This is a genomic window from uncultured Desulfobulbus sp., from assembly GCF_963662935.2.
GTDB lineage: Bacteria > Desulfobacterota > Desulfobulbia > Desulfobulbales > Desulfobulbaceae > Desulfobulbus.
Map to the genome: position 1 here is coordinate 1,672,316 of NZ_CAXXTL010000002.1, position 115,343 is coordinate 1,787,658.

The window sequence follows — 115,343 nt, forward strand, 5'->3', positions numbered from 1 at the left end:
AGAACAGCCGCCTCATGACCGCGGTAGGCGAAATCGATGGCGCCGATTCCCTGGATTTCATCGCAGAAGCGCACGCAGTCGCCGCAGAGCACGCACTTGTTCGGATCGCGGGTCAAGGCCGGGCTTGAGGTGTCCACTGGCTTGGGCTGGTGGATGGAACGATAGCGGATTGTAGTGATGCCCAGACGGCGGGCAATATCCTGCAGCTGACAGGAGCCGCTGCGGGTGCAGCTGGTGCATTCCCGGTCATGGTTGGCCAGAAGCAGTTCAATCGAAATTTTGCGAATTTCCCGCAATTCCTGGGTGTTGGTGCGCACTACCAGGCCCGGTTCCGGCGGCGTGGAACAGGCGCCGAGAATGCCGCGTCCCTCGACATCAACCAGGCAGAGACGACAGGCCCCGTAGACGCTCAGGTCGGAGTGATAGCAAAAGGTGGGCAGGTCGATGCCCGCCTTGCGGACCAATTCCAACAAATTTCTCTCGCCCTCGATGGTCACCGGGCGGCCGTCAACGGTGATGGTGGCGGATGGTGTCTTCATCATGCATGCCCTCCTTGCAATCCTTCGACTGCTCCAAATTTGCAGGACAGCAGGCAGGCCCCGCACTTGATGCATTTTTCCTGATCAATCGCATGCGGCTGTTTCAACTCGCCACTGATCGCCTCGACCGGACATTTTTTTACACACTTGCCGCACCCCTTGCATTTCTCCGCATTGATCCAGGGCTTGAGTAGGGCCTTGCACTGGCCGGCGGGACACACTTTGTCTTTGACGTGGGCCTCGTACTCATCGGCAAAATGGCGCAAGGTTGAAAGCACGGGGTTGGGGGCGGTCTTGCCCAGGCCACAGAGCGAGCCTTTCTGTACCGCCAGCGCCAATTCCCTCAACAGCGGCAGGGTTGTCTCATCCGCCTTGCCTTCGATGATGTCGTCCATCATGGCGAGCATCTGGCGGGTTCCCTCACGGCAGAGCACGCATTTACCGCAGCTTTCGCGCTGGGTGAATTCCATGAAAAACCTGGCTACAGCCACCATACAGGTGCCTTGATTCATGGCAACCAAGCCGCCGCTGCCTACCATGGCGCCAACAGTGCGCAACGAATCGAAGTCCATAGGCAGGTCGAGATGATCTTTGGTCAGGCAGCCGCCGGAGGGACCACCGATTTGCACCGCCTTGAACCCTGCCGGATCAATGCTGCCGTCATCGGCAGTGATGCCGCCGCCGATATTGTAGACGATCTCCCGTAAGGTGGTGCCAAAGGGGACTTCGATCAAGCCGGTGTTGGCCACGTGACCGGTGAGGGCAAAGGTTTTGGTGCCCGGAGAAGCGGGGGTGCCCAGTTCGCGGAAACGAACCGCACCTTCCCGAATGATGCGGACGGCATGGGCCAGCGTCTCGACATTGTTGATAATGGTCGGTTTGCCCCACAGGCCGCTCTCGGCCGGAAACGGCGGCTTGGGCCGGGGCATGCCGCGCTGGCCCTCGATGGAGGCGATCATCGCGGTTTCCTCGCCACAGACAAAGGCACCCGCACCTTCCATGATCTCGCAGCTAATATTGAATCCGGAGCCAAAGACATTCTTGCCCAGGATGCCGCGCTCACCCGCATCCTTGACAGCCCGGCGCATCCGCTGGACCGCCAAAGGGTACTCGGCGCGCACATAAACCAGGGTTTCGTCGGCGCCAATGGCGCGGGCCGCGATCATCAACCCCTCAATGACACTGTGGGGATTGCCCTCCATCACGCTGCGGTTCATGAAGGCACCTGGGTCGCCTTCATCGGCGTTGCAGATTACATATTTTTTGTCATCAACCTGCCGGCGGGCCGCTTCCCATTTCCGGCCGGTGGGAAAACCACCACCGCCCCGGCCCCGGAGGCCGGATTCGGAGATTTCCGTGCAGATCTCTTCCTGGCTCATCTGCACAAAGGCCTTTTTTGCCGCTCGATAGCCGCCGTTACGCAGATATTCATCGAGATTATCCGGGTCGATAATGCCGCAATCACCAAGGACAAAACGCTGCTGCCGGGTGTAAAAGGGAATGTCGTCAGTCCCTTTACAGGTATGCTCTGTCCCGGGTTCGATATACAGCAGCCGTTCGACCACACCGTTGCCGAGCAGGCTGACTGCAATGATTTCCTCGACATCAGCTGGTTTGACCTGGTTGTAGAGGATGTTCTCAGGCAGGATCGTCACCAGGGGGCCCATTTGACAGAAACCCTGGCAACCGCTGCGGGTTACAGCGGTTTTGCCGCTGTTGTCGTTTTCCTCGCGAAGCTCCAGGGTAAAGGGCAGATTATATGCCTGCATCCGCTCCTGAAAGGCAGCATAAACCTTCATGGCGCCATTGGCGACACAGCCGGTCCCGGCGCAAAGAATGACCCGGCGCTGTGCGCCCATCAGAGGATCCGGATGGTTTGTTGTCTGCTCCATCATGTGCATGATACTTTCTCCCGTTCCTCGATTTCGTCGATCATTTTTACCGCAGCCTCAGGAGTGACCTGGCCATGGATTTCCTCATTAATGACAACCACCGGGGCCAACCCGCAGGCGCCAAGGCAGGCGACGGTCTCCACGGTGAAGAGCATGTCTTCGGTGGTATTGCATTTGCTCGATAACCCCAGCCGCTTGTAAATGGCCTCCAGGATAGGAATGGAGCGCTTGACGTGACAGGCGGTCCCGTCACACAACCGGATACAGTATTTGCCCTTGGGTTTGAGGGCAAAGTGGGAGTAGAAGGTGGCAACACCGAAGACTCGCGCCGGTGGCACATCCAAGCCGGTGGCGACAAAGGTCAGGACATCCTCGGGCAGATAGCGGTACTCTTCCTGGACGGCCTGGAGAATCGGGATCAATCGTTGTGGTTGGTTGTCGTTCTGATCAAGTATCGCGCAGACTTTTTCGAATCGGCGCGCCGGAGTCTGCTGCAGTATGGTTTCCATTTCAAGTGCATTCATGTTTTGGACGCTCCTTTTGAACGGGACTCGGCCAGCTTTCTTGTCATTTTTTGTGACAGGACTGCCAGCGAGCAGTAAAGATCCTCATTGGTGACAATAATTCGTTCCGGGACCTGTATCTTGGTCGGGGCGAAATTCCAGATTGCCAGGACTCCGCCTTCAACGAGCAGGTCGGCTGCATGCTGCGCTTCCGAGGCGGGAACCGTGATGATGCCGAAACGAACCCGCATTCTGCGCATCAGGTTGGGCAGTTTGCTGATGTGGCGGACATGTTTGCCATGAATGACCCGATGGCATTTATTCGGGTCCACGTCAAAAGCGGCTACGATATTGAGGCCGCATTCGGCAAAGCCCGGATACCCCATCAATGCCTCGCCCAAACTGCCCGCGCCCACAAGAAAAGCCTCGGTATTTGTGTCCCAGCCGAGAAATCTTTCGATGGCGCAAAGCAACTCGTTCAGATCGTAACCGACCTTTGGTCTTCCCACGGTTCCGGTCATTTCAATGTCTTTCCGGATTTGCGTGGGATCGAGCTTCAATTCCGTCCCGATCATGGTGCACGAAACCCCGGCGCGTCCACCGTCGCGCAGCTGTTTCAAGAGGCGGTAATAAAGCGGGAGGCGGCGCAGTGTCGGCTCAGGAACGCTCATTGCACTATTCCGGGCCTTCTTCACGATCGATTCATCCATGACCATTCCCTCGGAACCTCTTTTAGAGAAAGAGATACTGATTATCCGCCACTCTTGCGTTATCTTGGCATGTTATATCGAGAATAAATTCTCTATATAAATATTGACAAAATAATTTTTATTTGTCAATCATAAAAAATGAATAATTTTTTTATATTCTTGAAAAAACAACAAGATGAATGAAAAGTGGCTCGTTTTTTTAATAAAAAAAGCGTTATAATTGAGCGCAGAAAGATTGGGTCGAAAGGAGAGGCCGGTGCCATCAACCAATCAAACAGGTTATGATTGAGGCGCTTCCTGGCTTTTACGTTGCGGGATTTACGGAGGACCGTAAAAAAGAAACAGCCCGTTTGCTCTGATGAGCGAACGGGCTGTTTATATGTGGCGTCCCCAACCGGATTTGAACCGGTGTTGCCGGCGTGAAAGGTCGTCAGGGAAAGATCAAGGCGATTCCATCCAATGTTAAATCGACATCAAAGGAAATTTTCTATCTTCTTGAAACGTTCTGGATCAAGAAAAAGGCCCCCGGTAAGGCCCCCAGGATCGGCGGGAGTTGAATCCAGTGCCTTGCTTTCATCCCAAAGCCTTTCCGGCATGACGGGATACATGCGGGACACCATCAAATCAAAAACGTGGTACACTCCTTATTGTATTATTGCTTCAAAGCAGAAATCATACCAATTGTGGCTACAGTTTCGGTATCGCTCACAGTCGCAATATTTTTCACCACACCTGAAATAATCGTTTTTCCTTTATCCATCTTGCTATCTACGATTTGAATCGCTTCTAAACCTGTATTTCCTATTTGAATAGAACCTGTAATAGTACCATTTTTAGCAAGGTTCAAATTCCCTCCTGATACTTCTAATGTCGCCTCATTCGGATTAGCTTGGAAATCAAAATATGTCAGTGAGCTTATATTAGAAACAACGTTGCCATTTTTATCTATTCCAATGATACCTTTAACGTACCCAGGATTTTGAGTAAATATCGTTTCAGTTGTTGGTCTATCTCCAGTTGTTATGGTAACTGTTTTTGTTATCTCTGACACCGTAATGTATACATACCACGTCCCAGATAAATTTGGTTTCGCAAAACCAGTTGCTGCAAACAGATTATTTTGTTGAAAAATCAAAAACGACAAAATGGTGACCGCTAGCACTGTGAATTTTTTCATGACAAATTCCTCCTTCAATTTATTGTTTTCATAGGAATGCTGTAAAGCGCGCCTGAACAATGTAACGCTTCGACTCTAGTTGAAAAACATGGCATGGTTGAGGAGATGCATACCGCGATCCATTTCCCCAGAATATTTTCATTTGCTATTCTGAGCTATCCCCTAACCCCGCAATGAATTTCGACCGCTGGTTACTCAAAAATAATTCATAAATACTGTTCTGACTGTAGACAATCCATATTTATCTTCACATTGTCAACAATTTTTTGAAAAGATGAACGGCAACGCAGAAATTTGCCACCTTGAACACTGTAGCACCCCGTGTACTTAGAAAATCGGAGTCCGGCCCCTATTATTCGTGTGTCTTATTCTAGTCGTGCAATACACCCTGAATTGTTATTGCGGGGATTGTTCACCCGGCTGCTGACCGGATAGGCCTCCAGCATGCTTTCCGGGCAGGGGTGCAGCATGGAAAGCAAGTCTTCTTTCTGAGTGCCAGCATCTATCCAGGCTGGCAAATTATCATTCGTCAAAATGACCGGCATTCGGTCGTGAATGGTTGCCATCAGACTGTTGGCCGTGGTGGTGATGATCGCGCATGATTCGATGACTTCACCATCTGTACCTTGCCAATGCTCCCACAACCCTGCCAACGCAAAATATCCGCCACCGGCTGGCCGAATGAAAAAAGGTTGTTTGTTGCCTTCTTTATGCTGCCATTCATAGAATCCGATCGCCGGGATAATGCAGCGCCGATGCCGGAAGGGGCTGCGTGGTGAACGCATTGACCGGGCTCAATAATTCTTTACAGAAGGAAGGCCCCCACGAGGCCCCCAAAATAGGAACAGGGTGTTAACTCTGATGAGCTAACACCCTGTTTTTATGTGGCGTCCCCAACCGGATTTGAACCGGTGTTGCCGGCGTGAAAGGCCGGTGTCCTGGACCAGACTAGACGATGGGGACAAGTCCTGATTGCTGTGGTGGTGGGTCGTGCGCGATTCGAACGCGCGACTCTCTGCTTAAAAGGCAGATACTCTACCGGCTGAGTTAACGACCCTTTGATTTCGAGAGCCTCTCTCTACTAAGTTCCATTTAGGGTGTCAATGAAAAATAGTAGAAGCGAATTATTATTTCCCCTCTCAGGGCCAGCCAATTCCTGGAGAGTATCGCCTTACGCTAATTTCCTTGTGGTCTCCAAGCGGGTTTGCTAGAACAATCACAGCATATTTGATGTGGTAACTTATGGACAGGTCGTGTTCGGCGAACATTCACCAGTGTGGTTTACTATGGGGTTATTGACGGGTTCGGCATCGCTGACGCGTTTTTCGGTTGTGGGGGAACTTCCCGATTCATTCTGGGAATTTGCCGGTCAAAGGGTGGCGGCAAAAAGTTTCAAGGATATTGACGACACCATGGATGAATACTCCATTGGTTGGGTCTCGGTAGCCGACATGTTTGACGCCGGTTTTGCCTACAGTTCCTATGCTGCGGGAGATTATATCGCCCTGACCATGCGGATCGATGAGCGCAAGGTGACGCCGTCGGTACTGAAAAAGTATGTCATGAAGGAAGAAGAGCGGATTAAGCGGGAAAAACAGATCCCGCGTTTGAACCGGGCAGCCCGTCTGGAGATTAAAGAACGTATCCGCTCGGAATTGATGCGTCAATCACACCCTGTCCCGTCGACCTACGATCTCTGCTGGAATCTCGCTGACAACACTTTGCTCTTTTTCTCCACCAGCAAAAAGGCGATGGCGCTTTTGGAGGATTTGTTCAAGGAAACCTTCAACCTCTCGCTGATTCTGCAGATCCCCTGGCTCACCGGCCTGCACATGGCGGAAGGTGAAGCCCTGGAAAAATACGAAGAAATGCGGCCCGCCATTTTGCTCTGATCGGAAAATAAAAGACTGCTTACCCTGAACACGATGGAGGAGAGATGAACGGCTCTGTGCTTGCGGCTCTCGTTATTGCTGCGCTGCTTGTGGTTGTCCTGATGTTGAAAAATCGGGCTTCGCAAAAGAAATCCATGGAGAGCGAAACCGATGAACAGCCTGCAAGGCTCATCCCCCAGCCGGAGGACGGGCGTGCGGAGGCGGTAGAGCCTACGGTGATGCAGGAAGAGGTTGCCGCCGCGGTTGTACCGGACGAGTCCGAGCCCCTGCCGGTTGCAGATGAGGCAGTGGTTGCCATCGACGAGGCCGAAGAGTTGTCGGGAACGCTTGCGTCGCAGCCGGTGACCCTTGCCGACGATGAGCTGGAACTCGTTGATTTGGAACCAGAATCTGTCCTTGATGATCAGGATGAGGTTCTCGAGATGGTCGAGCTGGAAACAGTCCCGGTCGAAACGGCTTCGATCCCTGAAATTGCGGCGATCGACGAAGAGCCGGAGTTTGCCACCGAGACCGTTTTGGCGATGCCGGGAACGGAGGCCGTTGAGCACGAGACAGTCCCTGTCGTCGAGGCGGAACCTCCTGTTGCTGAGGTGGCAGAGGCAGAGGCCCCCATCGCCGAACCGCTCGCAGCGGCTCAAGAGGAGACAGCCGAAGAGGTGGTCGATATAGCCGATCTTCTGGCAGCCCCATCCCCTGTCGAAGCCATTTTACCGGTCGTTCGCTTGACCCTGGATGCCTATTCGGCCCGCTTGAATGGACTCGAGGAACGCCAGCGATCCATGCTGACCCAGGCCATTGGGCGCGGGGACGATCAGCTACGGGACCGGCTGCAGCGTGAGCTGGTCATCATGAACGACAAGTTGGCACTCCTGGCCGATAGTTATGTCGAGGAAGTGGCTTGCTATCAGCAGGTTTTGGAGGTCCTGGAACAATTGCCGGGTACGTTGGGGGGGGCCAGCTTGGCAACTGCCATCGAGCAGTTGCGAGCCGGCGACGCGACGGCGGCGGAAGAGTTTTTAACCGGATTGGGTGAACAGCCGCCTCCCTTTGCCGGGCGGGTTGCCTACAGCCGCGGCCAACTGGCCGAATCCCGGGTCGACTTGCAAAAGGCGTTGGAGCTGTATCGGCAGGCCGTGGAGCAGGAGCCGGACAACACGCAGTATCTGCAGGCCGCCGGGCGAACGGCGCGCAGTCTCTATAATTATAAGGCCGCTCTGCCGTGGCTGGAATCCTTTGTCCGGTTGTCAAGGCAGAATGGCGGCAGCGATCCCCTGGCTCTGGCTCTGGCCCAGCGGGAGTTGGCGTATACCTACGTGCTGAGCGGTCAATACCAGAAGGCTGGACCTCTGTACAAGGAATCGATGACCGTTCTGGCCAAGAAACTGGGGCAGGATCATCCGGAGATGGCCACCAGCTGGTGCCAGATCGGCGAATTGCAGGAAACGCTTGGGGAGTATGACAAGGCAGTGACCCTGTACAAGAAGGCCTTGGAAATCCTGGAGAAGAAGCGGGGCCTCGAGCATCCGGTCCTGGCCAATATCCTTGCCAAACTGGCGGCCCTCTGCATGGAGTTGGAGATGGAGAAGGAGGCCGTGCCCCTCTACGAACGACTGGTCCGAATCAGGGAAAAGGCCCTGCGTTCGACCCATCCGCAACTGGCCATAAGCCTCAACAGTCTGGCTGAATCCTATCGCCTTCAGGGGCGATACGCCGAGGCCTTCACCTGCTACCAGAAATCGTTGGCGATCAATGAAACCCTGCATGGTCCGGAGCATCCGAGCGTGGCCGCTATTCTCCAGGAATTGGCCAAGTTGTGCTCCAGTCAACGCCAACCCGAGGAGGCCAAGCGGTACCAGGATCGGGCCGCCGCTATTTTCAAAAAGAGTGTCGAGGCCTCGGAGAAAAAATCCGGGGCAGGAGCTTTGACGCTGGAACTTTAACCCTTGCGGGGCTTTTTCCGGCAAGTGAACGGGATAGTATATGATGGATCTAGTCGACCTCATTCAGGAAAAAAAATTTCTCGGTCAGGAGTTTCTCGCCTGGCTCTGGTATAAGTCGGAAGAACGCGGGGGTTATGTTGAGGTGCCCAGCCGGGGCGATGTTCTGGTGGTTTTCGAAAAACACATGCTGCTTGAGTACGGTGAGGGCGATGCCAGCGAAAAGGTGATTTGCCGCGGTTTGCAAACCGAGTTGAAAGAGGCGCGGGCCGGGCTCGGTCTGGCAAAAAAGCCGGAGCAGGCCCGTATCCGTCTGGCCCACGGCGAGTATGAATTTGGTGTGACCCTGGCGGCCGCAATCTTTGAGTTTCGCAATGTCCGCCTGCCCAAAACCGTCGATTCGGTCGATGAGGGTAAGAATGCTGAAAGCATGGAGGGTCGGATCCTGGAACGGATTGCCCTCTTTGAACAGTTGACCCACCTGGTGGGCGACCTGTTCCGGATGTACATCAATATCAGGGCCTCAAAACTTTGGAACGAGGAACTGGTCAAGATTCGCGCTTGGATCGAATCCGGCGCTCATCAGGGATAAATCCTTAACCAAGACGCTGCACCTATGGAATTTGAAACCGTGATCGGGCTGGAAATCCACGCCCAGATGAAGACCAAAAGCAAGATTTTCTGCGGCTGCTCCACTGAGTTCGGTGCACCGCCCAACACCCACACCTGCCCGGTTTGCCTGGGCATGCCGGGCTCTTTGCCGGTGCTCAATCGTCAGGTGGTGGAGTCGGCCATCAAACTGGGACTGTCCACCGGTTGCACGCTGAACCGGGACAACCGGTTTGCCCGCAAGAACTATTTTTATCCTGACCTGCCCAAGGGCTATCAGATTTCCCAATTCGATCTGCCTATCTGCGAACACGGCCAGATCGAGATCGAGGTGGAGGGGCAGGTACCCAAGACCATTGGCATCACCCGTATCCACATGGAAGAGGATGCCGGCAAGCTGGTGCACGACGAGCGCGAACCGGTCAGCTATGTCGATCTTAACCGTACCGGCACGCCGTTGCTGGAGATTGTTAGCGAGCCCGATCTCCGTTCGCCGGAAGAGGCGGCGGCCTATCTGAAAAAGTTGCACGCCATTGTCCGCTACCTGGACATCTGCGACGGCAACATGCAGGAAGGCAGTTTTCGCTGCGATGCCAACATTTCCCTGCGGCCGGTGGGGCGGAAGGAACTCGGCACTCGCACCGAGCTCAAGAACATGAACTCGTTTCGCAATGTGCAACTGGCCCTGGAGTATGAGGTGCGGCGGCAGCGCGACCTGTTGCTGGAGGGGGGCAAGGTGGTACAGCAGACGCTTCTGTGGGACGCCGACAAGGGGCGCACCGAGTCGATGCGGGGCAAGGAAGAAGCCCACGATTACCGCTATTTCCCCGATCCGGATTTAATCCCCGTGGTGCTGGACGAGGCCTGGATCGAGGCGGTCCGAAGGCTGCTGCCGGAACTGCCCGACAAACGGCGGCTGCGGTTTGTCCGTGATTTTGAACTCAGCGACTATGATGCCGAGATCCTCACCGCTTCGCGCGAACTGGCCGACTATTTCGAGGAGGCGTACCGGGCGTTCGGCAACGCCAAGAAGCTCGCCAATTTTATCGGCACCGAGCTGCTGCGCGAGTACGGACCGGAACGGATTGGAGCCTGCCCGGTGCGACCTGGGCAACTGGCCCGCCTGCTGCTGATGATTGAGGAAGGGACGATTTCGGGGAAGATCGCCAAGACGGTCTTTGCCGAGATGCTCGTCTCCGGTGCCGATCCAGAGCAGATCGTCAAGGATAAGGGGCTGGTGCAGATGAGCGACGAGGGTGCTTTGGTTGCCTTGGTGCGCGAGATCATTGCCGCCAATCCGGAACAGGTGCAGCAGTTTCGCGAGGGCAAAACCAAGGTGATCGGCTTCTTCGTCGGCCAGTTGATGCAGAAAACCAAGGGTCAGGCCAACCCGCAGCTGGCCAACACGCTCTTCCAACAGGAGCTCAACACCTAGGGACGGCTGTGGACAAGAGCGAGTGGCAAGAAAAGGGTGAGGGCCATCGCCAGCGGCTCCGCGACAAGTTCCTCACCCAGGGGATAGAGGCCTTCACCGATAGCGAGGTTGTTGAGCTGTTGCTGACCTTCGGCACGCCCCGCTCGGATTGCAAGGAGGCGGCGCGGTCAGCCCTGGCGCAGTTCAAGACCCTGCCTGCCGTGCTCGACGCCTCGCCGGTGCAATTGCAGCAGATCAAGGGTGTGGGTCCAAAGAACATCTTTGCCCTCCAATTCATTCAGGGAGTGGCTCGGCGTTACCTTCGTCAGCGGATTGTCGGCAAGCAGTATGTCCATTCGTCGCGCGAGGTGGCCGATTACCTTATTCACGCCATGCGCGGTCTGCAGCATGAGGTCCTGACCGTGGTCTTTCTCGACGCCGCCCACGGGATCATCGATTCCGCCGTGGTGGCCGAGGGCACAGTGACGGTCAACACCGTCTACCCGCGCGAATTGGTCAAGGCGGCTCTGGCCCGCAACGCCAGCGCCCTGGTCATCGCCCATAATCATCCCTCCGGTGCGCTCACTCCCTCCCGCCAGGACGAGGAACTGACCCGTTCGCTCCACCTGATTTGCTCGTTTATGCATATCAACCTGCTCGACCACCTGATTATCGGCGCCAGCGACCAGGTGTACAGCTTTGCTGACCAGGGGATCATGGCCCGGATTCGTGATGACTGCCGCCGCATTCTTGAGCGTGCTGGTTGATGGATCTTAACAGCCAAGCTGGGCTCTACCTGCATGTGCCCTTTTGCCGGACCAAGTGCCCCTATTGCAGTTTTTATTCCTTTCCCTCCACCACCCAGGACATCCGTCGTTATCTCGAAGCAGTGCAAGGGCAGATGTGTCGGTGGGCCCTTTTTCCGGAAATTGAATCCCTTTCCTTTGCCACCATTTTTTTCGGCGGCGGCACGCCTTCCATCCTGCCGGTCGAGGCCCTGGCTCAGCTGCTTGCCGATTTGCGCCTGTTGTTCTCTTTTGCCGACGGGCAGCCGGAAATCACCATCGAGGTCAATCCCGGAACCATTGATGCAGGCGGGCTGAAACAATTACGCCGAGCCGGGTTCAACCGACTCTCCATCGGTGTTCAATCTTTCAACGACCCGGAATTGCAGCAGCTTGGCCGCATCCATAACGGCGCCGACGCCCAGGCAACCATCGCTTCGGCGCGCCGGGCAGGCTTCGACAATTGCAGTTTTGACCTGATGTACGGCCTACCTGGGCAGACTGTGGATGGCTGGCGGGAGACACTGGATCGAGCCCTGGCCCTTGCCCCTGTCCATCTGTCGATGTATGAACTGACCGTGGAGGCGGGAACACCCTTTTACATGCAGGCAGAGCAACAGCATTGGGCCCTGCCTGCCGAGGACGAGGTGCTGGCGATGATGGCCGTCACGGAGACCGCTGTTGGCCGGAGCGGGTTGACTCGCTATGAGATTTCCAACTACGCGGTATCCGGCCGGGAATGCCTTCATAATTGCAACTATTGGCAAAACGGTGCCTATCTGGGGTTCGGCCCCGGGGCGGTGTCGGCCTTTGGCGGCGGGAGGCGAGCCACGGTGTCCGATCTTTCGGCCTTCTGCCGGCTCCTGGCCGATGGCCAGCCGGTGTGGCCCGAGATCGAGCATCTCGAGACCGAGGCTGCTTTTCGCGAAACAGTGATAATGGGACTGCGGATGCTGTCCGGGGTGTCGGTTTCGGCCCTGCGGCAGCGGTTTGGTCTCGACCTCCCCACCTATTACGGCCAGACCCTCAGCCTGCTTCTTGACCAGGATGTTCTCATTTTTCAAGGTGATCGCCTCGTGCTCACCGGCAAAGGTTTACTCCTCGCCAATCGGGTCATGGCGGAACTGGTGTAGCCTTGCTTGATGAAGGTCTTGTTCGTCACTGTTTGGTCAATCAGTCGCTCTCGGCCTGTTGTGAGGCATGGAGTGATAGCCCCTTTGATTCTAACTGCAAGGAGGGAACCATGGATTGCAAGTTAACCGTTCTCTGTGAGAATTCCGTTGCTGTGCCTCACGGCCTGATGGGCGAGCACGGCTGGGCTGTGCATGTCACCACAGAGGCGCACCGGGTGCTGCTCGATACCGGCCAGGGTTTGGGGCTGCTCAACAACAGCAGGGTGCTGGGGGTTGATCTGAGCCGATTGGACGGGGCGGTCATCAGTCACGGTCACTATGACCACGCTTCCGGTCTGCCGGATCTCCTGTCGGTGAGCGGCGGGATCGACGTGTACATGCATCCGGACGGGTTTGTCGACCGCTACTGGTTCAAAGACGGCCAGTGCCGGGAAATCGGCATTCGCCACAAGAAGGGCTATCTGGAATCCTTGGGGGCGCGTTTTCAGCCGGTGACCAAGTTCACCGAGATCTTTCCCAGCATCTATCTGACCGGCGAGGTTCCCAAAATCACTGATTTCGAGCCGCCCGACGCTACGATGAAGATCCGCGCCGCCGACGGCGGCTGGCAGCAGGATGAGCTTCGCGACGATCTGTCCATGGTGGTCGATACCGACAAAGGGCTGACAGTGGTGCTTGGCTGCGCCCATGCCGGTCTGATCAATATCCTTACCCATGTCAACGCGATGCTACCCGGCCGTCCGATTCATATGGTCATCGGCGGCACCCACCTCGGTTTTGCCGACCAGCGCCAGTTCGATGCCACTGTGGCCGCTTTGGACCAGTTTGGGGTCCAGCGGCTGGGCGCCTCCCATTGCACCGGCTTGGCCAACTGTGCGCGTTTGCAGCACTTATACGGCGATCGGTTCTTTTTTGCCGCCGCCGGTACCCGCTGGGAATGTTGAGGGGGAGAAGAGGGCGGGGCACCAGCGACACTGGGTCCGGCAGCTTGTAAGATGCCGACTGTTCCGCTTTTTATCGGTCTTGCCTTTGTCGGCATGGCAGGGTAAAAAGAAAAATTGAAAATTTGTCCGGTGCTGGGCTTGCAGCGACGAATTGAAGCATGTCGCACGCCCGGCGTTCCGGTCAGACACGATAGCATGGCCTCGGCTTGGGGGCTGCTGAAGGTGGGCAGCCACCGATCCGGGAGCGTCCATTGACGCGAGGTTATAAGTTTGTCCGATAGATCGATCGAAACAACACGGTCGGTCCTTACGTCTTCTTTTCATTCAAACAAGGAGCATTATTATGGCAGGTTTTGTGTATCAGGATCCCTTCGCTCTCGGTAAAGATGAGACCAAATTCCGTTTGCTGGAAGGTTCCAACAAGTATGTCTCGGTGGAGACCTTCAACGGGCAGGAAGTTTTAAAAATACAACCTGAAGGCATCAAGGAGCTGGCGAACAAAGCGATGCGTGAGGTCTCCTTCCTCTTGCGTCCCGCCCACAATCAGCAGGTAGCCAAGATCTTCGACGATCCGGCATCTTCCGACAATGACAAGGAAGTGGCGCTGGCCATGCTGCGTAACGCCGAAGTCTCCGCCAATTTTGTGCTGCCGGTCTGTCAGGATACCGGTACCGCCTGCGTCGTCGGCAAAAAAGGCCAGAATGTCTGGACCGGCTGCGACGATGCCGAGCAGATCTCAGCCGGTGTCTATACCACCTATACCGAAGAGAACCTGCGCTATTCCCAGAATGCGGCCCTGACCATGTACGAGGAGGTCAATACCAAGAACAATCTGCCCGCACAGATCGATCTCTATGCCACCACCGGCAGTGAGTATAAATTTCTCTTCGTAGCCAAGGGCGGCGGCAGCGCCAACAAGACCTATCTTTATCAGGAAACCAAGGCGTTGCTCAATCCCGGCACCTTGAAGAAATTCCTGGTGGAGAAGATGAAGACCCTGGGCACAGCCGCCTGTCCGCCCTACCACATCGCCTTTGTCATCGGCGGCACCAGCGCCGAGACCAATCTCAAGACCGTCAAGCTGGCCTCGGCCAAGTACCTCGATGCCCTGCCCACCAGCGGCAACGAATTGGGCCGTGCCTTCCGCGATGTCGAGCTGGAGAAGGAGTTACTTGAGGAAGCCGGCAAGCTCGGCCTCGGCGCCCAGTTCGGCGGCAAGTATTTTGCGCACGACATCCGTGTGGTCCGCTTGAGCCGCCACGGCGCTTCCTGTCCGGTGGGCATGGGCGTTTCCTGCTCGGCCGATCGCAACATCAAGGCCAAAATCAACAAGGACGGTCTGTGGATCGAGCAGATGGACAGCGATCCCGGCAAGCTGATCCCCGCCAAATACCGCGACCGCAGCTCCTCCCAGGTGGTCAAGATCGATCTCAACCAACCGCTGGACAAGGTCCGGGCCGAATTGACCAAATACCCGGTTTCAACGCCGCTCTCCCTGACCGGCACCATCATCGTCGGCCGCGACATCGCTCACGCCAAGTGGAAAGAGATCTTGGACGCAGGCAAGCCGTTGCCCGACTATCTCAAGCAGCATCCGGTCTACTATGCCGGTCCGGCCAAGACTCCGCCCGGCAAGCCCTCCGGTTCCTTTGGACCGACCACGGCCGGCCGCATGGATTCCTATGTCGACCTGTTCCAGAGCAACGGCGGCTCGATGGTGATGATCGCCAAAGGCAATCGTTCCCAGCAGGTCACCGATGCCTGTAAAAAGCACGGCGGCTTCTACCTCGGCTCCATTGGCGGTCCCGCTGCTCTGTTGGCCGAGGAGAACATCAAGAAGGTCGAGTGTCTGGATTATCCCGAACTGGGCATGGAAGCGGTGTGGAAGATCGAAGTAGTCGACTTCCCGGCCTTCATCCTAGTGGACGACAAGGGCAACGACTTCTTCAAAAGCCTGATGTAAACGTCTCCACCTTCGACAGCCAGCGCGGTTGCTGGCGGGAAGAAATCAATAACTGGCAGGGGGGAGTTGTTCCCCTCTGCCTTTTTTATTCGGCGAACCTGCTATGGATGATTTGAAAACCTCGGAGGCCTGGCGGATTTTTCGGATCCAGGCCGAGCTGATTGACGGCATCGAAACCCTGAACGATCTCGGTCCGGCGGTTTCGGTCTTCGGTGGTGCCCGGTTCGGCGAGGAGTCGCCCTATTATGTGGCGGCCCGGGAGACAGCAACTCTTCTCTGCAAGCAAAATTTAGCGGTGATCACCGGGGGTGGTCCCGGCATCATGGAGGCCGCCAGTCGCGGTTGCTTTGAGGCGGGCGGCACCTCCGTCGGGCTCAATATCATTCTGCCCCGGGAGCAGCATCCCAACCATTTTCAGAATCGCAGCATCACCTTTCGCTATTTTTTTATCCGCAAGCTGATGTTCGTCCGCTATGCCTTGGCCTATGTCATTTTTCCTGGTGGGTTCGGCACGATGGATGAATTTTTTGAGTCCCTCACCCTGATCCAGACCAAAAAAATTCGCCAGTTTCCTATCGTGCTGTTCGGGACCAGCTATTGGCAGGGGCTGCTTGACTGGATTCGGGCAGAGATGCTGCCCCATGGATGCATCACAGTAGGCGACCTGGATCTCTTTCATCTGGTCGACACGCCCGAGGCTGCGGCTGCGATCATCGGCTGTTACATGGAGCAGTGCAGGCAATTCCAAGGCGACCAGCGCCGGACCTCGATCTGACCAGACGGTGTAAAGAATACTTCAACCGATCCATTTTCAAGGCTTTTCGGGAGGATTCGCTTGAATCCCCAACTGAACTGCCGATGGACATCATTACCCTCCCGCTATTAGTTGTCCCAGGTGTGAGAAGTGGCATCCTCACCCCTTCGTCCCCTTGCGGACCTTGTTGAATGGATCAGCGGCAGGGTGGCTTTTTCTTTTTTTGATTCTTTTCATTGGGCACGCAAAGAAAAGAATGCTCACCCCGATGGGATAACGGGTTGCAGGTGATCGCAAGTTGTACACCCTGTCCCTCGATCTCCATCTTCATTTTATGTGCATGGTTTTAGGTAAAAATTCGCCTTTTGATTCAGATTGTCCCTTGTTTGTCTGCCCTGTTGCTCTTTTTGGGAGAATCACATTCCGTCCCCTTGCAAGGGGCTGGTGTATTCATCAAGCAGGCAAGCTTTATGTTGTTGATATTGTCGCCAATCGGCTTTTCAAGCCATACTTCTACATTCAGGAAGCTTTGGATTTTATTCCAACAGCCAACCGATGTGACGGCAGGAATTTTTAGAATTTCATCTTTGATGCTCAAAACCTGCTCCTGCAGATTGGAGTTGGTTCCCATGCTTGCAACAGACTGAATGGTTGTAACTCCTGCCCAAATAATCAGGCCACCTGCCAGCAGGAATCCAACAAGGCCTAGGCTGAGAACTATCTTGAATTTTCGTTTAACTTGATGGTTCTGCCTCAATTTTCCAAGTACCTCTGAAAAGACGGATGGCTTCATGTGTTATTGTTTTCCTGGTAAAGATTTAGGTGCAAAATCAAAAGGGTGAAGGAGTTGATCTGGTTCAAATTCCGAGACGTGAAACAATCCTAACTTCAGGTTTTTTCTTGGCGGAAAAACGGGAGCATCCGGATGAATAGGTAGACCGCTTTTTGTGGGTGCGGGGGGAAGCCTGTCTCCTGATCGAAATCCAGATGAGACTTGCTTGCACGCTTTAAACTTTACGCGGAATTTTATGCCTTATTCCCTGTTATCATCGATTTGACAAGGTTTTCATTGTGCATCCTGCTTGAGATGAAAACCCCGATGATGTGCAGAAAAACCAAGCTCAACATTATGTTGGCTGCTGCTTCATGAAATTCCCCCCAGAAGGAATCTTCCCGGCCCTCTTCCTTTCCCTCCCCCTCGCGCTGGGCTCGCCCTTGATGTTTTTTACCATGAGCTTTCCTTTCATCGTTGTCGGCATAGGCGGTTCGAGCAAATGAGAACACCTGGTCTGCGTCAAAAGAAAACGACCCCCCTTTGGTTTTGCATGCCAGAGAACCACTTAAGCAAATAACCAAACTGGTTGTCAGGAGTAAAAGTATCATCCAGGCTGCAGCTGGATTATGCCCGGTGAAATGTGTTGGTTTTCCAGTTGTTAATTCCTGTAAATAATTGATCGCTTTTAGAGGGGAACAAACAAAATTTTTGAATAAAGCATACCTTGTGCCGAAAAAACCCCAATATATGCGAGCTGTCACGATAAAAAAAATCATATAGCCAATATATTTATGTAAAGATCCTTTTTCATCACCCGTTGCATAGGCTAAGAAAAATAATATAACAAACAGCCAATGGAAAATTCGTACAAACAAATCCCATACCATTGTTTGGGTACCCTTATTCATTGACGATATTTCCTAAATTTCAGTAAAGTATTTTTGGGAATCATTAACAATTAGGTTGCACGATATTACCTTCATTCAAAATACCATCTCCTCGATGAAGAAATGATGAAGAAGCAAGAAAGAATAAAAAAAATTTTGGGTAGATTTGCTCATGGTTTCCTGTTATTCCAGATCTGAATATTTGCTGAAACCTGCGCCGGAAAATATGCCGGGGATCCCCTGAATGAAGATAAGACTTTTGAACACGAAAATCCTACTCGGTACCCTGAGCGAGGGGTAAAGGTTACCATTTCTATGCACACATTTCAAAAAACACTTTCTGACCGTTCGTTCCTGACTCGCTTTGCCTGGCTTTCGATTGCTGCGGCTGTCACCACGATTTTGATGAAATTCATCGCCTATGTCATGACAGGTTCAGTCGGGTTGCTGTCAGATGCCATTGAGTCGGTGGTCAATTTAGCTGGTGCGATGATGGCCCTGGGCATGCTGACGCTCGCCGCTCAACCGGCGGATGCAAAACACCCCTTTGGTCACAGTAAAGCGGAATATTTTTCCAGTGTGGTCGAGGGAATTCTTATCCTGGTTGCGGCTTCTGGCATTGCCTATACCGCGATTGAACGCATGCTGCATCCGCGCCCGCTCGAACAGGTCGGCATCGGCGTTGTTGTCTGCGCGGCGGCATCGGCGGTGAATTGGTTTGTCGCACGGAAACTCATGGTGGCTGCCAAGGCCCACAATTCCATCACCCTTGAGGCTGATTCCCGGCACCTCATGACCGATGTCTGGACTTCGGCTGGAGTCATCGCCGGGGTGGGCTTGGTTGCTCTCACCGGATGGACCCTGATTGACCCGATCGTCGCCCTGGTGGTTGCTGGCAATATCGTTTGGACAGGAGTCGGCCTGGTGCGCCGCTCGGTGGATGGGTTGATGGATGTGGCGCTCCCCGAAGAAGAACAACGGTCGATAGAAAAGGTGATGGCCCACTACCGGGAGAAAGGCGTTGCTTTCCATGCACTTCGTACCCGGCAAGCCGCTGCCCAGCGGTCTATTTCCGTGCACATGCTCGTTCCTGGTGATTGGACTGTGCACGATGCGCATCACGTGGCGGAAGATTTTGAAGGCGACTTGCGTGCAGTACTCGGAGATGCGCTTATCGCCACCCACCTTGAACCGATTGATGATGACAACGCCTTCCATGATGTTCATGAAAAATAGGTTTATGAGTTATCTGAATTGGGTAAAATTTTGGGGAGTATTTTTTTAAATCCGCCGCACTTTTCCCTGGCGGCTGAACGTAACTTGAGCAACCAAGATCAGGCCGCCGCCCAATCCAGTGATGCACGTACTGCCTCTAGCAGGAGCGATTGCTGCCCAAATTTTTGCATCGCTGCTGGTAGAAAAAGTGTGCTCGAAATGATCCCGCCTTTCTCTCTCCTTCCCGGCAAAGAACGTTTCGGCCTGCTTACTCCTTGCCGCGAGTGAACACGATATGCTACTTGTTTCTCATGGATCTTCTTCGTTCACCCTGCAAATTGTTCCTCATCACCCTGTTGGTGCTGCTTGCCGCATTGCAAACGGACGTCCCTGCCGGTGACACCAGGCCAAGACCGCGCGTGTTGGTGCTCCACTCATACGCGCCCGATTTTTCCTGGACGAGGGATTTGCATGCGGGGATAGTCTCCGTGCTGCAGACCTCCGAGGTGCAGGCCCGCTACCGCGTTGAATACATGGACGCCAAGCACCACTCTTCGCCCACCTATCTCGAAAGGCTGCTCGCTCTTTACCGGGAAAAGTATACCGGCTCGCACTTCGACGGGATCATCCTCACCGACGATCATGCCCTGAATCTGGTGGCCCAGTACCGGGAGGAACTTTTCCCGCAGACACCCGTTGTGGCCTGCGGCATCAATGATCCCAAATCGCTCCCGGCCAATGTCGGCGACATGAATATCATCATCGAAAGGTTGGCGCACCAGGAGACCCTTGATGCGGCCTTGCACCAAAACCCGGAGACGCGGAAGATTTTTGTCGCGGTTGACGGCACCCTGAGCGGCCAGGCCATCCTGCAAGATTTTCTCGAACAGGTGCCTCTTTTGACCAATAGAGTCGAGGTGGAGATCCTCCCGGCGATGACCCGCGATGCGCTACTCGAGTTTGCCGGGGAACGCAAGCAGGGTGAACTCATCTACCTGTTGGTCTATTTTCAGGATGCGGCCGGACAGGTGTTCGGTGCGGAAGAGATTCCCAAGGCCATCGCGGCCGCCTCTCCGGTGCCGGTGTATGTGGCCTGGGACTTCCAGATGGACTCAGGAGCCGTCGGGGGCTGTGTCACCAGCGCCTTCGGGCACGGGCAAAAGGCCGCACAGACCCTATTGGAACGTCTTGCCGGCAACAGCCCTCCCGCTCTCTACGACAAGTTGCTCGGCGTCAATCGGCACACCTACAATTACACCGCGCTGCAGCGGTTCGGGATTCCCTTGTCCAGCCTGCCGGAAAACTCCCTCCTCCTCAACCGGCCCCTGTCGTATTTTGAAGTCCATCGCTCGGCCATTCTCACAGCTCTGGCGATTATCGCTATCCTTAGCGTGATCATTGCGCTTTTGATCCAAAACGTGCTCAGGCAGCGGAAGATCAATCTCGGCAATGCCGAAATATTGGCCTTGAACCGAGAAGTCATCGAAACGCAGCTGGAACTCTTGTCCACCCTGGGCGAAGTCATCGAGACACGATCGCAGGATACGGCCAACCACGTCCGGAGAGTCGCTGCCTATTCCGCACTGCTCGGTCAGAAATACGGTCTGGCTCAGGAAGATATTGTCCTACTTGAGGCCGCCTCGCCGATGCACGATGTCGGCAAGATCGGCATCCCTGATGCCATATTGCACAAGCCAGGCAAGCTTACCCCGGAGGAATTTGAAATCATTAAGCACCACACCGTCATCGGGCAGCGCATCCTCCACATGTCGGACCGGAAACTCATGGTCAGTGCCCGCACCATCGCCCTCCAGCACCATGAACGGTGGGATGGTACCGGGTACCCCTGCGGGTTGAAGGGGGAAGAGATCAGCCTGCTGGCCCGGATCAGCGCCTTGGCAGACGTCTATGACGCCCTCTCCCTTGGCCGCGTCTACAAGGAGGCCTGGCCCAAAGAAAAAGTGCTCCAATTCATTCGCCAGGAGCGCGGCGGCATGTTCGATCCCCAGATCGTCGACCTGTTTTTCGAGCACCTGGAGGAACTGGAAGCCATCAAGCTGCGTCTCTCCGATCCGGTTCGAATGCCGAAGAGCGAAGAAATCGTCGGACCTGTTCATTGCCCGACGCGTGAGAGCTGACAGGCCTTGACCGCACAGCGGCTTCTTATACAGTAAAGAATGGCCAACCGAGTGGAGAACAGGTTGCTGATGTTGTAAGTTATATAAACTGTCCCCCGATCCCATGGACTGTGCACGATGCGCATCACGTGGCGGAAGATTTTGAAGGCGACTTGCGTACAATGATCCCCTTATCGCCACCTCCCTTGAACCGATGGAGGATGACAACTCCTTCCATGTTATGCATGAAAAATAGGGGCAGCGGCGGCGGACGAGTTATTCTTCACCTCTTCAATGCATGCCATTCATGCTCTTCAGGGCAAGGAACAGGGCCTGGGTGCCCCTGTTTTCCAGGCCCTGGCTCATAGCGCCGATATAGAGCTGCTCGACTAAGGCCAGTCCGGGCAGCGCAATTCTCATTTTTCTCGCCTCAGCCAGAGCGATGCCCATATCTTTCACGAAATGCTTGACGAAAAAGCCCGGATCAAAATCGTCCTTGGCAATCCTGCGCCCCAGGTTATTGATCGACCAGGACCCGGCCGCGCCGCTGCCGATGACGTCAATGACCGCATCTACCTCAAGCCCGGAGCGAACCGCATAAAGCAGGGATTCGACCACACCGATCATGGTGCCCGCGATCAGGATCTGGTTGCACATCTTGGTGTGCTGGCCGGCCCCCGGACCGCCCATGAGGCGAATATTCTGCCCCATCTTTTCGAAAAGGGGCTGGGTCCGATCAAAGGCTTCCTCATCCCCGCCCACCATGATGGCCAGGCTGGCGTTGCGCGCCCCGAGATCGCCACCGGACACCGGCGCATCCAGGGAGAAAACGCCTCGTGATTGAGCCGTTGCGTACAGCTCTTCCGCCAGGGAAGGTTCCGAAGTGGTCATGTCCACAATCACGGTGCCCGGCGCAGCCTGGTCGAGAATCCCCCCAGGTGCGAGATAGACCGAGCGGACATCCTCAGGATACCCGACAATGGAGAAGACAAACTCCGAGTCCCTGGCGACGTCGCCGGGCCGATCACACCACTGCGCCCCGGCTGCCAGGAGACTCTCGGCCGCGGCCCTGGTGCGAGTATGCACCCGGACGGTGTGTCCTGCGGCAAGAAGATGCGCGCACATCGATCGCCCCATGACACCAACTCCAACCCACCCAATGTTGCTCATGTTTCCGCTCACTTATCACCAAACCGGTGATGTTTGACATCAAAAAAGACCCCTGAGAATCCGACCGTCTCAGCCGCGAACCACGTTCGCCACTTCCCGGGCAATCGCTAATTCCTCATTGGTGGGGATGACAAACACCCGCACGGGGCTGTCCTCAAGGCTGATGCAACGGGCCTCTTTGGCGCGCTGTTTGTTTTTTGCCGCATCAAGACGCACCCCGAGAAATTCCAACCCCTTTAGAGATTCGGCGCGGACAATGGCATCGTTCTCGCCGATGCCGGCGGTGAACACGATCCCGTCGACCCGGCCGAGCACTGCCATATAGGCGCCGATGTACTTGCGGTTGCGGTAGGTCTGCACATCCAGGGCCATTGCTGCCCGCGCATCACCTGCTTCCACCGCCTTATGGATATCGCGCATGTCGTTCATGCCGCAGAGGCCCTTTAACCCCGACTCCTTGTTGAGCAGGGCGTCAATCGCCTCCAGCTCCATCCCCTTATTCTGTTTGAGAAAAAGGTGCAAAGCCGGATCAACGTCGCCGGAGCGCGTCCCCATCACCAACCCTTCCAATGGCGTCATGCCCAGTGAGGTGTCGATGCTGCGGCCGTTTTCAATCGCGGTCATAGAGCAGCCGTTGCCGAGGTGCACGGTGATCAGGTTGCACTCGGCCAGCGGTTTGCCCAGCATCCGGGCACACTCGCCAGCGACAAAGCGATGTGAGGTGCCGTGGAAGCCGTAGCGCCGCACCCGATCCTGCTCGTAGAGGCTGGAGGGCAGGGCATACATGAAAGCTCGAGGCGGCATGGTCTGATGGAAGGCGGTGTCGAACACTGCCACCTGGGGCACCTGCGCAAAAATCTCCATGGCAACCCGGATACCGTCGAGGTTAGCCGGATTGTGCAGCGGCGCTAGGGGGATATTGTGTTTGACCGCTTCGATGACCTCCGGCGTGATCCGGGTAGAGGCGTGGAAATCTTCGCCGCCATGCACCACCCGGTGTCCGATGGCGCTGATCTCTGAGGTATCGCCGATGACGCCCTTGTCCTTGTCGGTGAGCACCGCAATCACCAGCATCATACCGCTGTAGTGATCCGGGATCGGTTGCTCGATAACCGACTCACGTTCGTCCGGTGTTCCGGGAAAACAGGTGTTTTTCAGGCGGCCCACCTCCTCGCCGATCCGCTCGACCAGACCGGTGGCCAACACCGATTCGGTTTCCATCTCGATCACCTGGTACTTAATCGAGGAACTTCCTGAATTAATAATAAAAAATTTCATATTCTCTTCCGTTGCAAGACGTTTAATGTTTTTTGGCCACCTGGGCCTGGATGGCGGTCAGGGCGACGGTATCGACAATATCGAGCACGGTGCAGCCGCGCGACAGGTCATTGACCGGCTTGTTGAGACCCTGAAGAACAGGGCCCATGGCCACAGCATTGGCGGCCCGCTGCACCGCCTTGTAGGTGTTGTTGCCGGTGTTGAGATCCGGAAAGACGAAGACCGTGGCTTGCCCGGCCACGGCAGAACCGGGCGATTTGAGGGCCGCCACCTCGGGATCGAAAGCGGCATCGTACTGCAGCGGTCCGTCCAGAGGAAAATCAAGCCCCAATTCCTTCATCATCTGCCGGGCAATGGCGGTTGCCTCCACCACCTTGTCCACATCCTCACCCGTCCCGGAGATGCCGGTGGAATAGCTCAGCAGGGCCACCCGCGGCTCGATACCGTAAATCCGTGCGGTTTCAGCCGAACTGATCGCAATCTCGGCCAGCTGCCGGGCATCAGGATTGGGAACCACGGCGCAGTCGCCGAAGGCCAGGACCTTGGACTGGAAGCACATGATGAAAATCGAGGAAACAACGGAAACCCCCGGCTTGGTCTTGATGAATTCAAAGGCGGGCCGGATGGTCTGGGCCGTGGTGGTGATCGAGCCGGAGACCATGCCGTCGGCCAGCCCCTTATGCACCATCATGGTGCCGAAATATGTCGGGTCGGACATCCGGTCTCGGGCCACATCCATGACGATGTTTTTGTGCTTGCGGATGTCGAAATAGGTTTGGACGAAATCATCGTAATATTCCGAGGTGGTCGGATCGATAATCTGAGCGCCGTCGATGTTGATGTTGAGCTTGGAGGCCTTGGCCTTGATTTCATCGATCCTGCCCAGGAGGGTGATGTCGGCGATGCCGCGCCGCAGGATGATGTCCGTGGCGTTGAGAATCCGCTCGCCCTGACCCTCGGGCAGCACGATGTGCTGTCGGTTGCTGGCGGCCTTTTCCACAAGAGTATATTCAAACATCCGCGGTGTAATCTTGGTGGAGCGCTGGGAAACGACGCGCTTGGTCAGCTCGGAGGAGTCGACGTACTTGGCGAACCAGCCGAAGGCGGTGGCGATGCGCTTGGTGTCGGTGGGCTCGATCCGGCCGTAGAGCTCATTGACGCTCTGCACCGTGTCGTAGGTATGCGATTCGACAAAGAGCACCGGCACCGGGATCCCGGTCCAGCCCTGAATCAGCCGCTGGACGCTGGGGCTGACCTCGATGCCGCCGGTGATGAGAATACCGGCGATATTGGGGTAGGCTGAGGAGATCCGGCTGGCGAGGCTGGAGATGATGATGTCGGACCGGTCACCGGGGGTGATGATCAGGCTGCCTTCCTTGATATATTCGAGGAAGTTGCTGATCTGCATGGCGGCCACCAGGTAGTTGCTCACCAGGTTGAGCATGCTCGGCTTGCCGTACAGCACCTCGGCCCCCAGCCAGCGTTTGACGTCGTCAATGGTGGGGTTGCCCAGGGCCTTGTTTTCCGGGATCACATAGAGCGGAAAGGCGCGGCCGAACTGCTCACGACACTTGGCATTGCTGGCGGTGTCGCGGAGGAAGGTCTCCGGGGCGCGGTTGATGATGCAGGCGGTGATATCGACCCCCATCTGCTCCAGGGTATCGATGGTGATCGCCGTGTGGGTGCAGATCTCCTCGGTGGACTTGTCGCGGCCCGAGGCGATGATCAGCACCGGGGCGCCGAGGTTGGCGGCGATGTTGGCGTTGAGGTCGAACTCGAAGCCCGGATCCTTGCCCTGAAAATCGGTGCCCTCGCAGAGGACGAAATCGTACCTGGACTCCAGTTGCTTATATTTTTTGAGGATGTTTTCGTACAGGATCCCCTCCTTGCCGGAGGTGATCAACTGGCGGGCCTGGCTGAGCGTGTAGGCGTGGGTGTCGTTGTACTCGATGTCGAGCTTGAAATATTTGAGGACCAGGTTGAGATCGTGGTCCACCCGGCCAAAGACATGGTCGTTGATGATGGGGCGAAAAAAGGCGATCCGGCTGATTTCCTTGGAGATCACCTGCATAACGCCGAGGATGATGGCCGACTTGCCGCTTCGTTCCTCTGCTGCGGTGACGTAGAGATTATTTGCCATGGAAGGAGAACCTCGTGTGCCCGCCGTGCGCGGGGTGGGTTACAGGATAAAACGGACCGACCCTGGCTGGAACAGGACTGCTGCTCCAGCCGGGGACCGGCGTTCTTAGTCTGGTATCAGTGTAGAACTCTTTCAGATTTCAATCAAATCAATTCACGGACAAACCCAGGACTGATTGCGCATCTGGCGGTCCCCGCACTGACCGAAAGGCGCTGCTGTCAATCCTTGAGTTGCTCGGCGATCACTTCGACGGTATGCCGCACCCGGACCGGGGCGCCGTCCTGGTCCATGCCGCCGCGAATCTGCATGACGCAGCCGGGACAATCCATAGCCACCACCGGAGCGCCGGTGTCCTTGATGTTTTTGAGTTTCCGTTGCAGAATCGGGGCGGAAATCTCCGGCAGCTTGAGCGAATAGGAGCCACCCATGCCGCAACAGGTGTCGCACTCGAACATTTCGCTCACCTCGTAACCAGCCTGGGTGAGCAACTGGCGCGGAGGCTGATCGGCATGGAGGGTCCGCTTGAGGTGACAGGAATCGTGGTAAGTGATCGTGCCCAGTTGTTGGCCTTCCTTGAAGCTCAGTCGCCCCTCGTCGACCAGTCTTTTCACCAGGGTGGAAAAATCGATGGTCTTGGCCGCCAGTTCGCGGGCCTGGGGTAGGATCTTTTTCTGGCCCAGACTTTCAAAGGTGGCGATGAACTCGTGATCCAGGGCCACGGTGCAGGTCGGGCAGGCTGAAATCACATAATCAGCCCGTTCGGCCAGGAGAGCCTGGATATTGTCCTCCGCATTCTGGGCCGCTACCTCGTAGGCGCCATTATAGCGTGCCGGGGCGCCGCAGCAGGTCTGGCCCTCGGGGAACAACACTTCGATCCCGGCTTTATTGAGGATCTTCACCAGGGCCTCGCCCATCTCCGGGTAGGCAAAATCGATCAGGCAACCACCGTAAAAGACCGCCTTCTCCTGGAGGTTTTTCGGCTGGTTAATGGTTTTGAAGACATCACGGAAGGGCTTGGCGGCAATTGCCGGCAGACTGCGGCCGTCGGTGAGATCGGCCAGGAACATCGGCAGATGGCGGATGAACTTAGTCCCTTTGCTAAAGGGCTTGCCGGCAATCGAGGCGGCGCGGAGCATGCCGTGAAAGAGGCGGCGGTTGTTGACCACCGCATAGATCGATTTCTGCAGCAGGGGGACGCCCTGATTCTTGACCAGCCGCCGCCGGATTTCCATGATCATGCCGGGAATGTCGATTTTGGCGGGGCAGACATCCTTGCAGGCGCCGCACTGGATGCACAGCCCTTGAATGTCCTCCGAATTTTTCAACTCATCATACCAGGCGGTAAGGATGGTGCCGATGCCGCCGGTGTAGACTTTGCCGAAAACATGGCCGCCGACCAGGCGGAAAATCGGGCAGACGTTGAGGCAGGAGGCGCAGCGGATGCACTGCATCGCATCCTTGAACATCGGATCGGCCGCCATCTCACTGCGGTGATTATCCATGAGGATGATGTGCAGTTCCTTCATCGAGCCGTCGCTGTTGGGGACCGGCCCGGTGATAATGGAGACATAGCTGGTCAGCAGCTGGGCGGTGGCGCTGCGGGGCAGGGCCTTGAGGATTGGGGCGATGTCGCTGAAATGGGCCACCAGCTTCTCGATGCCGACCAGGGCAATATGAATCTTCGGCAACGAGGTCACCAGACGGGCGTTGCCCTCATTGGTCACCAGGGCGATGGAGCCGGTCTCGGCCACGGCCATATTGCCGCCGGAGATGCCCATGTCCGCCTGGAGGAACTTAGGCCGCATTTCCTTGCGCGCCACCTTGACCAGGCGGGGAATATCGGAGGTGAGGCGCTCGTTAATTTCCTTGGAAAACAGGTCGGAAACCTCTTCCTTGGTCATGTGGATGGCGGGCATGACCATGTGCGAAGGGGTCTGCCCGGCCAGCTGGATGATCCACTCGCCCAGGTCGGTTTCGTTGACCTCGATGCCGGCTTTTTCAAGAAAGGGGTTGAGATGGATCTCCTCGGTGGCCATGGACTTGGATTTGACGATCGATTTAACGCCGTTGTCCTGGGCCACCTTGAGGATGTATTCCCGGACCTTGGCCGGGTCGCTGGTCCGGAACACCTTGGCGCCCCTGGCCTCGGCATTCTTCTGGAACTGCTCGCTCAGCTCGACGAGATGGGAAGCGGCATAGCTTTTCAGTGTGGCGATCGTGCCCCGCAGCTCTTCGAAATCGATTCCCTCGTAGGCCTTGGCGCGATTGACCTTGTAGGCCTCGGAAAACTTGCCCAACGCCCCGGTAAGGTTGGCGTTGTGCAGGGCCTTGTCAATGGATTGCTTGAATTCCTGCTGCATCAGTTAGTCCCTCCCAGTTGATCGACAAAAACGATGACGAGCCGCTCCGGCCCATGAACGCCGATGGTCAGCACCCGCTCGATGTCGGCGGTCCGGCTCGGCCCGGTGATCATGGCAAGGTAGCCAGCGCTGTCCGGTCTGGCATCGCCCAGCCAGGCTGGCATGTCGGGCCGCAAGCCCGAAGTCGCAATCAAGGCGACGTGAATGGTCGGCAGGGTGGAGACCAGCCGCTTGTCAATGGCGGTGGCGTCCTGCACCAGGGTGCCGGTATCGGCCAGGGCCCAGTCCATCTGGCTGATGCCGACCTTCGCTCCGGCCGCTCGCTCACGGGTGACTTCAAACCATAGACCAGCTACCGCCTCCAATTGCCTCCAATCGACGGCAGCCAAGAAAGGGCAGTCCGCAAAAACGCCATATTGGCCGGGCTGATCAGCCACATCCTCGGCGCGTAAAAATTTGACGAGAAAATCAAGCGCCTCCGCATTGGTTGCAAAACGATGCACCTCGGCGCTGACCCCTTCGGCTCTGGTTTTGAATTGTTCGAACATTGCCCCTCCCTTGTCGTCCGGCTTCTCAGCCGCACAAAGCTTGACCGGCCATCCTGTCGGCCTTTCCGGGGCCGCCTAACAGCACTGGTCAGTTTTTTCTAAGTTGTAAAACCAAATTATGCATAACCATATTTCATACTAACACCCTTTGTCAACATGCTTTTTCCGGTTCAATTAAAAATAATGTTGACAAGTTTTTCAAAATGAAATAACTGGTAATACCAATTAGAGAAAACCAGGGGGAGAGGCGCACTCTTCCTGGAAACCCTTCAACCGCCCCGGCCCTGGGGTTGTATGTTAACCATCCAACAGTAAGGAGTAGCCGCTATGCCCTGGATACAAAACTACACCCCCATAGGGGAAAGCCTCGGAATGTCGGCGCTCGTCGCCGCCGTGCCTCTTATCGTCATCTTCGTCTGCCTCGCCGTGCTGAAGATGAAGGCCCACAAGGCAGCCATTCTGGCTGTCGCATCCGCGATCGCCATCGCCGTTACCGTGTGGGGAATGCCCGCCAAGCTGGCCGGGCTGGCCTTTGGCCAAGGCGCGGCCTTTGGCCTCTTTCCTGTGTTCTACATCGTCCTCACCACCCTCTTTCTCTACAACATCACCGTCAAAGGCGGCCAATTTGAAATCATTCGGGCCTCCCTGGCCGGTTTGACCGCTGACCGCCGCATCCAGGCCCTGCTGATCGCCTTTTGCTTCGGCGCCTTCATTGAAGGTGCGGCAGGGTTCGGTACGCCCGTGGCCATCGCCGGCGCCACCCTGGTCGGTCTCGGTTTTCGTCCGCTCTATGCCGCCGGCGTCTGTCTGGTGGCTAACACCGCGCCGGTCGCCTTCGGCGCCATTGGTATTCCGGTCGTCGCCCTGTCGGCGGTTATGGGCTATGACGACGTCGGCATGATGAAGCTCTCCAAAATGGTCGGTCACCAGCTGCCTTTCATTTCGGTCATCATTCCTTTTTATGTCATCGTCATGATGGCCGGGCTGAAAAAGGCCTGGGAAGTTCTGCCGGCGATCTTGGTCTGCGGCGTTACTTTTGCCTTGGCCCAGTGGTTGACCGCTAGTTATGTCGGCCCCTATCTGCCGGACATCACCGCCTCTCTGTCGGCCATGGCGGCTCTGGTCATTCTGCTGCGCTTCTGGCAGCCCAAGGAAAATTATGTCTTTGACCACGAAAAAGCAGCCACCAAGGAAGAGCACAACTACACCGGCGGCCAGATTTTCCGCGCCTGGGCTCCTTATCTGTTTCTCACCCTGATGGTGCTGCTCTGGGGCCTGCCGTCGGTCAAAACCAGCCTCGACAATCTGGGCAAGGTGGTCATCCCCGTCACCGGGCTTGACAACATGATCGTCAAAAAGGTCTCCACCCCCGACGCCGGTCTGCAAAAGATTGCTGTGGTTAACGCCGAGATCGACAAGCTGACCGCTGCCCTGCCGAAAACCGACGAGAAACTGGCCAAGGCTGTGACCCTGCTTGGCGAACTGAAGACTCTGGAAGGCGGCATGACCGCTGTTGAACAGCGGTTCGTCGGTAAAGGCGCCATCCTGCCGGAAGAGCGGGTTACCGCCTTTGAGCCGATTTTCAAGAAAGCGGACGAATTGAAGAAGCTGAGCGAAGGCCTGGTCAAGGACAAGCTGGTGGAGAAAGATCAGTTCAAATCGCTGACCAAAGCGTTGACCGACCAGTTACCCGCCAAGATCGCCGCCAAGTACAACTTTAACTACCTGTCCGCCGCCGGTACCGCTATCCTGATCGCGGCCTTCCTGTCAGCCATGATCTGCGGCGTCGGTTTTGGCGATGTCATGAAAATCGCTGGCAAAACCCTGTTCGACATGCGTTTTCCTGCCCTGACCGTTGCTTCGGTCCTCGGTTTGGCTTACGTTATGAATGCCTCGGGCATGACCAATTGCCTCGGTTTGATCTTCACTAAGACCGGCCACTGGTTCCCGTTTCTCGCCCCTATCCTCGGTTGGGTTGGTGTGTTCCTTACCGGTTCCGACACCTCGAGCAACGTCCTCTTCGGTGGCTTGCAGAAGGCCACGGCTGAGCAGCTGGGTATCAGCCCGATTCTCACCGGCGCTGCCAACACCAGCGGTGGTGTCATGGGCAAGATGATTTCGCCCCAATCCCTGGCAGTGGCCACCGCCGCCTGCGGCATGGTCGGCGAGGAAGGCACCCTGTTCCGCTTCACCCTGAAGCATTCGCTGTTCCTGACCTTCCTGGTCTGCGTCATGGTCTACCTGCAGGCCTACTACCTGCAGTGGATGATTCCATAAACCCTCTTCTGTCTCTCTTCTCCAGGAATCATCCGGGCGCCTCCCCCTGTCCGGATGATGCGCCCCCTGGGGGGGAGGGCGAATGCCACTCCGGGCGGCGGTCAACAGTTCCGGCCGCCCGGAGTGCTCCTTGTCGGGGACGCTTCCGGTCCCTCTTGTTTAAATAAAGTTGGACGACTCCCTGTTTTCACCGGACGAGGCGAACAGGGCGTCCTCTCTTTAAATCCGAAAGAATGACAACCAGTTGCATTTCCAGAAATTCTGGGTTAGAAAAGAACGCTTTGAAGCGATTTTCCTCTTTTTTTAAGGAAGACCATGAGATTCAAACCGATAAAGCCCAAAAAAGTTTCCAGTCAGATCGCTGACCAAATCCGTGAGTCTATTCTTGCCGGAGATTTCTCCCCCGGTGATAAATTGCCGCCGGAACGAGAACTGGCCGAGATGTTCGGTGTTTCTCGGCCCTCGGTGCGGGAAGCCCTCAACATCCTGTCTTCAGCCGGCCTGGTACTCTCCTATCAGGGGGGCGGCACGGTGGTGCAGTCCCTGGTCGATCCCAACCAGGGCAACTCGCTGAGTGAACTGATCCGCAGCCAGCAGGAGCGCGCCTTGGAGGTCATTGAGGTTCGCAAGTGCATGGAATCCTGGACCGCCTTCTTTGCGGCTCAACGCGCCCTCCCCGAGGATTTACGCCGGATGGAGGAAATCGTGACAAGCATGGAAAATAATCTGGCGGGACATTTGTCCTCCGAAGACCTCGACGCCAACCTCCATATTGTCATTGCCCGGGCTACTCACAACATCGTCTGGCTCCACCTGATGCAGTCCATATTTGACGCGATGAAAGAATTTCAGCGCGGTGTCTGGCGGGCCGTTTACCTCACCCAAGAGGATCGCAGCCTCCTGTACCGCCATCATGCCGCCATCGTCGCCGCCATTCGTACCAAGAATGCCGAGGGCGCCCGCGAGGCGATGATGCACCATCTCACGTTTGCCGAACAGCGCAGCACTGCCTACGTGGCCCTCAAGGGATCCTGACGGTCACCGTTACACCTACCGTCGCTGCATCCTGTCGTCCCTCTTCGTTTTTGAAAATTACTTTTCCCTTCAAGTAAAACCGCAACACCTCCTCACTTTCTACCGCTCGTCTCCAGCATGACCCTTTGCGCGTTGAGCGCTGCAAGATGCTGAACGCCTGCATTTTTTATTTGACAGAACACTTTTGAGATGATAATTGGTATGACAACAATACCACCGCTGAATAAGCATCCAGCTTCAGGTGTTTGCGGCGGACGGCTACCCCGGCATGGACAATCGCACCAGAGGAGAACAGTCGATATGCTTGACAAGACCATTATTGAACAACTCGAAACCTTGGTTGGAAAAGAAAACGTGTTGACCGGCAAGGTTGACATGGTGGCGTACAGCTATGACGCAACGGCTGATATGCCGCGGCAGACGCCGGATGTGGTCGTCCTGCCCACCAGTGCCAAGATGGTCCAGGAGATAGTCAACCTGGCCCGGCGCAACAAAATTGCCATTTATCCCCGTGGGGCCGGCACCAATCTGAGTGGTGGTGCCATCCCCTTGAAAAAAGGGATCGTCCTCTCGTTCCAGAAAATGAACACGATCGTCGAGGTCGACGCAGCCAACCTCACGGCCGTCGTGCAGCCCGGCGTGGTCATTGCCGCCCTCAACTCTGCCGTCGCCCCGCACGGCCTGATCTATCCGCCCGATCCAGGCACCGTTGCCACTGCCACCATGGGTGGTTCGGCTGCCGAGAATTCCGGCGGTCTGCGCGGTCTTAAATACGGCGTCACCAAGAACTACATCATGGGGATGGAGGTGGTGCTGGCCAACGGCGAGAAGGTGCGTTTCGGCGGCAAGACCGTGAAAAACGTGACTGCCTACGATTTCTCCAACCTCTTTGTTGGCTCCGAGGGGACGCTCGGTATTATCACCGAGTTGACTGCCAAACTGATCCCGGCACCCAAGTTCCGCCGCACCATGACGGGTGAGTTCAAAACGCTCGCCGATGCGGGCAACGCGGTGGCCGGCATCATTGCCGCCCAAGTCATTCCTGCCACCTTGGAGATCATGGACCGGATGACTATCCGGACGGTCGAGGATTTCGCCCATATCGGCCTGCCGGTAGACGCCGAGGCCCTGCTGTTGATCGAGGTTGATGGCATGTCCGAGGATGTGGTCCGCGCCGAGGCCGAGGCGGTGATGCAGGTGGTTCGCGACAATAACGGCGGGCTCAAAATAGCCGAGACCGACCAGGAGCGTGACCAGCTGTGGACCGCACGCCGCAACGCCCTGCCTGCCCTGGCCTCGCTCAACAACACCGTTATCCTTGAGGACGCCACCGTGCCCCGCTCGCACATCACCGATATGCTGATCGCCTGCGAGGCTATCGGCAAGAAATACAATCTGACCCTGGGCACCTTCGGTCATGCCGGTGACGGCAATCTCCATCCCACCATCCTCTGTGATAAGAACAACCAGGATGAAATGGGCCGCATGCACAAGGCGGTTGATGAAATCTTCAAGGTGGCCCTGAGCTTCGGCGGCACCCTGTCCGGCGAGCACGGTATCGGCGTGGCCAAGATGAAGTACCTGGGCGATGAACTCGGCCAGAGCGGCCTCAACCTGATGCGCAGTATCAAGGAATCGCTTGATCCGGAATATGTCCTCAATCCGGGCAAGATGGTCCCTTTGCGGGAGGCCTGATCATGGCAACAACAGAAAAGACCCGGGAGCTACGGACCGGGAAAACCTACCACGACGACCTCGCTATTGTCCGCGAGGAGCTCGACAAGTGCATGAAGTGCGGCAATTGCATGTCGGTGTGCCCGGTTTACGGCGCCGACAAGCTGGAAACCTCGGTCACCCGCTCGAAGATTGCGGTAGCCGAGGCGGTGTTGGATGGTGAATTGGAACTAGACGACCCTCAGGTCTACGAGATGCTGTTCAACTGTCTGGTCTGCAAGTCCTGCATGACCAACTGCCCGACCAAGGTCAATTTTGACCGGATCATGCTGGCGCTTCGGGCGGCCTTGGTGCGGAAGAACGGCCTTCCCTGGCTGAAGAAGATGATCTTCTCCACTCTCAAGCACCCCAAACTTTTCGATGCGGGCATGCGGGTCGGGGCAGCATTGCAGGGGCTCGCCTTCAAAACCGAGGAAGGTGGCAAGGCGATCTCTCCCCGTTCTCCCTTTGCCCGGATAGGCGGCCCCATCGGTTTCGATAGTGAAAAGCAAATGCCTGGCCTCAATATCACCCCCCTTCGCGATCGAGTTCCCGAAGTGGTGAAGGTTGCTGACGCCACTATGAAGGTCGCCTTTTTCACCGGCGATTCCTTAAACTACTTTTATCCCGATGCCGGCCAGGATCTGATCGATGTTTTGGTCGCCAACAACATCGAAGTCCATATCCCCAAAGCACAGAATTGCTGCGGCGTGCCGGTCCTGGTGCATGGCGACATTGAAACTGTGCGGACACTGGCCCGCAACAACATCGACACCTTCGACAAGACAGGCTGTGAGTATTTGATCACCGGCTGCGGTTCCTGCGGCGGCGCCTGGCAGCACGATTATACCGAAATCCTGGCTGCCGACCCGGTGTACGGTCCCAAGGCGGCATATTGGGCCAAGCGGACCTATGACATCTCCACCTTCCTCACCCGGATCATTAAGCTCCGGCAACCCACGGGAAGAATAGAGCGGGTGGTGACCTACCACGATTCCTGCCATCTGAAAAAGTCGATGAAGGTTTCGGCCGAGCCGCGCGAGATCCTTAAAGGTATCCCCGGCATCACCTTCAAGGAGATGTCCGCCCCGGATGCTTGTTGCGGTAGCGGCGGCTCCTATGTCCTCTCGCACCATGAAACATCCGCTGTCATTGGCCGGAAAAAAGCCGAGGACATCAACCGGACCCAGGCCGATACCGTCTCCGTCGGTTGCCCGGCCTGCATGATGCAACTCCTGGACAACGTCCACCGATCCGGTGGTAAACAGGAGGTCACTCACTTTATTTCCCTCTTGGCGGAGTCGTACCGTCGGGAAAAAACCGGCAAAGATTCCGGCCGCTAGCCGACTCTTGCCGCATAAACCAAAGAAAAGGGTGTGGGGGACAAATGTCCCCCACACCCTTTCTTCATTCAAGCGATCGTTGATCTCTCTGTAAAACGTTCCTTTTACCCTCTCCCCCTGCGTTTGCCCTGCTTCAATGATTGGGAAGCGCTTGATCCTGATCGGGCCGGCGGCCTGGCCGTGTTCGCGTTTCTTCTGCCTGACGTGGGTTTGGGCCCTGCGCCCGATGATCGTCTGCCGGTACCTTTGGCCGGGGTCTTGTCCTCTCCGGGCTGCCCTTGCGGCTTACCGGATTTTTCGGCTTTTGCCTTCCTGTAGGCAACCAATTCTTTGATCGCCTTGTCCGCCTTCTTTTCACTGGCAGCGTTGTTGGGACGATAGAGGACGTAATCGGGAACATCCGTCCCTTCCGAATAGCCGGTCACGATTTCCACCGGGATCTTCTGGCCGATCAGGGTTTCAATGGCCTGCAGGTGCCGCTTTTCTTCATGGCTGACCATGGAGACGGCAATGCCGCTTTCACCGGCGCGTCCCGTGCGGCCGATCCGGTGGATGTAATCCTCGGGGATGGTGGGCATATCGTAATTGACGACATAGGGGAGATTGACGATATCCAGGCCCCTAGCCGCCACATCGGTGGCCACCAGGATGCGGATGTCGCCCCTTTTGAATTCCTCAAGTGTGCGCGTGCGGAGCGACTGGCTCTTGTTGCCGTGCAGCGCGGCGGCCTGGAGCCCTTGTTCGACCAGCTTCTCCGTGATTCTGTTGGCCCCGTGCTTGGTGCGGCAAAAGACCAGTACCCGGCTCCATTTACCCTTGGCGAGCAGATGCACGAGCAGGGCGCGTTTATTGATCTGATCGACCAGATGCACCTTCTGGATAACCGATTCAGCCGCCGTGCTGCTGGGCGATACTTCAATGACTTCAGGCTCTTTCAGCAGGATTGCGGCAAGATTGCGAATCTCCTGGGTGTAGGTGGCGGAAAACAACATGGTCCGCCGCTCGGTCGGCAGGAGTTCAAGGATCTGGGAGATCTCCCTGCTGAATCCTAAATCCAGCATTCGGTCCGCCTCGTCAAACACCAGAAATTCGATGTGAGAAAGGTCCAGATGCCCTTGGCCGGAGAGATCCAGAAGGCGGCCGGGAGTGGCCACCAGAATATCAATGCCGCGCTCCAGGCGCTCGATCTGCGGCAGGATGTTAATGCCGCCGTAGACCACGGTGCATCGCAGCGAGACTCGCCTGGCATAGGCCTTGATGCTCTCGCCCACCTGCAGAGCCAGTTCCCGCGTCGGGGTGAGGATGAGGGCTCTAGGGTGACGTTCGCGCTCGATGTGTCGACTGAGTATTTCCACCATGGGAAGGGCAAAGGCGTCTGTCTTTCCTGTACCGGTCTGGGCGCGGGCCAGGATATCCCGGCCATCAAGAATAGTGGGGATGGCCCTGGCTTGAACAGGGGTGGGGGCCGAATACCCTTTAGCGGCAACGGCTTTCAGCAGTTCGACCCGAAGGCCAAGTTGATCAAATGACATATACGTTTCCTTCATGGTTCTTTACAATTTATGGGGCAGCATCAAAGGGCTGGAGAACTGCCCGTGGCTCAATAGCGTAGCGCTCCGAAGGGGAGAAGTCAGGGAGGGATTCTGACGGTTCTGCACAAAGAGGGCAGGGATGACGGCTTCTGGGAGCAAGTTCGGCGTCGTCTTTTTTATCCTACCCTATTTGTGATCGGAATGACAGCGAGTTGAAGGGCAAAGCAAGACAAAAGTTGCTTGCCGGGTTAAAAAGGAGACTTGAATCCTGCTGAGGAGAAACCGGCCATGGGTACATCACGGATCATTGACAGTCATATCCACTGCGGCGTCCAGCATGTGGATCTTCCCTACGAGGATATTGAACCTCTCTTAAGGCGGGACGGTATCAGCGGCGCCTGCATGTTTGCGCCGGTGGAGGATATCTACGACCGCGACAACTTTGATTTTCAGGACAATCACGATTGGCGACGGATCAGACGGAAGGCCAATCGCTACCTGCTGCAGCTGGCGGCCGAGGGCGAGCCGGTGTTCCCCTATCTGTTCGTCTGGAACGATTTTGCTGTCGACGAACTGCAGCATCCCTACTGCGGCATCAAATGGCACCGACATTCCTACGAGCCGGAATACCATTACGAAGATCCCCGCTGCGCCAGAATGATCGAGGAAATAACTCGGCGCCGCTTGCCCATCGTGCTGGAGGAGAGTTTCGACAATACCCTGCGTTTTGTGGAGCGGCTGGCCGCGGAGGCGGTGATCATCATTCCCCATCTCGGGGGCTTGAACGGGTCGTACCAATCCCTGGACCGAGCCGGGATCTGGCGCCGTGACAACGTCTACGCCGACTCCGCTCTGGCCTCGACCACGGAAATCCGCCATTTCCTCGAGCACTACGGGCCGGAAAAACTGCTGTTCGGCAGCGACTTCCCCTTCGGCACACCCGGTCAGGAACTCGGTAAGATAGAACGGATGAAGCTTGCCGCCATCGATTTTGAGCGGGTTGTTTCCGGCAACATTCTCGCCCTCATCAATGGCGTTGAATGCCCCAGATGATTTTCAGATACTCAAAGGGGCCAGGATGGAGAGCCATCGGTGTGACCGGCCAAGCGGAAAAGGGACGCATCCGCTGATGGGGAAAATCTTCAGGTATACTGGGGAGGGCTGGCAAGGAGCCGGGGCGACTCCCTGTCTTTGTGATACTACCGGATGGAGTCGGCCACCGGGATGACATACAGCAAAACAGCGAAATAATGTAACACACTGCCCGCCAAGACAAACAAATGCCAGATGGCGTGATTGTAGGGTAGGCGTTTCCACAGATAAAACACTATCCCGCCAGTGTAGGCAAGGCCTCCTGAGAGCAGCAGCCAGAGGCCGCCGCTGGCCACATTCGCCATCATCGGTTTAATCGCCGCTACCACCGCCCAGCCCATGATCACATAAAGCGCAATCAACCAGCCTCGAAAGCGTCTGAGCCGCGTTGCTTCGATCAGAATCCCCATTACCGCCAATCCCCAGATGATTCCGAACAGGGTCCAGCCCCACGGGCCGCGCAGGCTGACCAGGGTGAAAGGTGTATACGTACCGGCTATCAACACCAGGATGGCTGAGTGGTCGAGAATTCGCAGGATGGGTTTGGCGTTCGGATGTTGGATAGCGTGGTACAGGGTCGAGGCCAGGTACAGCAGGATCAGGGCCGCGCCGAAAATCGAGCAACTGACGATATGCCAGGCGTTGCCGTAGAGGGCTGCAAAGATGATGAGTACGACCAGGCCGCCGAGAGCCAGGACAACTCCCAGGCCATGGGTGATGCTGTTGGCGATTTCTTCGCCCTTGGTGTAGCGGGAAACAGAGGTGTTGTGTGTCATGGAGTGATGCGTGGGTTTGAGGAAAAACGGGGAACTGTCTATCGGAATACTGCTTTTCAAGATAGTGCGCTTCACCTCTATTGTCCACCCGCAATTCCTTCGTCCGCCCTGGCGATTGTCGTGGGGCACGGTATATCTGCCTTAAGGCAGGGCCTGTTACAAAGACAGCGGATATGGTATATGGTGGCGAACGCTGGGGCCGGGACCGGCGGTGTCGCATGAAGAGGTGCCCCATCCGCTACTGGCTTCCGCCCCCAACCGCATCGAAACTCGGGAGAGAATAACCAAATTGAACTATTTACCGGAGACTATTTCGTGGAGCAATCCTCTGTTCTTCCTCAAAATATTGAAGAGTTGACGGCCGAATACCAACGGCTCTGGCCGCTGCTCCCTGTCTTGCACGCGAACATCGGCAAATTGGCCGGCAAGGATGCGGTCAAGGCCTGCGCCAAGCGGTTGGGCATGCTTAACAAACAGGGCGGCAAGATTGGTATCCATTTCGAGCATGAAGTGGACATGGATGTGTTTCAGGATTACCTGATCTACATGCATCGGCCCCGAGGGCTCAGCCTGGTCCGGCAGATGCTCAATCGCAACCGTTACCAGCAGGGCAGTGATGAGCGGATGTTGCTGGAGAATATGGCGCAGGCGCGGTTTTCCCTCTTCTGGGTCAGGGAATTGCATCCGGCAGGAGGTTGCGTCCTCCTGGACGTCATCAGCGGCGACAAGGTGTTCGTCCTCGATCAAACAATGGCACAACAGAGTGAGGTGGGACTGCTCATCGCCTTGCGTCTTTTTCCGTTTCGCAACGCCTGGATGCACACCGGCGCAACTATGGTTTTCGGGCGGATTGATGATGCCGCCGGTCTGCAACCACAGGGGCACAGGTTCAACGAGCAGGAGGAGCGGGAATTGAACGAGGAGAATATCCGGCGTTGGCGGCAAATCATCAGGGAGATGGAGGCTTAGAAACCGGCCTCCGGCACCTTGTTCAAAGGATTGGCGAGCGGTTCACGTCGGGCAAGTCTCAAAACGGGCGACAGGGTAGGCGGGGATTTGGGGTTCTCCGCCGCTCCTGTCGCCTGCTTGGTGTGTCAGGCTTACCTACTTTCCGGCGCAAGGATAAAGGTCCCGGCCTTGACCTCCTGGTCGATCTCCACCAGGGCGCGCTTCATCTGCTTGAGGGCTTGGCGGATGCGGTTTTCGTTTTCCACCAGAGCCAGGCGGAGAAAGCCATCACCTTCCTCGCCGAAACCCGCGCCGGGGGCAACGGCCACATTGGCCCGGTTCATCATCTCGATCGCAAAGCGGATCGAACCCATCTGCACATAGGGTTCGGGGATTTTTACCCAGAGGAACATGCCCGCCTTAGGCTTCTCCACCTCCCAGCCCATGCGGGACAACCCTTCGCAGAGCACATCCCGCCGTTTCTGGTAGATGGCCACCTGCTCGACGATAGTGTCGTCACAGTCGCGCATAGCAACAATGCCTGCCACCTGGATGGCGGAGAAAATACCGTAATCGTAATACCCCTTGATCTTGGACAGCCCGCCGACCATCTCCTTGTTACCCACACAGTAGCCCAGCCGCCAGCCTGCCATGTTGTAGGACTTGGAAAATGAGCCGAATTCAACCGCGACATCGAGCGCCCCGGGAACCTCCAGGAATGAGGGGGCCACCAGGCCGTCATAGGTGATCTGACCATAGGCGAAGTCGTTGATCACCATGAAGTTGAACCGCTTGGCCAGCTTGACCATCTCCACGAAGAACTCTTTGGAAGCCAGGGTACCGGTGGGGTTGTGGGGGTAATTGAGCATCACCAGCTTGGGGTGGGGGTAGAGTGACTGGCACATGGCGCTGACCTGGCGCAGGAATTCCTCCTCCGAACCCAGAGGGAAGCGCAGGACGCTGGCCCCGGCGATGACTGCGGCATACACGTGGATGGGGAAAAAAGGGGTCGGCACCAGGACCGTATCCCCCGGTCCGAGCAGGGCCAGACAGAGGTGGGAAATGCCCTCCTTGGAGCCTATGGTGCAGATGACGTCGTCCTCGCCGCTCAGTTCCACCCCGTATTTGCGCTTGTAGTAGAGGGCAATCTCCCGCTTGAGGTTCTTCATACCACCGGCTGCCGGGTAGCGGTGGGTCTTGGGATCGACCGCCACTTCGCAGAGTTTCTCGGTCACCTTGTTCGGGGTCGGGTCCATGGGGTTGCCCATGCCAAGATCGATGACATCGATCCCTTCCCACCGTTTTTCCATCTTGATTTTGTTGATCAGGCCGAAAAGATAAGGCGGCAGCTGATTCATGCGGTCGGCAAAGCGGATGTTCACCTCGTTAGTCATGCTATTCTCCTGTGCAAATGGTTCGGGGCCAGGAACTGATGGTCACGGATTTTTCTGCCGTGGGGACAAAAAAAGCCTGAACCGTATCCGGTCCAGGCTTAAAAAAGCACCATGGACCGGATTTCCAGTCCATGGCGAGTCGTTTCGGTTCTGCTGTGTTCAGGAAGCAACCGGTCGCCAATGAACTGGGTTCATCGCCGCCGCTGCCGCGACATGGTGTTTCATTTTCTTATCCTACTGAAGTGCTGTTACGGTATGCATTAATTCTTTGCTTATTTTTTATCGCGGATCGGCGGGATTGTCAACCCCGTGTTGCCGCTTGCCCGCGCCGGAGCTTAGCCTATGCGGGCCATCATCGCCTCCATCTCGCTGATTTGCTCTAGGGCATCGGCCTGTTCCTCGACCGCGATCACATCTTCCAATTTGGTCAGTTGTTTGATCACCTGTTCGAGCTTGTCGGTTTCATCGACTTTGAGCCAGATACGGCTGGTCTCGCCCTGACCAATGGCGGCGCAGAAGATGCCCTCGAGATTGAAGGCCCTCCGGGCGAAGAGACCGCAGATGTGCAGCATGACACCCGGATGATTGTTGACGGTCAGGCGCAGGATGGTGGTGGGCAAGGTCTGGGATTCAGTGGCGGTTTGGGTGCTGTCAGTTGCGCTCATGATCGTCTCCTATCATGGTGGTATTGGCGGCGCCCGGCGGCACCATAGGGGTTACTTCCTCTTCGATGTCGATGGGCACGTTGATCAGGCAGGGGCCTGGTTCGGCCAGGGCCTGTCGGAGGAGTGCATCCGGTTCGGCCACGCCTTCAAGATCAAAGGCCCGCATGCCGAAGCCTCGGGCAATGGCGGAAAAATCCACCTTGATCCCATAGGAGGAGGCGAAGTAGTGCTGTTCGTAGAAAAGCCGCTGCTGCTGGCGGACCAGGCCGAGGCTCTGGTTGTTGAGTACGATGATCTTCACCGGCACCTGCTGCTCAACCGCGGTGGCCAGTTCTTGGATATTCATCTGTAGGCTGCCGTCGCCGCTGAAACAGACCACCGGTCGGTCCGGAAAGGCCAGAGATGCACCGATGGCCGCCGGCAGGCCAAAACCCATGGTGCCCAAGCCTCCGGAGGTGAGCAATTGGCGGGGAAAGGTCAAGGGATAGGCCTGGGCCACCCACATCTGATGCTTGCCGACATCGGTGCTGATCAGGGCCTTGGGCCCTACCAGTTCAGCCACCCGCCGGATGAGGTGAAAGGGCCTTCCCTGGGTGAAATCCTGTTGGCAGAAACGGGGAATGTCCTGCTGCAGCTGGCGGATACGGCCATTCCATTCATGCCGGCCCCTCCCTCGGACTTGGGGCAGGAGACCGGTGAAGGCATGGCGGGCGTCACCGGTGATGCCGGCGTCGGCCGGGCGCAGCTTGCCGATCTCGCTGGCATCAATGTCGACATGGATGACCTTGGCCTTGGGACAGAAGGCATTGATCCGGCCGGTGGCCCGGTCGTCGAAGCGGACTCCGGCGGCGATCAGCAGGTCGCACTCCTCCATCGCCAGATTGGTGGCCCGGCAGGCATGCATGCCGAGCATGCCCAATGACAAGGGGTGATCTGAGGGCAGGATGCCCAGCCCCATCAGGGTCATAACAGTTGGGATGGCGCTCTGCTCCGCCAATTGCCTGGCCTCGGCTGCCGCCCCGGCATGGATGACGCCGCCGCCGAGATAGAGAATCGGTCGAACGGCTTCGTTGATCATGGCGGCCGCCGTTTCGATGGACTTGGGGTCGCCGGCCTGGTGCTCCTTGACCGGGCAGGGCGCAGGCCAGGACTCGAACTCCACCATCTCGGTCTGGACATCCTTGGGCACGTCGATCAACACAGGACCGGGACGGCCTGAACCGGCCAAGTGGAAGGCCTTGGGAACGATGGTCAGCAGGTCGGCCGCCGAACGCACCAGATAATTGTGCTTGGTAATGGGTACGGACATGCCGTAGGTGTCAACCTCCTGGAAGGCGTCGGTCCCTAGAAGAGAGCGGGGCACCTGGCCGGTGATGCAGACTAGGGGGGTCGAATCCAGGTAGGCGTCGGCCAGGGCGGTGAGGATGTTGGTGGCGCCGGGGCCGGAGGTGGCAAAGCAAACCGCTGGCTTGCCGCTGGTTCGGGCCATGCCCTGAGCGATGAAGCCTGCGCCCTGCTCGTGCCGGGCGAGGATGTGGCGGATGGTCGTGCTTTGAGCAAGGGCGTCGTAGAGCGGCAGGTTGGCTCCGCCGGGAATGCCGCTAATAATCCGGATTCCCTGGTGTTCCAATTGACGGATGATGATCTGGGCACCGTTGAGTCTGGGCATGGTCTGTTCCTCCTGTGGTGGTATTGGGTATGGGCAAAAAAAAACCCCCACCGGCTGGCGCCGGCAGGGGTTGTGATCTCCAGTCTGGATTCTTCCCGCTACGACGCCCCGAGTCCTTGACGCACCACGACCACCACACTCACGGCAAGGAGTGTCAAGGCGGTAAAAATGTTGGCGATACGGCTAATGGCGTTCATCTTGGGGTGTGCCTCACGGAAAAATCTGCGCTTAAAAGCAAGCTATTGTTTCTTTGATAACCAAAGGCAGGCCCTTCGTCAAGGGGAATGTCGTGTCCAGTTGTACCTCTAGACTCTGGAACCTGAGGCGCGCCGGGGTTCTTTTGCGGCATTCCATCAAAGAAAGCGGCTCCACGGTGTCAGCAGCCATTCCAGTAATCGTTCAAACCAGCTTCTCCGCGCGTTGTCCGACAGAGTGAGGCACCACGATTTTTCCAATTCTTCGTTGAATAAGGCCACCATCTGCGCACCGAAGGCATGGCTGTCGATAATGACATTGATTTCGTAATTACGATGAAAGCTGCGAAAATCGAGATTGGCCGAACCAAGCGTTACCCAGCGATCATCAATGAGCATCACCTTGGCGTGGAGAATGGTCCCCTGGCGTTCGAAGATCTCCACACCGGCTTCGAGCAGCGGTTTGAGGTAGGCTCGGCTCATCGTCTGGATCAGCGGCACATCGCTGATCGAGGGCAGGATCATCCGAACAATGGCGCCACGCTTGACGGCGCGCAGCAAAGAACGCACCACCCGGGGCCCAGGAACGAAATAGGGGGTGATGATACGGATGTTGTGCACAGCCCCGGCCATAGCCAAGCGAAAGGAGTTGCGAATGACCGATCGGGTGTGATGCGGAGAGCCGTTGACGATGATAACGTCGGCATCACCAGCGGGCATTGGCGGGGAATCGACCCGTATCGACGAGTCGATTCCCTGCTCCTGGGACCAGGTTTGCCGGAAAAGCCGCTGCAATTCACCAGCCGCTGGTCCATCAAGACGAATGCCGACATCACGCCACCGCTCAAAACTTTCCCCAAAGCCGGAGTATTCATCGCCAACGTTGAGCCCGCCAAGAAATGCGGTCGTCCCGTCTATGACCACCATTTTGCGGTGATCGCGAATATCGAGCCAATGAATTTTGGAAAAGGCCGGCTTGTTGAACGGCAGGCAATGCACTCCTGCGGCCTGTAATTGCTGAAAATAAGAGGAGGGTGTATCGAAACAGCCGATGGCATCATAAATGAGCGACACCTCCAAGCCCCGTGATGCGGCCTCCTGTAAGGCACGGGCAAAGGCCTGGCCGGTGTCATCGGGCCTGATCATGTAAAATTCGGCGCAGATTGTGGTGGTTGCCGCCGCTACTGCCTGAAAAAGGGCTGGGAAAAAATCTCCTCCGTGCGGAAGGAGAAAAACTCTGTTATGGTGAAAGCGGACTGCATCGGGGATGCCCTTGATTCGGGACAACAATCCAAGAAGACGAAAATGGTGTTTTTTGTTGCGTCGAGAGTGCTTCATTTTTTTGCCACGCGCCCGGGGGCAAGCCGAAACGGCTTTTTTGCTTCCCCGTCCAGTACACCAATGTACCATTTCTCCGGAGAGAAACCAGAGAAGAAAACATTATCTCTCTTAAACCCATCCCATCTAAAGGCTGAGCATGGCGCAATTCGGCCAGCTTGGCAAAAGAACTTCGGGGGACACTGAGAGGAGCAGCCATGGAAAACGAACCGACAAAAAATGAGCTGATGAAACGTTTTGAATTGAGCGTTGAAGGAAAAGTTGCTGTGCTGGACTATGTGGAGCAAGGAGAAAACGTGCTGGCGTTCACCCACACCTTCGTTCCTCCTGAGCTGCGGGGACGGAACGTGGCCGCCATTCTGACGAAATTCGCCTTGGACGATGCTCGGTGCCACGGGAAAAAGGTGGTGCCGCAGTGTTCCTATGTCGCCACCTACCTGGAGAGAAACAAAGAGTATGCTGATTTGCGGAGTGATTTTTAACCCGCTATCAAGGCCGATATAAAACGATAATCTGTCGCGGTTCAGAGCTGTTTGCCAATGAGCACAAGCTCTTCGCGGTAAATCGTCCTTCCTGGGCCGCTCTTGCCGCAAGAAGAAGATTGCCACGCAGCTGACGTTTTATTGAGTCCTTGCATTATTCTCGAAACATTTCACTATGCGCCCGCTCCTTTCTCCGTTTGCAGAGGGAAAAGTATCAAGTCTTGATCTTGAACAGAGCTGTCAACACTCTTCTTCTGTTTCGAGCGGGATGAATACATCAGCCAGCGGGATAGGTATTTTCAAAGGATAAATTGATGTTTTTGACGATTGTTAACAAGGTTCGCATTCACTCAAAATTGCTCAAAAATTTGGTCGTTAATCCCAAGTTTTGGATCATTCTGTGCATCGATGCTGTCCTGGTCGTGTTGGCGCACTATCTGGCCTATGTCATTCGTTTTGAAGTGAACCTTGATAGTCAGGCCTTGCGTCAATGTGCCGGGCTTCTCCCCTTGATTCTGATCGTCAAGCTGCCCTCTTTTTATATTTTTGGCCTTTACCGGGGGATGTGGCGGTACACGAGCCTCAACGATATTGTCAACATCCTTGTCGTTTCTCTTTTTTCCTCATCCGTCCTCATCAGTCTTTTACTCCTCAGTAATCGTTTTGAGGGTCTTTCCCGATCGGTTTATATTCTCGACAGCCTTTTCACCTTTATCCTGATTGCCTCGCATCGGGTGGCAATTCGCTGGATCTATCAGAAATTCGGGGGTGACCACGGGTTTCTCCCTTTTGAAGTCCCGCAAGAGAAAAAACGCCTGATCCTGATTGGTTCCGGCGATGCAGCGGAAAAAGTACTTCGAGAGATTAACGAAAATAGTCAATTACCCTACCAAGCCGTTGGCCTGGTCGATGATGATCCGGCAAAAGTTGGCTTCCAATTGCACGGCGTTTCTGTTCTTGGTCTGGTCGATGACCTTAATGAACTTGTTCATCGAACCGGGGCTCAGGAAATCCTCATCGCGACTGTTGTGGTCAACAGAGAACAGATGCGACGATATGTAGCACTCTGTCAGAAGACACTGTTGCCCTACAAGGTTCTCCCCAATATGGGTGAGTTGATCAACGGCCGGGTCTCGATTAAGACCATCCGTGAAATATCGTTCAAGGATCTCCTGGGGCGAGACGAAGTGCGCCTGGATCAGGAAAAAATTGGTGGATACCTCACCGGGAAAACGGTGTTGATTACCGGTGCCGGTGGCTCGATCGGATCCGAACTGTGCCGCCAGGCCCTGAGATTCGCGCCTGGCCTGATCATCCTTTTCGACAGCAGCGAAGAGAATCTCTATAACGTTCAGATGGAGTTGCGCCATGAACACGATACGATCAAGACCCTAGCCATTCTTGGCAAGGTCCAAGATCTTCGTCTGCTTGACAGTGTCTTCCGGCAGCACCGCCCTTCGGTCGTGTTTCACACCGCCGCCTACAAACATGTGCCGCTGGTTGAGCGCAACCCTTGGCAAGCTGTCTACAACAATATTTTCGGCACCCAGTTGCTCATGGAGGCTTCTATTCTTCATGGCGTTGAACGGTTCGTTTTGGTCTCCACCGATAAGGCTGTTCGGCCGACGAATGTTATGGGCGCTTCCAAACGAGTAACCGAACTACTGATGCTCGCGTATAGCAGCCATTGTTGGGATGGGAAATTCAGCCCAGCCTGGATCAGGGCTCAGTTGGAGACGGAAGAAGTCATGCAGGGAGCAAACCCGGTGCCTGCCTCCCATGCGACCCGATTTATGGGAGTGCGGTTCGGCAATGTTTTGGGTTCATCCGGGTCGGTTATTCCGCTTTTTAAACGGCAGATCGAAAAAGGCGGGCCGGTGACGGTCACCCATCCGGAGGTCACCCGTTACTTCATGTCCGCCGAGGAGGCTGCCCAGCTGATTCTGCAAAGCGGCTCCATGGGTGAGGGGGGAGAAATTTTCATCCTCAAGATGGGCGACCCCATAAAAATTGATCAAATGGCACGTGAACTGATCAAGTTGACCGGACGCGAACCCGACAGTGAGATTGAAATTCGCTATGTCGGTCTACGCGCTGGTGAAAAATTGTACGAAGAGCTCATCACCGAGGGTGAGGGCATTGTTGCAACCCCTCATGAGAAAATTATGGTGCTGCGAGGTGCGCAGGAGATTCAGTGCAATCTATTAAACGATCAGCTCGAATGTTTGGCCATGCATGCCAAGGATCTCGACAGTAAGGGCATTAAAGACACGTTGAAAAATATTGTTCCGGAATACCTTCCGGATTATACTGTTTGACCTTCCCCCGTAACTCTCTGGGAGAATATCAAGTTTCCCATTTATCAATTTCTTCAATCCAAATCAGTAATGTCCGGTTAAGGACTTGCATGTATAGCTCCAGGGCTGCATTCCCCCTGCTGATTCCGTGAAGGGGGCTGTTCCATTCTGGAATCATTGAGGATTTGGTTGCGCAACTGACGGACTCGTTGAATGCTGACCGGTTCCCCATGCTGCTCATGGCAATAGATCGCGAGCAGGAGATAGGTGATCAAGCCGGCAAGCATCTGGATCATGAGGCCATGGCGGCTTCTTGAAATGAGATGGTAAACCTTGAGGTGCCGCTTCCACCAACCGAAGAAGGTCTCTGTATCCCAGCGGAGCTTGTAGACTTGGGCAATCTGTTCGGCGGCAAGATCAAAGCGATTGGTGGCAACCCAGTAGGTCTTACCTCCGACCGTGTAGCCGACCAGGCGCAGCGGGGTTTGTGTCTGATTGATTCCTTCCCGGCCAAGCAGAACCTTGGCATCGTAAAAGACAATGCTCCCAGGGGCGACGGGAAGGATTCAAGACAGGCCCTCACGGTGTTCTCCTTGATGCGACTGACAAAGTGCTTGCCCGCTGCCTGGAGCTGATCGAAGTCGTGATGGCTTTGGTATCCCCGGTCGCTCACCCCGGTTTCCCCAGGCTGGACGATCCGGTTGACAAAAAGACGCTCTCCGCCTTTGCCGTTGGTGAGGAAGATGGTGCGGGGAATACCTCGATTGAGGTCAAAGCCGATATGGGTCTTGGCCTTTTTGGCGCCTTTGCGGTAGTCGGCCCAGTCCATGGAAAGGACAGCGTCGATCAATGAACCGTCGACGGCGAGCAACTGACCCAATTCGGGGTATTTGTCGGGCAGAACCTTGCTAGCCTGCTGTTGCAATGCTTCAAAGACCAGCAGGAATTGCTCGAGGCCACGTTCGTTCATGGCTTCGAAGAACGAACTCCTGGCAATACCTTTCTTCGGGGCAATATGCTCACGGGCAAAGGCATCTTCTTCCAGGGATTGGAGCAGATGCCTGCCGGAGGTATGCTCCTGCAGGTGAAAATAGATGAGCGCATGGAGCTGGTCTTCAAATTCCATTTGCAGCGGTCTGTTACTCCGGGATTTGAGTTTTGGAATACGTTCCAGGGCCAAATGTAATGGGACGCAAAAATGTTTGTAGTTGCGAGCTGTCAGTTTTTCCGACTTGAACGGATGTGGTGCCATCTTCATAACTCCTTACAATTAAAGGATAACTATGAAAACAGGTCGCAACGACACCTCGTTGACTTGTCAAGGAAATTCAAATGGTTATGCTGTATTTTTTTACCCGACGTCTCCTTGCAAAATCTTAACCGGACATCACTGAATCCAAATCACTGAATCAGTGACGGCCTAGTGTAATGTCAATATTGAAGTGTCGTAAAAATATGGTAAAGTTTCTTCATTATCACTCCAGGAGGTTTGACTATGACGAAATACATCGTAACGCTCACCAAGGAAGAACGGGAAGTGCTTGGCAGTTTGGTTTCAAAGGGGAAGCATCAATCGCAAAAGATATTGAATGCACTGATTTTCCTTGATAGCGACACAGGGGATTGTCAGGCGAATCGGTCAACGAACGAGGAAATTGCCCACGTCCTCAATATCAGTATGCGGAAGATTGATAGGGTGAAGAAGCGCTTTGTCGAAGAAGGATTTGGCGCAGCCCTCGACAAGAGAAAAACGGGGCGTGTCTATGAAAAGAAGGCGGACGGAGAGTTTGAGGCACATTTAATCGCCTTGAGTTGCAGTGATCCGCCTGAAGGTTTTGCCCGATGGTCGCTGAGGCTATTGGCTGACAAGATGGTTGAGCTGAATTGAAAGTATTTCGCATGAAGCGGTTCGTCGCGTTCTAAAAAAAACGAACTTAAACTTTGGCAACACAAAGGATGGGTGATTCAACCAGAACACAATGGCAGCTTTGCGGCCAACATGGAAAGAGTGCTGGACGTCTACAAGCGTCCGTTTGATCCATTGCACCCTGTTGTCTGCATGGATTGTCACCCAAGCAATTTTTCTTGCCTGTGAACCGTTGTTTGGCAAGGGATTGGTGACAATAACCGAGCGAAAAACCAAACGAGACTGGGCCGTTTTTCTGGAGCAGATTGCCGGGCATTATTGCAAAGCCGACAAAATAATACTGGTGATGGATAATCTGAACACGCATCAACCAGGTGCTTTTATGAGGCGTTTCCACCGGAAAAGGCTAAAGCGTTATGGGATCGATTCGAATTTGTTTACACCTCAAAGCATGGAAATTGGCCAACATGGCCGAGATTGAGCTGAACGTTCTCGCAAGCCAATGCCTGAACCGACGAATTGACGATATCGAAGTTGCCAGAAAAGAGGTGAATGCTTGGCAAAAGCACCAGAACAATCGACAGGTCAAAGTAAACTGGCATTTCACAACGAAGGATGCGCGGATAAAATTGTCACGCCTGTATCTGACGCTAGTGTCCCGTGCGGTTAATTGGGCATATTTATCAACTTATGTGTTATAGTGCGTCATGCCACGCACACATGAAAACTATACAATTAATGAAGACGAGCAGCGGAGCCTCGAAGCCCTGCTGCGTTCTCCTAAAACAGCGCAAAGCCTTGTATTCCGTGCGGAGATCATCCTGCTGACGGCTTCTGGAAAGACAGTTGAGCAAGTGGCAAGCCAGCTCGGGACCACTGCACTGACTGTCTACCGCTGGAGGAAGCGATTCAAAGACCAAGGCCTCACGGGCCTTCAGGATCGTTTTCGAAGTGGTCAGCCCAAGAAGCTTCCCAAAGAAGAAGTCAAGGAAGTGCTGAGAATGACTGTGGAATGCATTCCTCGAGAGGCGACTCATTGGAGTGTCCGCCTCATGGCGAAAGCGGCTCATGTCACCACCTGGCAAGTGCGGGAAATATGGAAGGCTGCCGACTTAAAACCCCATCGGCTCAAGACATTCAAAATCAGCAATGATCCACACTTTGCTGAAAAGGTTATAGATGTCGTTGGGCTGTACATGAATCCTCCTGAAAATGCGGTTGTTTTATCCGTTGACGAAAAAACTCAAATTCAGGCATTAGATCGAACCCAACCGATGCTCCCGTTGCGGCCAGGCCAAATTGAACGTCGGACACATGATTATAAGCGAAACGGGACCACCAGCCTTTACGCTGCCTTTGACATTGTAACCGGTAAGGTTATTGGGAGGACGACAGCACGGCACAGGGCAAAAGAATTTCTCGATTTTCTTTGGCAAATAAAAAAAGCAATGCCGTCAGATGTTGACCTCCACGTTATTCTGGACAACAGCAGTACACACAAAACGGTTGAAGTGAAGAAGTGGCTCAAGACCAATCCCCGCTTCAAAATGCATTTTACCCCAACCAGCGCATCATGGCTTAATGCTGTAGAAGGCTGGTTTGGACAGCTGGAACGTCGTTCTCTTTATCGCGGAGTTTTTACCAGTGTCAAAGAACTGAGAAACGAAATCCACCGTTTCATAAGCCCTCATAATTCAAAGACGGCAAAACCTTTCAAGTGGACAAAAAGCGCCGATGGTATCCTTGATAAAGTGGAAAGAGCAAAACAATCATTAAACAACGAGACTAACCGCACGGGACACTAGTAGTTCGTTTCGCTAAAGCATTTACAATTTACAAATGGTTCGTCGGGACGCGAATACGGTTGCATTTCGGGAATTGGATAGAATGAGACTGACCAAACAAGTGTAAACATTTTCATGAAACGAACTACTAGAAAGTTGACAGGACACTAGCTAGATCATGAAAAGGCAGAAGGGCAGAACCTCTGCGAAGTTGTTTGAGGAATTCCTTCATATCAAGAAACGCTATTGGGGTAGGCATTTTTGGGAACGAGGATATTTTTGTGCCACCTCGGGCCAAGTTACCGATTAAATGATAAAGAGTTATCTCGAACATGATTTTATCAAGCCCCGACGCAAATTTAAAGGTGGAAGACTGACGGGTCTGATGACCCGTATTTGTGCATTCAGCACATCAGGAACAACCACCAGCTTTTAGCTGGTGGTTGTTGGTTGTAGATTCTTTTAGTGTAAGGAATCCTAATGTGAAGCTTTTTAAAAGGAAAATCCATGGCGCATACCAATGACTCTAAAATATATATCGCTGGACATCGGGGCATGGTTGGATCAGCGATCATGCGTCGTTTAACGTCTTATGGGTACGACAATCTTGTCATGCGTACCCGGCAGGAACTGGATCTACTTAACCAACAAGCTGTCTTCAATTTTCTTCAGGTCGAGAAACCGAGTTTCATCTTTCTCGCCGCCGCCAAGGTTGGAGGAATCCTTGCTAACGACACCTACCGCGGGCAATTTATTTACGAGAACCTCACTATTCAAGCAAACATCATCCATGGCGCTTATCTGGCGGGCGTCAAACGCCTTTGTTTTCTCGGTTCCAGTTGCATCTATCCGTGGGATTGCCCTCAGCCTATCAGAGAGGAATACCTGCTCACCGGCCCTCTGGAGCAGACCAACGAGCCCTATGCCACTGCCAAGATTGCTGGCATCAAACTCTGTGAATCTTACAACCGGCAATACGGCTGTCACTTTTTCAGTATTATGCCCACCAACCTTTATGGCCCCAAGGACAATTATGATCTGGCCGCGAGCCACGTTCTGCCGGCACTGATACGCAAGGCCCATGAAGCAAAGCAAAGCGGCAGCCAGAAACTTCTCGTCTGGGGAAGTGGCCAGCCCCGACGAGAATTTCTTTACGTCGACGACTTGGCCGATGCCTCAGTCTTCTTGATGCTAAAAGGGATAGAGGAGGGAATCTACAATATTGGTACCGGTACCGACATCACCATCCGCGAACTTGCCCAAACCGTCATGGATGTGGTCGGTTTCCACGGCATGATCGTTTTCGATAACAGTAAGCCCGACGGCACCCCACGCAAATTGCTGGATGTTTCAAAGATGAAACAACTGGGGTGGCAAGCCAGCACACCATTGCGCAAGGGAATCGAGCTAGCCTATGCTGACTACTGCGCCAGCCTGAATTGAATCAATTAAAGAGAGACATCAAAGCTATGCAAAAAGTTGCACTTATCACCGGCATCACCGGCCAAGACGGCGCCTACCTCGCTGAATTGTTGTTAAAAAAAGGTTATATTGTCCACGGAGTCAAGCGCCGCACCAGCCTGTTCAATACGGATCGCATCGACCACCTTTACCGTGATCGTCATGAGAAAGACGTGCGCTTCTTCCTGCACCATGGCGACTTGACCGATTCGTCCTCCCTCATCCGAATTATCCAGCAAACTCAACCAGACGAAATTTACAATCTAGCAGCTCAATCTCACGTGGCGGTCAGTTTTGAGGAACCTGAATACACCGCCAACTCCGATGCCCTAGGCAGCTTGCGCCTGCTCGAAGCCATACGCATCCTCGGCATGGAGAGAAAAACCCGTTTCTACCAGGCCTCCACCTCCGAACTTTTCGGTAAGGTGCAGGAAATTCCTCAAAAAGAAACCACCCCCTTCTACCCGCGCAGTCCCTATGCCGTGGCCAAACTTTATGCGTACTGGATCACAGTCAATTACCGTGAGGCCTACGGTATCTATGCCTGTAATGGCATCCTCTTTAACCATGAAAGCCCAGTTCGCGGCGAAACCTTTGTTACCCGCAAGATCACCCGCGCGTTGGCCCGCATCAGGTTAGGCCTCCAAGACTGCCTGTACCTGGGAAATCTTAATGCTAAACGTGACTGGGGCCACGCCCGCGACTACGTGGAAATGCAATGGTTGATGCTCCAGCAGGCGCAACCCGAAGACTTCGTCATCGCCACTGGCAAGCAATACACTGTCCGCGATTTCATAATTGCAGCCGCAACCGAACTTGGCATGAAAATTCGTTGGGAAGGGGAAGGCGTGGACGAAAAGGGCTTTGATACCGACAACAAGTGTATCGTTCAGGTGGACCAACGCTACTTTCGACCCACTGAAGTCGAAACTCTGCTCGGTGACCCGAGCAAGGCCAAAGATAAACTCGGCTGGGCGCCCAAAATCTCCTTTGCAGAACTCGTAGCCGAAATGGTGCGCGAAGACCTAAAGGCCGCCGAACGTGATGAACTTGTCAACAATCACGGATATAAAACTATGAGTTATTACGAATGATTGAATTTTTGGCTGTCTCCGTAAAGGCATTTTGACGACAGACTCATGGGATCAACACATCGTGCCCAAGAACGGCTAAAAAAAATAATCAAAACTACCTGGTCGGGTCTGTTTTCAAAAATAATTTCCACAGCCATTTCACTGATAATGGTGCCATTGGCTGTTCATTATTTAGGCAAAGAACAATATGGGGTGTGGGTGGCGATTTCCTCGTTAGTAGCTATGCTGGCTTTTCTTGATGGCGGAGCAGGTAATGCTGTTATTAACATGATTGCCTATGCCAGCGGTGCCCAAAAAGAGCGCCTTGAAAAAATTGTATCTACCGCCTTTTTCAGTTTGATGGCGATTGCCTCGATCAGTTGTTTCTTATTTCTGGCGACCTTCCCATTAGTATCTTGGGAGATGCTACTTGGTATATCTTCGTCAACCCCGATATCTAATCTGCACATCGTTGTAATAATCGTTGGGTCATTTTTCTTTGTAAGCATGTTCGCAACGTTGGTTGGAAAAGTTCAAAGGGGCTTGCAAGAAGGGCATCTTGATAATTTCTGGAATGGTACAGGAGCTGTGCTGTCCCTTCTGTTTGTGTATATCGCCATAAGGAAGGATGCCGGGCTGGTTGGTTTTGTTATTGCGTTTTTGGCGAGTTCGCTGCTCGCCTATCTGGGGAGCAATGTTCATTACCTTTATTTTCTTAGAAACGATTTACGCCCCCGGATTGCTAAAGTTGACGGAGTGGTAGCAAAAGAGTTGTTCACAGTGGGTGGTATGTTTTTTGTTTTACAAATAGCCGGAGCAATTCAGGGGCAGGCGGACAATGTAATCATTGCCAATATGCTGGGGCCAGCCGAGGTGACCAATTATTCAATTTGCATGAAATTGTTTCTAATCGTGCCCATGTTATTCGCATTGCTGCAGACCCCGCTATGGCCAGCTTATCGAGAGGCTCTTGCAAGTGGTGACGCCCTCTGGATAAAACGCACTTTTTTTAAATCTATACGTTGGGCACTACTTATCAGCATCCCCTCAGCTTTTGCGCTTGTGTTATTTGGTGGAAAAATCATCGAATTATGGGTGGGACCGAAGGTTGTACCCTCAATCAGTCTCCTGATTGGTTGTGGTTTTTGGCTCGTATTGATGACTGTAGGCAATGCTCTCGGGGTATTTCTTAATGGAATGCAGTTTGTAAAAATCCAAATGATCGTAGCGGTAATTACTGCTACAATGAAATTAATTATTTCAATCTTGCTAATGCAAACTATTGGCGTTGTTGGCGCTGTCTTTGGTTCAATAATTTCCTATGGCATTTTTACAATCTTACCATATTTTATTTATATTAAAAAAATATTTGAATATTTTGGCCTTATTTCATTAAACAAAAAACCAAAATTTTAAAAAAACTCACTGCATCATAAAAATGTTGTGTATGTTTTTTTATATTGAATTCATATTCTCTCATGGAAAAGAAAACCCCTTTAGCTTTCTTCGCCTATAATCGCCCAACCCATACCAAGCGTGCATTGGAAGCCTTAACAAATTGCTCAAGATTCGATGAAGTAGAAATTTATATCTATTCTGACGGGCCGATTTCGGGAGACGCAAGTTCAGGGGTCCATGAAACCAGAAAAGTGCTTCGAGATTGGGCTGAAACTTACAAGTCTAATCTTATTGAGCAATCTCAAAATCTTGGTCTTGCCAAGGCAATCGTTAATGGAGTATCCGAACTTTGTGCTCGTTACGGACGCGTAATTGTTGTAGAAGACGACCTTGTCGTCAGTCCTGATTTTTTGCACTACATGATTGAGACTCTCGATCATTACGAAAAAGATGAGAACGTAATGCAGGTTGGAGGTTGCACAATCAGTGCACCTAGAGAATTAACGGCCGATGTTTTCCTTCTACCAGTTACCACCACCTGGGGGTGGGCTACATGGCAGCGTTCCTGGCAGCATTTTTCTTGGCAGCCGGAACATCTGGAGGCTGCACGTCATGATAGCGATTGGAAAAAGCTGTTCGATTTGAATGGGACTTGTGCGTTCACCTCGATGCTTGAAGATCGTTTGGCTGGAAAGAACAACTCTTGGGGCATCCTCTGGTGGTATGTCGTTTCCAGGCGACGAGGTTTGGTTGCTTACCCCGCTCAGAGTCTTGTGTGGAATGGTGGCTTTGACGGTACGGGTATTCACTGTGGCAGCAGTGATTTTCTTCAGCAGAGTGATGCATCTTTATTAGGGAGGAGCAATTATTTACCGAACTCTTTGAGATACCCTCTTTATACAAAAGTTATCCCAGAGAATCTCCTAAGATTGGAAGATTTCTTTCGCTCGAAACTGGAAAGTCATGATTCAAAAAAAACCAGCAAAGGTTTGAAACAGATCATTCTATATTTATCGAAAAAATACACAGATAAAATTCGCAATGCTTTTTGTTAATCGATTACGTCACCGATTCTTTTCTTGGCTAGCCGGAGAAATAGCCGCAACAAAGCGCACAAGTGCTGGTTGGAATAATTGCATGCTTGACACCGGTGCAATACTTTGCGATGAAGCTGAAATTGGAAATTTCGCAGGGGGCCCAGAAAGAATTAAAATAGGAAAAAACTCATTTATACGCGGACGCTTACAAACCTATGGCCACGGAGGGCAGTTAACGATTGGCGATTGGTGTTATGTGGGCATTCGCTCAGAGATATGGTCGATGGACTCTATCTCCATTGGAAATCGGGTACTAATTGCCCATGATGTAAATATCCATGACGGTACTGCACATTCAATAGACACAGCAGAACGCCATAAGCATTTTCGTGATATTATCGAACATGGCCATCCTACTAGTAGAGAAAATGTCCCGGGTCTCCAATCTGCGCCTGTTGTCGTTGAAGATGATGTGTGGATCAGCTATGGAGTCTCGATCTTGAAGGGAGTACGAATTGGTGCTGGCAGCGTCATCACAGCAGGCGCTATCGTAACTCACGATGTTCCCCCCGGAGTAATTTATAGATGTCAAATATCACCCGTAATTTCTTCGCTCGCTTGATAAGATTTGCCTATCGGCAAATGCAAACTGCAAATATTAACACTAATGCGGGTGCAGGATATTCAATAAATGCAGATGGCGCTGTCCTTGCAGGTTACTCTACTGAATGCAGGTCGGGTGGTGCCGATGGCAGAGTGGTTATCGGCAAAGGCTCTGTCTTGTCATGCCGGATCGTTTTAGAGCGTAGCATTGGTACTGTTTCAATAGGGAATGACTCTTATATTGGCGGATCACAAATTATCTGTGCTAAACAAATCGAGATAGGAAGTAATGTCCTCATTTCCTGGGGATGCTTTATCGTTGACCACGATTCTCACTCCCTAGATTGGCGAGATCGTGCCCAAGATGTTCAAAATTGGCGTGAAGGACTTCTTGCTGGTGGTCTTGAAAAAGCCAGCGAATTTAAAAACTGGGATGTCGTCGACATGGCCCCAATCCGGATCGGGAACAAAGTGTGGCTCGGAATGAATGTCACCGTCTTGAAAGGTGTAAATATTGGCGATGGAGCCGTGGTTGCTGCTGGATCAATAGTTACCAAGGATGTTCAACCATGGACCTTAGTGGCAGGAAACCCTGCACGTACAATTAAGGAACTACCCAAACATTGACAAAACTTAGTTGGGAACAAGCCGTACAGTGGCTCCGCGACCAGTCAACCCATCAGGAACTCGTCAAAGCTTGTTATTTTGATGATCCCCTGCCAGAAGCAGCTGAACGTTTTTGGCAGAGCATGGAATGGAAATCGATAGCGACCTTATTACCTGCCCGCAAAGGTAATGCGCTTGACCTTGGCGCTGGTCGAGGAATAAGCAGTTACGCGCTGGCACGGGATGGTTGGCAAGTAACTGCTCTTGAACCAGACCCAAGCAACCTGGTGGGGGCGGGTGCGATTCGTTCACTGGTCGAAGAAACAGGTTTCTCCATCAAAGTGGTCAGCGAGTATTCAGAAAACCTGCCTTTTGAAAATGATAGTTTCGATCTGGTGAATTGCCGCCAAGTCCTGCACCACGCACGGGACCTGAACCAGTCATGCAAAGAGATATTCAGGATACTCAGACCAGGCGGTGTGATGATTGCCACCCGGGAACATGTCATCAGTAAAAAAGAGGATTTACAGTACTTTCTCGACAGTCACGCTCTCCATAAATTTTATGGTGGGGAAAACGCATTTCTTCTCGACGAATACCTCTCGGCTATCAGCCTGGCAGGCCTGTATGTTGAACAAACGTTGGCCCCGCTTGATTCACCCATTAATTATTTCCCCATGACCTTAGATCAGCACTTCGTTCACTGTACCCGCCCGGCCACTGTATTTATTGGAGAAATGATGACCAACCTCTTATTTAGTTCTCGCCATGCGGTGGGCAGAGCCCTGATGAAATTCCTTGTCAACATGCTTAATCGTCGAGATCAAACTCCTGGGCGGCTATATTCCTTTCTAGCTGTTAAGCCGCGACCTAAAGGTAAGAGTTAATGCCGCAAGAAAAAACCGAGGCCTATCAGAGCACCAAACCAATTCGAACCTATGAGGCTCTTGGCGAAGTCCTCGGCCCTATCAAATCAGTGGTCCTCGCGGGACATGAACTTTACTGGTCCCGGCATGTACTTTGGCACCTCTTTGTTCGCGACTTTGCCGCTGGATTCCGACAAAAGCTACTAGGCTACCTCTGGATTGTTCTGACGCCCTTGATTGGCATCGCCAGCTTTGTCTTCATGCAATGGACGGGCATTCTGAATCCGGGAGAAACCGAACTCCCCTATCCTATCTTTGTCTATATCGGGACCAGTATCTGGGGGATATTTATCAGTGCCCTCACCACTGTCGCTGGAGGGCTCATCGGTAATGCGGACCTCGTCATGCGAACCAACATTCCCAAGATCGGCTTGGCCGTCACTGGCCTGGCTTCCCTTTGCTACAACCTGCTGGTTAATTTGGTCGTCCTGATACTGCTTCTTTTCGTATTTCGCCTGTCGCCGTCTCCATGGGCGCTTTTTTACCCTTTGACCGTTCTCCCGATTATTATGCTTGGTGTCGGGTTGGGGCTCATCTTGTCAGTAGTCGGTGCTGTTGCCCGAGATCTAACTGGCATGTTCACAACCTTGATCAATCTATTGATGTACGTTACCCCCGTAGTCTATACCGCTCAGTTTTCGCATCCGCTACTTAATGCGATCGTACTCTGGAATCCTCTCACCTATCTGGTCGATGCTCCACGCAGCCTCTTTGTCATGGGCCGAATGTCAGCCCCCACAGGATTTTCATTGGCAATCCTTTTTTCCATTGCAATCCTGTGGTTGGGCATTCATGCCTTCTACCTGATCAAAGATAAAGTAACGGAGCGGTTATGAGGAGCAATCAATGGGCTATCCGCGCCGAAGGTACTTCAAAAAAATTCGGCCTGACCTTGCGGCAATCCATGAAATATGGTTTGCGAGATGTAGCTCGCAAACTTGCCGGGCGCTCCAGCACCAGCGGGGTACTGCGCGAAGGTGAATTTTGGGCTGTGGACAATGTGAGTTTTGAACTGCGCAGCGGAGAAGCACTCGGCATCATGGGGGTTAATGGCTGTGGCAAGACGACGCTGTTACGAATTCTGAACGGAGTGTATTCTCCGGACGCAGGGCGAATCCAGATTCGCGGCCGCGTCGGTGCGCTGATTGCTGCGGGTGCGGGCTTTGCACCCATGCTTTCCGGTCGGGAAAACGTCTACGTCAATGGAGCTTTGCTAGGGCTCACCACCAAGGAAATTGATGGATTGATGGACGAAATTATTGCGTTTTCAGAACTCGACCACTTCATTGACCTGCCGGTAAAAAATTACTCGAGCGGGATGTACGTACGCCTTGGATTTGCAATTGCTGCTTTAAGCCGCCCGGATGTTTTATTGATGGACGAAGTTCTGGCGGTAGGTGATCTTAATTTTCAAAAGAAATGCTTTGACCACATTCTTCAATTGAAAAGCGAAGGTACAGCCATCATTTTGGTTTCGCATTCTATCGGAGCTATTTGGTCAGTCTGCGATCGTGGTTTGTTCATGGACCATGGCAAAGTCCTGCGAGAAGGCTCGGTCGAGGACGTTATTCGTGCCTACGATGACCAGAATTCACGAAATGCATTAGTGTCTGAAGGCCAGTTTGCCTTGGCAGCGGAAGAGCATGAAGACGACCAGATTAAAGCCCAAGAAGAGGATTTCCTTGATGCACTCAAAACGGACACTTTGCCAGCCGAATATGGACATTCACGGGGTGGCACTGGTGATGCACAATGTGTATCTGTTCGCGTGTTATCGGACGAATCCGGCGAGGAAATTAACTCCATAGTGTTTGGCACACCGTTGCTGATTGAATGCCGCTACAAGGTCATCAACAAGATAGACGAGCCTATTTTCCGTTTTAGCATCGATGCTGTTCATTACAAATTTTTAGTTTCACTAGACTCTTATGAACAAGGCATGCAGCTTGAAAGTATTGAACCAGGTGACTACCTCCTTCGGGTTCGTGTGAACGACCAGAATTTTCGCCCCGGCATGTACCGGATCAACACCTCCATCGCCAGACGTCAACTTGGCGTGCATATTTTTTATTGGCTGTCGGCAGCATCGTTTATTGTAACACATCCGAATAATCGCTTTCTTTACTCTAATGACAAAGCGGTTTTTTTCCTGCCGTGCGATTTTGTGATGGAGCAAATCGCATGAAATATGTCCTGCCACTTGATTCAAGTTTGACCGAGCATATCTTTGCGCCGTTTCATGATCCTGAGCATTCTCATTGGATTCCAGTTCAAATCGATACTGTTGGAGAGCTCGAGATTAAACGTGATACGCTGTGGGACAGCACTGTCTTCAATTGGTCAGACGTGCGGGAGTCGGTGAGTTTTTCGCTCCTTATACTTGCGCCCTTCAGTACTTATGCCAACAACGAAATTATAGTTTGTTTGTCATTACCAAAAGAGGCTCAGGTCGAAATCGCCTTGATCGACAAAGATTGCCAAGTTTGCAGCGCATGGTCTGCTGCCCGACAAGGTATCGGAAGAAGGCAAGAAATCATCCTCAAAGTTTCTGAATTGCGAGGATTACGTGGGCTCCTTCGCCCGATGTGTGGGTATGAAGGCTTAGCGTTACGCATCGTGTCTACGAAAACTGATGTTGGCATCCTCGTGCTCAGTTGGCTAGGGATGCGTAATTCTGCCTCACACGCAAACACCTTGAAGTCGCGAGCGATGTACCGGCCTGACTGGAGCCCGTGGCTTTTGCCTCACGATGCGTGGGGAGACATAAGCTTTGAGCGAGGTCTTCTTTTCGATGAATCTGCACTTGAAGATGTTCGTGGCAAGTTGAATTGCAGTGGGTGGCGTGAGCATTTTGCCCTGCTCGAATCGAGGGCAGCAGAGTACCTAAAGCGGGATCCTGAGGTCGATTTTGGCGAGTATTTACCCAGCCACGACACACGCTACATCCGGGATTCGGAGCATGGAAAAACCGCCTACCATTGGGAAAGTCTGGTATTGGCATTTGTGGGGCTAGTCAAAGAAGACCGAACACTTATCGACCACGCACTGCGGTATCTAATGTGCATGGTACATACACGCTCATGGACCGAATCGGCAGAACACAATATTTCCTCAAGTACCTGGAGCCATTTGAGCTTCATGGAGGAGATGACCACGACCAGCGTAGCCCTGCTTTTTGACTGGTTGGGTTTCGCACTCCTTGATCGCACAAAGGTATTGATTCGCAAAGCACTTTGGGAGAAAGGTATTACACCGGTCATGCGTGACCTTTCATCACGCGAAGCGATGCACCAAATGAATCAGGGAGCTGTATTCTGCAGAGCTATTGTGCTTGGAGGTTTGATGCTGGAATCTGGTTGGCCAAAATTCCAAGGGCAAATTGTTGATAGTGCTTATGAAAGCATGTGCCAAGTACTGAATGACTACGTCAAGGCAGACGGCGGAGTGCATGAAGGTGTCGGTTATCTTTGCCAGACCCTGACTGCAACGCTGTGGACCATTATTGCCCATTGCCGTGCGAGAGGCTTGGAGTGGAAGGATGTAGCCAGGCAACGTTTCGTTAACGTGGGCCGTTACGTAGCCGTCATGTCTGCCTCGTATCCTGGTAAAGCAATCCCTGTAGGCGACTGTCGAACTGAGTGGTTCGGGGGTGATGCGGTTCCCATCCTTTCCACTTTATTTCCGGAATCTCCTTTCGTGCACATCCTCCATAACTGCCTGATTGGAGGTTGGGTGCATGAGCTAACCGGCACCCTAGCGAAGAGTGGGGGAATGATCGGAATGGTTTACGGGCCAAAAGAGGTTCAAACCAGTCGTCCGATTGTCCCAAACTACGACCTTCTCCATCAATCCGGGAAGGTGACCCTGTCATTCGGCGGCGTGGATTCGCCGAGAGCACGGTTGTGGATTTCAGGAAGAGCTCAAGGTGCAACTCACTCACATCGTGACCTTGGGCAGTTTTGCCTCGAGATCGAAAACGAATCGATATTCGTGGATCGTGGTATGGTACAGTACTGGTTTGCAGAAGCGCATTTTTTGTCCCGATCATGGCTGCACAATGTGCTCACCCCTTTGTCCGCTGACGGAGATTATCTAAACCAACGATTCCCTTCTGGCGCAGATCCTATAGTTGTCTCTGAAGACCACCGAAGAATTAGTGTCCCGGGTAACAACATCTGGGCCAGTAATATGGACCGCTACGAAAGGCGCTTTGTTTTTGATGATCAAACAACATTTTCGATCCTTGATGACTTTGTCTTGCAGGAGCCCGGCCAAGTCGCTTTTCATTTGCATTCCCCAATGGCATTTCAGGTTTTGGGTCAGCGCGCTATCCTTAACCGTAAAGGCTATAGAGTCGAAGTCGTATTTCCGTGGGCCCAAAAAGTGGAGTGCCGCGAGACTCTTATCGATTTGTGCCACCGGCCAATTTTTCACTTATGCGCTATGTCCACTCAAATTCCCGCTGACCAGTTATTTACACAGATCACAATTCATGCTGAAGCTAAAGATACTAATAACAAATAACCGGGATGGTATGTGAAATTACCATTAGGGTCTTTCGGTGCTCGGTAGTTACAGACTTTGTTTAGCCGTCCTGGTTATGGCATACCACAGCCTTCCACTGTTTCTTTTGCAATGGCCAGTAGGCTATCTGGTGGGATACTATGTATGCATTCGATCATCGTTATAGAGGGATAGATGTCTTCTTCGTTAGCTTGTTCAGCGCTTTGGTTCTTGCACATAGTTTAACCACGATAGTTAATCGATATATCGAGCCCCGGCGTACGGTAATTCGAAATAAAGCAAGGCCCGCCTCTCTTTGACTTGGATGCCCGCTTCACCTCCCTTCAAAATGGCGATAATTTTATTTTCGGTAAAACGTGTCTTTTTCATCAGAGAACCTCCTGGTGTGTGCATTGTGCTGCCAGAAGCACTCTACTTTTGACCTGTCTGTCATTCAGGGGAGCTTACGATGCTTCAAAACCGGTAAAGATTTTTCTTCAGATGCAGTATCAGCGCGAAAACTCAACCCTAATGGGGGGAGAGGGGCGTGAACGTTATTGCCATTGTCGAAGCCACCAGGCTCGCATAACCCGCATAATAGGACGAAATAAAGTGGGCTTCACTGTTTTTGCTGTCATCCCGGTCTTCAACCGCTTACATTTCACGCGCGATTGCATCCAGCATCTCAAGGCTCAGAGCTACCAGCCGATTAGGATCATCGTAGCGGATGGCGGTTCCACAGATGGCACTGTCGAAACCATTCGCACCGAGCATCCAGATGTAATAGTACTTACTTCCGCATCGGAGTTGTGGTGGGCAGGTTCCATGGAGATGGGTATAAACTGTGCCCTGAATGAGAGCCAGGGTGCGGAAGACTGTGTCTTGATGATGAATAACGACACACAGATTCCTCCCGACTATGTTGAAAAATTGATGCTAGCTGCGAAAACTCATGATGCAGCGGTCGGGGCACTGGTGGTTGATAGCCGAGATGCAACACATGTTTTGGATGCGGGCGAATATATCGATTGGGCAACCTACTCATTCCCCGTCAAGAGCAGCGTAGCCATTGATGAGCGTTTTTGTGACGACGTTGACGTCCTGCCTGGACGAGGTAGTCTGGTGCCACTGCGGATGATTCGCAGGGCTGGCAATGTGGATTCATCCATGTTTCCCCATTATTTAGCAGACTATGAATTTTTTTATCGCCTAAAACAACACGGGTTTCATCTAGGGGTTTGTTACGAAACCCGCATACTTGCTCACATCGAAGAAACAGGCATTGTGCCTACAAAGGGGAAATTAGGATTTCATTCAATCTGGTGTGAAATTTTTTCACGACGCTCAATGAGCAATGTGGTTGACCACTGGAAATTCGTTGGGCGTCATGCCCCTGAACAGTATCGTGCACGCATTCGCCGTCGCTTGATCCGAAGAGTGATAGCGGATTTCACCCTGCGCACACCATTGAGGCCTTTTTTCCTGCCGATGTATTGGTTACTGGCTGCCATTAAAGGGCAACGCAGCGCGTTTTTACTTTTTTCGCACTCCATTCGCGATCAAGGCATCAGTGTCCTTTGCCATCCGCAAAATTTTCCGGGTTTGATTCGCTGGCCGCTGTATTTTGTGGCGGCACCGGGTCCTTTTCGTCGCACAGATCTCGCGCAATATGGGTTGATTGTTAATGAACTTCTCGCGCAAGGCATATTACGATCGCTGTGTACGGAAGGTTGGTATGCATTTGAGACACTGAATTTCTCAGACAAGCATAACTCATCGAAACTCAAACGGCTTTTTTTGTCTGCATGGAACCCTTTCCGCAAATTAACCAACACCTTGGCATGGCGCAGAGACTTGCTGAATAAGACTGAAGCATGAAAAAGTCGTCAGGGCAAATCACGATTGGTATTGAGTTGATCGACGATCCAGCCTGGATGGGCGGCACCCTCTATGTGAGAAATTTGGCAATTTGTCTCTCCCGCCTACTGGAAAACGAACGCCCCTTGGTGCAACTGATTGGCGCACCGAACGTTGTATCGGACTTTATTGACGAATGGGGCCATTTACCGATTTTTAATTCAGCTTCTAATAATTTGTTGGGGAGAATTTCACGACGCTTGGGTTGGACCCAAAAAGTAGCAGCACCAATTGATATAATCTACCCTGGCTTTGGTGCTCAGGTACCAGGAGCAGTGACGATGCGCTGGATTCCTGACTTTCAGCATCGATATCTGCCACATCTCTTTTCGGAAGAGGAGGTCACGATTCGGGATTGCTCCATCAAAGAAATTGCAGATAAATCGGGGGTGGTAATTCTAAGTAGCGAAGTAGCGGCAAAAGATTTCTGTCGATTTTACCCAGGGCACCTTGCTACCCCACGGGTCTGGCATTTTTGCTCCTTATTAGATACCACGAAGTCGGCATCATATGCTGCAATTGGGCAATATGGCTTGCCAGAAAAATATCTCTATTTACCGAACCAATTCTGGGCGCACAAAAACCATATCACTGTTTTTAAGGCACTAGCGCGTTTACGCCACGAGCGTGGAATAGAGATCCCCATTGTTTGTACCGGTGCGCAGTCGGACCGGCGCAACGAAACACATTTCTCCAATTTACAGCAATTCATTCAAGAAAAAGACCTGACCGGCCAAGTGCATTTACTGGGCTTGATAGAGCGAAATGATCAAATCGAAGTGCTCCGCCATGCCGCTGCGGTCATTCAACCCTCACTGTTTGAAGGATGGAGTACCGTGGTGGAAGATGTGCGCGCGACTGGACGGCCGATTTTCCTGTCCGATATTCCTGTGCACAGGGAACAAAATCCGCCGCATTGTAGCTATTTCAACCCTGAATCAGATGAGCAATTGGCCGAGATACTTGCCTGCCAATGGGGAACACTACGACCTGGAACCGACGTCAGAGCAGAAAGTGAAGCGCGACAGGATATGGAAACTCGTACCTTGAACTCCGCACATGTGTTTTGCGAAATTGCTAATATGGCACTGGATATCTCTAACAAACCTAAATTCTAATCAAAACCGGAACAACCAATGACAAAAGGGCAAGAAATACCAGACTACAACAAAATGCATGCGCAATGGGCAGCTTCCTATGTGCCTATCCAGAAAGCCAAAGTCTTGGTTGTAGGCTGCAATACAGGGGGAGATTGCCGAAACCTGGTTGAACTAGGAGCACGTGAAGTTTTAGGTGTAGATGTCGTCGATGGTATAGGGCGTGATTTTTCTCATCCTTAAGTTCGATACCTACAATCCTCTGCCGAAGCTATGGACCTCCCCAACAATTCGTTTGATATGGTATTTTGTTTTGCGACGATGGTGCACGTTCCTGACATTGGAAAGGGCTTCTCTGAAATGGCGCGTGTAACCAAACCGGGGGGGGTTCTTTATAGCGTCGCGGCACCGCTGTGGAATTCGCCATATGGGCATCACAAGCCGGAACTTTTTCAACCGCGCTATCCATGGATTCACCTGTTACTAGATAGGGAAGCAATTTGTGAGCTTTGCGAGAAGGAAGGCATTGTTCCAACGGATGATCAGGAATACGACATCATATCAATTATATGCTTAATCAAGAGTTTTTCAATATGGCCCCAGCTAGACGCTATGCTGAGAGTTGTTCTCAACTTAAACCGTTCAACGTGATTCGTAACAATTTTGACAGCCTTCCAGCGAGTTTCCTGGATCCATTAATTGAAAAAAAACTCACTCAAAAAGGTTATTCATGTGAAGAATTACTCGCAGTAACACATGTGTTCATAGCGCGGAAAGCTGGTATTAACCTAACAATAATTGCAGATAGATTGCAGTTAATCTTGAGGCGATATGGATCTGCATCAACCCTAAAAGCAATCATTGGTAGATTGTTTGCTAAGTAACTCAACCAATAGTGACCTGGTACAGAAAGGTGGACACAAAACGAAGAACCACAAATGAAGCAGCCAAAGATTTGCATTGAAGTTGCTGAGGATGAACGCTGGCTGGGCGGAGCTATTTATATTGAAAATCTGTTATCCACCTTGGCGACGCTCGCAGCATCAGACCAACCTATTATTCACCTTTCGATCCTATCAAACCCTGATACACCGTTCCTTGACCGCCTACGCTCGATGGAAATAGTTCGTGCGGTCAATGCGGGGGGAGGGTTGTTATGGCGAATCATTAAAAGGCTTGATCGTGAGTTTGGTGGAAGTATCTTACGAATGATGCACTGGCTCAAAATTTCGTCGAGTGATAGCGGCACTTACGATCTTTGGTTCCCCGCTCTTGAGATTAATTTGATTCCGCGTCGCGAACTGTATTGGATCCCTGATTTCCAGCATTTTTATCTACCACATTTATTCACCGAGGGCGCATTGGCTCAGCGGAGCCGGTCTTTCGCAGACATCGCAAGTGCGAACGGGATACTCCTTCTTTCAAGTCAGACTGCACTTAAGGATTTTGTCTCGCGTTATCCAAATGCGCGTGTCAAACCACGTGTTTGGTCTTTCTGTAGCAGCCTCCCTAATTTTGACCCAGCAAATTTCAGGACTGTACTCGCTCGATATCGATTACCAGAGAAGTTCGTCTACATTCCGAACCAATTCTGGAAGCACAAAGACCACTTGACCGCATTTAATGCCTTGAAACTGCTTAACGAAAAAGGAATCTGCATCCCCCTAGTATGCACTGGATATCAGGGAGACTATCGTGCTCCAGAGTATTTCAATACTGTAAAAGCGTATCTTGAAGAACACGATTTAACCCAGCAAGTATATCTACTCGGAGTTATCCCTAGGGATAACCAGATGCAAATCTTTCGTTGCGCAGCAGCGGTGCTCCAACCGTCACTTTTTGAAGGCTGGAGCACCGTCATTGAGGATGCCAAAGCTTTAGGGCGGCCGATCGTGGCATCTAATATTGCAGTCCATCGCGAACAATTAGACGGTGTAGCAGGCACAACATTTTTTCGTGCATCAAATCCTTCAGATCTTGCTGATTGTCTTGCACAGCTTTGGCCGGGCTTACCTTCAGGACCTGATATAGCTTCCGAGAAGGTTGCTTTTAGCCAGACATCCACAAGGCGAAAGGAATCAGCAACCGCGTTTATGCGCATTGTGCATGAAGCGGTTGCCAGCTCTGCCTGTACTGCTGGCCCTAGCCACAAAAAGAGAGGTTCTTGATTATGTGTGGAATCGCAGGCGTTCTTTCTCTCCACGAAATTGGTACCCACGAATCGGGCCGCGTGCGACTGATGAATCAACTATTGGAACATCGTGGTCCGGATTCAGAAGGCATTTTTGCCACCAATCATGTGATACTGGCCATGCGACGCCTTTCCATTATCGATCTGGCTGGCGGGAAGCAGCCACTTTTCAATGAAGCGAGAGATATCGCCATTGTTTGTAATGGCGAAATATACAACCACCGAGTCTTGCGGGCAGATCTTGAAGCGCTGGGGCATCATTTTTCTTCGCATAGTGATGTGGAAACAATTGTTCATGCCTATGAAGAATATGGCGTTGATTGTCTGACCAAATTGCGAGGAATGTTTGCTTTTGCATTATGGGACAGCAACAACAACAAACTTTTGTTGGCTCGGGATCGAATGGGCGAGAAGCCGCTTTATCTGCATCGCGATGAAATGGGGCGCTTATGGTTTTCCAGCGAGTTGCGCAGCCTAAGGGCTGCAATGATAAATCCTCCAAGCCTGACCGCAGAAGCTTTCAACCTCTTCCTGACCTTTCAATACGTGCCTGAACCTCTCGCCCCGCTTGCGGGAGTGGCTGTTGTGCCTGCGGGACATTACCTGGAACTAAAACCGGGTGCGATCGATATCGCCCCATCCCCCTATTGGGATCTGGCTCAGGTTCATGAAGATCCTTCCCGACCGATCGCGGTCACTGAAGAAATTCTGGATGAAGCTTGCCGCCTGATGGGAAGTGCCGATGTTCCCGTTGCAGTAGCACTTTCAGGTGGTATCGACTCCAGCCTCGTGGCGGCGCTTACCTCACGTCATTATCCAGGGCAGCTACATGCATTCACGATCGGCTATAAAGGTCGACCAGACACGGACGAACGCAGTTTTGCAGCTACCTTAGCCACAGAATTAGGGATTGGTTTTACCGAGGTAGAGCTTGCGACCGAGGACGTCATTGAAAGCTTCCCTCAACTTATCGCTGCAATGGACACTCCAATTGGCGACATCGCGGCCTTTGGTTATTACTCGGTTTGTCAGGCTGCAAGAAAGGCAGGTTACCCGGTGTTGCTCTCCGGGATGGGTGGTGACGAATTTTTTTGGGGTTATGAGTGGGTGCGCGAAGCTGTGACCCGAAACGAGGTTTTGCTAGAAAGTAAAAGTGGAAAACAATCCTGGTGGCATCGTTTGTTTGGTAAAGTAACAAATCAGACCCCTGATTTTTTTGGAGTCCACGATGAGTTACGTAATGGTGACACTTGGTCACGCGCCCTGATGCCACTCGAGGCTCAAAATAAATTGCCTGCTGGTTTTTGGTTGGATCAAGCGAGCCTTGACCTGTCGCTACCCATGCATCTAGCGGTTTCAAATCTGTTGAATAGAACATGGCTGCGCTCCAATTGTCTTTCGTTAGTAGATCGCATGAGTATGGCCCATTCGGTAGAAGTAAGGTTACCTTTGCTCGATACTAATTTGGTAGACCGGGTTACAGGCATGCGCAATGATGGTTTGGTGGATTGGAACAAGCCGCATAAGTGGTTGCTGGTCGAATCGCTGCGGAATGCATTGCCTGCCGATGTGCTGACTCGGAAAAAACAAGGGTTCACACCGCCTGTACTCGACTGGATGAATGGTATCGTCAAGCGTTATGCCCCATTGATTGCAGATGGGGCCTTAGTACGACAGGGTTTGATCGATCCCGGCCGAGCTCGTGGCGATCTATCCGTGTTTGGATTATCTTTTCTTTACAAGCTGGTGCTTCTTGAATGTTGGGTGAGGTTGCACCTTGAAGGGCAACCATCGGAAGAATTAATTGCTACGGTGAAGGCGCTAGCTTAATGGGACGTTTTTTCATTCTTCTCGTCACGTTAGTTGCACCGTTTTTTTGTAAAACCGTATGGTCCGCTGACCATATTACTGTCCGGAACTTTATAATTTCTAGCCATTTGGCCCAAATGGATGAAAAAGCTGTCTTGATAATCGGTGATAGCATTATTGAATCATGGATTGGCGGTTCTCTTGGAAATTGTAGAACGCTGAATGCCGGCTTGGGGGGCGGGGGGGTGCAGGCTGTCATTACCCTTCTCCATAATTTAAATAAAACTGCCGACCGCTCCAAAATAATCGGCGTTGTTGTGGCAATCGGTGTCAATGACACTGTCCGCAAAGATATTCAACCAACCTATATCGATAAATGGAAAGATGATTACACAGAACTTGTCGATATTGCTCTACAATTGAGTCGATCGGTTGCTGTTTCAACGATTTTGCCCGTTGAGGACGACATGCCTCTTGGCACTAAATATTTTGATCCTGGTTTAATTGAGCAGTTCAATAAAACGATTCGACAAGTTGCAAAATCGAAGAGCATTAGAGTCATCGAAGCTGACAAAGCCATTGGTAACTTAAAGAAAAAAGGCCATTTTACTGTTGACGGTGTTCACCTAACCAGCGATGCCTACAAAATTTTCTCCAAGGAATTACAGTACGGATTGCCAAGTCATTGTAACTCCGACTCAGGGTTTGAAAAATGAGACCTCAGCGGCACCTAGGACTGAATATAAGGCATACCTGATGCAAAAAAAAATAGCACTAGTCACAGGGACTCACGGTACCATTGGCCGGTATATCGCATCAACCCTTGCAGCCCGTAACTGGGAAGTAGTCGGCATTGGTCACGGCAAATGGGACGCTGGGGATCAATTAAAATGGGGTATAAACTCCTGGCACGAAACTGATGTGTCATTAGCTTCCTTGCGGAATCTTGATATACGCCCTACGCTCATTGTTCACTGTGCTGGTAGCGGCGATGTCGGGGCTTCGATAATTGCACCACATACTGATTTTCTGCGAACCGTGGCAACCACGGCTGCCGTTCTGGAATTTTTCAGGGTCGATTGTCCGGAGGCTGTACTGGTCTATCCTTCCAGTGCAGCGGTTTATGGTATCGCCGAAAGTTTCCCTATGCGCGAAAGCATCCCTCTTCGGCCGACATCACCTTATGGTGCTCATAAAAAAATTGCTGAAGAGTTGATAATGGATCATGCCCGTTTATTCGGCCTGAAGGCTGTCGTAATCCGTTTGTTCTCTATTTACGGTGAAGGATTCCGCAAACAATTACTTTGGGATGCTTGCCAACGAATTTTAACCAACGAAACCGCTTTTTTTGGCACTGGTGAGGAAACTAGGGATTGGTTGCATGTTGCTGATGCTGCGGACCTGCTGGTTCAATCTGCTTATCATGCTTCCGCCTGCTGTCCAGTGTTGAACGGTGGCACAGGGACTCCTGTGAGCATAAGAGTTGTGTTGACTGAACTCTTTCGATTAATGGGTCGTTCTGATCTTCCAACATTTTGCGGTACTCAACGCCCCGGTGACCCGCTTCATTATCATGCTGACATGCGGCAGGCTACGGCTTGGGGCTGGAGTCCTCAAATTGCTTGGCAATCTGGTCTGGCGCGTTATGTCTCCTGGTTTAGACAAGAGCATGGTTTGGTATGAAAGCTGTGCTTCCGCAGTCGAAATGAAGCCACCATTACTAACCGTGATTGTTGCCGTTTTTAATGGGGCGGCTACGTTGCAACAATGTATTGACAGTGTCACTCATCAAAGTTTTCCATACAAGGAGCTGATCATTATTGACGGAGTATCCCAAGACGGCACAATCGATCTGTTAAAAGAAAATAGCGAGCAGATCAGCTATTGGATTTCCGAACCCGATAATGGCGTTTACAACGCATGGAACAAGGGCTTGGCGCAGGCCAAGGGCGAATGGATATGTTTTCTTGGTGCAGATGATTATTTCTGGGATACCCAAGTGTTAGAGCGTATGCAGAGAGCCCTTCAAAGTGTTCCCTCTGATGTACGATTGGCTTATGGGCAAGTTATGCTGGTTGGCACTGACGGAAAAAGTCTTTATCCAACCGGCGAACCTTGGGGTAATTTCAAAGTTCGTTTCATGCAAGGTTTATGTTTGCCTCATCAAGGAGTAATGCACCGCCGCAGTTTGTTCGTGCAAAAAGGGAAATTTGACGAATCATTCCGAATCGCTGCCGATTACGAACTAATGCTCCGAGAGTTAAAGACAGGCGAGGCGATATTTATACCAGACATCATTGTCACAGCGATGCGTCAAGGCGGGCTCAGCAGTAATCCCTCAAACACCATCGTGACGATGCGTGAAATCAGGCGCGCTCAAAAAATGCATGGTCTATATTTTCCCAGTTTTTTTTGGCATCGTGCAATGTTCAGAGTTTATCTGCGTTTACTGCTATGGCATACGATTGGTGAGAGCACGACGAGAAAATTTCTTGATTTTGGCCGACACCTTAAAAGATTACCACCATACTGGACCAAAACAAATCGTTCGAACTAACCTCGCATTAAAAAATCATGAATAAATAAATACTGCCAGATGAACACACCTGGATTGACCGGCGAAAAGCTCCAAAGGCTATTCGTCCATGCGACAAACATTCATCAGGGTGGTGGGCAAGCCTTGCTCTTGTCGATTATTGAGTCCTTACCCCGTTCTGGGTCGGCTGTCTTGATATTAGACATCCGCATGCCTTTGCCCCGTGGCATACCTGAAAGCACGCAAATACATAGAATTTCCCCGACAATCCTTCAGCGGATAAAGGCCGAAAAATGGCTCGCCGAGCATACCGGAACTGAAGATACGGTCTTGTGCTTCGGCAATCTCCCCCCTTTATTCAAGTTGAGTGGGCATACGGTTGTATTTGTGCAGAATCGCTACCTGGTTGACAATATTAAGCTGAGTGGATTTCCACTGAAGGCTCGACTGAGGCTTGCTGCGGAGCGATTTTGGTTCTCCCAAAGGAAGGAACATGCCGACGAGTTTGTCGTCCAAACGCCGACGATGAAAACATTGCTGGAGACAGTAACTGCGGGCAAGGCGCAGATACATATCTTTCCTTTTATGGCGGAGGTAAAGGACTATGCGCGTAGCGTGCCGAAGAAAGTACAAAAAAAAATCGATTACGACTTTTTGTATGTGGCTTCCGGAGAACCGCATAAAAACCATCAGCGACTCATCGAAGCTTGGCGCCTATTAGCTGAAGAGGGATTGTTTCCATCACTCTGCCTGACCTTAAATGAAGCTCGTTTTGCTCCATTATGCCGGGAATTAAGCACTATACGTCAACTGTACAAATTAAAAGTGACGAATGCGGGTGAATTATCTCACAATGATATTAATATGCTTTATGCAAAAGTAGGAGCTTTGATCTATCCTTCAACCTTTGAATCTCTCGGTTTGCCGTTGATTGAGGCACGACATGCAGGCCTACCCGTATTAGCATCGGAATTGGATTTTGTGCGTGATGTCCTCGACCCAGAACAGACCTTCGACCCGCAATCAGAGACATCTATTGCCAGGGCAGTTAAGCGCTTTCTGGGGCAAACTGAGCAAGCATTGCCACTATTGGATGCTAGCGCTTTTATCAAGCTTATTGTGGATCCTAGAAGACGGTTGTGATGTAATGGAAAGTAGTGTTACTGATCGTTTAAGAATGGGCCACTGAACCGAAATCAGTCAATTATGAATTATATGGCCTAAGACCCCCGATATTTGAACAAGCGGGACGAATACTCTTTGGGCGTAACGAGTCATAATTTGGATGATTTTCCGTCTGGGTATGAATGCGTGCACTAATAATTAGTCAATATTTTTGGCCAGAAAATTTTAGTATTAATGACGTCGCTAAGACTTTGTTGGGAAAGGGGGTCGAGGTTGAGGTCCTGACGGGCAAACCCAATTATCCCGTAGGTGAGAAGTTTTCGGGATACAGATCATGGGGATGCCAACAGGAGGTATATCAGGGGGTGCACATTAACCGCATCCCGATGCTGGCAAGGGGTAAAAACCCTTTCTCATTGGCTGCTAACTACCTTTCCTTTGTTCTGTCAGGATTAATAATTGCGCCATTGAGTTTGAAGAATAAAGAATTCGATGTGATCTTTGTGTATGCGCCATCCCCAATTCTACAGGCTATCCCGTCGCTTTTTTTAGGAAAAATCAAGAGGTGTCCAGTAGTGTTGTGGGTACAGGACTTGTGGCCGGAGAGTCTTTCCGCTACAGGCTATATCCGCAATCAATGTGCGATCGGCCTGGTGCGACAAGTGGTACGCTTCATTTATCGTCATGTGGACCTCCTCTTGGTGCAGTCGCGGGGCTTTGAGACGCCAGTGCGAACTTTAGCCTCGAACACGCCCATCGTTTATTATCCGAATTCCGTTGACAACTCTTTTGCTCTCCCTTCTCGCAGTGAGCCTCCGGCGGTTCCAGGCCTGGATGCGGAATTTTCAGTGATGTTTGCAGGCAACATCGGTGCGGCGCAAGCCGTGAATGTTATCGTTGAAGCCGCTATATTGCTGAGAGAGCACACAGGCATTCATTTTGTTGTTCTAGGAGATGGTAGTTGTCGTGAGGAAATGCTCGAAGCGGCACAACAACAAAGTTTGACCAACCTGCATCTTCCAGGACGTTTTCCGGTGGAGACGATGCCTGCCTTTATGCAGAAAGCTTCGGCATTGTTGGTTACACTTGCGAATCGACCGATCTTCGCGGCGACCGTGCCCAACAAAATTCAGGCTTATTTGGCGGCAGGAAGACCTCTTATTGCTTGCTTGAATGGAGAAGGAGCCCGCTTGGTTGTTGAGTCTGGAGCCGGGATGGCTACCCCAGCGGAAGATGGCAAGGCTTTGGCCGATACGATCTTACGTCTATATCGGCTCTCTGCCAAAGAACGTGATGAAATGGGTAAAAATGGACGACGTTATTATCAAGAACACTTTGACCATGATAAGTTGGTCGATGAGTTAATCAAACATTTGCAGGCAGTATCGCAGACGAGCAAGTATACAGAGTGAAAATATTAGTCATCGGCGCAAGCGGCATGATAGGCAGCACGGTGCTGCGTGTTTTGAGTGAGAAAAGCGACTGGGAAGTTTTCGGCAGCGTTCGTGATGGAAGTGCGAGGCGTTTTTTCCCCGCATTCATCGGCCAGCGTCTGGTTGAAGGCATTGATGTCGACCACTTGGATTCCCTTGTAAAAGTCCTTGATCAGATTCTGCCGAATGTGGTTGTCAATTGCGCGGGGTTGACTAAACACAAACCGGAAGCTGGAGACCCGCTATTCTCTGTTCCGATCAACTCCCTGATGCCGCACCGTCTTGCAAAACTCTGCAAACTAGTTGGGGCACGTTTAATCCATGTTAGCACAGATTGTGTTTTCTCCGGCAAAAAAGGCAATTACACTGAAGATGATTTCGCCGATGCGCGCGATGTTTACGGAAAATCCAAAGCCCTGGGCGAAGTGAATTATCCTCATGCCGTCACCTTGCGCACCTCGACCATCGGCCATGAACTGCAGAGCAAATATGGGTTGCTGGATTGGTTCCTGTCCCAAGAGGGCAGTTGTAGCGGTTATACTCGCGCCGTTTTCTCTGGACTTCCGACCATGGAATTTGCCCGAGTCGTCCGTGATGTTGTCATTCCGCATTTGGAATTGTCCGGGGTGTACCATGTGGCTGCGAAACCGATCGCTAAGTACGAACTGTTGCAGTTAATCGCCGATGTATATGAGAAACTCATCGACATCGTTCCTAACGACACGGTCGTGATTGATCGTTCGCTTGACGCCAAACGTTTTCAGGCGGCGACGGGTTACACTGCTCCCGAGTGGCCCGAATTGATCAAATTAATGCACGATTATAAATAGCTCTGGATTAGACATGTTTAAAGATAAAATATTGATGATCACCGGTGGTACGGGTTCCTTTGGGAATACCGTGCTCAGGCGCTTCCTGTCGACGGAAGTCCGTGAGATACGTATATTCAGCCGAGATGAAAAAAAGCAGGAAGAAATGCGGATCGCATTGAACAATTCGAAGCTGAAGTTTTACATCGGTGATGTCCGCGATTACAACAGCATCTTTCAGGCAATGAAGGGCGTGGATTATGTGTTCCATGCGGCGGCCTTGAAGCAGGTCCCATCATGCGAGTTTTATCCGCTCGAGGCTGTCCGAACTAATGTGTTGGGCTCTGAGAACGTGATGGAGGCCGCTATTGCCCGTACTGTTTCGCGTGTTGTGATGTTGAGCACAGATAAAGCGGTGTATCCCATTAATGCGATGGGGATATCGAAGGCGATGATGGAAAAATTTATGGTTGCCAAGGCACGCATGCAGAATGAGGGAGAGACCGTGTTGTGTGCCACTCGATATGGCAACGTCATGGCTTCGCGCGGATCAGTCATTCCTCTTTTTGTGTCGCAACTCAAAGAAGACAAGCCACTCACGATTACTGATCCAAACATGACGCGTTTTTTGATGTCGCTGGAAGATTCTGTCGATCTGGTGCTTTATGCTTTTGAAAATGGCAAGCAGGGCGACATCTTTGTACAGAAGGCCCCGGCTTCTACCGTTGCTGATCTGGCGCAAGCGCTGAGGGAAATATTTGCGAAATCGAATCCTCTCCATGTAATCGGCACTCGTCACGGTGAAAAATTATATGAAACGCTCATTTCACGTGAAGAGATGGCGAAGGCCCAAGATATGGGCGATTATTACCGAATTCCAGCGGATAATCGGGACCTGAATTATGCGCAGTTTTTTAGTGAGGGTAAAGTGACGATTTCACACCTTGATGATTACACCTCACACAACACCGAACGCTTGAATGTTGAGCAGGTGAAAAAAATGCTCTCGAAACTGGATTTCATTGAGGGAGAACTGCATGCTTAAAGTCATGACCATTGTGGGTACCCGGCCAGAACTCATCAAAATGAGCCGGGTGATCGTTGAATTCGACCAGCACACCCAGCATGTTCTTGTACACACCGGACAAAACTATGATTACGAACTGAACCAGTTGTTTTTTGAAGATTTGGGTATTCGCAAGCCAGATCATTTTTTAGAGGCGGTTGGTGAAAATGCAGCACAGACGATTGCGCGTGTAATTGAAAAAGCTGATGCCGTAATGCAGTTAGAAAATCCAGATGCGGTGATGCTGTATGGGGACACCAATTCCTGCTTGGCGGTGATAGCAGCCAAACGCCGCAAAATTCCAGTTTTTCATATGGAGGCCGGAAACCGCTGCTTTGACCAACGGGTGCCGGAGGAGTTGAATCGCAAGGTTCTCGATCACTTAAGCGACATTAATTTGGTGCTTACTGAACATGCGCGCCGTTACCTGATAGCCGAAGGTATTCGTCCGGAGACTATTATCAAGACAGGCTCACATATGCGGGAAGTATTAGATTTTTATATGCCAAAGATACAGGCCTCAGATGTATTGCAGCGCATGAAAATGAAGAGTGGGCAATACTTCATTGTCAGTGCGCATCGCGAGGAGAATGTCGATACACCGCAAAACCTGCAGGACATGATTGAGACATTGAATGTCTTGGCTGAAAAATATGATATACCCGTTATTGTTTCAACGCATCCACGCACTAAAAAGCGCCTGGATGCTATGGAACTCGGGCAGCTTAATCGGCACATCCAATTTCTCAAACCATTTGGTTTTTGTGACTACGTCAAACTGCAAATGGAAGCGCTGTGCGTGATTTCTGACAGTGGCACCATCACCGAGGAAAGTTCCTTGCTAAATCTGCCTGCTATCACCATCCGCAACGCGCATGAACGCCCCGAGGGAATGGATGTTGGCACACTGATTATGAGTGGTCTGAAAAAAGACCGTGTCCTCGATGCAGTTCGGGTGGTGACTGCTCAACATGACAAAAATCACCGAGTCGCGCGGCCAGTTGCAGATTATGAGGCAGGACTAGTGTCAAAGCAACTGTTGCGAATAGTATTGAGCTATGTAGATTATGTAAACCGCACAGTCTGGTCAAAACCGGTTTAAAAACGAGCGCTAAATCTAAGTGGGACCTCATGGATCTTATCGCCGGGGCAACCGGTTTCATTGGTCGCCATCTAGCGAAGCTTTTGCTGGATAGTGGACAAAATTGCCGACTATTAACCCGTCATCATCAGGATATTGATAATTTTTATGTGGCCGATTTGGCGGATCCTCTTAGGCTTCTTGGCGCCTGTTCCGACATTGATCGTGTCTTCCACTGTGCTGGCCATGCCCACGCCTTTTCTTCCTTATCCGATGAGGATACCAAACAGCACTGGCTGGTTAATTTCGAAGGCACACGTAATCTGGCCGAGGCAGCCGGGCAGGCGGGTGTACGGCGATTTGTCTTTCTCTCTAGTGTCAAGGCCATGGCTGAACCGGTTGATACCTGCGCAGATGAGGATTTCCCAGGTCAACCGATAACAGCTTACGGCCAGTCGAAGCAGGCGGCGGAGGAAGCCGTACTGGAAGCCGGGGCGCGGTACGGCATGCATGTGGTGAATTTGCGTCTGGCTATGGTGTACGGCTCAGGAGGGCGGGGCAATTTGGAGCGCATGGGGCGGCTAGTGCAGAAGGGCTGGTTTCCACCTCTGGCGGAAACCAGCAATCATCGTTCCCTGGTGCATGTTGATGATGTGGTGGCTGCTCTATGCCTGGTGGCCGAGGATGATCGGGCCAGCGGTCGAACCTACAACGTCGTTGGGCCACAGGCCCCCTCCGGGCGCGAGTTATATGACGCGATGCGCAAGGTCTTGGGGTTGCCGCCGTGTCGATGGACGGTTCCCGAATCGGCCTTGCGCCTTGCTGCCCATTGCGGCAATGGTCTGGAGAAGCTTTTTAAGCGGCGATTTCCCCTCGACAGCGAGGCCTTGGATCGCCTATTGGGTTCGGCTTGGTATTCATCGGCACGAATCGAACGGGAACTGGGGTGGCGAGCAAAAGTTACGCTGGAAGATGGTCTCCGGGAAATGTTTGGACGATGAAACGCTGTTTCGATCTGTTGCTGGCGGTGGGCACCCTTATTTTTCTGGCAGTTCCTCTTTTGATCCTGGCCTTGTTGGTCCGTTTGACTTCCCCCGGCCCGGTTTTGTACTGGTCGAACCGGGTGGGCAAGGGCAACAGGATTTTCAAAATGCCCAAGTTTCGCAGCATGCGGGTGGGTACCCCAGCCCTCGCGACTCATTTGCTGCACAATCCGGACAGTTACCTAACACCAATAGGCTCATTCCTCCGAACTTCCAGTCTGGATGAGTTGCCACAATTATGGAGTGTGTTGATTGGCGACATGAGTTTCGTCGGACCGAGGCCTGCACTATTCAACCAAGATGACTTGGTCGCCTTGCGGACTGCGCAAGGGGTACATGCGTTGATGCCGGGAGTGACGGGTTGGGCACAGATAAACGGGCGTGACGAACTGCCCATTCCAGAAAAGGTCAAACTGGACGTGGAGTATCTGCAGCGGCACTCATTCTGGTTTGATCTGCGGATCTTGTGGCTGACCCTCGTGAAAGTTCTCCATCGGGACGGGGTTTCTCACTAAACAGCTGCCAGGGCGATCCGCCTGAGAGGCATGTTGCGGATCTCCCCGATAGCTATTGGCAGAAAAAAAGTCCCCCTCTCCTTTGGATACCCCGTTTCTCCTACCGCATACACCATTCATAGGCGTTCTGAAACATCCGCAACCAGGGGCTGGCCGGCAGGTTCTTCATCTCCTCGGGTAGCCAGTGGGCCTGCCAGGTGAGAAAGGTCCTTTCCGGGTGCGGCATCATCGCCAGATGACGGCCGTCGGGCGAGCAAAGCCCTGTGAGTCCGCCAGGCGAGCCGTTGGGGTTGAAGGGGTAGGCCTCGGTGGTCTGGCCTTCGTCGTCGACATAGACCACGGCGGCCATCTGCTCCGCCCAGACCCGTTCACGGATGGCCTCGTCGGGGAAGTGGAGGAAGCCTTCGCCGTGATCGACATGGATGCCGAAGACCAGATCCTCCATGCCCTGGAGCATGATCGCCTTGCTCGGCAGGATCTTGACCGTGGACCAGCGGGACTCGAAGCGGCCGCTGAGGTTGTGGATGAAACGCGGTTGCTTTTTCGCCGCAATCCCGTACCAGGGCACCCAGCCGAGCAGGCCAAACAGCTGGCAGCCGTTGCAGATGCCCAGGGTGAAGGTGTCCGGCCGGTTATAAAAATCCTGGAACTGGGACTGGAGCCGCTCGTTGAAGCGGATGGTGGCGGCCCAGCCCTTGGCGCTCTCCGGCACGTCAGCGTAGGAGAAGCCGCCCACCGCCGCCAGCCCGCGGAACCCGGACAGGTCGATCCGGCCGCTGAGCAGGTCGGTCATGGTCACGTCCCAGGGCTCGAAACCGGCGCTGTAAAAGGCGGAACTCATCTCTCGGTCCGAGTTGGAACCCTCGTCACGGAGGATAGCCACTTTGGGTTTAGCGGCTTTTTGCAGAATGGCCGGTGCTGTGGCCTCGGGAGCGAAGCTCAGTTTATATTCCGGCCCTTTGCGGTCGAGGATATTGAACTTCTCCGCATCGGCGCAGTCGGGGTTGACCTGCAGCCGTTCCAGTTGATAGCTGGTCTCCTCCCACCATTGGCGCAACAAGACCATGGCATCGTCTAGGACCAGGTCGCCGTTGTATTGGATGGTGATCGCCTTTTTGACCGTACTGGCGCCCAAAACGGTGCAGGACACATCAGCCTGCGCCAGCCGTTTTTTCACCTTGGCCAGATGATTCCACTGGCACTCGACCACCAAACCCAATTCCTCGGCAAAGAGCGTTTCCAGCACGGTGGCTGATCCGTTCAGAGCCAGATTGAGGCCGCAGTTGCCGCTAAAGGCCATCTCCAGCACTGTGGTAATCAGGCCGCCGTCGCTGCGGTCGTGTCCGGCCAGGATCAGACCACCATCGATCAACTCCTGGACAGCGAGGAAGGTCTGTTTGACCAGGGCCGGGTCTTCCATGTCCGGAACCTCTGAACCGATCTGGCCCAGGGTCTGGGCGAGGGCGCTGCCGCCTAAGCGGTTCTTGCCGGCCGCCAGATCAATGAACAGCAGCACCGATCCCGGCTCCTTGATGTCCGGGGTGACCTTCTTGCGAATGTCCGCCATGGCCGCATAGGCCGAGATCACCAACTGACGCGGCGATTTCACCACCTCATCCTGCACCATGGTGGCCATGGACAGGCTGTCCTTGCCGCCGTCCACCGCCATGCCCACCGCAATCATCGCCGTCGCCATGGCCTCGGCCGCGTCGCGGAGGGCCGCGCCCTCGCCCGCCAGTTTCGGGGCCCACATCCAGTTGGCCGAGCACTTGACCTGCTCAAGGTCGTTGATCTTGGCCCAGACCAGGTTGGTCAGACATTCGCCCACCGCCATCCGTGCCCCGGCTGCCGGGTTCACCAGCATCTTGATCGGCTGCTCGCCAATGGCCGAGGCAATGCCAGTAACGCCGAAATGAGACTGGGCCACCACCGCCACGTCGGCCACAGTCAGCTGCAGGGGACCGCAGCACTGCTGCTGGGCAATCAGGCCGGTAACCGCCCGGTCGACCTTGTTGGTGAGAAAGCGTTTGGAACCGACCGACACCAGCCGCAGCACCCGCTCCAGGGCGTCGCGCACTCCCAGTCCGGCCGGCGGGACAAAGGCGGACAGGGCCGGGACCGTGCGGCTGTCGACAAAGGTTTTCTGCGGAATATTGCCGAGCAGCTCAGGTATCTCGATGTTAACCGGGGTGGAGTTGTCCTGGCTGTCCTGGACAACAAAACGCAGGTCGCCGGTGACCTCGCCCAGGACCTCGCAGGCCACCTTTTCTCGCTCGCAGATGGCCTGGAAGCGTTCGATGTTCTCCGGGCTGATCAGCAACCCGACCCGCTCCTGGTATTCGGCCACGTAGATTTCCAGCACCGACATGGTCGGATCGCCGACCCGGATGTTGCGGATCTCGACCCGCCCGCCTGCATGCTCGACCAGCTCCTTGAGCACGTTGGCCGGGCCGCCGGCACCCTGATCGTGGATGACGTCGATCAGGCTTAAGTCGCCCATCTCGTTGCAGGCCCGGATCACCCGGTTCATCTTTTGCTCCATCTCGGCGTCGCCGCGCTGCACCGCGTTGAAGTCGAGCTTGGCTTCGTTTTCGCCCTGCATCATCGACGAGGCCGCGCCGCCGCCAAAGCCGACCCGGTAGGCCGGGCCGCCGACCTGGACAATGATCATGCCCTTGAGCGCGTCTTTCTTGTCGGTGTGGCGGTTGTCGATCTGGCCGATGCCGCCGGTGAACATGATCGGTTTGAGAAAGCCCCAGCGTTCGCCGTTTTCCAGGCGCAGGTCAAAGGAGCGGGTGAAGCCCTGGATCAGCGGTTCGCCGAATTTGTTGCCGTAGTCCGAGGCGCCGTTGCTGGCCTCGATCTCGATTTCTAGCGCCGGCGCTAGGTTGTCCGGGCAGGCGTAGCTGTTCTCCCATTCCAGCGGATAATCCGGGATATGGAGGTTGGCTACGCAATAGCCAGCGGTGCCGGCCATGACAAAGCCGCCCCGGCCGGTGCCCTGGACGTCGCGGATGCGGCCGCCGGTGCCGGTTTCAGCGCCGGGGAAGGGGGCCACGCCGGTGGGGAAGTTGTGGGTCTCGGCGGTGAGCAGTGGGTGGTAGCAGACTGTGGTTTCGCGCAGGGCCGAGGGCGCGCCGGGCTGCTCGGGCAGCAGCGTGGTGAGGGTATGGCCCTCGATGACGCTGGAGTTGTCCTTGAAGGCGACCTTGCTGCCTTTGGGATGAGCCGCCAGCGTGTCGGTGACCACCTGAAACAGGGTTTTGCCGCATTCCTGGCCGTCGATCACCTGCTTGCCCCGGAAAAAGCCGTGGCGCGAATGCTCGGAGTTGGCGTTGTTGAGATCCATGATCTCGACAATGGTGGGGTTGCGGCGACAGCGCTCAACAAAATAGCGGTGATACAGCTCCCGGTCCCACTGGTCCATGGAGATACCGGGGATGTCGAGCAACCCGTCTGGACCCTTGCCGATCAGATCGACCTCGTAGACCGGCTCGGGGACAATACCGGTTTCAAAGGTGGTCAGCGGCGCAGCATAGACGCATTCGGTCATCCGGTCGTGATTGTTGGCGACAAAGGCGTCAACGGCTTGGTCCTGGGGAACCAGGTAGCGGCGGGAGCGCTCCACCCGGTTGATAACGTCCAGACCTACGGCTCGACAGATGGACACCAGGTTGGAGGACCAGGCGGTGGCGAAATTGAGCCGGGGGCCGACTTCGACCACTCGTTCGCCGATAAGCGTCGGCTCAAAGGTGACTGTGTCGATGAGAAAACCATCGGCCAGGATCAGACGCAAGCGCTCCATTTCATGCGGTTCCAGCGGCTGGCTGGATTCGATGTTGAAGCAGTAAGCAAAGTCGGCCCTGAGATGACGGTGGAGTTGGGTGACAAGAGAAGCCATGGTTTATTCCTTTTTTTCGAGAGAGCAAAGCCGTTTCCAAACGGCGCGGAGTCGGATAATGGGGCGATTTAATGGTGTAACCCGGATGCAATGTAACGAAATCCGGAGCCTGCCGTTATCAGGCCTTGTTTTTCCCCGGATGACGCTGGGCTGCATCCGGGCTGCCACTGACTGCTGAACCTAGCATTAAAGAGGATTTTTTTCCGCCCCAAAGTGAGGCTTTCCCTTCTCTTTTTAGTCGTCCTGAATCGTCGGCCAAGAGAAGCAGCCACTGAAAAACGCAGCGTGGTTGGAGGTGAACAGGGGCGGATCGCGCTGAATAATGGTGCCAATGGTGGGGTGACGTTTGAATTCCCGGTCAAGAAAGGTCCGGATTGCTTTGCGGTCCCACCCGCGCGGATGGACAAAATCGCGGTAGAGCGACAGGTCGCCCTCGGAGAATTCACCACCCGGCAATTGCCCGGCATCGGCACTGGCAAGCGGCATGTTGAAGATGGCCAGATTGAGAAAGGTGATGGCCTGGTGATGGCGGAGGGTGAAATCGAGAGTCTGCCTGGCTTCATCCAGCGATTCCGTGGGGGTGCCGAACAGCAGGTAGACATAGGTGGCGATGCCGGCCTGTTGCAGGGCGGTCAGCACCCGCTCGATCAAGTCCAGGCGGACACCCTTGCACATGGCGTCGAGCACGGCTTGGCTGCCCGATTCCAGGCCGAGCTTGAGCAGCACACAGCCGGATAGCCGCAACCGGAGGCAGAAGTCCGCGTCGGCCAGTTGTTCGTGGAAGCGGACAAAGCCGTACCAGGGGGCGCCGGGCGGCTGGTCGCAGAAGGCCTGCATCAGCGCCGGGCTGACGGCGTTGTCGAGCAGGTGGATCAAGACTGGGCGGACCCGGGCGGTCAATCCCTGCAGATGGGCCACGACCGTGGCCGGAGCAACCGGGTGGTAGCGGCTCTGTTCCGCCGTCTCCGGGCAAAAATTGCACCGGTTCCAGTAACAGCCGCGCGAGGCCGAATAGGGCAGGATCAGACCGGGCGCGAGGTAGTCGGCCATCGGCAGATCCGAATAGTCCGGCGGCAGGTCTTCACGGGGCCTGTCAACGCCAATGAGCGCGAGCAGCGGGCCTTCTCCAGGTCCGGCAATACAGTGATCGACCAATCCGGCGAAGGGATTGTTCCATTGCGGACTGCTCATCCACGAGGTGATCAGGCCGCCGCCCAGGATAAGCTGCAGGTGCGGGAAATGGTGTTTGAGGAAGCCGAGGAGCGCAAAGGCGCACAGCGCCTGGCTGAGGAAGGAAAGCGAGACGCCGACAAAACGAGGGTTCTTCGCTTCCAGCAGTCCGGGCAGCCGTTCGCGGAAATAGGGGAAAAAGAGATTGTTGCGATGGTCTGCCGCCGCGCGGAGCAGGTCGCGGCTGTCCAGCGGGTTGGCGTTGTCCTCTTGGTAGTTGACGAGGCTGACCGTAAGCTCGGGCCGGGGGCGGACGGCCAGTTCCACCACCCGATTGAGGTCGCGCACCGCCCGCTGATACCGGTCGGTATTGCGAAAGAGTTCCGGCGAACGGAGGGCGGCGAGGTTTTGGTCACGATGGCGCCAGGCGCGAACAGACCAGGTATCCTTCGGATCGCGAGCTTGGCCGAGGAGGAAAAGTAGACCCTCTAGGCTCGCGTCCAAGAGGGTGCACGCGGCCCCATGGTGACGCAGGCAGCCCGCCAGTTGGGCTATGCCGGCCGGCGGTTCGCCAGGTTTGGCCACGGGCGGGGCAATCAGCAGCACGGGAATAAATCGGATTTATAGTAATTCAAATTCATTGAGGATACACCGCAAGGCCCCCGGTAAGATCAACTGTATTCAGGAAAGGACAGGAACGGCCCTTTTGCTGTCATCTCGACAAGGGAGAGGTCTCACTTCCCGATCGCCTGAGGAGATTTCTGCTTGCAGTCGACCCCTCGCAAGCCCTAAGGGCGTTCCCAGAAACGAGTCGTGACGGCGCTCTTATCCATCACACCGATTCCCTGGTCTTATGGAACACGACCTCGGGAAAAAGATCCTGGGTGTGGGCCAGCCGCCAGCTGCCCTCGGCCAGGTAGGAGAGATGCCCTTCGGCGTCCAGGGCCAGGTTGAACTGGGCTTTCTTCTCAAATTCGCGCATCTGCTGCTTGTTGTCGCAGGTCACCCAGCGGGCCAGGGTGTAGCTCAGCGGCTCGTAAGTGGCGTCAACCCCGTACTCGTCTTTGAGCCGGGTCATGGTCACTTCGAACTGGAGCACGCCGACCGCGCCGAGAATGTAGTCGTTGCCGACCACCGGCCGGAACACCTGGACCGCGCCTTCCTCCGCCATCTGCAGCAGCCCCTTTTGCAGCTGCTTCATCTTGAGCGGATTGCGCAGCACCACCCGGCGGAAATGCTCGGGCGCGAAGTTGGGAATCCCGGTGAACTTGAGCTCTTCCTTGTCGCTGAAAGTATCGCCGATCTTGATGGTGCCGTGGTTGTGGATGCCGATGATGTCGCCGGGATAGGCTTCGTCGACGTGCGAACGCTCCTGAGCCATGAACACCGTCGCATTGCTCAGGTTGACCTCTTTCCCGAGTCGGTGGTGCATGACCTTCATGCCCCGGGTGAACTTGCCGGAACAGATGCGGAAAAAGGCGATCCGGTCGCGGTGCGCCGGGTCCATATTCGCCTGAATCTTGAAAGTGAAGCCGCTGAAGGCCTCTTCTGCCGGATCGACCATCCGGGTAAGGGTGGCACGCGGGCCGGGAGGGGGCGAGAGTTCGACAAAGGCGTCGAGCATCTCGCGCACCCCGAAGTTGTTGATGGCACTGCCGAAAAAAACCGGGGTCTGGCCGGCCTTGAGATACTGCTCGTGGTCAAAGGGGTTGGCTGCGCCGTGCAAGAGATCGATATCCTCACGCAGTTTTTCGGCGGCAAATTTGCCAAGCAGGCTGTCCAACTGGGGATCATTGAGGTCGTTGACCACGATGCAATCCTCGGGCCGGGTGTCCTGGCTGGGGGTGAACAGGGTGATCTGCTTGCGGTGCAGGTCGTAGACGCCCTTGAAGCCCTTGCCCATACCGATGGGCCAGCTGAGCGGCACGCATTCGATCTGCAGTTTTTCCTCGATGTCGGCCAGGATGTCCAGCGGCTCCATGCCCTCGCGGTCCAACTTGTTGATGAAGGTGATGATCGGGGTGTTGCGCATCCGACAGACCTCCATCAACTTGGTGGTCTGGGTCTCGACGCCCTTGGCGCTGTCGATCACCATCAGGGCGGAGTCCACGGCGGTCAGCACCCGGTAGGTATCTTCGGAGAAGTCCTGATGGCCGGGGGTGTCCAACAGGTTGATTTCGTAGTCGCGGTAATTGAATTTCATCACCGAGGTAGTTACCGAGATGCCGCGCTCTTTTTCAATCGCCATCCAGTCGCTGGTGGCGTGGACCGCCGTTTTGCGCGATTTGACCGCCCCCGCCATCTGGATGGCGCCGCCGAACAGCAGCAGCTTTTCGGTGAGGGTTGTCTTACCGGCATCGGGATGGCTGATGATGCCGAAGGTGCGGCGCTTCTGTATTTCTTTGAGGTGTTGACTGCTCACGTTCGAATCGTTCCTGTCTCTTGTCCATCTGGGCACCCTGAGGCATCAGGGTATGCAAAAAAAAATGGGCCGGAAACCGACCCATGGGTAAGGAAAGCAAACGATATATAACCCAGTTAGCGCAATTTGTCCATTCTTCATTCTTTCTTGTTGTTCGCAGGATGGCAACGACGACACAACCGTGTCTCGTCATTTCGACCGAAGGGAGAAATCTCCAGTGGCAAGGGGTGAGATTTCTTCCTCCGCTCGAAATGGGGTCTGGGCCAGGGAGTTGGATGGAGCCCTAGTGGATTTCGGGTAGTCCTGCACCATGCGCGCATTCCCCGGATTGCACTGTGTTCCATCCAGGCTAGTCGCTGGCAACGATGACCCTCAAGCTTCGTCTTTGGATATCGCTGCAAGAATTTTTAGTTTGAGCTCTTCCGAATCCATTTCTCCGTTTATTACTGCTATTATGACCTCGCCAAGCAGCTCTTTGTCGATGTTACCGGCGGCAACATGATAGCTGATGTTTTCCATTTCACGGAGAAACTGGCTTGAGCAATAGAGATAGCCATTCAATAAAAGCATCTGCGCACACAAAGTGATCGCGATTCTTTTGTTGCCGTCCTGAAAACAGTGGAATTTGCAGGCGCAGAAGAAGAGGTGGGTCAGCTTCCCCTCGAACGTCGGGTAGTAGTCATCATTCTGGATATGCTCCAGAACGCTTTCAAGCTTACCCAACTCCAGATGCCCCATGGCACCACCGCCGCTGACTTCAACCGTTTTGCGGTGGACCTCAATAGCCTGTCCAATCGTGAGGTAGATGATGGCCATGCTACTCCCGCTCCTTGAGGCGTTTCATGACATCCTTGGCATCTTCCAGGCGCTCGGCCAACTCCTTGCTCTTTTCTCCCAAAAAACGCTCGAACTCTTCAGCCCGCAGCGGGGTGATATATGCCTGCAACTGGTGATGGAGCGCATCCCTGAAAGCCAGATCGCGGCTTGCCATCTTGTGGCGGGCTTTTTCAATCAAGGGCTTCCAGTGTGGCTGCTGTTCGAAATCCCGGAATAAGGCATCAACCTCCGAAGAGCTCAGTTTTCTTCCTGCCCGGTTGCATTCGTTTTGTAAAATCGCCCCAAAGCCGCACTCGAAAGAAGCCACCAAATCAAGAACTTCTGCATACAACGTATCTCGCACGTTGTCGGTTTCGTGCAATCGTAAAATCTTGTGGTATTCCTTGGCCTTCTCCCGAAAAATGCTGACATACATCTTGTCCGTGTACAGAGGATATTTGAAGTTGCCCATATCCACACAGTCTCTGAGGGCATCGGTGAACTGCTTGCGATAATTGTCTCCCTCAAACCAGGAGTGTAGGAAATCCTCGTCGCGCTGGTTGATGTATTTTGTGCCGCCGCCGGTGCGCTGGTTAATGGTGTCGATGACAATATCCAAGATTGCCTGACGCAGCAGACGTGCCCGTTCACTTTCAACCATCAGCATGGCCAAATTCAGGAAGGCCCGGAAGTCAAATATCCCTAATTGCGATGTTTTTTGGATGCTCGCGAAGTATATTTCGTGAACATCTCGATTCTCGAGAGCAGACTTCAATGATTTTAGTCTGTTACCCTTGATAACCTCGTAACCGTTACTGCGAAGTTCATCGCTGTAATTCTCGATATAGTTATCAATGGTTCGTGGCGTTACTTCAAAAAAATCGGCCAGTTGATCTTTCAATACCACCGTCTTTCCCTCGAACGGAATGCCGGTGATATTCGTCGCCTTCTCGATCTCTCGAAGGGCATATGTATTGTTGAGGATGTTTTGCCGGTCCAAGGCTGAATTGGTCAGGTCTTTGCTCATGAATACGCCTCGATATAAGCGAGAGCTGCCGGTTCGTCCTGTTCAATGGCGATTTCCACGGCGCGTTTGGCAACGTCCAGCAGGCGTTCACTCTCGGCTTTGAGGGTGAAACTCTGTTGGACCAGAGCGGCAATTTCTGTTTGGATTGCCTCGTCCACCAGCGGCACATAGAAACAATCGATATCTTTCGGGTAGAGTTCGATTTGACCGGAGGATCCTTTGAAATATTTGTCCACCTGGTATTTCCCGGCAATCGAGTTCAGATACACCGAGAGAAAGATAGGATTCAGCTTGTCGGTGCGTAATATGGTGACGTGATTGTCGGGAATGGCGTTGTGCTCGTGCAGGTAAGGCGCTGACCGGCCGATGGTGCCGACGCCGGTGCCGTTAATCAGGACATCGTTCTTTTGGATAAACAGGGACTTTTCGCTATCCGGCAAATTGGCGACACGGTTGTCGGATAAAACAACTTCGCCTTCCCGCACATGCTTCGAGTTGATGACCGGCAGCCCTTCATCGGCGTAATCGGGCTGCGTTCCGCGCTGGTTGAGCATCAATAGGCTGCCCAGGGAAACCAGCTCGTGGGTTTCAGCTATCTTGGCCTCAAGCTCGTCAAACTTCGGTTGGTAATACTCCGCATCCATACGCTCGGTGGCGGCGAATGATTCTTTGAATGACTTGATATTGACTGATTCGTTGCTGGGAGAGAAATTCGCCAAGTCGAGTGTGTCAAGGAGCAGGGTTTCGGCTTGGGAGTAGAGTTTCTTTGCTTTTTCAAGCAACTCAAAAGCATTGAAAGTATGCTTATCAACCTGCCCCATTAAAAAGCGTCCAAATTTTGGAATTCGCATTTCTCTAAACTTGGCAGGGCTGAAGTTTACTTGGTTACTTGCCATAGAAAACTTTTCGATTTCCAGGCGTCCAAATTTTGAATTCAAATAAGCAACCAGAGTGGCGGATGTGATTAGTTCTTGTTTTGGTATTATTTTGAAGAGATAGGATGCATAGGCATAATCATAATCTTTCGGTACTATTGCTGATTTGCCCACTAATCTAGGGTTTCCATTTGTTCGGCAGATAAGAACATCATCTTTCTTTAATCTGAGCGACTGATAAGATTCTTCATCAAGCAGATGGCAGAATTTACTTGGGGCCGTGATGAAATGACTGCAAAATTCATTGAGTCTTAAAACAGGATAACCCCTGCCTTCCTCATTCAATTCACCAGATGTTCCGTATTGCGAGAAGGCGATAATTTCAGCGCCTAAATAAGCATTTGCTGAGTTAAAGCTTTTTGCTGTATAGAATTCAGCTTCAAGTCTAAACAATTCCGTTTTCTTGGCACTCGAAAACATGACTTTTGAAATTTTTAGCCCTTCCAACAACGCCCGATACCGGGCCTCATTGAAAGGGCTTAGAGAAAAAAACTTAAGTTCTCCTTTTTTGCGAACTCGATGAACGCCTCGGCGATGCCGTCCTGGGTCAGGCCGTCATGGTTGAACAAGTCGTGCTTGACGATCAGGTGTTCGTGGGCATCCAGTACAAATTCATTGAGGTCTTTGGGCGTCACTTCGTAGCGGTCGATTGCTTCGGCGGTGCTGAGTTCACCAACAGCAGGTGCCACATCAGTCACTGCCGGCACATCTTTCCGTTTCAGATAGATCTTGTCGCCGCTGTTGTCCTTGCTCGGCTCCTGCATGGTAGCGAAAAAGATCGGGTAATCGTCCTTTCTGGGGCAGAGCTGGTCGTCCCACTTCTGCAAGAACAAGACGCTGGTCTTGGTGCCGGTGTGCGGTTTGAACACGTTGCCATGCAGACCCACCACCGCCAGAATGCGGCACTGATCAGCCAGATATTCGCGGATATTTTTATCACTGGAATTGTTGAAGCGCCCTTGCGGCAGAACAATCGCCATGCGCCCGCCCGGCTTGATGAAGCTCAGGTTGCGTTCGATAAATAGGATGTCACGGCCGACATTGTTCTGATCTTTGACCTTTACCTTGCGGAAAGTGCCGTCGGCCATTTTGTAAATGGTTTCATGGCTGACCCGCAGAAACTCCGGGAAGGTCGGGGTCCGCTGGGTCACATCTTCAATGCTGGGGTCGTTTTCATTAATTTTGCTGATCTTGTCCAGGCTGACGGTCCGGGCCAGTTCATATTTGGCGAGGATGCGGGTTTCCTTGATGTCGCCTGCAAAGGGAGGGTTGGCCATGAGGATGTCAAACGAGAAATCGCGGTTTTGCTCCTTGCTCGCACGCAGTTTGCGCAGCTTCTTCCACCCTGCGCCGTAAATATCCGTCCAGTCCTCATCTTTGGTCTTTTCATTCCAGCGTTCGTAATCCAGGGTGTTGAGGTGCAGCACGTTGGTCTGGCCGTCCCCGGCGATCAGGTTCAGGGTGCGGCCGACGCGCACCGCCTTTTCGTCAAAGTCGATGGCAAACACTTTGTCCTGCACGTAGGTTTCGCAACGGGCGGGCTTCTTCTCGGTGGTGAAGAGGTGGCTTTTGCTCAACCCCTCGTCTTTCATGATCTGTTCCCAAACATGGAAAATGGTATGCACCGGAAAACCGCAACTGCCGGCGGCGGTGTCGATCATGGTTTCATGCTCTTGCGGGTTGAGCATCTTGACGCACATATCGATCACATAGCGCGGGGTGAAATACTGCCCTTTCTCGCCCTTGCTGCTTTTGTTGATCAAGTACTCGAACGCCTCGTCCACCACGTCCAGGTTGGAGTTGAACAGCTTCACCCCTTCCAGCGAGGAGACGCAGACGGCCAAGTGGCTGGGGGTGAGGTCAATCCTGGCGCCGTCGGGAAAGACCCCTTCCCACTTGCCGCGCGCCTTGTCGAACAGTTGCTGGATTTTGGCTTTGAGCTCGGTTTCGGTGTCGCCATAGTTTTTGAACACGAGGTGCCGCTTCTTGTCGCGGCCGCTCTCCATCTCGTCGTACAGCTTGGTAAAGACCAGTTTGAACAGCTCCTCGAACACGTCCACCCCGGCGTTGGCCAGAACCTCGTCCTCCATCTCCAGAATCAGGTCTTTCAGTGATTTCTTCTGATTGACCAGCTTGTCCATCTTCACCAGGTCGTCAATGGTCCAGCGGGCGGTCAGGATATCGGAGAGTTTTTCTCGGGCTGAAGGGATGGCCGGGATGTCTTCAAAGTAGTTCGGATCTTTGCGGTGATAGAACGAAATACTGTCGCCGTTGCTCCAGACGCCCATCGGTGCGCCGCTGAAATTGCAATAACTCTTGAGCTGTTCCTTGCCGTCTTTGAGTTTGGGCTTTTTTAACTCCACCAGGATGTAAGGAGTTGTTGTTTTGTCCTTATCAAACACACAGATATCCACCCGCTTTTTTTCGCGGCCACGGGTGACATCGTATTCAAGCGAAAGGCGACTGACCGGATAGCCCAGATCGTCCTTGAGCACCATGATATACAACTGGCGAACCGCTTCCTCGGGAGTGAGTTTGATCGGTTTGCCCCGCACCAGGCAAGAAACGTAGGGAGCGGATTTCTTCTCCGTCTCCTTGATCGTGATGCTCGACTCTAATGCCTGAATTTGTGTTTTTTTGAACTGCGTCAGCTTGTAGGCGCTGTCTTTGAGTAATTCGGCCAGTGAGATGGTCATGAAAATTCCCTATGCATGTAAAGCTGATTTGGTCTGCGAGATTAATGTTGCTGTTTTAGTGCATTGCTTCGATGAGTTCCACTGACGTTTTCACCGAAGAGTTCCTTTCTGGGGTTCCGACGGGCTTGATTAGCACTCCAGTTTTCTCGCCTCCAGCCATGCGGCAAATTCCGCAGGACGCAGACGATAGCGAGCAATGATTCCCGGATGCAACCGTTTGATTTCATCCTGAACCATTTCGACAAAGGCGGAGCGATTCTGCTCGCCGATGTGTTTTTTTGCAAACTGTTCAATGGTCTGAAGAATCTTCGGCCGTTTGTTGCGGACGATATCGGCCACCAGTTCATGCAATTGTAGGCGATAGCGCAGCCGAAGCGGGTCGGGTTCTGCCGGGCTCTTGCGGACCAGGATATATTCTCTGGCGGAGCGTTCATAAGCCCAGACAAACAGGTCGCGGAGCAGTTCGAACCGGTTCATCTCGTACACGCCCAGCATGGCGTCGATGTAGGCCCGGACGGGAACATCGATAAAGGTCAACGGGGCGAGGTTGTGCCCGATCAGCGGGATGTTGGCCCCGAGCCGGGAAACCCGCTTGTTGACGTCCTCGAACGGTTGCAGGTAGGGAATATGCACCAGGATAAAAAATGCCTGTTCAAAGGGATCTTCGATTGCAGAAGCTTTTCCGAGTATGTCGTGAAAACACTCTTCGACGAGCTGTGGCACCGCAAGTGGCACAAAAACAGAACCGCCGATCTGGACAGGCCGGGAACGCAGGCGCCCGCTGGCGTCCGGGTCGGGCATCAGGTTTTCTGACAACAAACCGTGCAGGCTGAGGAAGGTGTGCGGATCAAAGCCGACGGATTCCGCTTCATCCAGCAACAGCTCGATGGCAGTCTTGTGATTGAGGATCATCTGGGCTTCCTGAGCATCCTTCCCCTCCGCATATTGGCCGAACTCGATCAGGTTTTGCGTGTCGATGCGGGAGTAGGTGTTCCCTTCCAGGCGGCTGGAAGCCCAGGAAAGGTCGATCAGCAGCCTGCCCAGAATGGCCCGGCCATAGGTCCCGGCAGGTCTTTCGAACCCGCCGGTTTCACCGATGCGATGCAGGTGTTTGCGAGTTACCTCACTGAGATACCATGTTGTATTGGGGATATAGGCATCAAGAAATGCTCGCTCATAACCGACAGGGGTTCGTCCTCCCCGGGGACGGCGAACGTGGGAGAATATCTCGCGGCCTTCTTCGGAGAGCGGAATGTAGGTTTCGTAGACTTCCTCCGCGCCTAGGGCTTTCGCTTCGGGCGCTGCCGCATGGATATCAAGTGGCGCGAGCAGCCGGTACATCGTCGCTTTGCCTTTGCCGACAGCAGCAATAAGCCGCTTTGCTGCCAGCTCGGCCAACCAGCGCTGTATTGTACGCAGGTGCGGAGGGTTCTTCAGGCCATTACGAATGCTCTCACTGTTAAGCCCCTCTGGGTGTCGGGCCAGGAGAGCAAGGATCTCTTCTTGTTGGGGCGACAGCAATGTAACAGTCATGTCCAGGTCTCACTGTTGATAGTAACGAAGAATCGCGACACAGACAATGTCGCAAATCGTCGCTAACCGCAAGTCATTTTGTCGTGAACCGTCACGAACCCTGTGGAGAGAGCTGTCGCGATGTATCGAATGATGAGCTGATAGCTACGGCAGGTTGACTGTAGTTCGAAGTGGAAGGGGAAAAACAGGGATGGAAAAAAGGAGGGGAAAACAAAAACGGGTTAGACAGAATTTGTCTAACCCGTTGCTATGTGGCTCCCCGGGAGGGACTCGAACCCCCGACAAGGCGGTTAACAGCCGCCTGCTCTACCAACTGAGCTACCGAGGAATGGTGCTCATAAAAAAATGGTGGTGACTTCAAGAAGAATTCACGTCCATTTAGAGATTGGCTAATTAGCATAGAGTCTCCGGGCCGTCAAGAAAAAGTTGTGCCTTGGCTGCTGCAGTTGACTGAGCTGTCGGCATTGTTTCAGCCGGTTGCCGCAGACTCTTCCCTGATCGGCAGCAGGATATCGACGATCAGGCCGTCCCGGTCCGGAGCATTGGCAAACAGGAGGGTGCCGCCGTGCTGAAGCACTGCCTGGCCAGCGATTGCCAGGCCCAGGCCGGTGCCGCCGCTGTTGCGCTCTCTGGCCTCAGCCACCCGGTAAAACGGTTCGGTGAGGTGGGGTAATTTATCTTCAGGTACCCCCGGCCCATGATCCCGGATCCGGATCACCGCCAACCGTTCTCCCCCCTCGTTTTTGCGCGAAGAAAGGCTGATCTCCACCCGGCTCTCGGGGCGGGTGTAATAGGCACCGTTGCGGACGATATTCTCAATCGCCTGCCGGAGCAGTTCCCGTGAGCCTGCCACCACCATCGCTTCGAGTTCCAGGATGGTCACGCCCTTGCCCCTGTGCTGGTTCTCAAAATTGACATCCTCGGCAATCTCCAGCAGCAGATCGGCCAGGTGCACCGGTGACGAATCCGCATCGATGGCAAGAGCTTCACTTCGGGTCAGGGCCAGCAACTGGCCGATGAGGACGTTCAACCGTTCGGATTCGCGGGCGATCCTCGCGAGGTTGCCGTCCTCTTCGGGGAAACGCTTTTTGGCCAGTTCCAGGGCCAGGTTCAATCGGGTTAAGGGGGAGCGCAGTTCGTGGGAGATGTCGAGCAGGAGCCGTTTCTGGCCGTTGACCAGGCCCTCCATCCGTTCGGCCATGTGGTCGAAATCACGGGCCAGATCGCCGATTTCATTGCCCGGTTTCCCCAGACTTGTTCCCGCTCGGGCTGAGAGGTCGCCGGCGGCAATTTGCCGGCTGATCCTGCGCAACCGGGCCAGGGGCGCGCTAAACGATCTGGCCAGGAGATAACAGATCACCCCGGCGACCGGAAGGAAAACCAGCAAGCGCAATTCCTGCACGCGTCCAAAAGGGGTGAAAAAACCCTCCTGATTCGGTGGCGGCGGAAAGCCTTGTCCTGGTCCCTCGCGCGGCGGCGGTTTTTCCATCCCAGGAGGTGGTCCCAGCCGGTGCAGGCCAATGACGGTGTAGGGCTGTCCTTCCGGGGTAGTGAGGCGTTGAATCACCAGCAGTTCCCGGCCGTCGTCCTGGATTATAGGCGGGCTGCCTTCTGCCGCACTGGCAGCCAAGTGAACGATGGCCGGATCCAACGCCGGTTCCTCGGGGACAATCGTGTTGCCAATGCTGAGATACAACCGGGTTCGCACCGAGGATTGAATCTCCTTCACATACGCGGCAAAGGCCGGTTCGCCGCAATACTGGTGGATCACATAGGCAGACTGCCCCATCAACACCACCGAGCGGGCGATGCTGCTCTGCAGTTGCTGCATAAAATCGCGGCGGAAGGAATCGACCGAGCGCCGTGAAAAAGAGAGCATGATCAGGCTGCTGATCAATCCGGCGAGAAGGATGATCAGGGAAAAGGTGAGGAGGAGGCGAAAAAAAATGCTGCGCATAAGGGGCTGTGGGCAGGTTCAGGTGCAGATGTACATGTAACCGACGCTGCGGACGGTTTTGATCCGCTCAATCCCGTTGACGTTGTGGCCGAGTTTTTTGCGCAGACTGCTGATATGGACATCGATGCTGCGATCAAACATCTCCAGTTTGCGACCGAGCACCTCCTGCGCCAGGTCATCCCGTTTCACCACCGCGCCGATCTGCTTGATCAGGGCATGGAGCAGGGTAAATTCCATGGCGGTCAACGGGATTTCCGCATTGTTCCGGAAGACCGTCCGCGTGCCCAGGTCGAGGAGAATGTCGTCGGCTGTCAGCTTGCCCGGAGCGGTCCGCCAGGTCGCGAATCCGCTCTCGCCCCGGCGCTGGATAGCCCGGATCCGGGCAACCAGTTCGCGCGGGTTAAAGGGCTTGGGCAGATAATCGTCGGCTCCCATTTCCAGACCGACAATCCGGTCGACCTCATCACCTCGGGCGGTCAGCATCAGGACCGGCACCGCCGAAGATTGGCGGATCTGCCGCAACAGGTCAATCCCGTTGTAACCGGGGAGCATGACGTCGAGGATCAGAAAGGCATAATTACCAGAGAGAGCTGCGGTCAGTCCCTCTTGCGCCGTATGGCAGGCCGAAACGGTAAAGTCTTCTTGTTCAAGGTATTCGGTCAGCAGGTCGCACAGTTCGGTGTCATCGTCAATAATCAGGATTTGCATCGTTGGGGCGCTGCTCGCGTTGTGGTTTGAAAGAGTCTTTGCCAGTCCACCATAAAGCCTCCTGTTAGTTTCCGGTAAGGCAATTTACAAAAATTAACATAATTTATCAGAGAATTAACAGTCAAAACCCGTTGATATACCGATACTCTTATCAGGGGCAGGATCTGTCGAGCAGGCACTCTGCCCAATCACCCGCGACCGCTTCTTTGATCAAGACGAAACAAGAGGTGACACCGAGGCGCGAAGGGTTCTCTCACGTTTGCATTCTTACCCCATTTGAGCAGGAGGCCATCAGGGGAAAGGGCGCAGGCCACCATTTTGAGGAGGTGTATCGTGACGATCAGCAGTATCAGTTCCAGCAGTTCGTACATCAACCAGCTGGCCAACATGCGGACCCGTGCGTCGTCCGGTGAAACGCAGCAGGCAACTGGAAAAAAACCCGATTTCTCCAAGATGTTCAGCACGATGGACGCAGATAGCAGCGGCAGCCTTGATTCGACGGAGGTGCAGAGCTTGGCCGAAAAAATCAGCGAGGCCACGGGAGTCTCTGTTGATCTTTCCGAATTTCTCGCTACCTATGATTCTGACGGCGATGGGACGTTGAGTGAGGAAGAGACTCTTGCCTCTCTGGAAGCCAATCGTCCGCAAGGCCCGCCGCCGGGCGGCATGATGGGCGGAGGACCGGATGAGTCGGACATGGTCAGCGCCGCCGATGAAAATGGCGATGGGGTGATCAGCGAGGAGGAGGCAGAGGGGCTGGTGAGCATCATCAACAATGCCACCGGTTCTTCGCTGACTGCCGCGGACTTCATCAGCGAGAATGATGAAAATAGCGATGGCAGCTTCAGTACCGATGAGGCTGTGGCCGCCATGGAAGCGAACCGTCCGCAAGGGCCACCGCCCCCTCCTGGCGGGACGGGAGGAATGCGGGGGTCTGACGAATCCAACATGGTCAGTGCCGCCGATGAAAATGGCGATGGGGTGATCAGCGCGGAGGAAGCGGCAGGTCTGGTGCAAATCATCAACAACGCCACCGGTTCTTCGCTGGATGCCGAAGATTTCATCAGCACCTATGACGAAGACGGCGATGGTTCGTTCAGCACGGACGAGGCGGTTGCCGCCATGGAAGCCAATCGTCCGCAAGGACCAACATCCAATTCGGAAAATCTGGCCTCCGCATCGGGAGGAATCGACTCGGTCTTAGCCAAAGCTATTGATAATTATCTAAAAATGGCGACGCTGGGCATGGATGGGCAGGCGAGTGGTGACCTCTTCTCAATGCTGGACAGCAACTCTAGTTCCTTAAGTAATATCGCCTGAGCTTCTTGCTTGCAAAATGAACGTCCGCATGCTGTGTCATCGACCAACGGGAGAAATCTCGTTTCTCAAAGAGACGAGATTTCTCGCTACCGCTCGAAATGACAAGAAAAAAAGTTTCGCTCTGTTTCAGGCAATCGGGTTGAAACAAACAATCTTTTCATTTTGCGAAAGGCTCGCCTTAATAAAAAATTTTGGCGAAGCGTGGTGAGCCACTTCCTGGTCGTCGCTGGGAGTGGCTCAATCTTTCCCCTTGAAGAACTGCAGTGCCACCCATTCTTCCTGATAGAGTCGGTCCAGCGGTTGCAAACCCAGGCCGAGATACACCCCGACGATATTTTCTTCCTGCTCGCCGCTGAGAATTCCGGCCAGGACTAGATGGCCTCCGGGGGAAGTCAGCCTGGCCAAGGTTCCGGCCATCTCCACCAGGACATCGTGGACAATGTTGGCGGAAACCAATTGAAAAGCCCCCTGGATTCGTTCAACGGGCGTGGCGCTGGTCTCGATTTTCCCTGCTAAACCATTCTTTTCTATATTCTCCTGCGCCACCCTCACCGCATCCGGATCGTTGTCAATGGCAATGACCCGTTTGGCCCCGAAGAGGGCGGCGGCCATGGCAAGAATGCCGGTACCGGTGCCCACGTCGAGCGCCAGCTCGGCTGTCGTTCCCTGCATGCTTTTTTTAATCAGGGCCAAAGCCATCCGGGTTGAAGCATGCTGACCGGTGCCGAAGGCCATGCCCGGATCCATTTCGATCACATGCTGGCCGGGTTCGGGCTGGTAGGCCTCCCAGGAAGGTTTGATCACCAGGCCGGGGACAATCTCAAAGGGCTTGAAATACTGCTGCCAACTGGTGGCCCAATCCTGGTCGGCCAGCAAGGTGACCACCGGTTTTTCCGGGACGCATCCATACAGGGCGAACAGTTCGGTCATTTGTTGGTTGACCCGCGCCAGGATAACCTCGGCGCTTTCCCCCGGACGATGGGAATCGCCGGTTGCCGTCCCCAGTTGAAAAAAGCCGCTGATCAAGGAGCCGGATTCGTTCTCCGGGCTTTGTTCCACTCCGGAGCCGCTGAGCACGCCCATGAGGTCGGCGGCCGACTCCAGCAGGGGCAGGGGGCAGAGCAGGGTAATCTTCAGCCATTGCCGGTCGGTGGGGGCGGGGTCATGGACAGTCGTCATCGTTCTTCCGGAAAAAAAACTTGAAAAGGAAAGGTCCGGTCGAGGTCGTCACCTTCATTTGACCGGGATAAAGTACACCAACATACCCCGATTTCGGGGACGGAGCCAGCCTTTCCTCGGAAGGGGTTCCGGTCGGAACCCTGTCCGGCGCGCTCAGGTCCCCCAGGTTTGTCAAATTGAGGATTGACAAAAAGAGCATTCCACGATTACTTAACCCGTTACCGTTCTTTACACCTTTGTCTATTATTGAGCTGCGGCGGAAAGGGAGGAGGATGCCGAAACAGCTCCGGCCGGTTTGCCTGGCATCGTTGTCCCACTTCCGTTGGTCCGTCTCTTTCCTTTCGGGAATGTCCATGATCGATACTTCGGGACACCATATCGTCTACGGTGAATTGCAGGATTATCTCACCGGCGAAGTCCTGCCTGACACGGATGACGAGCGCATTCGGCAGCAACTGGCCCGGCTATTGGTGGAGCAGCTCGGTTACGGCAAAGACGAGCTGGAACCCCGGTTAACCATCAACTCCTGCTTTAATAACAACCGGGTGCAGACGCTGATCGAACTCACCGCCCGAGTCAATGGCCGGCGGTTATTCATCCTCCGCTACGGCCCGGGATCGCTGGTGACCAGGGAAAAGGCAGCAATTGCGGCCGCACGAATCCTGGAGCCCGAGTATCGTATCCCTTTGGCTGTTGTCACCAATGGCCGGGATGCGGAATTGCTGGAAACGGCGCGGGGCAAGGTCCTGGCCACCGGTATGGCCTGCATTCCCGACCGGCTGCAGGCGGAAACCCTGGTGCAGGAATATGTTTTTGAGCCGTTTGCCGATCCGGGAAAACGGGATCAAGCCCTGCGTATTCTCAATGTCTTTGACCAGGAGGTCTGCTGTTTTGGCAGCACCTGCCTCAAAGACGCCAACGAACAACAAACCTGATCGCTGTTGCCGTTTACGGAACACTCAGACGACTTTCGATAACCCCTACCCGACACGACGACCATGGAAAATACCCGCAACTGGAGTAAAACAAGCTGGCACAACTTCAACGCCCTGCAGCAACCCAAATGGCCGGACAAGGGACGCTACGATGAAATCATTGCGACCTTGTCCCTGCTGCCGCCGCTGGTGTTTGCCGGAGAGATCCGGGACCTGAAGGCCATGCTGGCCAAAGCGGTCAAAGGCGAGGCCTTTCTCCTCCAGGGCGGCGATTGCTCCGAGGAATTTTCCCGCTGCACAGCGCCCAACATTCGTGAAACCCTCAAGGTTTTGCTGCAAATGGCGGTTGTCCTCACCTATGCCGGTAACAAACCGGTGGTCAAGGTCGGCCGGATTGCCGGTCAGTATGCCAAACCGCGCTCCAGCGACATGGAAACGATTGATGGCCTGAAAATCCCCAGTTACCGCGGTGACATGGCCAATTCCGCCGACCCGATCCTGGAGGCCCGTATCCCCGATCCGGAACGTATGCTCAAGGGGTATCATCTGTCGGCGGCGACCATGAATTTGCTGCGTGCCTTCACTCGGGGCGGCTTCGGCTCTCTGCACCGTGTCCAGGCCTGGAACCAGGAATTCGTCAAGCAGTCGCCCATGGGCCGCTCCTATGAGCGCATGGCCAAACAGATCAGCAGCGCCCTCAAATTCATGGAGACCATCGGCATCTCAACCGATATTCCCCAGTTGAAAGAAGCGCAGTTCTTCACCTCCCACGAGGCGTTGTTCCTGGGTTACGAAGAGGCGCTAACCCGGGAGGATTCCATCGCCGGCGGCTGGTACGACTGTTCCGCCCACATGCTGTGGATTGGTGATCGAACCCGTCAGATTGATGGCGCCCACATCGAATTTCTCCGGGGCGTGCGTAATCCCCTCGGAATGAAGGTGGGACCCAACTACCAGATTGATGATATTCTCCGGATTATCGAGCGGTTGAATCCGGAGAACGAGCCCGGCCGCATGACCCTGATCACCCGGTTCGGCTTCAAGGCGATTGATAAACATCTGCCGCCGCTGCTGCGGGCGATCAAGAAATCCGGTTACCATGTGCTTTGGACCTGCGATCCGATGCACGCCAACACCTTCAAGTCCGAATCGGGGCACAAAACCCGTGATTTTGAGAACATTCTCTCGGAGTTGCGGTGCTTTTTCGAGTTGAACTGGGTGGAGGGAACGGTCCCCGGCGGGGTCCATTTCGAATTGACCGGTGATGACGTCACCGAGTGCATTGGTGGTGCTCGCCAGCTCTCAGATGCCCAGTTGGGTCTGCGCTATCTGACCACCTGTGACCCACGGCTCAACGCCGAGCAGTCGCTGGAAATGGCCTTTCAGATTGCGGAGATGATCCGGAGCTGAGGTAGCGGAAAAAATGAAGGGGTGGCGTGGTCTGAAACTCAGGCCGCGCCGGGGATGGCGGCAAAGAGGGTGACGATCTCTTCCTGGGTGGCACAGTCGAGCAGCCGTTGGCGGTTATGGCCCTCTTTCAAAATCTTGCTGACCCTGGCCAGGGTTTGCAGATATTCTCCCGCCTTGCCGGCTGGAGAGAGCAGGAGGACAAAGAGGTGGGCCGGTCGTTTGTCGATAGCGTCGAAGTTGATGCCCGCCCGGCTGCGGGCCAAACAGAGCAGAATCTCGTCGAGGCCTTCGATCTTGCCATGGGGAATAGCCACCCCGTTGCCGACTCCGGTCGAGCCCACGGCCTCACGTTCCAGCAGCACATTGTAGAGCGTCTCTTCGGTGAAACGGCCGCACAGGGTTGCGGCCAGAGCCGCCAATTCGCGCAGGGCCCCTTCCTTGGTGGCGGCCTTCATTTCCAAAATAATCGCGTCTTTTTTTAACTGAGGCATGGGCCGCCGGTGCCTAATGGGTTTGCCGCCGGTGTTTGACCGGGAGTATTTTGAGTTGTTCCCGGTATTTTGCGACGGTTCTCCGGGCAACGGTGATATTCTCTTTGGCCAGCAATTCGGAGATTTTGTTGTCGCTCAGCGGCTTCATCGAGTTTTCGTTGTGCACCAGCTGCCGGATTCGGGTCTTGATCGCCTCTGCCGCCACCGTGTCGCCTTCCGAGTTGGTCACCGCTGTGCTGAAAAAATATTTCAGTTCGTAGATCCCCTGGGGGCAGTGCACATATTTGTTGGAGGTCACCCGGCTGACGGTCGACTCGTGCATGCCGATATCCTCAGCTACATCCCGCAGGATCAGAGGCCTCATCGCCCCCGATCCGGATTCGAAAAAAGCCCGTTGAAACTTGAGCAGGCTCTCCATCACCCGAAATATGGTGCGCTGCCGCTGTTCGATTGACTTGATGAACCACTCGGCGTTTCTCTTGTTCTCACGCAGGTAGCCGCGCGACTCCGGGTTCAGGGCGTTTTTCTGTTTCAACAGTTGTTGATACTCGCTGGAAAGCTGCAACTGCGGCAGGCCTTCGTTGTTGAGCTGAATAACGAATTCCCCGTCGATTTTGTAGACATAGACATCCGGGACCACATAGTTGGTCTGTTCGTTGCTGAATTCGTTGCCGGGATACGGGATAAGATCCTGGATGATGGCCACCGCTTCGTTTATTTTTTTAAGCGGCGCGCCGGTTTCCCGTGCTATTTGCGCATAATTTCGTGATTCAAGCAGCTGCATATGCTGCTCGACGATCTGGTAGGGGAGAGCGTCGTAATAGTCCAGGCGGTCCAGTTGCAGCAGGAGCGATTCGCGGATGTCACGGGCTGCAACACCTGGAGGATCAAGGGTCTGCACCAGACGGAGTACACCTTCGGCTTCTTCCTCGGTGCAGTGGCCGTAGGCGCAAATATCCTCAATGGTGGCCTCGAGAAACCCGTGTCCGTCCAGGTTACAGACAATAAACCGGGTCAGCTCGATGTCTTGTTCGCTCAGTTCGAGATGGGCCAATTGCCATTGGAGATAGGAGGCCAGACCTGGTGTGGCGGAGATGAAGTCAAACTGAGACGGGGCGTCGGCTGGGGGTGTTTCGTGGGAAAAGGAGAGGTCGGAGTCGAAGTTGTTCGAGTAATCCTCCCAATTGACTTCGGCCACAGTGGCTGGATCGTCACCCTTGACGCGGTCGGTAATCGGTGCCTCGGCCTGGTAGGTGTTTTCTTCTGCGCTGAGGGCATCGGGATTGGTGGGCGGTTCGAGCAGGCTTGGAGCCTCCTCCAGCATGGGATTCTGCTCTATTTCTGCCTGCAGGGCCTCGGTAAGCTCAAGTCGGCCGAGTTGCAGCAGTTTGATGGCCTGGCGCAATTGCGGCGTCATCACCAATTTCTGTGCAAGCTTGAGGCTTTGTCTAAGTTCCAGGGCCATGGTGTGTCGATTTCCGTGCGGGTTGTGTTTGGTTTGCGGTTGCCGAATGTTGTTTACATGTGAAAGTTATCGCCGAGATACATTTTCCGGGCCACCGCGCTTTGAATGATGTCGTTGGCCCCACCGCTGGTCAAGACCTGACCGTTGTTCATAATATAGGCGAAATCGCAGACCTGCAAGGTTTCCCGGACATTGTGGTCGGAGATCAGGATCCCCAGGCCCTTGTGTTTCAGGTCGCGGATAATTGTCTGCAGATCGGCCACCGAAAGAGGATCAACCCCGGCAAAGGGCTCGTCCAGCAGGATGAATCGCGGCTTGGTGGCCAGGGCCCGCATGATTTCGACCCGCCGCCGCTCGCCGCCGGAAAGGGCATGCCCCTTGTTGCCGGCCAGGTGCTCTAGTTTGAGTTCCGCCATCAATTCCCCGATCCGGTCGTTGATCTCGTTGCGCGGGAGGCCCAGGGGCTCGAGGACGATGCGGATATTCTCCTCCACAGTCAGCTTCTTGAAAACCGAAGGCTCCTGCGCCAGATAGGTGATGCCGCGGGAGGCGCGCTTGTGGATGGGCAGGGCGGTGATGTCTTCCCCGCCCAGGAGAATAGCACCGCTGGTCGGGCGAATGAAGCCGACGATTGAATAAAAGGTGGTGGTCTTGCCGGCGCCGTTGGGGCCAAGCAGCCCGACCACGGAGGAACTGTTCACATGCAGGCTGACCTGATCGACCACCCGCCGGTCGCGATACTCCTTCACCAGGCCCCGGGTTTCGAGAACAGCGGCTCCGTTCATGGTTTTTTCTTGGAATCCGGGTGGATAACCGCCTTGACCCTACTGTTGGTGCTGGCATCCGGTTCAACCACGGAGCGTTTCTCATCGAGGTAATAGATGATGGTTTTGCCGGCAACCATGTTCTGTCCTTGCCATCCCTTGGCGTTGCCGCTGAGCACGACCTTGCGTTCCTTGGCAAAGTAATCCATCCGGTCACCGGTGCCCAGCCAGTCGCCCTGAGTGATCTTGACGTTATTTTTGCAGATCAGTTTTTCCACCTGACTGGTGGGTTGACTCTCCTTGCCGTTCTCTTTTGCCCCCTTTTTCTCGGTATAGAAAACGGTCATTTCTTCGGAGAGGATGGTGAGGTTTCCCTGGCGGGCGTCTACCTTGCCGAGAAAGAGGACTGAGTTCTCGTTTTCCTGCGAAACCATTCGGTTGGCTTCAATGCTGATCGGCTGAGAGGCTTCTTCCGCAGCAAGACAAGGCGATGTACCGGCCAGCAGGGCCAACACGGTCAGTCGCAGGATAATTTGGACAGTGACAAGGAGGCGCCCCATAGGTATATCCTCAGAAATTCATGAAAAAATGCGATAACATTGTTTTGGGATTGTTTTTTGCAAGAACAGATCCATACTACTGGGTTGTCCGGAAAATGTAAAGGGTTTAGGCCATAAGAAGGCCGGCCTTTTCCCCGAAGGAGAAATAGAAAGGTTTACATGGAGTTGAAGCGGGAGTAGAATATTTGCCCGACATTTTAATCAGACCCCAAGGTCTTGAGACTGCAAGCAAACAGGAAAAGAAAATGATACGTGAGGAACTCGCCAAGGCCAAGGTGCTGGTCGAATCGCTGCCGTACATCCGTGAATTTCGTGAAAAGACTGTGGTGATCAAGTACGGCGGCCATGCCATGGTCGATGAGACGCTCAAGCGCAGCTTCGCCCTCGACGTTATCCTGATGAAATACATTGGCATCAATCCGGTGATCGTTCACGGCGGCGGGCCGCAGATTAACCGCTTTCTCGAGAAGATGCAGATCACCCCCAGTTATGTCCAGGGGATGCGGGTCACCGACGGCGAGACCATGGACGTGGTTGAGATGGTCCTGGTGGGTAAGGTCAACAAGGAGATCGTCGGCCTGATCAACCACTGCGGCGGCAAGGCGGTTGGCCTTTCCGGCCGGGATGGTGATCTGGTCCAGGCCCGGAAGCTGACCATTCAGGGCAAGCCGACCGGCGAGGATCGACCGCCGGAGTTGATCGACATCGGCCGGGTCGGCGAAGTGACCCGGATCAACCCGGAGATCCTGACCGTGCTGGACCGCCAGGATTTTATTCCGGTTATCGCCCCGGTGGGGGTGGGTGAGGACGGCAGAGCCTTTAACATTAACGCTGATCTGGTGGCCGGAGCTATTGCTGCTGAGCTGAACGCGGTCAAGCTGATGCTGCTCACCGATGTTGAAGGGGTGAAAAACAGCAACGGTGAGCTGATCTCCACCATCTATCGCGATCAGATCGACGACCTGATTGCGGCCGGGGTGATCAAGGGCGGCATGATTCCCAAGGTCAACTGCTGCAAGTCAGCCCTGGATGGCGGCGTAGCTAAGGCGCACATCATCGATGGCCGGCAGGAACATGCAATTTTACTCGAAATTTTTACCAAAAAAGGCATCGGTACGGAGTTGGTGGCATGAGCAACGCAGAATGGGCGAGCAGGGGAGACAAGGTGTTTATCGGTACGTATAGCCGGTTTCCGGCGGCAATGGTCCGGGGGAGCGGGTGCAGGCTTTGGGATGCGGACGGCAAGGAGTACCTCGATTTTCTTGCCGGCATCGCGGTCTGCTCGCTGGGCCATTGTCACCCGCGGATCACCGAGGCGATCTGCCGTCAGGCTGGTTCGCTGGTCCATGTCTCCAATCTTTTTCATACTCCGCCGCAGATTGAGTTGGCCGAACTGCTGACTGCCCATAGCTTTGCCGACCGGGTGTTCATGGCCAACAGCGGGGCCGAGGCCAATGAGGCGGCCATTAAGCTGGCCCGGATCCACAGCGATGGGGGAAAATACGAGATCATTTCGCTGGCCGGTTCCTTCCACGGCCGGACCCTGGCCACCGTCGCCGCCACCGGTCAGACTCGGTTTCATCAGGGTTTCGAGCCCCTGCCCCAAGGTTTTGTCCACGCCGAGTTTGGTGATCCGCAGACGATTGAACACTTGATCACCCCGCAAACCTGCGCCATCCTCTGTGAGCCGCTGCAGGGTGAAAGTGGTGTTCGACCGCTGGAACCCGAGTATCTGCGAGCGATCCGGCAGATCTGTGATCGGCATGGTCTGCTGTTGATATTTGATGAGGTCCAGACCGGTCTGGGCCGGACCGGTACCTTGTTTGCCCATGAGCAGCTGGGCGTGACCCCGGATATCATGACCCTAGCTAAGGCCCTGGGGAATGGCCTGCCGATCGGCGCCATGCTGACTACCGAAAAAATTGCCGCCTCGCTGATCGTGGGCAGCCATGCCTCCACTTTCGGTGGTAATCCGGTGGCCGCCGCTGCTGCAGTCGAGGTTCTCAGGATCATGCTGGCCGACGGTTTTCTTGAATCAGTGAGGGAAAAGAGCCGGTATTTTGTGAGTAAGCTGCAGGGGGTGGTCGCGCGTTATCCCCACCTGGCCACCGGAGTGCGGGGTCGGGGGCTCCTTCTCGGTCTGGTGTTGACCGAAAAGGGGGTCGAGCAGGGGATGGATATAGTCCAGCGGATGTTCGAGGAGGGGGCGCTGATCAATTTTGCCGGCAGCAAGGTTTTGCGCTTTGTACCACCGTTGATCGTCAGCCCTGGCGAAATCGATCTGCTGGTCGAGAAGCTCTGCCTGGTGCTTGACCGGCTGGCTTGAGCCTGCCGCATTGCTCAATAATCCCTACGCATGGATACTCTTTCCCTCATTGCGGTCGCCGTGGCCCTGGCCATGGATGCTTTTGCCGTGGCCCTGGCTGCCGGTGCTATTCTGCACCCTTTGACCTTTCGGCCCTGTTTCCGCCTTGCCTTTCATTTCGGTCTCTTCCAAGCGATGATGCCGGTGATCGGCTGGCTGGCCGGCCTGACTGTGCAATCTTTTGTTGCGGCCTGGAGTCATTGGATCGCCTTTTTTCTCTTGCTCTACATTGGTGGCCGCATGGTCCGCGAAGCCCTGTCTGCCGAGGAGGGCGTTGAACGAGCCAACGATCCGAGCCGGGGACTGACCATGGTGGCGCTCTCGGTGGCCACCAGCATCGACGCTTTGGCCGTGGGATTGACCCTGGCCATGCTCGATGTGGTTATCTGGGTGCCGTCACTGGTCATCGGCCTGGTGGCCTGCTGTTTTACCGTCATCGGACTGTTCCTCGGAACCCGTGCCGGCAAGCGCTGGGGAAAACGGGTTGAAGTGGCCGGCGGCGCTATCCTGATCGCCATTGGCTTGAAAATTCTTCTCTCGGCTCTTTTCTTCGACAAGGCGGTTGCTGGAATCCTCTAGCTCACCCCCATCGTCTCTAAACTTCCGGAATCAGGCCCTCTCTTGTGAAATCACTTTGCAAACGACCTGTTTTTTTGTATCAGATACATTTTTACCCGGAGAGATATCGGTAAGGCTGGGCGCCTCCATGCTTGAGAGGCCAAGCTGCCGAGTCGTTCCCGAATTACAAAGGATGGCGTTATGAAGAACCACCTGTTGGCACTGGGAGATTTCACCAAGGACGAGCTGCGCTCCTTGATCGATCGAGCGCTTATTCTGAAGGCGGAGAACAAGCGGGGCGTTCACCACCAGCAGCTCGCTGGCCGCAAAATCTGTCTGTTGTTTGAAAAACCATCGACCCGTACCCGGGTCTCCTTTGAAGCTGGCATGTACGGCTTGGGCGGTCAGGTTATTTTCATGTCTGCCAAGGAATCGCAACTGGGCCGGGGCGAGCCTCTGAAAGATACGGCCCGGGTTCTGTCGCGCTACGTCGATGCCATCGTGGTCCGCACCTTTGGCCAGGACGTGGTGGAAGAACTGGCCCGGTATGCCACCGTACCGGTGATCAATGCCCTGACCGATCTGCACCATCCTTGTCAGGTGCTCAGCGACCTGATGACGGTGATCGAAGAAAAGGAGGCGTTGGAATCCTTGAAGACCGTCTGGATCGGCGACGGCAACAACATGGCTAATTCCTGGGTCGAGGCAGCCTCGGTCTTCGGCTTTCCTCTGACTCTCGCCTGCCCCGCCGGCTTCAGTCCCAACGAGGCGATCCTGGAGAAGGCCCGCGTTCGCAGCCCGCATCCGATTGTCGTCCTGCGCGATCCCGCCGAGGCGATCCGTGGAGCCGATGTAGTCAATGTCGACGTCTGGGCCTCCATGGGACAGGAGGCCGAGCAGGAGCAGCGTCTGGGGCTGTTTCAAGCCTATCAGTTGAATGCGGCCCTGCTGGCCAAGGCCAGCAAAAAGGCCATCGTCCTTCACTGCCTGCCTGCCCATCGCGGCGAGGAAATTACCGAAGATGTTCTCGAAGGGCCGCAGAGTGTGGTCTTCGAGCAGGCGGAAAACAAGATGCATATCCATGCGGCGATCCTGGAATCCTTCATCCTCCGCAAGGATGCGGAATAATCATCAACCATCATCAGGTCTCTCCTCGAGATCTGGCAGAGCAGGATTATGAGTGTAAAAAAAATTGTCCTCGCCTATTCTGGCGGGTTGGATACCTCGGTTATTTTAAAATGGCTGGCCAATGAATACGGCTGCTCGGTCCTCGCCTATTCTGCCGACATCGGCCAGAAAGAAGACTGGGCCGCAGTGCGGGCCAAAGGTCTGGCCACCGGCGCGGAAAAGGTGATCGTGTCCGACCTGCGTGAGGAATTTGTTCGTGATTATATTTTCCCGGCTTTTCGCGCCAATGCCATTTATGAGGGCTCCTACCTGCTGGGAACCTCCCTGGCCCGGCCGTTGATCGCCAAGGAACAGGTGCGAATCGCCGCCGAGGAGGGAGCCGATTCGGTCAGTCATGGCGCCACCGGTAAGGGCAACGACCAGGTCCGGTTTGAATTGACCTACCTGGCGCTCAATCCCAAGCTGACCATCATCGCCCCTTGGCGGATCTGGGATTTGAATTCGCGTCAGAAGCTGGTCGCCTTTGCCCAAGAGCATAATATCCCGGTGCCGGTCACCAAAAAAAATCCCTACAGCTCGGATGAGAATCTGCTCCATATCAGCTTTGAAGGCGGCCTCCTCGAGGATCCCTGGAACGAGCCGGATGAGGATATGTTTAAATTAACGGTGGCACCGGAAAAAGCACCGGACAAGCCGACCTATGTCGAGATCGATTTCGAACAGGGCACGCCGGTGGCGGTCGACGGTGAGCGGCTTGGACCGGTTGCCCTTATGACCCGGCTCAATAGCCTGGGCGGGGAGAACGGTATCGGCCGGCTCGATATGGTCGAGAACCGTTTCGTCGGCATGAAGTCCCGAGGCGTCTACGAGACCCCCGGCGGCACTATTCTGCGAGCCGCCCACCGCGACCTGGAGACCATTACCCTGGACCGGGAGGTTCTCGGTATCCGCGATAGCCTGGTGCCGCGCTACTCGCAGCTCATTTACAACGGTTTTTGGTTTTCGCCGGAGATGCAACTTTTGCAGCGGACCATGGATGACGCCCAGACCACGGTCAACGGTACGGTCCGCCTCAAATTGTACAAAGGAAACTGCATTCCTGTGGGCCGGAAATCGGTCAACTCGCTCTATTCCGAGTCCTTTGCTACCTTTGAGGAGGACGAGGTCTACAATCAGGCTGACGCCACCGGATTCATCCGGCTTAATGCCCTGCGCCTGCGGATTCAGGCCCACCAGCGGATGAAATGAGCGTGGAAACCAAACAAGTCTCCGGCAAAATGTGGGGCGGCCGTTTCGCCGAGACCACAGCCGCCTCGGTGGAGGCCTTCAGCGCCTCGATTCAGTACGACGCCAGGCTGTACCGTCACGACGTCATGGGCTCCAAAGCCCACGCCCGCATGCTGGCCCGGCAAGGGTTGATCACCACCGAGGAGAGCGAGGCCATTATCCAAGGGCTGAGCGAGATCGAAGCAGAGATCGACCGGGGCGAGTTTGTCTTTAAGCCCGAGTTGGAAGATATTCACATGAATATCGAAAAAGCCTTGACCGACCGGATCGGTGCGGCCGGGGCCAAATTGCACACTGCCCGTAGCCGTAACGACCAGGTCAATCTGGATTTTCGCCTTTACCTGCGCGACGAGGCTGACACCCTAGATGTGCTGCTCGGCGAAACGCAGAAGGCTTTTGCCCGCCGTGCAAGGAAATATCTGGGTGCGGTCATGCCCGGTTATACCCATCTCCAGCGGGCTCAGCCGGTGCTGGTTTCCCACCATCTCCTGGCCTATGTCGAGATGTTCCAGCGGGATCGCGACCGTTTGGCCGGGTGCCGGCAGCGGATCAATATTATGCCCTTGGGCGCAGCGGCCATGGCCGGGACCGGCTTGCCGATTGACCGTCAGTCCGTGGCTGAGGAACTGGGCTTTGCCTCCATCACCGCCAATTCGATGGATACCACCGGCGATCGTGATTTTGCCCTGGAACTGCTCTTCTGCCTCAATCTGATCCAGTTGCATCTTAGCCGATTGGCCGAAGAATTGGTGCTCTGGTCGACCAAAGAGTTTGATTTTATTCGCATCGGGGATCGCTACTGCACCGGCTCCTCGATCATGCCGCAGAAGAAGAATCCTGATATCCCGGAGTTGATTCGCGGCAAGACCGGTCGGGTTACCGGGGCGCTGATAGCCCTGCTGATGACGGTCAAGGGGTTGCCGTTGACCTACAACCGAGATCTGCAGGAGGATAAAGAACAGGTGTTCGATGCCCTGGACACCGTCAAGGCCAGTTTGTCGATCACCGCCGAACTTCTCGATAACACTGAGTTTAATGTCGAACGGCTGCGGGCTGCGACCATCGGCGGCTTCATGACCGCCACCGACCTGGCCGATTACCTGGTACGCCGCAATATGCCCTTCCGACAGGCACATGGGGTGGTCGGTCGAATTGTTGCCCACTGCCAGCAGCGGGATTGTGAGTTGACCAACCTGACTCTAGCCGAACTCCGGGAGTTTTCTGAGTTGATCGGCGCGGATATTTTCGAAGTTCTTTCCGTCGACGGATCGGTGAACAGCCGGGTTTCTGCTGGGGGAACAAGTCGAATCAGGGTAGAGGAAGCCCTGAACACGGTGGAGCACTCTTTGGGGATATCGACATGATCAGATACGGTGACCGGCTGAGGCGAACATCCCTTGCTCTGGCAGTTCTCGTTCTGCTGCCCTTTGGCGGTTGCGGATTCAAGGACAAGCCGGTCCCGCCTCAGCATGTTGTACCCAAGGCGGTGCTTGATCTCCAGGCCGAGTTGGATGAAAAGGGGGTAACGCTCTCCTGGACGTATCCCAGAGAAACGGTCACCGGCGGCGATGTCGAGGAGATCGATGGGTTTGCGCTGTATCGCGCCGAGGTGCCAGTGAACTCCTATTGCAAGACCTGCCCGGTGCCCTACGATGCACCGATCGCTGTTCCTGGTGGGGCCATGGCCCCGGGAGGTGGAAGAACCGCGACGTATGACATCAAGGAATTACGGCCGGGGAATCTCTATTTTTTTAAGGTCCGCAGCAAAACAGGCTGGTGGAACGAGTCTCAGGACTCCAATGAGGTTTCCTTTTTCTGGCAAACCCCGCCGCAGACGCCCGATGGGTTGACCGCCACGGCTGGTGATGGCGAGAATACGATACGGTGGCAGGCGGTCCGTCAGCTTCGCGACGCTTCTCCGGTCACCGTGCCGGTACACTATCAACTCTACCGCAGTAACGATGGCGAGGCCTTTGCCAAAATGGGTGAACCCCTAGCCGCTTCCGTTTTTATCGATTCTACTGCGGAAAACGGCAAATCCTATTCGTATAAGGTGCAGGCCATCAGCACCTATAGCCAAGGCGAGGTCGGGAGTGGCATGAGTGTAGCCGTCCAGGCCAATCCGCTGGACCGGACCGCTCCGCCGGTTCCCAAGGGAGTGGAAGGTATCAGGACCGAAGTCGGAGTCAAGATTTACTGGGGCCATGTCGAGGCCGGTGACCTGGCTGGCTACCGGGTCTATCGTCGGAGTGAAGGCGAGGGGAAGGCCGTTTTTATCGGTGAGATCAACCTGCCCTACAACATGTTCGTTGACGCGAACGCGCCGAAACAGCTTCTTTTTTACTCGGTATCCAGCATTGATGCCCGGAGTCCGGCCAACGAAAGTACACGGTCTCCCGAAATTCGAATCGATAATTGATCACGGAGGAAGCATGTCTCATTCTGTTCTGGGCAGCATTCCTTTACCGATTCCGTTCTGGAAAATGAGCGGGGCCGGCAATGATTTTATTATCATCGATCATCGTAAACCCCTTATCCCCAAGGAACAGATGGCCGAATTCGCCCGGCTCGTCTGCCGGCGCAAATTTTCGGTGGGGGCGGATGGCTTGTTTTTGATCGAACCCTCGGAACGGGCGGACTTCAAGTGGCGGTTTTTCAACGCTGATGGGTCCGAAGCGGAGATGTGCGGCAACGGAGCGCGCTGTGTGGCCCGATTTGCCTATATGCAGGGGATTGCGGCAGCCCGGATGCGATTTGAAACCCTGGCAGGCATCATCGACGCCACGGTAGCCGACACCCAGGCAACCATCCGGATGACCTCGCCCCATTCGTTCCGCTACGATCGGCAAGTTGAAGTTGCGGGGCAGATGTTTCTGGTGCACAGTGTGGACACTGGAGTGCCCCATGCGGTCATTTTTGTTGATGACATTGATTCGATTGATGTCGTCGGTCTGGGTAGGCAAATCCGGCATCATTCCGCCTTTGCCCCGGCGGGAACCAATGTGAATTTTATCGGGCGAACGGAGAGCGGCTTCCGGATACGTACCTATGAACGTGGTGTTGAAGACGAAACAATGGCCTGCGGTACCGGGGTGGTCGCCGGAGCGTTGATTGCCGCCGCCAAAGGATTGGCCGCTTCGCCAGTGGAGATGACGACCTCGGGAGGGATTGCCCTGAAGGTGCAATTCTCCGGCGCGCTCGGAAAAGATATCGATCAGGTGCTGCTCAATGGCCCGGCCCATCTCATCTGCAAGGGTGAACTGACGGCCGAGGCGCTCATCGAGTAATGGCGTGGCTATGGATTGTTACCACCGGCCTGCAACCCAATAGTCTTGTTTTAGCCCTTATTGATCAGGGGAAACAGAGGAAAGGAGGACACAATGAAACGATTTGAGGGCGCTATAACCGCACTGGTCACCCCCATGCGAAACGGTGGAATTGATGAACAGGGCTTGGTTGACTTGATCGAATTTCAGATCGCCAGCGGCATTCATGGGCTTGTCCCCTGCGGCACCACCGGCGAGTCGGCCACCTTGAGCTTTGACGAGCACAAGCGGGTCATTGAGTTAACCGTCAAAACCGTCAAAGGGCGTGTGCCGGTCATAGCCGGAACCGGTGCCAACAATACTCTGGAGGCCATTGAGCTGACCGAGTCGGCGAAAGATTCCGGCGCCGATGCGGTGTTATCAGTGGTGCCCTACTACAACAAGCCCAGCCAGGAAGGGTTGTTCCAGCATTTCAAATCTATCCTTGATGCCGTTGATATTCCGGTGGTCCTCTATAATGTGCCAGGCCGGACGGTAACCAATATGCTGCCCGCGACGGTCGCCCGGTTGGCGGTGTTGCCCAATGTTATCGGCATAAAAGAAGCCAGCGGCAATCTCAGTCAGGTCAGCGAGGTGATACAACTTTGCCCCAGTGACTTTATCGTCCTGTCCGGGGATGATTTCACCGCCATGCCCACAGTCTTGATCGGCGGTAAAGGTGTGATTTCAGTGGTCTCCAACCTGGAGCCGGCAAAAACAGCAGCCATGATCGAAGCTGCTCGGCTCTGTGATGTGGCCAAGGCCAAAGCCCTGCACTACGAGTTGTTTTCCCTCATGGGCGCCATGTTCTGCTACCCAAGCCCGGCTCCTGCCAAAAAGGGTTTGGAAATAATGGGCAAGATAGCATCGTCTGAAGTGCGGCTGCCCATGACCCAGATGGATGCGACCAGCCTTGAGCGGCTGAAAAAAGATATGGCCGCGCTTGGCCTGCTGTAATTGCTGAACAGGAGGAATACATGACCAAGGTTATTGTTGCCGGAGCCGCAGGGCGCATGGGGCAGCGCATTATTCACATGATCCAGGCCCATCCGGGGCTGCAGTTGAGCGGAGCCTTTGAAGCAGAGGGTAATCCGGCAATCGGCAAGGATGCGGGTGCCATCAGCGGATTAGGCGAAACCGGCATCCACATCACGACAGGCCTTGAGTCGGTGATTGATAAAGGTGAGGTCATTATTGATTTCACCTTCCATGCGGCCACGGTTCGGTTTGCTCATCTGGCGGCTAGCCACGGGAAGGCTATGGTCATCGGTACCACCGGGCTTAGTGCGGAAGAACTTGCAACCTTGAAGGGGCTGGCTGAAGCGCATTTCCCGTGTGTGCAATCGCCGAATATGGCGGTCGGGGTGAATGTCCTCTTCAAGCTGGTGGAAAAGACGGCAGCCATTCTGGGCGACGCCTATGACGTGGAGATTGTCGAAGCCCACCATCGGATGAAAAAAGATGCCCCCTCGGGTACGGCACTGAAGCTCGGGCAGATGGCGGCAGCGGCCTTAGGTCGGGATCTGGCCGAAGTCGGTGTCATGGAGCGCAACGGTATTATCGGTGAGCGGACCGATCGGGAAATTGGTATCCAGACCATCCGCGGCGGCGATATCGTTGGTGAGCATACTGTCTACTTTGCCGGGGCGGGTGAACGGTTGGAGATCGTTCACCGGGCTACCAGCCGCGATAATTTTGCCCGTGGAGCGGCGCTTGCCGCTGCCTGGGTTACGGGCAAGCCCAATGGGCTCTACACCATGTTCGATGTTCTTGAGCTCAATTCTTTTTAGGGATCAGCATACCTCGACTCGTCCTTGTTGAGATGAGCCCCCAGGCCAGTGACGCCGGGCAGGTAGGCAACGGCTACTTTTCCGAAGGTGATTTCCACGTTGCCGCCATCGGCTTGGGGTCCAATCTGGGGCAATCCTGTGCAATTCTGCAAGCAGCTTGGCAGGATTTACTGGCTCACCCCGATATCTTTCCCCAGGCTCTTTCTTCTCCCTACCGTAGCCAGCCGATCGATATGGAAAGCGC

The 115,343-nt window shown here is 54.1% G+C and carries 95 protein-coding genes, 3 tRNA genes and 4 pseudogenes (2 of these 102 running past the window's edge); 63 read left to right on the plus strand and 39 right to left on the minus strand.

Going from position 1 to position 115,343, the window contains the following annotated elements:
- From ACHZCX_RS11670 to ACHZCX_RS11705, 8 genes are all read right to left on the minus strand, one after another.
- Positions 1–542, minus strand: the 5' portion of a protein-coding gene (locus ACHZCX_RS11670) for a [FeFe] hydrogenase, group A (protein WP_319587404.1). The gene continues 1,510 nt to the left of window position 1, outside the view; 542 of the gene's 2,052 nt are visible here — the first part of the coding sequence; its start codon is at positions 540–542; the stop codon falls past the left edge of the window.
- The gene (locus ACHZCX_RS11675) at positions 539–2,440 is read right to left on the minus strand and encodes an NADH-ubiquinone oxidoreductase-F iron-sulfur binding region domain-containing protein (RefSeq protein WP_319587405.1); all 1,902 of its coding nucleotides are present in this window, start codon (positions 2,438–2,440) and stop codon (positions 539–541) included. The genes ACHZCX_RS11670 and ACHZCX_RS11675 overlap by 4 nt, the downstream gene beginning before the upstream one ends.
- On the minus strand, positions 2,431–2,955 hold the full coding sequence (locus tag ACHZCX_RS11680; protein WP_319587406.1) for an NAD(P)H-dependent oxidoreductase subunit E: 525 nt from the start codon (positions 2,953–2,955) through the stop codon (positions 2,431–2,433). Before ACHZCX_RS11680 ends, ACHZCX_RS11675 begins: the two co-directional genes overlap by 10 nt.
- Positions 2,952–3,644, minus strand: a complete 693-nt coding sequence (locus ACHZCX_RS11685; protein WP_319587407.1) for a redox-sensing transcriptional repressor Rex — start codon at positions 3,642–3,644, stop codon at positions 2,952–2,954. Before ACHZCX_RS11685 ends, ACHZCX_RS11680 begins: the two co-directional genes overlap by 4 nt.
- Before the next feature lie 652 nt (positions 3,645–4,296).
- Positions 4,297–4,821, minus strand: coding sequence for a hypothetical protein (locus ACHZCX_RS11690; protein WP_319587408.1), 525 nt, complete (start codon positions 4,819–4,821; stop codon positions 4,297–4,299).
- 365 nt (positions 4,822–5,186) lie between these two features.
- Positions 5,187–5,606, minus strand: coding sequence for an SOS response-associated peptidase (locus ACHZCX_RS11695; protein WP_319587409.1), 420 nt, complete (start codon positions 5,604–5,606; stop codon positions 5,187–5,189).
- A gap of 100 nt (positions 5,607–5,706) precedes the next feature.
- A tRNA-Glu gene (locus tag ACHZCX_RS11700) sits at positions 5,707–5,784 on the minus strand.
- An 18-nt stretch (positions 5,785–5,802) separates the two neighbouring features.
- Positions 5,803–5,878 (minus strand) — tRNA-Lys (locus ACHZCX_RS11705).
- 175 nt (positions 5,879–6,053) lie between these two features.
- Between ACHZCX_RS11705 and rdgC the strand changes: the two genes are divergently transcribed.
- The 9 genes from rdgC to ACHZCX_RS11750 all read left to right on the plus strand — a co-directional run bounded on the left by rdgC (position 6,054) and on the right by ACHZCX_RS11750 (position 16,273).
- Positions 6,054–6,713, plus strand: coding sequence for a recombination-associated protein RdgC (rdgC, locus tag ACHZCX_RS11710; protein WP_319587410.1), 660 nt, complete (start codon positions 6,054–6,056; stop codon positions 6,711–6,713).
- Between the two features lie 44 nt (positions 6,714–6,757).
- Positions 6,758–8,653: a tetratricopeptide repeat protein gene (locus ACHZCX_RS11715; RefSeq protein WP_319587411.1), complete on the plus strand. Its 1,896-nt coding sequence runs from the start codon at positions 6,758–6,760 to the stop codon at positions 8,651–8,653.
- 40 nt (positions 8,654–8,693) lie between these two features.
- Complete coding sequence (locus ACHZCX_RS11720) at positions 8,694–9,242, plus strand: hypothetical protein (RefSeq protein ID WP_319587412.1); 549 nt, start codon at positions 8,694–8,696, stop codon at positions 9,240–9,242.
- 24 nt (positions 9,243–9,266) lie between these two features.
- Positions 9,267–10,694 carry an Asp-tRNA(Asn)/Glu-tRNA(Gln) amidotransferase subunit GatB gene (gene gatB / locus ACHZCX_RS11725; RefSeq protein WP_319587413.1) on the plus strand — a complete coding sequence of 476 codons (1,428 nt, stop codon included), beginning with the start codon at positions 9,267–9,269 and terminating at the stop codon, positions 10,692–10,694.
- An 8-nt stretch (positions 10,695–10,702) separates the two neighbouring features.
- A complete protein-coding gene (radC, locus tag ACHZCX_RS11730; protein ID WP_319587414.1) occupies positions 10,703–11,440 on the plus strand; it encodes a DNA repair protein RadC in 738 nt (245 codons plus the stop codon).
- Positions 11,440–12,591: a radical SAM family heme chaperone HemW gene (gene hemW / locus ACHZCX_RS11735; protein ID WP_319587415.1), complete on the plus strand. Its 1,152-nt coding sequence runs from the start codon at positions 11,440–11,442 to the stop codon at positions 12,589–12,591. The genes radC and hemW overlap by 1 nt, the downstream gene beginning before the upstream one ends.
- A 110-nt stretch (positions 12,592–12,701) precedes the next feature.
- The gene (locus ACHZCX_RS11740) at positions 12,702–13,535 is read left to right on the plus strand and encodes an MBL fold metallo-hydrolase (protein ID WP_319587416.1); all 834 of its coding nucleotides are present in this window, start codon (positions 12,702–12,704) and stop codon (positions 13,533–13,535) included.
- A 343-nt stretch (positions 13,536–13,878) separates the two neighbouring features.
- Positions 13,879–15,498, plus strand: a complete 1,620-nt coding sequence (locus ACHZCX_RS11745) for a fumarate hydratase (RefSeq protein WP_319587417.1) — start codon at positions 13,879–13,881, stop codon at positions 15,496–15,498.
- 103 nt (positions 15,499–15,601) lie between these two features.
- Positions 15,602–16,273 carry a TIGR00730 family Rossman fold protein gene (locus ACHZCX_RS11750; RefSeq protein ID WP_319587418.1) on the plus strand — a complete coding sequence of 224 codons (672 nt, stop codon included), beginning with the start codon at positions 15,602–15,604 and terminating at the stop codon, positions 16,271–16,273.
- Between the two features lie 349 nt (positions 16,274–16,622).
- Here the strand turns inward: ACHZCX_RS11750 and ACHZCX_RS11755 are convergent, their stop codons facing one another.
- Positions 16,623–17,045 (minus strand): hypothetical protein, encoded by a 423-nt coding sequence (locus ACHZCX_RS11755; protein WP_319587419.1) that lies wholly within the window; start codon positions 17,043–17,045, stop codon positions 16,623–16,625.
- 233 nt (positions 17,046–17,278) lie between these two features.
- Complete coding sequence (locus ACHZCX_RS11760) at positions 17,279–17,935, minus strand: cytochrome b/b6 domain-containing protein (RefSeq protein ID WP_319587420.1); 657 nt, start codon at positions 17,933–17,935, stop codon at positions 17,279–17,281.
- A 294-nt stretch (positions 17,936–18,229) separates the two neighbouring features.
- Between ACHZCX_RS11760 and ACHZCX_RS11765 the strand changes: the two genes are divergently transcribed.
- Together ACHZCX_RS11765 and ACHZCX_RS11770 are read left to right on the plus strand one after the other, a co-directional pair.
- On the plus strand, positions 18,230–19,150 hold the full coding sequence (locus ACHZCX_RS11765; RefSeq protein ID WP_319587421.1) for a cation diffusion facilitator family transporter: 921 nt from the start codon (positions 18,230–18,232) through the stop codon (positions 19,148–19,150).
- A 290-nt stretch (positions 19,151–19,440) separates the two neighbouring features.
- Positions 19,441–21,267 carry an HD domain-containing phosphohydrolase gene (locus ACHZCX_RS11770; RefSeq protein WP_319587422.1) on the plus strand — a complete coding sequence of 609 codons (1,827 nt, stop codon included), beginning with the start codon at positions 19,441–19,443 and terminating at the stop codon, positions 21,265–21,267.
- 270 nt (positions 21,268–21,537) lie between these two features.
- On the opposite strand, the gene ACHZCX_RS11775 is transcribed toward ACHZCX_RS11770, so the two are convergent.
- From ACHZCX_RS11775 to ACHZCX_RS11795, 5 genes are all read right to left on the minus strand, one after another.
- Complete coding sequence (locus tag ACHZCX_RS11775) at positions 21,538–22,416, minus strand: NAD(P)-dependent oxidoreductase (RefSeq protein ID WP_319587423.1); 879 nt, start codon at positions 22,414–22,416, stop codon at positions 21,538–21,540.
- 69 nt (positions 22,417–22,485) lie between these two features.
- Positions 22,486–23,694 carry an acetate kinase gene (locus ACHZCX_RS11780; protein WP_319587424.1) on the minus strand — a complete coding sequence of 403 codons (1,209 nt, stop codon included), beginning with the start codon at positions 23,692–23,694 and terminating at the stop codon, positions 22,486–22,488.
- Between the two features lie 22 nt (positions 23,695–23,716).
- Positions 23,717–25,834: a phosphate acetyltransferase gene (pta, locus tag ACHZCX_RS11785; protein WP_319587425.1), complete on the minus strand. Its 2,118-nt coding sequence runs from the start codon at positions 25,832–25,834 to the stop codon at positions 23,717–23,719.
- A 218-nt stretch (positions 25,835–26,052) separates the two neighbouring features.
- Positions 26,053–28,194, minus strand: a complete 2,142-nt coding sequence (gene ldhH, locus ACHZCX_RS11790) for an L-lactate dehydrogenase (quinone) large subunit LdhH (protein WP_319587426.1) — start codon at positions 28,192–28,194, stop codon at positions 26,053–26,055.
- Complete coding sequence (locus ACHZCX_RS11795) at positions 28,194–28,742, minus strand: lactate utilization protein (protein ID WP_319587427.1); 549 nt, start codon at positions 28,740–28,742, stop codon at positions 28,194–28,196. Before ACHZCX_RS11795 ends, ldhH begins: the two co-directional genes overlap by 1 nt.
- Before the next feature lie 327 nt (positions 28,743–29,069).
- On the opposite strand from ACHZCX_RS11795, the gene ACHZCX_RS11800 reads away from it, so the two are divergent.
- The 4 genes from ACHZCX_RS11800 to ACHZCX_RS11815 all read left to right on the plus strand — a co-directional run bounded on the left by ACHZCX_RS11800 (position 29,070) and on the right by ACHZCX_RS11815 (position 35,110).
- Positions 29,070–31,019 carry an L-lactate permease gene (locus ACHZCX_RS11800; RefSeq protein ID WP_319587428.1) on the plus strand — a complete coding sequence of 650 codons (1,950 nt, stop codon included), beginning with the start codon at positions 29,070–29,072 and terminating at the stop codon, positions 31,017–31,019.
- Between the two features lie 315 nt (positions 31,020–31,334).
- Positions 31,335–32,054 (plus strand): FadR/GntR family transcriptional regulator, encoded by a 720-nt coding sequence (locus ACHZCX_RS11805; protein ID WP_319587429.1) that lies wholly within the window; start codon positions 31,335–31,337, stop codon positions 32,052–32,054.
- A gap of 300 nt (positions 32,055–32,354) precedes the next feature.
- A complete protein-coding gene (locus ACHZCX_RS11810; protein ID WP_319587430.1) occupies positions 32,355–33,749 on the plus strand; it encodes an FAD-linked oxidase C-terminal domain-containing protein in 1,395 nt (464 codons plus the stop codon).
- A gap of 2 nt (positions 33,750–33,751) precedes the next feature.
- Complete coding sequence (locus ACHZCX_RS11815) at positions 33,752–35,110, plus strand: (Fe-S)-binding protein (RefSeq protein WP_319587431.1); 1,359 nt, start codon at positions 33,752–33,754, stop codon at positions 35,108–35,110.
- A gap of 104 nt (positions 35,111–35,214) precedes the next feature.
- Here the strand turns inward: ACHZCX_RS11815 and ACHZCX_RS11820 are convergent, their stop codons facing one another.
- Positions 35,215–36,642 carry a DEAD/DEAH box helicase gene (locus ACHZCX_RS11820; protein ID WP_319587432.1) on the minus strand — a complete coding sequence of 476 codons (1,428 nt, stop codon included), beginning with the start codon at positions 36,640–36,642 and terminating at the stop codon, positions 35,215–35,217.
- Positions 36,643–36,930: 288 nt separating this feature from the next.
- Here ACHZCX_RS11820 and ACHZCX_RS11825 point away from each other — a divergent pair, with 288 nt between their 5' ends.
- On the plus strand, positions 36,931–37,695 hold the full coding sequence (locus ACHZCX_RS11825; RefSeq protein WP_319587433.1) for an amidohydrolase family protein: 765 nt from the start codon (positions 36,931–36,933) through the stop codon (positions 37,693–37,695).
- A gap of 146 nt (positions 37,696–37,841) precedes the next feature.
- Here ACHZCX_RS11825 and ACHZCX_RS11830 read toward each other — a convergent pair whose 3' ends face one another.
- Complete coding sequence (locus tag ACHZCX_RS11830; RefSeq protein WP_319587434.1) at positions 37,842–38,510, minus strand: hemolysin III family protein; 669 nt, start codon at positions 38,508–38,510, stop codon at positions 37,842–37,844.
- A gap of 315 nt (positions 38,511–38,825) precedes the next feature.
- Between ACHZCX_RS11830 and ACHZCX_RS11835 the strand changes: the two genes are divergently transcribed.
- Positions 38,826–39,479: a hypothetical protein gene (locus ACHZCX_RS11835; protein WP_319587435.1), complete on the plus strand. Its 654-nt coding sequence runs from the start codon at positions 38,826–38,828 to the stop codon at positions 39,477–39,479.
- Positions 39,480–39,610: 131 nt separating this feature from the next.
- Here ACHZCX_RS11835 and ACHZCX_RS11840 read toward each other — a convergent pair whose 3' ends face one another.
- The 4 genes from ACHZCX_RS11840 to ACHZCX_RS11855 all read right to left on the minus strand — a co-directional run bounded on the left by ACHZCX_RS11840 (position 39,611) and on the right by ACHZCX_RS11855 (position 44,718).
- Complete coding sequence (locus ACHZCX_RS11840) at positions 39,611–40,852, minus strand: aminotransferase class I/II-fold pyridoxal phosphate-dependent enzyme (protein ID WP_319587436.1); 1,242 nt, start codon at positions 40,850–40,852, stop codon at positions 39,611–39,613.
- Positions 40,853–41,187: 335 nt separating this feature from the next.
- Positions 41,188–41,517: an acetolactate synthase small subunit gene (ilvN, locus tag ACHZCX_RS11845; RefSeq protein WP_319587437.1), complete on the minus strand. Its 330-nt coding sequence runs from the start codon at positions 41,515–41,517 to the stop codon at positions 41,188–41,190.
- A complete protein-coding gene (gene ilvB / locus ACHZCX_RS11850; RefSeq protein ID WP_319587438.1) occupies positions 41,504–43,186 on the minus strand; it encodes an acetolactate synthase large subunit in 1,683 nt (560 codons plus the stop codon). Before ilvB ends, ilvN begins: the two co-directional genes overlap by 14 nt.
- Positions 43,187–43,539: 353 nt before the next feature.
- Positions 43,540–44,718, minus strand: a complete 1,179-nt coding sequence (locus tag ACHZCX_RS11855; protein WP_319587439.1) for a phospholipase D-like domain-containing protein — start codon at positions 44,716–44,718, stop codon at positions 43,540–43,542.
- A 197-nt stretch (positions 44,719–44,915) separates the two neighbouring features.
- Here ACHZCX_RS11855 and ACHZCX_RS11860 point away from each other — a divergent pair, with 197 nt between their 5' ends.
- On the plus strand, positions 44,916–45,200 hold the full coding sequence (locus tag ACHZCX_RS11860) for a GNAT family N-acetyltransferase (RefSeq protein ID WP_319587440.1): 285 nt from the start codon (positions 44,916–44,918) through the stop codon (positions 45,198–45,200).
- Between the two features lie 314 nt (positions 45,201–45,514).
- Positions 45,515–47,518 carry a nucleoside-diphosphate sugar epimerase/dehydratase gene (locus tag ACHZCX_RS11865; RefSeq protein WP_319587441.1) on the plus strand — a complete coding sequence of 668 codons (2,004 nt, stop codon included), beginning with the start codon at positions 45,515–45,517 and terminating at the stop codon, positions 47,516–47,518.
- Positions 47,519–47,595: 77 nt separating this feature from the next.
- Here the strand turns inward: ACHZCX_RS11865 and ACHZCX_RS11870 are convergent.
- Positions 47,596–48,749 (minus strand): annotated as a pseudogene (locus ACHZCX_RS11870) (IS4 family transposase).
- 243 nt (positions 48,750–48,992) lie between these two features.
- Here ACHZCX_RS11870 and ACHZCX_RS11875 point away from each other — a divergent pair.
- From ACHZCX_RS11875 to ACHZCX_RS11935, 13 genes and pseudogenes are all read left to right on the plus strand, one after another.
- Positions 48,993–50,065 (plus strand): annotated as a pseudogene (locus ACHZCX_RS11875) (transposase).
- Positions 50,066–50,071: 6 nt separating this feature from the next.
- On the plus strand, positions 50,072–51,169 hold the full coding sequence (locus ACHZCX_RS11880) for an IS630 family transposase (protein WP_319587442.1): 1,098 nt from the start codon (positions 50,072–50,074) through the stop codon (positions 51,167–51,169).
- A gap of 154 nt (positions 51,170–51,323) precedes the next feature.
- A pseudogene (locus tag ACHZCX_RS11885) lies at positions 51,324–51,458 on the plus strand (transposase); the annotation flags it as partial.
- A 197-nt stretch (positions 51,459–51,655) separates the two neighbouring features.
- Positions 51,656–52,591 (plus strand): GDP-L-fucose synthase, encoded by a 936-nt coding sequence (locus ACHZCX_RS11890; protein ID WP_319587443.1) that lies wholly within the window; start codon positions 51,656–51,658, stop codon positions 52,589–52,591.
- Positions 52,592–52,617: 26 nt separating this feature from the next.
- Positions 52,618–53,703 carry a GDP-mannose 4,6-dehydratase gene (gene gmd, locus ACHZCX_RS11895; protein ID WP_319587444.1) on the plus strand — a complete coding sequence of 362 codons (1,086 nt, stop codon included), beginning with the start codon at positions 52,618–52,620 and terminating at the stop codon, positions 53,701–53,703.
- Between the two features lie 45 nt (positions 53,704–53,748).
- On the plus strand, positions 53,749–55,098 hold the full coding sequence (locus ACHZCX_RS11900; protein WP_319587445.1) for an oligosaccharide flippase family protein: 1,350 nt from the start codon (positions 53,749–53,751) through the stop codon (positions 55,096–55,098).
- Between the two features lie 62 nt (positions 55,099–55,160).
- Entirely contained in the window at positions 55,161–56,135 is a 975-nt protein-coding gene (locus ACHZCX_RS11905) for a glycosyltransferase (RefSeq protein WP_319587446.1), read from the plus strand.
- 82 nt (positions 56,136–56,217) lie between these two features.
- Positions 56,218–56,739, plus strand: coding sequence for an acyltransferase (locus tag ACHZCX_RS11910; RefSeq protein WP_319587447.1), 522 nt, complete (start codon positions 56,218–56,220; stop codon positions 56,737–56,739).
- Positions 56,703–57,347, plus strand: coding sequence for an acyltransferase (locus tag ACHZCX_RS11915; protein ID WP_319587448.1), 645 nt, complete (start codon positions 56,703–56,705; stop codon positions 57,345–57,347). Before ACHZCX_RS11910 ends, ACHZCX_RS11915 begins: the two co-directional genes overlap by 37 nt.
- Positions 57,344–58,213, plus strand: coding sequence for a class I SAM-dependent methyltransferase (locus tag ACHZCX_RS11920; protein ID WP_319587449.1), 870 nt, complete (start codon positions 57,344–57,346; stop codon positions 58,211–58,213). The genes ACHZCX_RS11915 and ACHZCX_RS11920 overlap by 4 nt, the downstream gene beginning before the upstream one ends.
- Complete coding sequence (locus ACHZCX_RS11925) at positions 58,213–59,088, plus strand: ABC transporter permease (RefSeq protein ID WP_319587450.1); 876 nt, start codon at positions 58,213–58,215, stop codon at positions 59,086–59,088. Before ACHZCX_RS11920 ends, ACHZCX_RS11925 begins: the two co-directional genes overlap by 1 nt.
- A complete protein-coding gene (locus ACHZCX_RS11930) occupies positions 59,085–60,437 on the plus strand; it encodes an ABC transporter ATP-binding protein (protein ID WP_319587451.1) in 1,353 nt (450 codons plus the stop codon). Before ACHZCX_RS11925 ends, ACHZCX_RS11930 begins: the two co-directional genes overlap by 4 nt.
- Positions 60,434–62,776 (plus strand): hypothetical protein, encoded by a 2,343-nt coding sequence (locus tag ACHZCX_RS11935; RefSeq protein WP_319587452.1) that lies wholly within the window; start codon positions 60,434–60,436, stop codon positions 62,774–62,776. The genes ACHZCX_RS11930 and ACHZCX_RS11935 overlap by 4 nt, the downstream gene beginning before the upstream one ends.
- 234 nt (positions 62,777–63,010) lie before the next feature.
- Here the strand turns inward: ACHZCX_RS11935 and ACHZCX_RS11940 are convergent, their stop codons facing one another.
- Positions 63,011–63,145, minus strand: a complete 135-nt coding sequence (locus ACHZCX_RS11940) for a hypothetical protein (protein ID WP_319587453.1) — start codon at positions 63,143–63,145, stop codon at positions 63,011–63,013.
- 222 nt (positions 63,146–63,367) lie between these two features.
- Here ACHZCX_RS11940 and ACHZCX_RS11945 point away from each other — a divergent pair, with 222 nt between their 5' ends.
- From ACHZCX_RS11945 to ACHZCX_RS12025, 17 genes and pseudogenes are all read left to right on the plus strand, one after another.
- Complete coding sequence (locus ACHZCX_RS11945) at positions 63,368–64,633, plus strand: glycosyltransferase family 2 protein (protein WP_319587454.1); 1,266 nt, start codon at positions 63,368–63,370, stop codon at positions 64,631–64,633.
- Entirely contained in the window at positions 64,630–65,790 is a 1,161-nt protein-coding gene (locus tag ACHZCX_RS11950; protein WP_319587455.1) for a glycosyltransferase family 1 protein, read from the plus strand. Before ACHZCX_RS11945 ends, ACHZCX_RS11950 begins: the two co-directional genes overlap by 4 nt.
- A gap of 18 nt (positions 65,791–65,808) precedes the next feature.
- Positions 65,809–66,012 carry a hypothetical protein gene (locus ACHZCX_RS11955; protein WP_319587456.1) on the plus strand — a complete coding sequence of 68 codons (204 nt, stop codon included), beginning with the start codon at positions 65,809–65,811 and terminating at the stop codon, positions 66,010–66,012.
- A 12-nt stretch (positions 66,013–66,024) separates the two neighbouring features.
- A pseudogene (locus ACHZCX_RS11960) lies at positions 66,025–66,420 on the plus strand (class I SAM-dependent methyltransferase); the annotation flags it as partial.
- Positions 66,363–66,653: a hypothetical protein gene (locus tag ACHZCX_RS11965; protein ID WP_319587457.1), complete on the plus strand. Its 291-nt coding sequence runs from the start codon at positions 66,363–66,365 to the stop codon at positions 66,651–66,653. The pseudogene ACHZCX_RS11960 and the gene ACHZCX_RS11965, both read left to right, overlap by 58 nt.
- 54 nt (positions 66,654–66,707) lie before the next feature.
- Positions 66,708–67,937 carry a glycosyltransferase gene (locus ACHZCX_RS11970; protein ID WP_319587458.1) on the plus strand — a complete coding sequence of 410 codons (1,230 nt, stop codon included), beginning with the start codon at positions 66,708–66,710 and terminating at the stop codon, positions 67,935–67,937.
- 2 nt (positions 67,938–67,939) lie between these two features.
- Positions 67,940–69,790, plus strand: a complete 1,851-nt coding sequence (asnB, locus tag ACHZCX_RS11975) for an asparagine synthase (glutamine-hydrolyzing) (protein WP_319587459.1) — start codon at positions 67,940–67,942, stop codon at positions 69,788–69,790.
- Positions 69,790–70,485 carry an SGNH/GDSL hydrolase family protein gene (locus tag ACHZCX_RS11980; protein ID WP_319587460.1) on the plus strand — a complete coding sequence of 232 codons (696 nt, stop codon included), beginning with the start codon at positions 69,790–69,792 and terminating at the stop codon, positions 70,483–70,485. The genes asnB and ACHZCX_RS11980 overlap by 1 nt, the downstream gene beginning before the upstream one ends.
- A gap of 40 nt (positions 70,486–70,525) precedes the next feature.
- The gene (locus ACHZCX_RS11985; RefSeq protein ID WP_319587461.1) at positions 70,526–71,452 is read left to right on the plus strand and encodes an NAD-dependent epimerase/dehydratase family protein; all 927 of its coding nucleotides are present in this window, start codon (positions 70,526–70,528) and stop codon (positions 71,450–71,452) included.
- Positions 71,388–72,326 (plus strand): glycosyltransferase family 2 protein, encoded by a 939-nt coding sequence (locus ACHZCX_RS11990; protein WP_319587462.1) that lies wholly within the window; start codon positions 71,388–71,390, stop codon positions 72,324–72,326. Before ACHZCX_RS11985 ends, ACHZCX_RS11990 begins: the two co-directional genes overlap by 65 nt.
- Positions 72,327–72,365: 39 nt before the next feature.
- Positions 72,366–73,448, plus strand: coding sequence for a glycosyltransferase (locus tag ACHZCX_RS11995; protein WP_319587463.1), 1,083 nt, complete (start codon positions 72,366–72,368; stop codon positions 73,446–73,448).
- A 164-nt stretch (positions 73,449–73,612) separates the two neighbouring features.
- Positions 73,613–74,842 (plus strand): glycosyltransferase family 4 protein, encoded by a 1,230-nt coding sequence (locus ACHZCX_RS12000; RefSeq protein WP_319587464.1) that lies wholly within the window; start codon positions 73,613–73,615, stop codon positions 74,840–74,842.
- A complete protein-coding gene (locus ACHZCX_RS12005) occupies positions 74,839–75,693 on the plus strand; it encodes an SDR family oxidoreductase (RefSeq protein ID WP_319587465.1) in 855 nt (284 codons plus the stop codon). The genes ACHZCX_RS12000 and ACHZCX_RS12005 overlap by 4 nt, the downstream gene beginning before the upstream one ends.
- 13 nt (positions 75,694–75,706) lie before the next feature.
- Positions 75,707–76,717, plus strand: a complete 1,011-nt coding sequence (locus ACHZCX_RS12010; RefSeq protein WP_319587466.1) for a polysaccharide biosynthesis protein — start codon at positions 75,707–75,709, stop codon at positions 76,715–76,717.
- A complete protein-coding gene (gene wecB / locus ACHZCX_RS12015) occupies positions 76,710–77,840 on the plus strand; it encodes a non-hydrolyzing UDP-N-acetylglucosamine 2-epimerase (RefSeq protein ID WP_319587467.1) in 1,131 nt (376 codons plus the stop codon). Before ACHZCX_RS12010 ends, wecB begins: the two co-directional genes overlap by 8 nt.
- Before the next feature lie 29 nt (positions 77,841–77,869).
- Positions 77,870–78,820, plus strand: a complete 951-nt coding sequence (locus ACHZCX_RS12020) for an NAD-dependent epimerase/dehydratase family protein (protein WP_319587468.1) — start codon at positions 77,870–77,872, stop codon at positions 78,818–78,820.
- Positions 78,817–79,377 (plus strand): sugar transferase, encoded by a 561-nt coding sequence (locus ACHZCX_RS12025; protein WP_319587469.1) that lies wholly within the window; start codon positions 78,817–78,819, stop codon positions 79,375–79,377. The genes ACHZCX_RS12020 and ACHZCX_RS12025 overlap by 4 nt, the downstream gene beginning before the upstream one ends.
- A 100-nt stretch (positions 79,378–79,477) precedes the next feature.
- Here ACHZCX_RS12025 and purL read toward each other — a convergent pair whose 3' ends face one another.
- From purL to ACHZCX_RS12080, 11 genes are all read right to left on the minus strand, one after another.
- Positions 79,478–83,278: a phosphoribosylformylglycinamidine synthase gene (gene purL / locus ACHZCX_RS12030; RefSeq protein WP_319587470.1), complete on the minus strand. Its 3,801-nt coding sequence runs from the start codon at positions 83,276–83,278 to the stop codon at positions 79,478–79,480.
- 234 nt (positions 83,279–83,512) lie between these two features.
- On the minus strand, positions 83,513–85,054 hold the full coding sequence (locus tag ACHZCX_RS12035) for a radical SAM protein (RefSeq protein ID WP_319587471.1): 1,542 nt from the start codon (positions 85,052–85,054) through the stop codon (positions 83,513–83,515).
- 226 nt (positions 85,055–85,280) lie between these two features.
- Entirely contained in the window at positions 85,281–86,870 is a 1,590-nt protein-coding gene (locus tag ACHZCX_RS12040; RefSeq protein WP_319587472.1) for a peptide chain release factor 3, read from the minus strand.
- Between the two features lie 372 nt (positions 86,871–87,242).
- On the minus strand, positions 87,243–87,686 hold the full coding sequence (locus tag ACHZCX_RS12045) for a Fic family protein (protein WP_319587473.1): 444 nt from the start codon (positions 87,684–87,686) through the stop codon (positions 87,243–87,245).
- 1 nt (position 87,687) lies between these two features.
- Positions 87,688–88,713 (minus strand): DNA-binding protein, encoded by a 1,026-nt coding sequence (locus ACHZCX_RS12050; RefSeq protein WP_319587474.1) that lies wholly within the window; start codon positions 88,711–88,713, stop codon positions 87,688–87,690.
- Positions 88,710–90,098 (minus strand): hypothetical protein, encoded by a 1,389-nt coding sequence (locus ACHZCX_RS12055; protein WP_319587475.1) that lies wholly within the window; start codon positions 90,096–90,098, stop codon positions 88,710–88,712. The genes ACHZCX_RS12050 and ACHZCX_RS12055 overlap by 4 nt, the downstream gene beginning before the upstream one ends.
- A 29-nt stretch (positions 90,099–90,127) precedes the next feature.
- A complete protein-coding gene (locus ACHZCX_RS12060; protein ID WP_319587476.1) occupies positions 90,128–92,344 on the minus strand; it encodes an N-6 DNA methylase in 2,217 nt (738 codons plus the stop codon).
- A gap of 129 nt (positions 92,345–92,473) precedes the next feature.
- Positions 92,474–93,877: a Fic family protein gene (locus ACHZCX_RS12065; RefSeq protein ID WP_319587477.1), complete on the minus strand. Its 1,404-nt coding sequence runs from the start codon at positions 93,875–93,877 to the stop codon at positions 92,474–92,476.
- A 252-nt stretch (positions 93,878–94,129) separates the two neighbouring features.
- Positions 94,130–94,205: transfer RNA gene (locus ACHZCX_RS12070), tRNA-Asn, on the minus strand.
- 141 nt (positions 94,206–94,346) lie between these two features.
- The gene (locus ACHZCX_RS12075) at positions 94,347–95,834 is read right to left on the minus strand and encodes an ATP-binding protein (protein ID WP_319587478.1); all 1,488 of its coding nucleotides are present in this window, start codon (positions 95,832–95,834) and stop codon (positions 94,347–94,349) included.
- An 18-nt stretch (positions 95,835–95,852) separates the two neighbouring features.
- Positions 95,853–96,542, minus strand: coding sequence for a response regulator transcription factor (locus ACHZCX_RS12080; RefSeq protein ID WP_319587479.1), 690 nt, complete (start codon positions 96,540–96,542; stop codon positions 95,853–95,855).
- Positions 96,543–96,875: 333 nt separating this feature from the next.
- On the opposite strand from ACHZCX_RS12080, the gene xopAW reads away from it, so the two are divergent.
- Positions 96,876–97,862 (plus strand): XopAW family type III secretion system calcium-binding effector, encoded by a 987-nt coding sequence (gene xopAW / locus ACHZCX_RS12085; protein WP_319587480.1) that lies wholly within the window; start codon positions 96,876–96,878, stop codon positions 97,860–97,862.
- Positions 97,863–98,099: 237 nt separating this feature from the next.
- On the opposite strand, the gene ACHZCX_RS12090 is transcribed toward xopAW, so the two are convergent.
- Positions 98,100–99,041: a 50S ribosomal protein L11 methyltransferase gene (locus ACHZCX_RS12090; RefSeq protein ID WP_319587481.1), complete on the minus strand. Its 942-nt coding sequence runs from the start codon at positions 99,039–99,041 to the stop codon at positions 98,100–98,102.
- A 272-nt stretch (positions 99,042–99,313) separates the two neighbouring features.
- Between ACHZCX_RS12090 and ACHZCX_RS12095 the strand changes: the two genes are divergently transcribed.
- Together ACHZCX_RS12095 and ACHZCX_RS12100 are read left to right on the plus strand one after the other, a co-directional pair.
- On the plus strand, positions 99,314–99,976 hold the full coding sequence (locus tag ACHZCX_RS12095) for a type I restriction enzyme HsdR N-terminal domain-containing protein (protein WP_319587482.1): 663 nt from the start codon (positions 99,314–99,316) through the stop codon (positions 99,974–99,976).
- A 63-nt stretch (positions 99,977–100,039) separates the two neighbouring features.
- Entirely contained in the window at positions 100,040–101,386 is a 1,347-nt protein-coding gene (locus ACHZCX_RS12100; protein ID WP_319587483.1) for a class II 3-deoxy-7-phosphoheptulonate synthase, read from the plus strand.
- Positions 101,387–101,424: 38 nt separating this feature from the next.
- On the opposite strand, the gene ACHZCX_RS12105 is transcribed toward ACHZCX_RS12100, so the two are convergent.
- Genes ACHZCX_RS12105 through lptA form a run of 4 tightly spaced genes read right to left on the minus strand, consistent with a single transcriptional unit; the run spans position 101,425 to position 104,666 of the window.
- Complete coding sequence (locus ACHZCX_RS12105) at positions 101,425–101,877, minus strand: PTS sugar transporter subunit IIA (RefSeq protein ID WP_319587484.1); 453 nt, start codon at positions 101,875–101,877, stop codon at positions 101,425–101,427.
- 13 nt (positions 101,878–101,890) lie between these two features.
- Positions 101,891–103,342 (minus strand): RNA polymerase factor sigma-54, encoded by a 1,452-nt coding sequence (gene rpoN, locus ACHZCX_RS12110; protein ID WP_319587485.1) that lies wholly within the window; start codon positions 103,340–103,342, stop codon positions 101,891–101,893.
- Between the two features lie 53 nt (positions 103,343–103,395).
- Positions 103,396–104,127 carry an LPS export ABC transporter ATP-binding protein gene (gene lptB, locus ACHZCX_RS12115; protein WP_319587486.1) on the minus strand — a complete coding sequence of 244 codons (732 nt, stop codon included), beginning with the start codon at positions 104,125–104,127 and terminating at the stop codon, positions 103,396–103,398.
- Positions 104,124–104,666: a lipopolysaccharide transport periplasmic protein LptA gene (gene lptA, locus ACHZCX_RS12120; RefSeq protein ID WP_319587487.1), complete on the minus strand. Its 543-nt coding sequence runs from the start codon at positions 104,664–104,666 to the stop codon at positions 104,124–104,126. The genes lptB and lptA overlap by 4 nt, the downstream gene beginning before the upstream one ends.
- 245 nt (positions 104,667–104,911) lie before the next feature.
- Between lptA and argB the strand changes: the two genes are divergently transcribed.
- From argB to folK, 11 genes are all read left to right on the plus strand, one after another.
- On the plus strand, positions 104,912–105,799 hold the full coding sequence (argB, locus tag ACHZCX_RS12125; protein ID WP_319587488.1) for an acetylglutamate kinase: 888 nt from the start codon (positions 104,912–104,914) through the stop codon (positions 105,797–105,799).
- A complete protein-coding gene (locus ACHZCX_RS12130; RefSeq protein ID WP_319587489.1) occupies positions 105,796–106,992 on the plus strand; it encodes an aspartate aminotransferase family protein in 1,197 nt (398 codons plus the stop codon). Before argB ends, ACHZCX_RS12130 begins: the two co-directional genes overlap by 4 nt.
- Positions 106,993–107,022: 30 nt before the next feature.
- Entirely contained in the window at positions 107,023–107,610 is a 588-nt protein-coding gene (locus tag ACHZCX_RS12135; protein ID WP_319587490.1) for a manganese efflux pump MntP family protein, read from the plus strand.
- A gap of 180 nt (positions 107,611–107,790) precedes the next feature.
- Positions 107,791–108,717: an ornithine carbamoyltransferase gene (gene argF, locus ACHZCX_RS12140; protein WP_319587491.1), complete on the plus strand. Its 927-nt coding sequence runs from the start codon at positions 107,791–107,793 to the stop codon at positions 108,715–108,717.
- A gap of 48 nt (positions 108,718–108,765) precedes the next feature.
- Positions 108,766–109,965 carry an argininosuccinate synthase gene (locus tag ACHZCX_RS12145; protein ID WP_319587492.1) on the plus strand — a complete coding sequence of 400 codons (1,200 nt, stop codon included), beginning with the start codon at positions 108,766–108,768 and terminating at the stop codon, positions 109,963–109,965.
- Positions 109,962–111,368, plus strand: coding sequence for an argininosuccinate lyase (gene argH, locus ACHZCX_RS12150; protein ID WP_319587493.1), 1,407 nt, complete (start codon positions 109,962–109,964; stop codon positions 111,366–111,368). Before ACHZCX_RS12145 ends, argH begins: the two co-directional genes overlap by 4 nt.
- On the plus strand, positions 111,365–112,423 hold the full coding sequence (locus tag ACHZCX_RS12155) for a hypothetical protein (RefSeq protein WP_319587494.1): 1,059 nt from the start codon (positions 111,365–111,367) through the stop codon (positions 112,421–112,423). Before argH ends, ACHZCX_RS12155 begins: the two co-directional genes overlap by 4 nt.
- A 13-nt stretch (positions 112,424–112,436) precedes the next feature.
- Positions 112,437–113,291: a diaminopimelate epimerase gene (gene dapF / locus ACHZCX_RS12160; RefSeq protein WP_319587495.1), complete on the plus strand. Its 855-nt coding sequence runs from the start codon at positions 112,437–112,439 to the stop codon at positions 113,289–113,291.
- A gap of 93 nt (positions 113,292–113,384) precedes the next feature.
- Positions 113,385–114,266, plus strand: coding sequence for a 4-hydroxy-tetrahydrodipicolinate synthase (dapA, locus tag ACHZCX_RS12165; RefSeq protein WP_319587496.1), 882 nt, complete (start codon positions 113,385–113,387; stop codon positions 114,264–114,266).
- A 20-nt stretch (positions 114,267–114,286) separates the two neighbouring features.
- Positions 114,287–115,099 (plus strand): 4-hydroxy-tetrahydrodipicolinate reductase, encoded by an 813-nt coding sequence (gene dapB / locus ACHZCX_RS12170; protein ID WP_319587497.1) that lies wholly within the window; start codon positions 114,287–114,289, stop codon positions 115,097–115,099.
- Positions 115,100–115,131: 32 nt separating this feature from the next.
- Positions 115,132–115,343, plus strand: the start of a protein-coding gene (gene folK, locus ACHZCX_RS12175; protein WP_319587498.1) for a 2-amino-4-hydroxy-6-hydroxymethyldihydropteridine diphosphokinase. It continues 388 nt past the right edge of the window; 212 of the gene's 600 nt are visible here — the first part of the coding sequence; the start codon lies at positions 115,132–115,134; its stop codon lies beyond the right edge, outside the window.

What these genes read in the sequence shown, in the direction of transcription:
- ACHZCX_RS12090 (WP_319587481.1), bottom strand. Translation starts at nt 99,041, where the DNA reads ATGACGACTGTCCATGACCCCGCCCCCACCGACCGGCAATGGCTGAAG.
- ACHZCX_RS11775 (WP_319587423.1), bottom strand. Translation starts at nt 22,416, where the DNA reads ATGAGCAACATTGGGTGGGTTGGAGTTGGTGTCATGGGGCGATCGATG.
- ilvB (WP_319587438.1), bottom strand. Translation starts at nt 43,186, where the DNA reads ATGCCCAGACTCAACGGTGCCCAGATCATCATCCGTCAATTGGAACAC.
- ACHZCX_RS11930 (WP_319587451.1), top strand. Translation starts at nt 59,085, where the DNA reads ATGAGGAGCAATCAATGGGCTATCCGCGCCGAAGGTACTTCAAAAAAA.
- ACHZCX_RS11925 (WP_319587450.1), top strand. Translation starts at nt 58,213, where the DNA reads ATGCCGCAAGAAAAAACCGAGGCCTATCAGAGCACCAAACCAATTCGA.
- ACHZCX_RS12075 (WP_319587478.1), bottom strand. Translation starts at nt 95,834, where the DNA reads ATGCGCAGCATTTTTTTTCGCCTCCTCCTCACCTTTTCCCTGATCATC.
- asnB (WP_319587459.1), top strand. Translation starts at nt 67,940, where the DNA reads ATGTGTGGAATCGCAGGCGTTCTTTCTCTCCACGAAATTGGTACCCAC.
- ACHZCX_RS11840 (WP_319587436.1), bottom strand. Translation starts at nt 40,852, where the DNA reads ATGACTAACGAGGTGAACATCCGCTTTGCCGACCGCATGAATCAGCTG.
- ACHZCX_RS11685 (WP_319587407.1), bottom strand. Translation starts at nt 3,644, where the DNA reads ATGGATGAATCGATCGTGAAGAAGGCCCGGAATAGTGCAATGAGCGTT.
- ACHZCX_RS11815 (WP_319587431.1), top strand. Translation starts at nt 33,752, where the DNA reads ATGGCAACAACAGAAAAGACCCGGGAGCTACGGACCGGGAAAACCTAC.
- ACHZCX_RS11770 (WP_319587422.1), top strand. Translation starts at nt 19,441, where the DNA reads ATGGATCTTCTTCGTTCACCCTGCAAATTGTTCCTCATCACCCTGTTG.
- ACHZCX_RS11745 (WP_319587417.1), top strand. Translation starts at nt 13,879, where the DNA reads ATGGCAGGTTTTGTGTATCAGGATCCCTTCGCTCTCGGTAAAGATGAG.
- ACHZCX_RS12145 (WP_319587492.1), top strand. Translation starts at nt 108,766, where the DNA reads ATGAGTGTAAAAAAAATTGTCCTCGCCTATTCTGGCGGGTTGGATACC.
- purL (WP_319587470.1), bottom strand. Translation starts at nt 83,278, where the DNA reads ATGGCTTCTCTTGTCACCCAACTCCACCGTCATCTCAGGGCCGACTTT.
- ACHZCX_RS11935 (WP_319587452.1), top strand. Translation starts at nt 60,434, where the DNA reads ATGAAATATGTCCTGCCACTTGATTCAAGTTTGACCGAGCATATCTTT.
- ACHZCX_RS11880 (WP_319587442.1), top strand. Translation starts at nt 50,072, where the DNA reads ATGCCACGCACACATGAAAACTATACAATTAATGAAGACGAGCAGCGG.
- ACHZCX_RS11675 (WP_319587405.1), bottom strand. Translation starts at nt 2,440, where the DNA reads ATGCACATGATGGAGCAGACAACAAACCATCCGGATCCTCTGATGGGC.
- ACHZCX_RS11890 (WP_319587443.1), top strand. Translation starts at nt 51,656, where the DNA reads ATGGCGCATACCAATGACTCTAAAATATATATCGCTGGACATCGGGGC.
- pta (WP_319587425.1), bottom strand. Translation starts at nt 25,834, where the DNA reads ATGGCAAATAATCTCTACGTCACCGCAGCAGAGGAACGAAGCGGCAAG.
- ACHZCX_RS12050 (WP_319587474.1), bottom strand. Translation starts at nt 88,713, where the DNA reads ATGAGCAAAGACCTGACCAATTCAGCCTTGGACCGGCAAAACATCCTC.
- ACHZCX_RS11855 (WP_319587439.1), bottom strand. Translation starts at nt 44,718, where the DNA reads ATGAAGCACTCTCGACGCAACAAAAAACACCATTTTCGTCTTCTTGGA.
- ACHZCX_RS12010 (WP_319587466.1), top strand. Translation starts at nt 75,707, where the DNA reads ATGTTTAAAGATAAAATATTGATGATCACCGGTGGTACGGGTTCCTTT.
- ACHZCX_RS11800 (WP_319587428.1), top strand. Translation starts at nt 29,070, where the DNA reads ATGCCCTGGATACAAAACTACACCCCCATAGGGGAAAGCCTCGGAATG.
- argB (WP_319587488.1), top strand. Translation starts at nt 104,912, where the DNA reads ATGATACGTGAGGAACTCGCCAAGGCCAAGGTGCTGGTCGAATCGCTG.
- ACHZCX_RS11985 (WP_319587461.1), top strand. Translation starts at nt 70,526, where the DNA reads ATGCAAAAAAAAATAGCACTAGTCACAGGGACTCACGGTACCATTGGC.
- ACHZCX_RS12000 (WP_319587464.1), top strand. Translation starts at nt 73,613, where the DNA reads ATGCGTGCACTAATAATTAGTCAATATTTTTGGCCAGAAAATTTTAGT.
- ACHZCX_RS11970 (WP_319587458.1), top strand. Translation starts at nt 66,708, where the DNA reads ATGAAGCAGCCAAAGATTTGCATTGAAGTTGCTGAGGATGAACGCTGG.
- ACHZCX_RS11765 (WP_319587421.1), top strand. Translation starts at nt 18,230, where the DNA reads ATGCACACATTTCAAAAAACACTTTCTGACCGTTCGTTCCTGACTCGC.
- ACHZCX_RS11690 (WP_319587408.1), bottom strand. Translation starts at nt 4,821, where the DNA reads ATGAAAAAATTCACAGTGCTAGCGGTCACCATTTTGTCGTTTTTGATT.
- ACHZCX_RS11715 (WP_319587411.1), top strand. Translation starts at nt 6,758, where the DNA reads ATGAACGGCTCTGTGCTTGCGGCTCTCGTTATTGCTGCGCTGCTTGTG.
- ACHZCX_RS11900 (WP_319587445.1), top strand. Translation starts at nt 53,749, where the DNA reads ATGGGATCAACACATCGTGCCCAAGAACGGCTAAAAAAAATAATCAAA.
- ACHZCX_RS11810 (WP_319587430.1), top strand. Translation starts at nt 32,355, where the DNA reads ATGCTTGACAAGACCATTATTGAACAACTCGAAACCTTGGTTGGAAAA.
- ilvN (WP_319587437.1), bottom strand. Translation starts at nt 41,517, where the DNA reads ATGAGCGCAACTGACAGCACCCAAACCGCCACTGAATCCCAGACCTTG.
- ACHZCX_RS11940 (WP_319587453.1), bottom strand. Translation starts at nt 63,145, where the DNA reads ATGAAAAAGACACGTTTTACCGAAAATAAAATTATCGCCATTTTGAAG.
- ACHZCX_RS12065 (WP_319587477.1), bottom strand. Translation starts at nt 93,877, where the DNA reads ATGACTGTTACATTGCTGTCGCCCCAACAAGAAGAGATCCTTGCTCTC.
- ACHZCX_RS11750 (WP_319587418.1), top strand. Translation starts at nt 15,602, where the DNA reads ATGGATGATTTGAAAACCTCGGAGGCCTGGCGGATTTTTCGGATCCAG.
- ACHZCX_RS12025 (WP_319587469.1), top strand. Translation starts at nt 78,817, where the DNA reads ATGAAACGCTGTTTCGATCTGTTGCTGGCGGTGGGCACCCTTATTTTT.
- ACHZCX_RS11720 (WP_319587412.1), top strand. Translation starts at nt 8,694, where the DNA reads ATGATGGATCTAGTCGACCTCATTCAGGAAAAAAAATTTCTCGGTCAG.
- ACHZCX_RS11680 (WP_319587406.1), bottom strand. Translation starts at nt 2,955, where the DNA reads ATGAATGCACTTGAAATGGAAACCATACTGCAGCAGACTCCGGCGCGC.
- dapA (WP_319587496.1), top strand. Translation starts at nt 113,385, where the DNA reads ATGAAACGATTTGAGGGCGCTATAACCGCACTGGTCACCCCCATGCGA.
- ACHZCX_RS11695 (WP_319587409.1), bottom strand. Translation starts at nt 5,606, where the DNA reads ATGCGTTCACCACGCAGCCCCTTCCGGCATCGGCGCTGCATTATCCCG.
- ACHZCX_RS11865 (WP_319587441.1), top strand. Translation starts at nt 45,515, where the DNA reads ATGTTTTTGACGATTGTTAACAAGGTTCGCATTCACTCAAAATTGCTC.
- ACHZCX_RS11795 (WP_319587427.1), bottom strand. Translation starts at nt 28,742, where the DNA reads ATGTTCGAACAATTCAAAACCAGAGCCGAAGGGGTCAGCGCCGAGGTG.
- gatB (WP_319587413.1), top strand. Translation starts at nt 9,267, where the DNA reads ATGGAATTTGAAACCGTGATCGGGCTGGAAATCCACGCCCAGATGAAG.
- argF (WP_319587491.1), top strand. Translation starts at nt 107,791, where the DNA reads ATGAAGAACCACCTGTTGGCACTGGGAGATTTCACCAAGGACGAGCTG.
- dapF (WP_319587495.1), top strand. Translation starts at nt 112,437, where the DNA reads ATGTCTCATTCTGTTCTGGGCAGCATTCCTTTACCGATTCCGTTCTGG.
- gmd (WP_319587444.1), top strand. Translation starts at nt 52,618, where the DNA reads ATGCAAAAAGTTGCACTTATCACCGGCATCACCGGCCAAGACGGCGCC.
- ACHZCX_RS11980 (WP_319587460.1), top strand. Translation starts at nt 69,790, where the DNA reads ATGGGACGTTTTTTCATTCTTCTCGTCACGTTAGTTGCACCGTTTTTT.
- lptA (WP_319587487.1), bottom strand. Translation starts at nt 104,666, where the DNA reads ATGGGGCGCCTCCTTGTCACTGTCCAAATTATCCTGCGACTGACCGTG.
- ACHZCX_RS11740 (WP_319587416.1), top strand. Translation starts at nt 12,702, where the DNA reads ATGGATTGCAAGTTAACCGTTCTCTGTGAGAATTCCGTTGCTGTGCCT.
- wecB (WP_319587467.1), top strand. Translation starts at nt 76,710, where the DNA reads ATGCTTAAAGTCATGACCATTGTGGGTACCCGGCCAGAACTCATCAAA.
- ACHZCX_RS12060 (WP_319587476.1), bottom strand. Translation starts at nt 92,344, where the DNA reads ATGACCATCTCACTGGCCGAATTACTCAAAGACAGCGCCTACAAGCTG.
- ACHZCX_RS11905 (WP_319587446.1), top strand. Translation starts at nt 55,161, where the DNA reads ATGGAAAAGAAAACCCCTTTAGCTTTCTTCGCCTATAATCGCCCAACC.
- ACHZCX_RS11910 (WP_319587447.1), top strand. Translation starts at nt 56,218, where the DNA reads ATGCTTGACACCGGTGCAATACTTTGCGATGAAGCTGAAATTGGAAAT.
- ACHZCX_RS12135 (WP_319587490.1), top strand. Translation starts at nt 107,023, where the DNA reads ATGGATACTCTTTCCCTCATTGCGGTCGCCGTGGCCCTGGCCATGGAT.
- ACHZCX_RS11955 (WP_319587456.1), top strand. Translation starts at nt 65,809, where the DNA reads ATGACAAAAGGGCAAGAAATACCAGACTACAACAAAATGCATGCGCAA.
- ldhH (WP_319587426.1), bottom strand. Translation starts at nt 28,194, where the DNA reads ATGCAGCAGGAATTCAAGCAATCCATTGACAAGGCCCTGCACAACGCC.
- ACHZCX_RS11805 (WP_319587429.1), top strand. Translation starts at nt 31,335, where the DNA reads ATGAGATTCAAACCGATAAAGCCCAAAAAAGTTTCCAGTCAGATCGCT.
- argH (WP_319587493.1), top strand. Translation starts at nt 109,962, where the DNA reads ATGAGCGTGGAAACCAAACAAGTCTCCGGCAAAATGTGGGGCGGCCGT.
- ACHZCX_RS11755 (WP_319587419.1), bottom strand. Translation starts at nt 17,045, where the DNA reads ATGAAGCCATCCGTCTTTTCAGAGGTACTTGGAAAATTGAGGCAGAAC.
- ACHZCX_RS11825 (WP_319587433.1), top strand. Translation starts at nt 36,931, where the DNA reads ATGGGTACATCACGGATCATTGACAGTCATATCCACTGCGGCGTCCAG.
- ACHZCX_RS11950 (WP_319587455.1), top strand. Translation starts at nt 64,630, where the DNA reads ATGAAAAAGTCGTCAGGGCAAATCACGATTGGTATTGAGTTGATCGAC.
- ACHZCX_RS12020 (WP_319587468.1), top strand. Translation starts at nt 77,870, where the DNA reads ATGGATCTTATCGCCGGGGCAACCGGTTTCATTGGTCGCCATCTAGCG.
- ACHZCX_RS12045 (WP_319587473.1), bottom strand. Translation starts at nt 87,686, where the DNA reads ATGGCCATCATCTACCTCACGATTGGACAGGCTATTGAGGTCCACCGC.
- rpoN (WP_319587485.1), bottom strand. Translation starts at nt 103,342, where the DNA reads ATGGCCCTGGAACTTAGACAAAGCCTCAAGCTTGCACAGAAATTGGTG.
- ACHZCX_RS12095 (WP_319587482.1), top strand. Translation starts at nt 99,314, where the DNA reads ATGCCGAAACAGCTCCGGCCGGTTTGCCTGGCATCGTTGTCCCACTTC.
- ACHZCX_RS11965 (WP_319587457.1), top strand. Translation starts at nt 66,363, where the DNA reads ATGGCCCCAGCTAGACGCTATGCTGAGAGTTGTTCTCAACTTAAACCG.
- ACHZCX_RS11995 (WP_319587463.1), top strand. Translation starts at nt 72,366, where the DNA reads ATGAACACACCTGGATTGACCGGCGAAAAGCTCCAAAGGCTATTCGTC.
- ACHZCX_RS12080 (WP_319587479.1), bottom strand. Translation starts at nt 96,542, where the DNA reads ATGCAAATCCTGATTATTGACGATGACACCGAACTGTGCGACCTGCTG.
- ACHZCX_RS12105 (WP_319587484.1), bottom strand. Translation starts at nt 101,877, where the DNA reads ATGCCTCAGTTAAAAAAAGACGCGATTATTTTGGAAATGAAGGCCGCC.
- hemW (WP_319587415.1), top strand. Translation starts at nt 11,440, where the DNA reads ATGGATCTTAACAGCCAAGCTGGGCTCTACCTGCATGTGCCCTTTTGC.
- ACHZCX_RS11820 (WP_319587432.1), bottom strand. Translation starts at nt 36,642, where the DNA reads ATGTCATTTGATCAACTTGGCCTTCGGGTCGAACTGCTGAAAGCCGTT.
- ACHZCX_RS12155 (WP_319587494.1), top strand. Translation starts at nt 111,365, where the DNA reads ATGATCAGATACGGTGACCGGCTGAGGCGAACATCCCTTGCTCTGGCA.
- ACHZCX_RS11915 (WP_319587448.1), top strand. Translation starts at nt 56,703, where the DNA reads ATGTCAAATATCACCCGTAATTTCTTCGCTCGCTTGATAAGATTTGCC.
- ACHZCX_RS12100 (WP_319587483.1), top strand. Translation starts at nt 100,040, where the DNA reads ATGGAAAATACCCGCAACTGGAGTAAAACAAGCTGGCACAACTTCAAC.
- ACHZCX_RS11860 (WP_319587440.1), top strand. Translation starts at nt 44,916, where the DNA reads ATGGAAAACGAACCGACAAAAAATGAGCTGATGAAACGTTTTGAATTG.
- ACHZCX_RS11830 (WP_319587434.1), bottom strand. Translation starts at nt 38,510, where the DNA reads ATGACACACAACACCTCTGTTTCCCGCTACACCAAGGGCGAAGAAATC.
- ACHZCX_RS12130 (WP_319587489.1), top strand. Translation starts at nt 105,796, where the DNA reads ATGAGCAACGCAGAATGGGCGAGCAGGGGAGACAAGGTGTTTATCGGT.
- lptB (WP_319587486.1), bottom strand. Translation starts at nt 104,127, where the DNA reads ATGAACGGAGCCGCTGTTCTCGAAACCCGGGGCCTGGTGAAGGAGTAT.
- dapB (WP_319587497.1), top strand. Translation starts at nt 114,287, where the DNA reads ATGACCAAGGTTATTGTTGCCGGAGCCGCAGGGCGCATGGGGCAGCGC.
- ACHZCX_RS11760 (WP_319587420.1), bottom strand. Translation starts at nt 17,935, where the DNA reads ATGAATAAGGGTACCCAAACAATGGTATGGGATTTGTTTGTACGAATT.
- ACHZCX_RS11780 (WP_319587424.1), bottom strand. Translation starts at nt 23,694, where the DNA reads ATGAAATTTTTTATTATTAATTCAGGAAGTTCCTCGATTAAGTACCAG.